The 108,630-nt window shown below is 69.8% G+C and carries 103 protein-coding genes and 6 pseudogenes; 49 read left to right on the top strand and 60 right to left on the bottom strand.

Annotation, left to right across the window (positions count from 1 at the left end; translation table 11 throughout):
• Window positions 1-63: 63 nt before the first annotated feature.
• From ACY34J_RS13485 to ACY34J_RS13470, 4 genes are all read right to left on the bottom strand, one after another.
• A complete protein-coding gene (locus tag ACY34J_RS13485) occupies window positions 64-249 on the bottom strand; it encodes an SPOR domain-containing protein (protein WP_462726575.1) in 186 nt (61 codons plus the stop codon).
• A 132-nt stretch (window positions 250-381) separates the two neighbouring features.
• The gene (locus tag ACY34J_RS13480; protein ID WP_462726576.1) at window positions 382-2,070 is read right to left on the bottom strand and encodes an APC family permease; all 1,689 of its coding nucleotides are present in this window, start codon (window positions 2,068-2,070) and stop codon (window positions 382-384) included.
• Between the two features lie 260 nt (window positions 2,071-2,330).
• Window positions 2,331-3,083 carry a GntR family transcriptional regulator gene (locus ACY34J_RS13475; protein WP_462726577.1) on the bottom strand — a complete coding sequence of 251 codons (753 nt, stop codon included), beginning with the start codon at window positions 3,081-3,083 and terminating at the stop codon, window positions 2,331-2,333.
• Window positions 3,084-3,391: 308 nt separating this feature from the next.
• Window positions 3,392-4,108, bottom strand: a complete 717-nt coding sequence (locus ACY34J_RS13470) for a hypothetical protein (protein WP_462726578.1) — start codon at window positions 4,106-4,108, stop codon at window positions 3,392-3,394.
• A gap of 265 nt (window positions 4,109-4,373) precedes the next feature.
• On the opposite strand from ACY34J_RS13470, the gene ACY34J_RS13465 reads away from it, so the two are divergent.
• The 4 genes and pseudogenes from ACY34J_RS13465 (at window position 4,374) to ACY34J_RS13450 (ending at window position 5,914) form a co-directional block, all read left to right on the top strand.
• Window positions 4,374-4,670, top strand: coding sequence for a hypothetical protein (locus tag ACY34J_RS13465; protein WP_462726579.1), 297 nt, complete (start codon window positions 4,374-4,376; stop codon window positions 4,668-4,670).
• Window positions 4,671-4,685: 15 nt separating this feature from the next.
• Window positions 4,686-5,012: pseudogene (locus tag ACY34J_RS13460) on the top strand (putative T7SS-secreted protein); the annotation flags it as partial.
• Between the two features lie 35 nt (window positions 5,013-5,047).
• Window positions 5,048-5,380 (top strand): hypothetical protein, encoded by a 333-nt coding sequence (locus ACY34J_RS13455; protein WP_462726677.1) that lies wholly within the window; start codon window positions 5,048-5,050, stop codon window positions 5,378-5,380.
• 42 nt (window positions 5,381-5,422) lie between these two features.
• Entirely contained in the window at window positions 5,423-5,914 is a 492-nt protein-coding gene (locus tag ACY34J_RS13450; RefSeq protein WP_462726580.1) for a hypothetical protein, read from the top strand.
• Between the two features lie 80 nt (window positions 5,915-5,994).
• Here ACY34J_RS13450 and ACY34J_RS13445 read toward each other — a convergent pair whose 3' ends face one another.
• Window positions 5,995-6,690 carry a hypothetical protein gene (locus tag ACY34J_RS13445; RefSeq protein ID WP_462726581.1) on the bottom strand — a complete coding sequence of 232 codons (696 nt, stop codon included), beginning with the start codon at window positions 6,688-6,690 and terminating at the stop codon, window positions 5,995-5,997.
• 186 nt (window positions 6,691-6,876) lie between these two features.
• Here ACY34J_RS13445 and ACY34J_RS13440 point away from each other — a divergent pair.
• The 5 genes and pseudogenes from ACY34J_RS13440 to ACY34J_RS13420 form a co-directional block, all read left to right on the top strand.
• Window positions 6,877-7,422 (top strand): annotated as a pseudogene (locus tag ACY34J_RS13440) (indole-3-glycerol phosphate synthase TrpC); the annotation flags it as partial.
• A gap of 22 nt (window positions 7,423-7,444) precedes the next feature.
• A complete protein-coding gene (locus tag ACY34J_RS13435; RefSeq protein ID WP_462726671.1) occupies window positions 7,445-7,816 on the top strand; it encodes an indole-3-glycerol phosphate synthase TrpC in 372 nt (123 codons plus the stop codon).
• Between the two features lie 34 nt (window positions 7,817-7,850).
• Window positions 7,851-8,468 carry a LysE family translocator gene (locus ACY34J_RS13430; RefSeq protein WP_462726582.1) on the top strand — a complete coding sequence of 206 codons (618 nt, stop codon included), beginning with the start codon at window positions 7,851-7,853 and terminating at the stop codon, window positions 8,466-8,468.
• Window positions 8,469-8,541: 73 nt separating this feature from the next.
• Window positions 8,542-8,754 (top strand): annotated as a pseudogene (trpF, locus tag ACY34J_RS13425) (phosphoribosylanthranilate isomerase); the annotation flags it as partial.
• A 30-nt stretch (window positions 8,755-8,784) separates the two neighbouring features.
• Window positions 8,785-9,195, top strand: a pseudogene (locus tag ACY34J_RS13420) (DALR domain-containing protein); the annotation flags it as partial.
• A 203-nt stretch (window positions 9,196-9,398) separates the two neighbouring features.
• On the opposite strand, the gene ACY34J_RS13415 reads toward ACY34J_RS13420, so the two are convergent.
• From ACY34J_RS13415 to ACY34J_RS13405, 3 genes are all read right to left on the bottom strand, one after another.
• On the bottom strand, window positions 9,399-10,838 hold the full coding sequence (locus ACY34J_RS13415) for a phytoene desaturase family protein (protein WP_462726583.1): 1,440 nt from the start codon (window positions 10,836-10,838) through the stop codon (window positions 9,399-9,401).
• Window positions 10,835-12,658 (bottom strand): DUF3556 domain-containing protein, encoded by a 1,824-nt coding sequence (locus ACY34J_RS13410; protein WP_462726584.1) that lies wholly within the window; start codon window positions 12,656-12,658, stop codon window positions 10,835-10,837. Before ACY34J_RS13410 ends, ACY34J_RS13415 begins: the two co-directional genes overlap by 4 nt.
• Window positions 12,659-12,724: 66 nt before the next feature.
• A complete protein-coding gene (locus ACY34J_RS13405) occupies window positions 12,725-14,197 on the bottom strand; it encodes a class I adenylate-forming enzyme family protein (protein ID WP_462726585.1) in 1,473 nt (490 codons plus the stop codon).
• A gap of 236 nt (window positions 14,198-14,433) precedes the next feature.
• On the opposite strand from ACY34J_RS13405, the gene ACY34J_RS13400 reads away from it, so the two are divergent.
• Window positions 14,434-15,762 (top strand): PucR family transcriptional regulator, encoded by a 1,329-nt coding sequence (locus ACY34J_RS13400; RefSeq protein WP_462726586.1) that lies wholly within the window; start codon window positions 14,434-14,436, stop codon window positions 15,760-15,762.
• 620 nt (window positions 15,763-16,382) lie between these two features.
• On the opposite strand, the gene ychF is transcribed toward ACY34J_RS13400, so the two are convergent.
• Window positions 16,383-17,471, bottom strand: a complete 1,089-nt coding sequence (gene ychF, locus ACY34J_RS13395; RefSeq protein WP_462726587.1) for a redox-regulated ATPase YchF — start codon at window positions 17,469-17,471, stop codon at window positions 16,383-16,385.
• A 244-nt stretch (window positions 17,472-17,715) separates the two neighbouring features.
• Here ychF and ACY34J_RS13390 point away from each other — a divergent pair, with 244 nt between their 5' ends.
• Window positions 17,716-18,384, top strand: a complete 669-nt coding sequence (locus ACY34J_RS13390) for a DUF6542 domain-containing protein (RefSeq protein WP_462726588.1) — start codon at window positions 17,716-17,718, stop codon at window positions 18,382-18,384.
• Between the two features lie 164 nt (window positions 18,385-18,548).
• Here ACY34J_RS13390 and ppgK read toward each other — a convergent pair whose 3' ends face one another.
• Both ppgK and ACY34J_RS13380 read right to left on the bottom strand, forming a co-directional pair.
• On the bottom strand, window positions 18,549-19,358 hold the full coding sequence (gene ppgK / locus ACY34J_RS13385; protein ID WP_462726589.1) for a polyphosphate--glucose phosphotransferase: 810 nt from the start codon (window positions 19,356-19,358) through the stop codon (window positions 18,549-18,551).
• A gap of 145 nt (window positions 19,359-19,503) precedes the next feature.
• Window positions 19,504-20,484 carry a 4-hydroxy-3-methylbut-2-enyl diphosphate reductase gene (locus tag ACY34J_RS13380; protein ID WP_462726590.1) on the bottom strand — a complete coding sequence of 327 codons (981 nt, stop codon included), beginning with the start codon at window positions 20,482-20,484 and terminating at the stop codon, window positions 19,504-19,506.
• A 141-nt stretch (window positions 20,485-20,625) separates the two neighbouring features.
• Between ACY34J_RS13380 and xseA the strand changes: the two genes are divergently transcribed.
• A complete protein-coding gene (gene xseA / locus ACY34J_RS13375; RefSeq protein WP_462726591.1) occupies window positions 20,626-21,834 on the top strand; it encodes an exodeoxyribonuclease VII large subunit in 1,209 nt (402 codons plus the stop codon).
• Between the two features lie 90 nt (window positions 21,835-21,924).
• The gene (locus ACY34J_RS13370; protein WP_462726592.1) at window positions 21,925-22,182 is read left to right on the top strand and encodes an exodeoxyribonuclease VII small subunit; all 258 of its coding nucleotides are present in this window, start codon (window positions 21,925-21,927) and stop codon (window positions 22,180-22,182) included.
• A 190-nt stretch (window positions 22,183-22,372) separates the two neighbouring features.
• Here ACY34J_RS13370 and ACY34J_RS13365 read toward each other — a convergent pair whose 3' ends face one another.
• Entirely contained in the window at window positions 22,373-22,888 is a 516-nt protein-coding gene (locus ACY34J_RS13365) for a DUF4245 domain-containing protein (protein WP_462726672.1), read from the bottom strand.
• A gap of 234 nt (window positions 22,889-23,122) precedes the next feature.
• On the opposite strand from ACY34J_RS13365, the gene glpX reads away from it, so the two are divergent.
• Window positions 23,123-24,154: a class II fructose-bisphosphatase gene (gene glpX / locus ACY34J_RS13360; RefSeq protein ID WP_462726593.1), complete on the top strand. Its 1,032-nt coding sequence runs from the start codon at window positions 23,123-23,125 to the stop codon at window positions 24,152-24,154.
• A gap of 75 nt (window positions 24,155-24,229) precedes the next feature.
• On the opposite strand, the gene ACY34J_RS13355 is transcribed toward glpX, so the two are convergent.
• Window positions 24,230-24,604 (bottom strand): WhiB family transcriptional regulator, encoded by a 375-nt coding sequence (locus tag ACY34J_RS13355; RefSeq protein ID WP_462726594.1) that lies wholly within the window; start codon window positions 24,602-24,604, stop codon window positions 24,230-24,232.
• Window positions 24,605-24,882: 278 nt separating this feature from the next.
• Here ACY34J_RS13355 and ACY34J_RS13350 point away from each other — a divergent pair, with 278 nt between their 5' ends.
• The 7 genes from ACY34J_RS13350 to ACY34J_RS13320 all read left to right on the top strand — a co-directional run bounded on the left by ACY34J_RS13350 (window position 24,883) and on the right by ACY34J_RS13320 (window position 36,226).
• Window positions 24,883-26,583 (top strand): fumarate hydratase, encoded by a 1,701-nt coding sequence (locus ACY34J_RS13350; protein WP_462726595.1) that lies wholly within the window; start codon window positions 24,883-24,885, stop codon window positions 26,581-26,583.
• 291 nt (window positions 26,584-26,874) lie between these two features.
• Window positions 26,875-28,290 carry a class II fumarate hydratase gene (locus ACY34J_RS13345; protein ID WP_462726596.1) on the top strand — a complete coding sequence of 472 codons (1,416 nt, stop codon included), beginning with the start codon at window positions 26,875-26,877 and terminating at the stop codon, window positions 28,288-28,290.
• 167 nt (window positions 28,291-28,457) lie between these two features.
• A complete protein-coding gene (gene fomD, locus ACY34J_RS13340) occupies window positions 28,458-29,168 on the top strand; it encodes a cytidylyl-2-hydroxypropylphosphonate hydrolase (RefSeq protein ID WP_462726597.1) in 711 nt (236 codons plus the stop codon).
• Window positions 29,169-29,343: 175 nt separating this feature from the next.
• Complete coding sequence (locus ACY34J_RS13335) at window positions 29,344-30,024, top strand: class I SAM-dependent DNA methyltransferase (RefSeq protein WP_462726598.1); 681 nt, start codon at window positions 29,344-29,346, stop codon at window positions 30,022-30,024.
• Window positions 30,025-30,071: 47 nt separating this feature from the next.
• Window positions 30,072-32,387, top strand: coding sequence for a SpoIIE family protein phosphatase (locus ACY34J_RS13330; protein ID WP_462726599.1), 2,316 nt, complete (start codon window positions 30,072-30,074; stop codon window positions 32,385-32,387).
• A gap of 106 nt (window positions 32,388-32,493) precedes the next feature.
• Window positions 32,494-33,957 carry a catalase gene (locus ACY34J_RS13325; protein ID WP_462726600.1) on the top strand — a complete coding sequence of 488 codons (1,464 nt, stop codon included), beginning with the start codon at window positions 32,494-32,496 and terminating at the stop codon, window positions 33,955-33,957.
• A 166-nt stretch (window positions 33,958-34,123) separates the two neighbouring features.
• Window positions 34,124-36,226 carry an ATP-binding SpoIIE family protein phosphatase gene (locus tag ACY34J_RS13320; protein WP_462726601.1) on the top strand — a complete coding sequence of 701 codons (2,103 nt, stop codon included), beginning with the start codon at window positions 34,124-34,126 and terminating at the stop codon, window positions 36,224-36,226.
• 18 nt (window positions 36,227-36,244) lie between these two features.
• Here the strand turns inward: ACY34J_RS13320 and ACY34J_RS13315 are convergent, their stop codons facing one another.
• Window positions 36,245-38,467 carry a transglycosylase domain-containing protein gene (locus ACY34J_RS13315; RefSeq protein WP_462726602.1) on the bottom strand — a complete coding sequence of 741 codons (2,223 nt, stop codon included), beginning with the start codon at window positions 38,465-38,467 and terminating at the stop codon, window positions 36,245-36,247.
• Window positions 38,468-38,659: 192 nt separating this feature from the next.
• Between ACY34J_RS13315 and ACY34J_RS13310 the strand changes: the two genes are divergently transcribed.
• Window positions 38,660-39,184 carry a PadR family transcriptional regulator gene (locus ACY34J_RS13310; RefSeq protein ID WP_462726603.1) on the top strand — a complete coding sequence of 175 codons (525 nt, stop codon included), beginning with the start codon at window positions 38,660-38,662 and terminating at the stop codon, window positions 39,182-39,184.
• A gap of 90 nt (window positions 39,185-39,274) precedes the next feature.
• On the opposite strand, the gene ACY34J_RS13305 is transcribed toward ACY34J_RS13310, so the two are convergent.
• Window positions 39,275-40,264: a LysR substrate-binding domain-containing protein gene (locus tag ACY34J_RS13305; RefSeq protein ID WP_462726604.1), complete on the bottom strand. Its 990-nt coding sequence runs from the start codon at window positions 40,262-40,264 to the stop codon at window positions 39,275-39,277.
• A 132-nt stretch (window positions 40,265-40,396) separates the two neighbouring features.
• Here ACY34J_RS13305 and ACY34J_RS13300 point away from each other — a divergent pair, with 132 nt between their 5' ends.
• The gene (locus tag ACY34J_RS13300; RefSeq protein ID WP_462726605.1) at window positions 40,397-40,951 is read left to right on the top strand and encodes a peroxiredoxin; all 555 of its coding nucleotides are present in this window, start codon (window positions 40,397-40,399) and stop codon (window positions 40,949-40,951) included.
• Window positions 40,952-40,973: 22 nt separating this feature from the next.
• Window positions 40,974-41,507, top strand: a complete 534-nt coding sequence (locus tag ACY34J_RS13295; RefSeq protein ID WP_462726606.1) for an alkyl hydroperoxide reductase — start codon at window positions 40,974-40,976, stop codon at window positions 41,505-41,507.
• 91 nt (window positions 41,508-41,598) lie between these two features.
• Here the strand turns inward: ACY34J_RS13295 and ACY34J_RS13290 are convergent, their stop codons facing one another.
• The 4 genes from ACY34J_RS13290 to ACY34J_RS13275 all read right to left on the bottom strand — a co-directional run bounded on the left by ACY34J_RS13290 (window position 41,599) and on the right by ACY34J_RS13275 (window position 46,963).
• Complete coding sequence (locus ACY34J_RS13290) at window positions 41,599-43,080, bottom strand: AI-2E family transporter (RefSeq protein ID WP_462726607.1); 1,482 nt, start codon at window positions 43,078-43,080, stop codon at window positions 41,599-41,601.
• Window positions 43,081-43,203: 123 nt separating this feature from the next.
• Window positions 43,204-43,902, bottom strand: coding sequence for an aggregation-promoting factor C-terminal-like domain-containing protein (locus tag ACY34J_RS13285; RefSeq protein WP_462726608.1), 699 nt, complete (start codon window positions 43,900-43,902; stop codon window positions 43,204-43,206).
• 437 nt (window positions 43,903-44,339) lie between these two features.
• Complete coding sequence (locus ACY34J_RS13280; RefSeq protein ID WP_462726609.1) at window positions 44,340-45,683, bottom strand: PhoH family protein; 1,344 nt, start codon at window positions 45,681-45,683, stop codon at window positions 44,340-44,342.
• 482 nt (window positions 45,684-46,165) lie between these two features.
• Window positions 46,166-46,963: an isoprenyl transferase gene (locus tag ACY34J_RS13275; protein ID WP_462761959.1), complete on the bottom strand. Its 798-nt coding sequence runs from the start codon at window positions 46,961-46,963 to the stop codon at window positions 46,166-46,168.
• A 112-nt stretch (window positions 46,964-47,075) separates the two neighbouring features.
• Here ACY34J_RS13275 and mgrA point away from each other — a divergent pair, with 112 nt between their 5' ends.
• Window positions 47,076-48,113 carry an L-glyceraldehyde 3-phosphate reductase gene (gene mgrA, locus ACY34J_RS13270; protein WP_462726611.1) on the top strand — a complete coding sequence of 346 codons (1,038 nt, stop codon included), beginning with the start codon at window positions 47,076-47,078 and terminating at the stop codon, window positions 48,111-48,113.
• A gap of 174 nt (window positions 48,114-48,287) precedes the next feature.
• Here the strand turns inward: mgrA and ACY34J_RS13265 are convergent, their stop codons facing one another.
• Entirely contained in the window at window positions 48,288-49,181 is an 894-nt protein-coding gene (locus tag ACY34J_RS13265) for a prepilin peptidase (RefSeq protein ID WP_462726612.1), read from the bottom strand.
• A 263-nt stretch (window positions 49,182-49,444) separates the two neighbouring features.
• Here ACY34J_RS13265 and ACY34J_RS13260 point away from each other — a divergent pair, with 263 nt between their 5' ends.
• Window positions 49,445-49,750, top strand: coding sequence for a DUF192 domain-containing protein (locus tag ACY34J_RS13260; protein ID WP_462726673.1), 306 nt, complete (start codon window positions 49,445-49,447; stop codon window positions 49,748-49,750).
• A 239-nt stretch (window positions 49,751-49,989) separates the two neighbouring features.
• Here ACY34J_RS13260 and ACY34J_RS13255 read toward each other — a convergent pair whose 3' ends face one another.
• The 11 genes from ACY34J_RS13255 to ACY34J_RS13205 all read right to left on the bottom strand — a co-directional run bounded on the left by ACY34J_RS13255 (window position 49,990) and on the right by ACY34J_RS13205 (window position 59,327).
• The gene (locus ACY34J_RS13255) at window positions 49,990-50,619 is read right to left on the bottom strand and encodes an OmpA family protein (RefSeq protein WP_462726613.1); all 630 of its coding nucleotides are present in this window, start codon (window positions 50,617-50,619) and stop codon (window positions 49,990-49,992) included.
• An 8-nt stretch (window positions 50,620-50,627) separates the two neighbouring features.
• Window positions 50,628-51,215: a hypothetical protein gene (locus ACY34J_RS13250; protein ID WP_462726614.1), complete on the bottom strand. Its 588-nt coding sequence runs from the start codon at window positions 51,213-51,215 to the stop codon at window positions 50,628-50,630.
• Between the two features lie 32 nt (window positions 51,216-51,247).
• Entirely contained in the window at window positions 51,248-51,850 is a 603-nt protein-coding gene (locus ACY34J_RS13245; RefSeq protein WP_462761960.1) for a pilus assembly protein TadG-related protein, read from the bottom strand.
• Window positions 51,851-51,858: 8 nt separating this feature from the next.
• Entirely contained in the window at window positions 51,859-52,032 is a 174-nt protein-coding gene (locus tag ACY34J_RS13240; RefSeq protein ID WP_462726675.1) for a hypothetical protein, read from the bottom strand.
• A 297-nt stretch (window positions 52,033-52,329) separates the two neighbouring features.
• Entirely contained in the window at window positions 52,330-53,220 is an 891-nt protein-coding gene (locus ACY34J_RS13235; protein ID WP_462726615.1) for a DUF5936 domain-containing protein, read from the bottom strand.
• Window positions 53,221-53,237: 17 nt separating this feature from the next.
• The gene (locus tag ACY34J_RS13230) at window positions 53,238-54,176 is read right to left on the bottom strand and encodes a type II secretion system F family protein (RefSeq protein ID WP_462726616.1); all 939 of its coding nucleotides are present in this window, start codon (window positions 54,174-54,176) and stop codon (window positions 53,238-53,240) included.
• Window positions 54,177-54,180: 4 nt separating this feature from the next.
• Window positions 54,181-55,524: a CpaF family protein gene (locus ACY34J_RS13225; protein ID WP_462726617.1), complete on the bottom strand. Its 1,344-nt coding sequence runs from the start codon at window positions 55,522-55,524 to the stop codon at window positions 54,181-54,183.
• A 55-nt stretch (window positions 55,525-55,579) separates the two neighbouring features.
• A complete protein-coding gene (locus ACY34J_RS13220) occupies window positions 55,580-55,963 on the bottom strand; it encodes a TadE/TadG family type IV pilus assembly protein (protein WP_462726618.1) in 384 nt (127 codons plus the stop codon).
• Window positions 55,960-57,612: an AAA family ATPase gene (locus tag ACY34J_RS13215; RefSeq protein WP_462726619.1), complete on the bottom strand. Its 1,653-nt coding sequence runs from the start codon at window positions 57,610-57,612 to the stop codon at window positions 55,960-55,962. Before ACY34J_RS13215 ends, ACY34J_RS13220 begins: the two co-directional genes overlap by 4 nt.
• A gap of 13 nt (window positions 57,613-57,625) precedes the next feature.
• Window positions 57,626-58,330, bottom strand: coding sequence for a Flp pilus assembly protein CpaB (cpaB, locus tag ACY34J_RS13210; RefSeq protein WP_462726620.1), 705 nt, complete (start codon window positions 58,328-58,330; stop codon window positions 57,626-57,628).
• A 91-nt stretch (window positions 58,331-58,421) separates the two neighbouring features.
• Window positions 58,422-59,327 carry a hypothetical protein gene (locus ACY34J_RS13205; protein WP_462726621.1) on the bottom strand — a complete coding sequence of 302 codons (906 nt, stop codon included), beginning with the start codon at window positions 59,325-59,327 and terminating at the stop codon, window positions 58,422-58,424.
• 420 nt (window positions 59,328-59,747) lie between these two features.
• On the opposite strand from ACY34J_RS13205, the gene ACY34J_RS13200 reads away from it, so the two are divergent.
• Window positions 59,748-61,007 carry an APC family permease gene (locus ACY34J_RS13200; protein WP_462726622.1) on the top strand — a complete coding sequence of 420 codons (1,260 nt, stop codon included), beginning with the start codon at window positions 59,748-59,750 and terminating at the stop codon, window positions 61,005-61,007.
• 66 nt (window positions 61,008-61,073) lie between these two features.
• Here the strand turns inward: ACY34J_RS13200 and ACY34J_RS13195 are convergent, their stop codons facing one another.
• Window positions 61,074-61,967, bottom strand: a complete 894-nt coding sequence (locus tag ACY34J_RS13195; protein WP_462726623.1) for a S1 family peptidase — start codon at window positions 61,965-61,967, stop codon at window positions 61,074-61,076.
• Window positions 61,968-62,156: 189 nt separating this feature from the next.
• Here ACY34J_RS13195 and ACY34J_RS13190 point away from each other — a divergent pair, with 189 nt between their 5' ends.
• On the top strand, window positions 62,157-62,321 hold the full coding sequence (locus ACY34J_RS13190; RefSeq protein WP_462726624.1) for a hypothetical protein: 165 nt from the start codon (window positions 62,157-62,159) through the stop codon (window positions 62,319-62,321).
• A gap of 118 nt (window positions 62,322-62,439) precedes the next feature.
• On the opposite strand, the gene ACY34J_RS13185 is transcribed toward ACY34J_RS13190, so the two are convergent.
• Genes ACY34J_RS13185 through ACY34J_RS13175 form a run of 3 tightly spaced genes read right to left on the bottom strand, consistent with a single transcriptional unit; the run spans window position 62,440 to window position 64,671 of the window.
• Window positions 62,440-62,853 (bottom strand): RidA family protein, encoded by a 414-nt coding sequence (locus ACY34J_RS13185; RefSeq protein WP_462726625.1) that lies wholly within the window; start codon window positions 62,851-62,853, stop codon window positions 62,440-62,442.
• Between the two features lie 13 nt (window positions 62,854-62,866).
• Window positions 62,867-63,631, bottom strand: a complete 765-nt coding sequence (locus ACY34J_RS13180; protein WP_462726626.1) for an IclR family transcriptional regulator — start codon at window positions 63,629-63,631, stop codon at window positions 62,867-62,869.
• Window positions 63,628-64,671 (bottom strand): sugar kinase, encoded by a 1,044-nt coding sequence (locus ACY34J_RS13175; RefSeq protein ID WP_462726627.1) that lies wholly within the window; start codon window positions 64,669-64,671, stop codon window positions 63,628-63,630. The genes ACY34J_RS13180 and ACY34J_RS13175 overlap by 4 nt, the downstream gene beginning before the upstream one ends.
• A gap of 162 nt (window positions 64,672-64,833) precedes the next feature.
• Between ACY34J_RS13175 and ACY34J_RS13170 the strand changes: the two genes are divergently transcribed.
• Complete coding sequence (locus ACY34J_RS13170; RefSeq protein WP_462726628.1) at window positions 64,834-66,114, top strand: alanine racemase; 1,281 nt, start codon at window positions 64,834-64,836, stop codon at window positions 66,112-66,114.
• A gap of 213 nt (window positions 66,115-66,327) precedes the next feature.
• On the opposite strand, the gene ACY34J_RS13165 is transcribed toward ACY34J_RS13170, so the two are convergent.
• From ACY34J_RS13165 to ACY34J_RS13155, 3 genes are all read right to left on the bottom strand, one after another.
• The gene (locus ACY34J_RS13165; protein ID WP_462726629.1) at window positions 66,328-66,957 is read right to left on the bottom strand and encodes an alpha-ketoglutarate-dependent dioxygenase AlkB; all 630 of its coding nucleotides are present in this window, start codon (window positions 66,955-66,957) and stop codon (window positions 66,328-66,330) included.
• An 85-nt stretch (window positions 66,958-67,042) separates the two neighbouring features.
• A complete protein-coding gene (locus ACY34J_RS13160) occupies window positions 67,043-67,333 on the bottom strand; it encodes a hypothetical protein (protein WP_462726630.1) in 291 nt (96 codons plus the stop codon).
• A gap of 83 nt (window positions 67,334-67,416) precedes the next feature.
• Complete coding sequence (locus tag ACY34J_RS13155; protein ID WP_462726631.1) at window positions 67,417-68,802, bottom strand: hypothetical protein; 1,386 nt, start codon at window positions 68,800-68,802, stop codon at window positions 67,417-67,419.
• A 144-nt stretch (window positions 68,803-68,946) separates the two neighbouring features.
• Between ACY34J_RS13155 and ACY34J_RS13150 the strand changes: the two genes are divergently transcribed.
• Complete coding sequence (locus ACY34J_RS13150) at window positions 68,947-69,297, top strand: DUF6415 family natural product biosynthesis protein (RefSeq protein ID WP_462726632.1); 351 nt, start codon at window positions 68,947-68,949, stop codon at window positions 69,295-69,297.
• A 178-nt stretch (window positions 69,298-69,475) separates the two neighbouring features.
• Entirely contained in the window at window positions 69,476-69,634 is a 159-nt protein-coding gene (locus ACY34J_RS13145) for a hypothetical protein (RefSeq protein WP_462726633.1), read from the top strand.
• 284 nt (window positions 69,635-69,918) lie between these two features.
• Here the strand turns inward: ACY34J_RS13145 and ACY34J_RS13140 are convergent, their stop codons facing one another.
• Window positions 69,919-72,012, bottom strand: a complete 2,094-nt coding sequence (locus ACY34J_RS13140) for a glycosyltransferase (RefSeq protein ID WP_462726634.1) — start codon at window positions 72,010-72,012, stop codon at window positions 69,919-69,921.
• Window positions 72,009-72,464 carry a hypothetical protein gene (locus ACY34J_RS13135; RefSeq protein WP_462726635.1) on the bottom strand — a complete coding sequence of 152 codons (456 nt, stop codon included), beginning with the start codon at window positions 72,462-72,464 and terminating at the stop codon, window positions 72,009-72,011. The genes ACY34J_RS13140 and ACY34J_RS13135 overlap by 4 nt, the downstream gene beginning before the upstream one ends.
• A 176-nt stretch (window positions 72,465-72,640) precedes the next feature.
• Here ACY34J_RS13135 and ACY34J_RS13130 point away from each other — a divergent pair, with 176 nt between their 5' ends.
• Window positions 72,641-73,852, top strand: a complete 1,212-nt coding sequence (locus ACY34J_RS13130) for a pyridoxal phosphate-dependent aminotransferase (RefSeq protein ID WP_462726636.1) — start codon at window positions 72,641-72,643, stop codon at window positions 73,850-73,852.
• A gap of 115 nt (window positions 73,853-73,967) precedes the next feature.
• The gene (locus ACY34J_RS13125) at window positions 73,968-74,420 is read left to right on the top strand and encodes an SCO4983 family protein (protein WP_462726637.1); all 453 of its coding nucleotides are present in this window, start codon (window positions 73,968-73,970) and stop codon (window positions 74,418-74,420) included.
• A gap of 565 nt (window positions 74,421-74,985) precedes the next feature.
• On the opposite strand, the gene ACY34J_RS13120 is transcribed toward ACY34J_RS13125, so the two are convergent.
• Complete coding sequence (locus ACY34J_RS13120) at window positions 74,986-76,809, bottom strand: phosphoenolpyruvate carboxykinase (GTP) (protein WP_462726638.1); 1,824 nt, start codon at window positions 76,807-76,809, stop codon at window positions 74,986-74,988.
• 288 nt (window positions 76,810-77,097) lie between these two features.
• Here ACY34J_RS13120 and trhA point away from each other — a divergent pair, with 288 nt between their 5' ends.
• On the top strand, window positions 77,098-77,832 hold the full coding sequence (trhA, locus tag ACY34J_RS13115) for a PAQR family membrane homeostasis protein TrhA (protein WP_462726639.1): 735 nt from the start codon (window positions 77,098-77,100) through the stop codon (window positions 77,830-77,832).
• Between the two features lie 105 nt (window positions 77,833-77,937).
• On the opposite strand, the gene ACY34J_RS13110 is transcribed toward trhA, so the two are convergent.
• The 3 genes from ACY34J_RS13110 to mca form a co-directional block, all read right to left on the bottom strand.
• Entirely contained in the window at window positions 77,938-79,998 is a 2,061-nt protein-coding gene (locus ACY34J_RS13110; RefSeq protein ID WP_462726640.1) for a thioredoxin domain-containing protein, read from the bottom strand.
• Between the two features lie 120 nt (window positions 79,999-80,118).
• On the bottom strand, window positions 80,119-80,394 hold the full coding sequence (locus ACY34J_RS13105) for a hypothetical protein (RefSeq protein ID WP_462726641.1): 276 nt from the start codon (window positions 80,392-80,394) through the stop codon (window positions 80,119-80,121).
• Between the two features lie 4 nt (window positions 80,395-80,398).
• Window positions 80,399-81,271, bottom strand: a complete 873-nt coding sequence (gene mca, locus ACY34J_RS13100) for a mycothiol conjugate amidase Mca (RefSeq protein ID WP_462726642.1) — start codon at window positions 81,269-81,271, stop codon at window positions 80,399-80,401.
• Window positions 81,272-81,388: 117 nt separating this feature from the next.
• On the opposite strand from mca, the gene ACY34J_RS13095 reads away from it, so the two are divergent.
• On the top strand, window positions 81,389-81,823 hold the full coding sequence (locus tag ACY34J_RS13095; RefSeq protein WP_462726643.1) for a DUF4307 domain-containing protein: 435 nt from the start codon (window positions 81,389-81,391) through the stop codon (window positions 81,821-81,823).
• A gap of 223 nt (window positions 81,824-82,046) precedes the next feature.
• On the top strand, window positions 82,047-82,544 hold the full coding sequence (gene greA, locus ACY34J_RS13090; protein WP_462726644.1) for a transcription elongation factor GreA: 498 nt from the start codon (window positions 82,047-82,049) through the stop codon (window positions 82,542-82,544).
• Between the two features lie 110 nt (window positions 82,545-82,654).
• On the opposite strand, the gene ACY34J_RS13085 is transcribed toward greA, so the two are convergent.
• The 3 genes from ACY34J_RS13085 to ilvA all read right to left on the bottom strand — a co-directional run bounded on the left by ACY34J_RS13085 (window position 82,655) and on the right by ilvA (window position 85,981).
• Complete coding sequence (locus ACY34J_RS13085) at window positions 82,655-83,521, bottom strand: ABC transporter permease (protein WP_462726645.1); 867 nt, start codon at window positions 83,519-83,521, stop codon at window positions 82,655-82,657.
• Complete coding sequence (locus ACY34J_RS13080; RefSeq protein ID WP_462726646.1) at window positions 83,518-84,501, bottom strand: ATP-binding cassette domain-containing protein; 984 nt, start codon at window positions 84,499-84,501, stop codon at window positions 83,518-83,520. Before ACY34J_RS13080 ends, ACY34J_RS13085 begins: the two co-directional genes overlap by 4 nt.
• 229 nt (window positions 84,502-84,730) lie before the next feature.
• Entirely contained in the window at window positions 84,731-85,981 is a 1,251-nt protein-coding gene (ilvA, locus tag ACY34J_RS13075) for a threonine ammonia-lyase (protein ID WP_462726647.1), read from the bottom strand.
• A 196-nt stretch (window positions 85,982-86,177) separates the two neighbouring features.
• On the opposite strand from ilvA, the gene ACY34J_RS13070 reads away from it, so the two are divergent.
• The 3 genes from ACY34J_RS13070 to ACY34J_RS13060 are packed head-to-tail and all read left to right on the top strand — an operon-like array spanning window position 86,178 to window position 87,483.
• Window positions 86,178-86,720, top strand: coding sequence for a MarR family winged helix-turn-helix transcriptional regulator (locus ACY34J_RS13070; RefSeq protein ID WP_462726648.1), 543 nt, complete (start codon window positions 86,178-86,180; stop codon window positions 86,718-86,720).
• A gap of 50 nt (window positions 86,721-86,770) precedes the next feature.
• Window positions 86,771-87,235, top strand: a complete 465-nt coding sequence (locus tag ACY34J_RS13065; protein ID WP_462726649.1) for a sigma factor-like helix-turn-helix DNA-binding protein — start codon at window positions 86,771-86,773, stop codon at window positions 87,233-87,235.
• On the top strand, window positions 87,232-87,483 hold the full coding sequence (locus ACY34J_RS13060) for a hypothetical protein (protein WP_462726650.1): 252 nt from the start codon (window positions 87,232-87,234) through the stop codon (window positions 87,481-87,483). The genes ACY34J_RS13065 and ACY34J_RS13060 overlap by 4 nt, the downstream gene beginning before the upstream one ends.
• A 9-nt stretch (window positions 87,484-87,492) precedes the next feature.
• On the opposite strand, the gene ACY34J_RS13055 is transcribed toward ACY34J_RS13060, so the two are convergent.
• Window positions 87,493-88,674: a cystathionine gamma-synthase gene (locus tag ACY34J_RS13055; RefSeq protein ID WP_462726651.1), complete on the bottom strand. Its 1,182-nt coding sequence runs from the start codon at window positions 88,672-88,674 to the stop codon at window positions 87,493-87,495.
• Window positions 88,675-88,800: 126 nt separating this feature from the next.
• Here ACY34J_RS13055 and ACY34J_RS13050 point away from each other — a divergent pair, with 126 nt between their 5' ends.
• Both ACY34J_RS13050 and msrA read left to right on the top strand, forming a co-directional pair.
• Window positions 88,801-89,907 (top strand): hypothetical protein, encoded by a 1,107-nt coding sequence (locus ACY34J_RS13050; protein WP_462726652.1) that lies wholly within the window; start codon window positions 88,801-88,803, stop codon window positions 89,905-89,907.
• A gap of 181 nt (window positions 89,908-90,088) precedes the next feature.
• Window positions 90,089-90,796 (top strand): peptide-methionine (S)-S-oxide reductase MsrA, encoded by a 708-nt coding sequence (gene msrA, locus ACY34J_RS13045; protein ID WP_462726653.1) that lies wholly within the window; start codon window positions 90,089-90,091, stop codon window positions 90,794-90,796.
• An 82-nt stretch (window positions 90,797-90,878) separates the two neighbouring features.
• Here the strand turns inward: msrA and ACY34J_RS13040 are convergent.
• Window positions 90,879-91,109 (bottom strand): annotated as a pseudogene (locus tag ACY34J_RS13040) (flavoprotein); the annotation flags it as partial.
• 182 nt (window positions 91,110-91,291) lie between these two features.
• On the opposite strand from ACY34J_RS13040, the pseudogene ACY34J_RS13035 reads away from it, so the two are divergent.
• The 4 genes and pseudogenes from ACY34J_RS13035 to ACY34J_RS13020 form a co-directional block, all read left to right on the top strand.
• Window positions 91,292-91,444: pseudogene (locus ACY34J_RS13035) on the top strand (helix-turn-helix domain-containing protein); the annotation flags it as partial.
• 184 nt (window positions 91,445-91,628) lie between these two features.
• Window positions 91,629-91,850 (top strand): DUF7848 domain-containing protein, encoded by a 222-nt coding sequence (locus ACY34J_RS13030; RefSeq protein WP_462726676.1) that lies wholly within the window; start codon window positions 91,629-91,631, stop codon window positions 91,848-91,850.
• Window positions 91,851-92,496: 646 nt separating this feature from the next.
• Complete coding sequence (locus ACY34J_RS13025) at window positions 92,497-92,784, top strand: hypothetical protein (RefSeq protein ID WP_462726654.1); 288 nt, start codon at window positions 92,497-92,499, stop codon at window positions 92,782-92,784.
• 70 nt (window positions 92,785-92,854) lie between these two features.
• Entirely contained in the window at window positions 92,855-93,454 is a 600-nt protein-coding gene (locus ACY34J_RS13020; protein ID WP_462726655.1) for a TetR/AcrR family transcriptional regulator, read from the top strand.
• 30 nt (window positions 93,455-93,484) lie between these two features.
• Here the strand turns inward: ACY34J_RS13020 and ACY34J_RS13015 are convergent, their stop codons facing one another.
• The 8 genes from ACY34J_RS13015 to ACY34J_RS12980 form a co-directional block, all read right to left on the bottom strand.
• Entirely contained in the window at window positions 93,485-93,871 is a 387-nt protein-coding gene (locus ACY34J_RS13015) for a DUF4186 domain-containing protein (RefSeq protein WP_462726656.1), read from the bottom strand.
• A gap of 166 nt (window positions 93,872-94,037) precedes the next feature.
• Complete coding sequence (locus ACY34J_RS13010; RefSeq protein ID WP_462726657.1) at window positions 94,038-95,573, bottom strand: S8 family serine peptidase; 1,536 nt, start codon at window positions 95,571-95,573, stop codon at window positions 94,038-94,040.
• A gap of 329 nt (window positions 95,574-95,902) precedes the next feature.
• A complete protein-coding gene (locus ACY34J_RS13005; protein ID WP_462726658.1) occupies window positions 95,903-96,391 on the bottom strand; it encodes a hypothetical protein in 489 nt (162 codons plus the stop codon).
• A gap of 258 nt (window positions 96,392-96,649) precedes the next feature.
• On the bottom strand, window positions 96,650-96,850 hold the full coding sequence (locus ACY34J_RS13000) for a hypothetical protein (RefSeq protein WP_462726659.1): 201 nt from the start codon (window positions 96,848-96,850) through the stop codon (window positions 96,650-96,652).
• Window positions 96,851-96,994: 144 nt separating this feature from the next.
• The gene (locus ACY34J_RS12995) at window positions 96,995-97,123 is read right to left on the bottom strand and encodes a hypothetical protein (RefSeq protein WP_462726660.1); all 129 of its coding nucleotides are present in this window, start codon (window positions 97,121-97,123) and stop codon (window positions 96,995-96,997) included.
• A 45-nt stretch (window positions 97,124-97,168) separates the two neighbouring features.
• A complete protein-coding gene (locus ACY34J_RS12990) occupies window positions 97,169-98,200 on the bottom strand; it encodes a polysaccharide deacetylase family protein (RefSeq protein WP_462726661.1) in 1,032 nt (343 codons plus the stop codon).
• Between the two features lie 125 nt (window positions 98,201-98,325).
• A complete protein-coding gene (locus ACY34J_RS12985) occupies window positions 98,326-99,321 on the bottom strand; it encodes a terpene synthase family protein (RefSeq protein ID WP_462726662.1) in 996 nt (331 codons plus the stop codon).
• Window positions 99,322-99,603: 282 nt separating this feature from the next.
• A complete protein-coding gene (locus tag ACY34J_RS12980) occupies window positions 99,604-101,286 on the bottom strand; it encodes a SpoIIE family protein phosphatase (RefSeq protein ID WP_462726663.1) in 1,683 nt (560 codons plus the stop codon).
• Between the two features lie 448 nt (window positions 101,287-101,734).
• Here ACY34J_RS12980 and ACY34J_RS12975 point away from each other — a divergent pair, with 448 nt between their 5' ends.
• From ACY34J_RS12975 to ACY34J_RS12965, 3 genes are all read left to right on the top strand, one after another.
• A complete protein-coding gene (locus tag ACY34J_RS12975; protein ID WP_462726664.1) occupies window positions 101,735-102,118 on the top strand; it encodes a hypothetical protein in 384 nt (127 codons plus the stop codon).
• A 91-nt stretch (window positions 102,119-102,209) separates the two neighbouring features.
• Window positions 102,210-102,713 (top strand): N-acetyltransferase family protein, encoded by a 504-nt coding sequence (locus tag ACY34J_RS12970; RefSeq protein ID WP_462726665.1) that lies wholly within the window; start codon window positions 102,210-102,212, stop codon window positions 102,711-102,713.
• Between the two features lie 102 nt (window positions 102,714-102,815).
• Window positions 102,816-103,559 carry an SCO6745 family protein gene (locus ACY34J_RS12965; protein ID WP_462726666.1) on the top strand — a complete coding sequence of 248 codons (744 nt, stop codon included), beginning with the start codon at window positions 102,816-102,818 and terminating at the stop codon, window positions 103,557-103,559.
• 332 nt (window positions 103,560-103,891) lie between these two features.
• On the opposite strand, the gene ACY34J_RS12960 is transcribed toward ACY34J_RS12965, so the two are convergent.
• Together ACY34J_RS12960 and ACY34J_RS12955 are read right to left on the bottom strand one after the other, a co-directional pair.
• Window positions 103,892-105,157 (bottom strand): L,D-transpeptidase, encoded by a 1,266-nt coding sequence (locus ACY34J_RS12960; protein WP_462726667.1) that lies wholly within the window; start codon window positions 105,155-105,157, stop codon window positions 103,892-103,894.
• Between the two features lie 176 nt (window positions 105,158-105,333).
• Complete coding sequence (locus tag ACY34J_RS12955) at window positions 105,334-105,747, bottom strand: hypothetical protein (RefSeq protein WP_462726668.1); 414 nt, start codon at window positions 105,745-105,747, stop codon at window positions 105,334-105,336.
• Between the two features lie 108 nt (window positions 105,748-105,855).
• Between ACY34J_RS12955 and ACY34J_RS12950 the strand changes: the two genes are divergently transcribed.
• A complete protein-coding gene (locus ACY34J_RS12950) occupies window positions 105,856-106,176 on the top strand; it encodes a hypothetical protein (protein WP_462726669.1) in 321 nt (106 codons plus the stop codon).
• Between the two features lie 123 nt (window positions 106,177-106,299).
• Here ACY34J_RS12950 and hutH read toward each other — a convergent pair whose 3' ends face one another.
• The gene (gene hutH / locus ACY34J_RS12945; RefSeq protein WP_462726670.1) at window positions 106,300-107,910 is read right to left on the bottom strand and encodes a histidine ammonia-lyase; all 1,611 of its coding nucleotides are present in this window, start codon (window positions 107,908-107,910) and stop codon (window positions 106,300-106,302) included.
• Window positions 107,911-108,630 lie beyond the last annotated feature (720 nt).

Here is a 108,630-nt window from a genome sequence, read left to right as displayed (position 1 = left end):
GGCGCCTTGCAGCTGACCGCACCAGGTCACCTCGCTACCGGGCGAACCCTGGCTGACGCGGCACTAGGACGACGCGCGGTGGCCCACCCGCTCGACCGTGTAGAGCTCTTTGCGGCCGTTCAGGCCCAGCCGGTCGGCAACCCGCTCCGCCTCCGCTCGGGTGGCGTAGCGGCCGACGCGGTAGCGATTGCCGTTGTCGTCCTGACGTATGACGACCCACGGCAGGGCGGCGTTGCCGTCTTCGGTCATCGCCGCTCTCCCAGCGCCGTCGTAGGTAATTCGGCGCACAACGTCCCGTTCTCTGAGGAAACCGCAATCCGCATATGCCCGAGCCTACGCCCGACCTTAACTCTTCGGATACGGGTTTTCACAAAGAGGTACTCATCCGGCCACTTGTTCGAGCTTGGACCGGTCCTTGCCCGCCCCTCCGGCCACGGCACCGGCAGCCTGACCGGCTACGGCCTTGGCGTCGGCGTCAGCGGTCATCTCAGCCGTGACCTCGGCCAGCGAGGGGTTGTGCCACGCGCTGCGCACGCCCCACACGTAGAACGCGAGCCCGATGAGCGCGACAACCAGGATGTCCCAGCCCGGCGCCAGGTAGCCGCGGCCGCCGAACTCCTCGCCGCCCGCCCACGAGACCAGAGCCATGACCAGCAGGTACGCGACCATCCAGGCGCCCGCCTTCAGGTGCGGCTTCAGCTCGGCCCACGGCTTGCGCAGCTCGTACCAGGCCCAGATCGGCAGACCGATCGCCATGATGAAGATGACCTTGCCGGTCAGCGGCCAGCGGGCCCAGTACATGACCAGGGAGCCGAAGACCATGGCGATCGGCGCGACGACCGGCATGGAGCGCAGCCGCACCGGGCGGGGCAGCTCCGGTGCGAGCCGGCGCAGCGCCATCACGGCGACCGGTCCGGTGATGTACGAGATCACCGTGGCCACACCGACGACCTCGGCAAGGGAGCCCCAGCCGCGGAAGACGGCGAGGAAGGCAAAGGCGACGACAAGATTGAGCAGCAGCGCCGGCCGCGGCACACCCGTCTTCGGGTCGACCTTGCCGAAGACCCCGGGCAGGTGACCGTTCTCCTGCACACCGTGGATCATGCGCGAGGTGGTGGCGGCGTAGATCATGCCGGTGCCGGATGGCGAGATGAACGCGTCCGCGTAGAGCAACAGCGCCAGCCAGTTCAGGCCCCAGGCGAGCGAGAGGTCCGCGAGCGGCGAGTTGAACGACAGGCCCGACCAGCCGCCGTGGCTGAGGTCCGCGCCCGGCACGGCGCCCAGGAAGGCGACCTGCAGGGCGATGTAGATCACCAGGGCGATGAGGATCGAGCCGATGACGGCCTTGGGCATGGACTTGCCCGGGTTACGCGCCTCAGCGGCCATGTTGAGCGGCGACTGGAAGCCGTTGAACGCCCAGACGATGCCGGATACCGCGACCGCGCTGAAGACCGCGCTCCAGCCGTTCGGGGCGAAACCGCCGTGGCTGGTCAGGTTGCGGCTGTCGAAGTGCGCCAGCAGCAGGGAGCCCGCCGTCAGGGCGGGGACGACGACCTTGAAGACGGTGATCGCGGTGTTGGTCTTGGCGAACAGGGTGATCGCGAACCAGTTGAGGAAGAAGTAGAAGACCAGCAGCACGCTGGAGGCGGCGACGCCGGTGACCGTCAGCTCCTTGCCGTCGTACAGGCCCTGCGTCCAGCCGAAGTCCCAGGAGCTCATGTACTGGATGGATGCGGTCGCCTCACCCGGGATGACCGAGACGATCGCGATCCAGTTGGCCCAGGCGGAGAGGTAGCCGGCGAGCGAACCGTGCGAGTACTGGCCGTAGCGGACCATGCCGCCCGCCTTCGGGAACATCGAGCCGAGCTCGGTATAGGTGAGCGCGATGGTCAGGGCCACGGCGGCGCCGATGACCCAGGCGAGAATGGCGGCGGGTCCGGCGAGCGCCGCTGCGCGCTCGGCCCCGAAAAGCCAGCCGGACCCGATGATCGAACCGAGGCCGACTGCTGTGAGGGCGACGGTGCCGAGGGACCGCCGGTAGTGGGAGTGGGAACCCTCTTCGGTACTCAAGTCCCAGAACTCCTTCGGTGGGGGCCCGAGGGCCGCTCTTTGTGAGTGCAACCCCCGCGACGGAACACAAAACTGCGCCATCCTATGGAGCAACTGGGATTACGTCTTCATTACCAAGGTCATCTGTGACCTTTGCAACATAAAAGGCCCGCCCTGTCGTGCCGCGACAGGGCGAGCCTTTGCAAGTACTCCCTTTGCTCCCCGGGGGCGGGCGAGCGGCCCGCCGCTGCCGGATCACTTGACCGGAAGCATGCGCTGGGTCACTTGACCGGGAGGTGGTAGGTGAGGCGGTAGCGGTCGGCAGGTACGACGACATCGGCCGTCTCCACCGGACAGCCGCCGGCGAAGTACGTCCGCGAGACGACCAGCACGGCGTGCCCCGGCACTCTGCCCAGCAGCTGGTTCTCCTCCGCGAGCCCCGGCCGCGCCCAGACCTCCTCCACGACGTTGTCGACGATCACATCGATGGCCGCCATCCGCTCGACCACCCCACGCCCGGCCAGCGGCCCCTCCTCCGGCAGCATCACGGGCGAACGGCCGGTGACGTGCAGGGGCTCCCAGGAGGTGGAGAGCATCAGGGGCTCGCCCTCTACGCGGAACAGATAGCGCGTACGCATCACCCGGTCGCCCGGCTGGATCTCCAGCCGGGCGGCGATCGCCTGCGTCGCCTCCTCCCGCTCGCTGCCGGACTCCCAGGTGCCCTTGACCCGCTCGTCGGCCTGCTCCTGCCGGAAGGGGTTGGACTCGCTCATCGAGCGATAGCCGGTGCGGGCGATGGGCCGCTGGACAGGCCGCTCCCGTACGTACGTGCCGGAGCCGGAGCGCCCCTCGACGAGACCTTCGGCCATCAGCACCTTGCGGGCCTCGAGGGCCACGGTGTCGGAGACGCCGTACTGCTCACGGATACGGGCCTGGGACGGGAGCCTCGTGTGCGGCGGCAGCGAGCCGTCGACGATCTTTTGCCTCAGGTCGCCGGCGACGCGGAGGTATGCAGGCTGCTCACCGAAAGTCACGTGCCCCTCCCAACAGTTGACAGACTGCAACAGGGTGGCAACCGTGGGTTGTGACCTGCAAGCATGGGCCAAAGTTTCACCTGATGTGGTGATCTCGACGACCAGCAGGCATGATTCGGCGTCATCTAGCCATGGATTTTGGCCAGATGACAGGAGTACGGATCACGCCCCGCACGGCTATGGGGGCGCCAACTCCCCCCGCTCCTCCCCCCCCCCCCCCCGCAACGGCCCCAGGTGAGGCCTTTCACATGCGCAGAGCAGAGCTGGCAGACCGGGTGAACAACTCGCGCCGGAGGGACGGCCACTGCTCATTGCCACATCCGCTCGGGCACGCGCTCCAGGACGTCGTACAGGTAGTTCAGGCGCGGCAAGATCTCCTGCGGCCGCAGCCTTCCCTCGTACCAGGTGATGAGCTCGCCTCGGTCGAACCTCAAGGGTGCATCATCAGCGCGGGAATCGGCGGTGAGAAAGCGCGCCAACTCCCCTCCCACCACATCGCGCGCGACCTGCACGTCGCTGGCGACAATGCGAAACGTCTCGTCGAATTCCGAGTTCCCCAGTTTCACAATGTGCCCGTCAGCGAAGACCTCATCCAGCCACTTATGCTGACGAACAACCACACGCGGTATGGACGCCGCCGTCTTCACGGCGAACACGGCGAAGTACAGCGTTTTGTCCGAGGGGCGCCCGTCGACGATTTCGTCGCGATACTCGAAGCAGCTGAAGCTCCGACCTCGGTGCCGACCTTCGATGCAGTCCCACGTCCTCATGTTGTGGGAAACGTTCGCAAAGGGTTCGACACCGCTGTACCGATCCGCTCCCGCGAAATTGACAGGCGAGTAAATCCAGCCACGGGACCGCGCCAGCTTACGCAGATCCGCCTGCTCTTCATCCCTCCCCCACATCTCGCGATAGTCGTGAACCATGAGCGTGCCCACGGTACCGAAGATGCCGGCGAAGATGAGGCCGATACCCCCCATGACTGGCAGCGCTACGCGCCGGGGATACTCCTTCTCCCCGATCACAAGAGTGAACTTCTTCGAACTCAGCTGTCCTGTGGCCTTATTGGGCACAGGTACCGTCTCCCCTGTTCGTGCCATCGCGCCGACCGGACAGTGTACCGAGCGGTCGGCCTGTACAACTGGCGGGACGTACAGGGCGAGTTGCGGACGCACGGCTCGAAACGCCTTACGTGACCTGACGACTCCTGAGATGGTGATAGCGTCCGGCGTGACGACAGTGCCAACTTGCCTGTTTTTTAAGAAGCGTTCAGGGGGCGGTGGTCCGAGCATGGATGACTTTCGTGCTGATCCGGAAGATCTCAGAAGTGGCGCTTCAGCCATTCTCACATGCCTGGAACCAGCAAAAGGTATCGATTTCGAAGCAGTGAACGACGATCTGGACGACTCCGGACACCTGATCCTCTCTGGGAAGTTTGAACAATTCTGCGCTACCTGGCAGGAGGCCTACCTGGTCCTCGGCGACCGTGCGGCCGACGCGGCGGAGAACCTCAACGATACGGCCGACTACGCGCAATCGGATGCCGATGCGGAGCGGCTGCTGCAGCCGTATCGCGCGGGACGGTAAGGACGGGGGACAGATATGGCTTCAGAGCTGGGCGAGACCACAGACCCAAAGGAGCTCATCCCGGGAAACGCAGGGTCCCTGGAGGACATCGCGCGGTCGCTCAGGAAACATTCCGGCACATTCGACGACGTCGGGACGGGACTGGGCGCCGTACGCATACCCGGTTGGGCCGGGAAGGCTAGCGACAACTTTTGGGACAAGCTTTCCGGCGAGAAGCGGAACTGGCTCTATGCGTCCGATGCGATGTCCGACGCTGCCACGGCGATCAGCAAGTACGCAGGAGTGCTCAGCGCGGCGCAGCAGCGGGCTGCGGAGGCAATCGACCTGTGGGCCGGCGGCGATCAAAGCCAGGCCCAGGAGATTTTGCAAAGACTTCCGTGGGCAAGGACGGCTTTCACTCAGGCCTTGAGGGATTTGCGGGCGCCAAGGCGACCGGAAGGGCCAGCGCGGACGTCGGCGGTATCGGGGCCGGTGTCACGGGCGAGGCGATGGCCGGAATCGGCGGCGCGGCCACCCTGGATGCCGGTATGAAGGACGGCAAGTTCGTTGTCGGTGGCGAACTGGGCCTCGCGTTCGGCGTCGGCGCCAAGGTGTCCTCGCAGATCGAGATTGACCCGGATAAGGTCATCGACACGGTCGGCGATGCAGCGGACGTGGTTGGTCTTGATGACATGGGGGACGGGGTGAAGTCGCTCAATCCCTTTGGCTGACACTAGCCTCGAAATTCCGCACCCTAAGGGAGTTGATCCACCATGGCGACCACGCTACCGGTAAAGATCGAGTTTTCATTGCCGGAGGGCTGGCAGCCGGCGCCCCCCGACGAGGTGGGCGCCCCCGGAGTGGCTTTCGTTGCGCTCCACCCCGAGTCGCGGGACGGGTTCACCGCGAATATCACGATCGCCGGTAATCTTCGGGACGAAGCTGACCTGGTTACGATTGCCGACGAGTCAGTCCAGCGACTGAGTGAGGCGGCCACGGTGAGCGTCACCAAGCGGACTCAGGTGGGAACCCCCGAGGCGCCTGCGCTTACCCAAACCCTCCGCATCTCCAGCACGCTGCGCGGGCGTCCCGTGGAGCTGGTGCAGAGCCAGGTGTACTTGGCCATGCAGGATGTGCACGATCCGGCCAAGCCCGCCGTGATAGAGCTTGCGTTGACAGCCAAGCTGAGCCAGTTTGAGGAGGTCGTGGACGACTTCAAGGAGTTCGTCCGGACTGTCCGCCCGGCAGACCCTGCCACGGCATAGGCCTTGCCCGCCTCGATGCTTGTGGGTGAGCCCCTCGCGAATCTGGATTCGCGAGGGGCTCACCCACAAGCACATGTCACTCAGGCCGGGCGCCACGCCTGCGCCGGTATGCGGTCCAGGACATCACACAGGTAATTCAGCTTCGAATCGATCTGTTGCGGCCGAAGTCGTCCCTTGTACCAGGTGATCAGCTCGTTTTCATGGAACTGGAGAGGCGCGTCCTTGGCCCGGGAGTCGGAAGGGAGGAGCTGCGCCAGATGGCCGGCCATCATTCGCGCGAACGGCTCGTCGTCGGTGATGATGCGAAATGCCTTGTCAAACGCGGGAAGGCCCAGCTCCACCACTTGGCCGCGGCCGAGCATGCGGGCTTCCAACTTGTCCCCCAGTTCGGGCCGACGGACACTCATTCGGGGCACGGTCGTCGGCATGGTGATCGCGAACACCGTGTAGAACCGCCACTGGTTGTCGCCCATGTCGTTGCCCATGCCACGTGTGCGGTACTCGAAGCAGCAGAAAGTGCGTCCGCGGAATTCACCGGCGATGTGGTCGCATATATCAATATTGGCACCCTTGATCGGGAACGGTGCCGACCCGCAGTAACGGTCTCCCCCTCCGCGTACCGTAGGGGTGTAGCTCCAGCCACGCCCCTGTACGAACTGTTGGAGCTCCTCCTGCTGTTGGTCGGTCCGCCCATCCCTCTTGTTCCCGCTCTTCCAGCCCCAGATGACAAAGGCGAGGATGGCGCCGCCGACACAGATGGTCACGAGTGCTTCCATGCCGCATGAGTATGGCGGACGCCGGATCGCATCGCATGTGCCGGGGTCGCCCCCGGAAAGGGCCGACCCGGTCGGCCGTGACGTGGTTGCCGGGCAGCAGCTGCACGTTCTTCATGCGCTTGAGTTGTTCGAGTCGCCAGTCCCGCACACGGCCGTAGGTCGCGAGGCTGGGCAGGCGCGATTGGGGTGCTCCCTCGTCGCCGTCGCCACCGGAGCGACCTGGCGGAAGGACCGCGTGGGGCGCTATCCGGACTCATCGTCCATTTTGGGACCGCTGCTCAACCCCGCCGGCAGTCAAGCACCACCTCGTCGGCGTCTACTCCCGGCATTGGCTCGAGCCACTGGCCCAGGTGTTGGGCGGCGTACAAGCGCGAGGAGATCGCTGCAGCCAAGAAGGAGCGGCCGCTCCACGCGCTGCGCGCGCAAGCCGGGGATGCCGAGCCCCCGCGGGGTTTCCTGGTCGCCCTCGAAAAGCGCCGGGCCGAGGGAGAGTACGGCCTGATCGTCGAGGTCAAGAAGAAGAGCCCGTCCAAGGGGCTGCTTCGCGCGGACTTCGACCCGTCGGCACTCGCCCGCGCCTACCAGGCGGGAGGAGCGGCCTGCCTGTCCGTGCTCACCGATACCCCTTCGTTCGACGGCAGCCTGGACCACCTCGCCGCCGCGCGTGCCGTCGTTGAACTCCCCTTACTGCGCAAGGACTTCGTAATCGACCCCTACCAGGTCGTCGAATCCCGGGCCTGGGGGCGCCGACGCCATCCTGCTGATGATGTCCACCGTCGACGACGAGACCGCGGCCGACATCGAAGGCACCGCGCACGAACTCGGCGTGGACGTCCTGGTCGAGGTGCACGACCCCGAGGAGCTGGAGCGCGCGTCCCGTCCGCGGTCCCGGCTGATCGGGATCAACAACCGGAATCTGAAGACCATGGAGACCACCCTGACCACGGCCGAGAACCTGGCGCCGAAGGTTTCCCGGGACCGTGTGGTGGTCGGAGAAAGCGGACTGAGCACTCCGCAGGACCTCAAGCGCATGGGCGCGGTCGGCATCACCACATTCCTCGTCGGCGAGAGCCTGATGCGTGCCCACGATGTCGAGGCCGCCACCCGCTCGCTCCTGGCACAGTAGTGCCGCTGACGACACGACCAAGGGAGCAGCATTCATGAGTGTTGAGTTCCTGATCACGGCCTTCATCATCGTGGCCTCACCCGGAACCGGCGCCGTATACACCGTGGCCACGGGCCTGACTCGCGGACTGCGCATGTCGGTGGTGGCAGCCTTCGGCTGCACCCTTGGCATCGTCCCGCACTTGGCTGCGGCGATCGCCGGCCTGGCCGCGATTCTGCATACCAGCGCGGTGGCCTTCGAGAGCTTCAAGTGGGCCGGTGTCGCCTATCTGCTCTATCTCGCCTGGCAGACCCTGCGGGAGAAGGGCGCAATGAAGATCGACACCGAGGGTGCGAAGACGGAGAGGTCGGCGGCTGGCGTCACCGGGACCGCCATTCTGATCAACTTCCTGAACCCGAAACTGTCCATATTCTTCCTGGCGTTCCTGCCCCAGTTCGTCCCGGCCACCAGCACCAACACGCTCCCGCGCATGCTCGAACTCTCGGCCGTGTTCATGATCATGACGTTCGTCGTGTTCGTGATCTACGGTGCCTTCGCGGCGGCCGTGTGCGATCACATCATCACCCGGCCGAAGGTGCTGGCCTGGATGCGCCGCACCTTCGCCATGGCCTTCCTGGGCCTCGGTGTCCAGCTGGCCCTCGCCAACCGCTGACCGCCTACGCCGGCCGTCTGCTCGCCCCTCCCCGGAAACGCTTCCGGGGCGGGCGAATCCATGTAAGGACCCTATGCGAAATCACCTGTTCATCAAGCTCTGTGGGCTGAGGACCGAACAAGACGTGGACGAGGCGGTCGAGGCCGGGGCCGATGCCATCGGCTTCATGTTCGCCGACAGCCCTCGACGTGTGTCCGCGACCACCGCCATACGGCTCGTCAAACGTGTCCCGTCCCATGTGATGACCGTTGGTGTCTTCCGCAATCAGACGGTGGCGGAAGTCCGCTCGCTGGCCAGTCTCACCGGCGGGCGTGCGTACAGCGAGGAGGCCCTGCGCGAGGCGGAGTCCGCGTTCGCGCGCATCGAGGGCTTCATCCAGCGGGTCGTGGAAAGGCCGGGGGCCCGGTCGAACCGGCCGCCGAGGTGCCGCCGGCGTTCGCCGAGGCGATGGACGACGACCTGGGCGTCCCGCAGGCCCTCGCGGTCGTGCACACCACCGTCCGGCGGGGCAACTCCGCCCTCACCGCCGACGACAAGAACGCGGCCGTCGCCCGGCTCGCCGATGTCCGTGCGATGCTCGGAGTGCTGGGCCTCGACCCGCTCGACGAGCACTGGGCGGGCGGCCCGGACCGCGGCGAGGACCTCCACGGCGTGGTGGACTCCCTGGCCAGGCTGGTGCTCGAGCAGCGCCAGGCCGCCCCGGGCCCGCAAGGACTACTCGGGCGCCACGCCTGCGTCGGTATGCGGTCCAACACGTCGCATAGGTAGTTCAGCTTCGAATCGATCTGTTGCGGCCGAAGCCGTCCCTGGTACCAGGTGATCAGCTCGTTTCCGTGGAAAGCTCGCCTTGCGTACGCGATCGGAGGATAGGGAGCAGGCAATGCGGTTCTGACGTGGTTGCCCCAGCACGATCCCAGCACGGGAGCTTCATCACGCTCTGGGGCGGGCCAGGTCCGCTCGGCGCAGATGGTAGAGAGCGGCTTCCGCTGCGTGGGCGCCGCACATTCCGTGCGCGCCGGGTCCCGGCGGAGTCGCGGCCGAGCAGAGGTAGTAGCCCGGCAAGCCGACGGAGTACGGATTGCCGGCCAGGCGGGGGCCGAGGACCAGCTGCGGGATGTTCTTCGCGCCGGTCATGATGTCCCCGCCCATGTAGTTCGGGTTGTACTCGGCGAATCCCGTGGTGGTGCGCACGGCACAACCGACGATCCGGTCCCGGAAGCCGGGAGCGAACCGCTCGATCTGGGCGGTGATCGCCTCGGTGGCGTCGCCGGTGTAGCCGTGCGGCACGTGGGCGTAGGTCCACACCGGATGGACGTTGCCGACTGACCGCTGCGGATCGGCGAGGTACTGCTGCCCCACCAGCACGAAGGGACGTTCCGGCATGCGTCCGGCGGCGATGTCGCGTTCCGTGGCGGCCAGTTCGGCGAACGCACCGCCGAGGTGGACGGTGCCGGCCCTGCGCGCGGGCTCCGCCGTCCAGGGCACTCCGCCCTCGACGGCGAAGTCCACCTTGAAGGCGCCGGGCCCGTGGCGGAAGCGCCGGTAGTCCCGGGCGACGCGGGCCGGAAGCCGGTCACCGAGGATGTCGGCGACCGCGCCGGGGGCCAGGTCGAACAGGGTCACGTCGGCGGAGGGCAGGTCTGCCGCGCTCTTCACGTATGCCCCGGTCTCGATCGTGACACCGAGGTCGGTGAGCAGGGCCACCAGCGCGTCGCTGATCGCCTGCGAGCCGCCGGCGGCGACCGCCCACCCGTACCGGTGTCCGGCGGTGAGGATGCCCAGGCCGATGCTGGAACTCAGTGGCCGGTGCAGCGGCTGGAAGGCATGCGCCGCCACCCCGCCGAACAGGGCCCGGGCCTCCTCCCCCGTGAAGCCGCGTGCCAGGGCGGTGGCGGGGAGCAGGGCGGGCAGTCCGAAGCGGGCCAGCAGCAGCGGGTGGTGCGGGATCCGCAGCAGCGGGCGCATGATGTCCTCAGCCAGCTGGTCGTAGGTCTCGGCCGGGCGGCCGAACAGCTGCCGCCACCTCGCGCCGTCCGCACCGAGCCCCTCGGCGGTCGCGGTGACGGAGCGGCGCAGCACCCCTGCCGTGCCCGCGTCGAGCGGATGCACGCAGTCGATCTCGGGCAGCAGCCATCGCAGACCGTAGCGGCCGAGGTCCAGTTTCCGCAGGACGGGCGAGCCCACGGCCATCGGGTGGATGGCCGAGCAATGGTCGTGCAGCAGCCCCGGCACGATCGCCTCGCTGCTGCGGGTACCGCCGCCGACCCGACTCGCGCCCTCGAGTACGGTCACCCGCACGCCCTCCCGGGCCAGGAGGGCGGCGGCGACGAGCCCGTTGGGCCCGCCGCCCACCACCACGGCCGTGCTCATACCTGCATCCTCGCATCGGCGCCCGCACCGACGTCTTCCACGTCCCGCGAATCCGTCTGGACCGAGGCCGCCGCCGACCAGGTGACCTGGACCGGGATCGGGCCGCCCGGCAGCCACGGCTGCTCGCGCACCGCGTCGGCGACCCGCCAGGTGCCGCGCTCGATCACGCCGAGGGCCGCGTCGATCACCTTGTAGTGCTGAACCTTGCTGTGAATGGCTTGCGACTCCACCCACACCACGATGAACTCGCCCGGCTCGAAGCGGCAACGGCTCTGGAGCGCGGCGATCAGGTCCTCGTTGTGCAGGTGCCCGTCACCGAAATTGAAGCCGATCAGCGAGTTGCACGCGAACTCGGCCTCGCGCACGGTCCACCGGTCGAGGTCAGGGATGTGGCGGAGCAGCAGGGAGAGCAGGCCCCGGCCCTGGCTGTGCATGGAGCGCCAGGCGATGGTCTGCTGCATGGTCACCTCGGCGACCGCCGCCGGGTAGCCCATCGCCTTCAGCTGGTCGATCTGGTTGGAGGTCGGCCGGGTCACCGCGTTCAGCCTGTCCTCGGCGCCGGGCGCGAAGGCCCACAGGGCCGAGGCCCAGTTGCCCGCGTACTGGCGCATCGAGGGCAGGAACGACACCAGGTCGGGCCGCAGGTTTCCCAGTACGGGGAAGAACATGAGGCCGACGACGATGCCGAGGGCGAGCCACGGCGAGGAGATGTCCCCGAGGCCGTAGCCCTGACCGGCGGGGAATCCGACGAAGAGGAAGACCGACGTGAAGCCGAAGAGGATGTTCCACTCCAGCGGGACCGCCAAGGGGAACGTCGAGGTGATGAAGAGGTGGAACACCACCATCAGGACGACCCCGGCCAGGGTCACGGCCCGGTTCGTGGAGAACAGCAGCACCAGGGGGGTGACGATCTCCACGCAGGTCCCGCCCACGTGGGCCAGGCTGCCGGCCGCCTTCGAGGGGCGGATGTCGTGCGGGAAGTCCCGGTACTGGGCGCGCTTGAACCATCTGCCCGGCACACAGGGGCTGTTGCTCACCATCGGCGGGACGACGTTGGAGAAGTGGCGGCCGAACTTCGACACGCCCGCGCCGATCCACACCGTGACGATCAGCAGCTTGAGCGCGACGATCATGTCGACGAAGGGCAGGCAGCTGAAGAACAGCAGGGCGGGCAGGTACTGCTCGCCACGGGCGGCCAGGAAGATCGTCTTGTCCCGCAGGCCGATGAGCATCAGCAGGGCCATGACGAGGAACAGCGGCCTGGGGTCGACCAGCCCGGTGGTGTCCTGCGGCAGCGCCGCCGCCAGGGAGGCGCTGTGCACGCCCGGCAGCAGGACGGCGGTCAGCAGCCCGGCCAGCAGGGCGAGGTAGAGCAGCACGTCGACCACCGTACGGCGATCGCCGGCCGTGAACGGCACCCGGCGCCAGGGCCGCAGCCGGATGGTGCCCGGGCGCGCCCAGAAGAGGATGCCGCCGGTCATGGGCTTGAACTTGCCCGCGATGGGCCCCCAGGAGCCGGCCAGTCCCACCGCCTCCAGGAACACCGTCCACACGACGAGCTTCTGATAGACGATCGGTACGTCCCACCACTGGGCCACGTCCCAGAACGGGGCGGTCCCCGAGGACCACGTGGCCAGGAAGGTCCCGCCGAGGACGTACAGGAACAGCAGCTTGACGACGTAGACCGTCGGAATCATCTTCGGCGAACCGAAGCCGTACTCGACCCAGTGCAGGGCCAGCGTCTTCAGGCGCTCGCGCAGCGGCTTGTCGAGGAACGTCTCGACGTCGACGGGCGGGAAGTCGCCCTTGGTGAACCCCAACGTCAACTCCTTCGGTGGGAATGGGTGCTTCTCGGTACGGGGCGGGCTCGTGGTGGCCCGCCGCTCTCAGGACCCGGCTTCCGCCGGGGACAGCCGGGCCCGCAGCGCCGGCTTGTCGATCTTTCCGACGGGGTTCTTGGGCAGGGCGTCGAGCAGGAAGACGTCGGCGGGGAGCTTGAACTTCGACAGCCGGGCCCGCAGGTGTTCGCGGATCTCCGCCTCGGGGAGGACGGCGCCTGTGGCCAGGGCCACGAACAGAACCGGCTCTTCGCCGAGTACCGGGTGCGCGCGGCCGACAACGGCGGCCTCCAGCACCTGCGGCAACTGATGGACGACCGCTTCGATCTCCTTGGGGTAGATGTTCTCGCCGCCTCGAATCACCATGTCCTTCGCCCGGTCGACGAGGACGAGGTAGCCGTCCTCGTCGATCCGGCCGATGTCGCCGGTGCGCAGCCATCCGTCGCGGAGGGTCTCGTTCGTCGCCTCGGGACGGTTGAGGTAGCCGCGCATCACGTTCGGGCCCTGGATGAGTACCTCGCCGACGGCACCGGCCGGTACGTCGGAGCCGTCGGGGGCGCAGATGCGGATCGACTGACCGCGCAGCGGCAGGCCGACGGTTCCCGGCTTGCGGACACCGAGCAGGGGGTTGACCGTGCTGGCGCAGGTCCCCTCCGAAAGGCCGTACCCCTCGACGACCGGCACCTGGAACCGTTCCTCGAACCTCGCCAGCAGCTCCGCGCTCGCCGGTGCCGCCCCGCAGATCGCGAAGCGCAGCGAGGAGGTGTCGGCCGGGATGTCGGCGGGGAGGTCGGCCAGCTTGGCGTAGATGGTGGGCACGCCGGAGAAGTACGTGGGGCGGGCCTCGGCGACCCGGGGGAAGAAGGACGCGGCGTCGAACCGCCCCGCGACGGTGACCCTGCCGCCGGCCAGCAGCGGTGACAGGGTGCCGACGACGATCCCGTTGACGTGGAAGAGCGGAAGGATCAGCAGGCTGTGTGCTCGGTCGTCGAGCTCGAACGCTTCGATGACCATGGAGCACATGGCGGCGATGTTGTGGTGGTCCAGCATGACGCCCTTGGGCCGGCCCGTCGTGCCGCTGGTGTAGATCAGCAGCGCCAGGTCGTCGTCCCGTGGGTCCGGGAGCGGGTTCACCTGCTCGCCGGACGCGGCCGTCAGCCGCGTGCAGACCTTCACCGCGGCGCCCGCCTCGCGTTCCGCTTCCGGCGTGGTCACCAGGACCGTCGCCGAGGCGTCGCGCAGTTGGTGGTCCGCCTCGGAGGCGGTGAGCGAGGGGTTCACCGGGGTCACCGCGGCGCCCAGGCGCCACGCCGCGAACAGCGCGACGACGAACTGCGCCGTGTTGGGCAGCATGACGGCCACGACATCACCGCGGCCGACCCCGAACCCGCGGAGCACGGCGGCTGCCTGCCCGACCGCCGCCAGGAACTGGGCATTGTTGTGGGTGGCAGTGTCATCGGTGAGGGCGGGATCCCCCGGGGCCTGGTCGGCCCGGAAGTCCGGCAGAGTCGAGAGATGCATGGGCGCTCCCTGTGAAGACACCATGAACGGCGAGTTACCGAACCGTAGGAGCGCTGCGGCGCGTACTGCCATGGCCCGGTGCGACGAAGCCGGCGCCGACCGTTGTCCCCGGAAGACAAACCCTGAAGACAAGCCGTGCCGCCCGACCGGCACGGCCGCTCGCAACGCTCGAAAACCACCAGGTCAGAGGGGTTTGGGCATTGCCGCCCAGCGAGCGCGGTGGCTACGCTCGTTGGGTGGAAACAAATCCCCACGGGGCCGACGACGATGTGGTGGACCGTTGGGTCGCCGCCGTCGCCGCGGAACTCAACGGCCGGCTCCTGGCAGAAACCAGCAGGATCAAGGACGTACTCAAGGACAGAATCCCGGAGCTGCGCACGGATTCCCGGCTCCTGGAACTACTGACCGCCAGCATTCAGGGCAACGTGGAAACGATCCTGCACACCTTGCAGCACGACATCGCCACCGAGCGTCTGGAGGCTCCGGCGGCGGCGATGGAGTACGCACGGCGGCTGGCCCAGCACGGCGTCCCCGTCAACGCACTTGTACGCGCCTACCGACTCGGGCAGACCACATTCCTCGACAGCGCCCTCACCGAGATCACCGCGGCAGGACTGGCCCCGGAACTGAGACTCGCGGTGGCGCGCCGCACGTTCACCGTCGCCTCCGCTTACATCGACTGGATCTCCCAGCAGGTCGTCGACGCGTACGAGCAGGAACGCAACCGCTGGCAGGCCGTCGGCAGCATGCGCGCGGTCCGGGTGCGGGAACTCCTCCGCCGCGACAGCTCCCCGGTCCCGCCCTCGGACATCGGCCTGGGCTACTCCTTGGGGCAGTACCACCTGGCCGTGATCCTCTGGTTCCCCGAGGGCCCCGGCGCCAACCGGAACCTCGACGGTCTGGAGCGCGCGGCCCACGACCTGGCCGGGGTCGTGAACGCCCACCGCCCTCCGCTGTTCGTCGCCGTGGACCGCCTCTCCGGCTGGGCCTGGATCCCTCTCGGCGACCGGACGGCGGTCGACCGCTCCCTCATCGTCCAACACATCACGGGCCGAGCCGACGGCCTGTCCGTCGCGGTGGGGCTTCCCGCTCGCGGCCCCCACGGCTTCCGCGCCTGTCATGAGAACGCCAGAACCGCGCACGAGGTCGCCGTGCTGCGCAGGCCGCGTCCCCTGCGTGTCACGTTCTCCGACGAGCCGGGGCTCGCTCTGGTCGCTCTGCTGGCGAAGGACGTCGAGAAGGCCAGGCACTGGGTGGTCGAATCGCTCGGCCCCCTGGCCGCCGACACCGAGAACGCCGCGCGCCTCAGGGAGACCCTCCACGTCTTCCTCGGCAGCGGATCGAGCCACAAAGCCGCGTCCGAACGCCTGAACCTGCATCCCAACACCGTCAAATACCGTGTCCGGAAGGCCCAGAACGAGCTCGGCACCGCGGTGTCGGACAACCGGCTCAGCATCGAAGTCGCCCTCCTGGCCTGCCATTGGCTGGGCCGGGCCGTCCTCACTTCCGTCCCGCCCACAACTCCGCGGCCCCCAAGAGGACCGGCCTCCGCATCCGGCCGGTGACGGCTGCGAGGTCGTGGAGACAGCGCATTCCCTCAGGGACGCGGGGCAGGCGGTGCCGGGGTCCGCGGGGCGAACGGAGCGGGAACAGGAGCCGAGGGACGTCCACCACAAAGCCTCGCGCCGTCACGGGTACGACGGCTCTGCCACCAGGAGGTGAAGACGGGCCCGGTCGCGGGGGACAGCGCTGTCGTTTCCCTCGTACAGCCTCGTCCTGGGTCTGAAGCTGCACCGAAGCGCGGCTGTCGGTCGGCCCCGGAGTACTGGCACGAACACCGCCACCGGTCGCGGACTTGCCGTCCCCGGAAGGACGCACCGCCGACGCGCTTGAAGCCGGTGCGACGAGCGGAGGCGGGTTCGGCGGATCGACCGGGCGGCCGAAAAGACTCACCAGGGCCAGGGCCAGCAGGCCGGATACCCCGATATATCTGACGACCCGTCACCTTGATCCAGCGTCGATCCAGCAATGGTGCGGATAGCCAGGGATGACGACAGATGACGAGACGTCAGCAAATCCAGCACGGATCCAGCGGCGGGTACAGCGACGGGGCCGGCCCCGAAGGGGACCAACCCCGTCTGACCTGCGCATTTGCCAGATCATCGCGTCGATGCTAGGGCGGCCACTAAACGTTGAAGCGGAACTCCACCACGTCGCCGTCCTGCATCACGTAGTCCTTGCCCTCCATGCGGGCCTTGCCCTTGGCGCGGGCCTCCGGGATCGAGCCGCATTCGAGGAGGTCCTGGTAGTGGACGATCTCGGCCTTGATGAAGCCCTTCTGGAAGTCGGTGTGGATCACACCGGCCGCCTCCGGGGCCGTCGCGCCCTTCTTGATGGTCCAGGCGCGGGCCTCCTTCGGGCCCGCCGTGAGGTACGTCTGCAGGCCGAGGGTCTCGAAGCCGACGCGGGCGAGCGTGGCGAGGCCCGGCTCCTCCTGGCCCATGGACTGCAGGAGCTCCAGCGCCTCGTCGTCCTCCAGCTCGATCAGCTCGGATTCGATCTTCGCGTTGAGGAAGATCGCCTCAGCCGGGGCGACGAGTGCGGACTGCTCGTTCTTGAAGGCCTCGTCGGTCAGCTCCTCCTCGTCGACGTTGAAGACGTACAGGAAGGGCTTGGTGGTGAGCAGGAACAGATCGTGCAGCAGCCGGCCCTGCTCGGTGTCCTTGGTGATGCCGGCCGAGAAGAGGGTGCGGCCCTCCTCCAGGATCTCCTTGGCCGCTTCGACGGCGGCGAGGACCGGGGCCTTGTCCTTCCGGATGCGGACTTCCTTCGTCAGGCGCGGGAGGGCCTTCTCGATGGACTGCAGGTCGGCCAGGATCAGCTCGGTGTTGATCGTCTCGATGTCGTCCTTGGGCGAGACCTTGCCGTCGACGTGGACGACGTTCTCGTCCTTGAAGGCCCGGATGACCTGGCAGATCGCATCGGCCTCCCGGATGTTCGCCAGGAACTTGTTGCCCAGGCCCTCGCCCTCGGAGGCGCCGCGCACCAGGCCCGCGATGTCCACGAAGTTGACGGTGGCGGGGACCGTGCGCTCCGAGCCGAAGAGCTCGGCGAGCTTGTTCAGGCGCGGGTCGGGGAGGCCGACGACGCCCACGTGGGGGTCGATGGTGGCGAACGGGTAGTTGGCCGCCGGCACGTCGTTCTTGGTCAGGGCGTTGAACAGGGTCGACTTGCCGACATTCGGCAGACCGACGATTCCGATCGTGAGCGACACGTGGCGACTTCCCGTAGCGAGAATGTTTGAAAGGGCTACGGTCCCGGCCGGGGACCAGTCATCCAGTCTACGGGGCGGCGTGCCGGGCCCACGCTGATGCGGTCACCCCTGCTATCGCGCGGTGATCATGCGCGCCCATACGTGTCGAACTATGGGCCGACTATCAGTCGAACACACCATCAAGGTGGGCCAAACGGCGTGTCCATCGCCGGATTCCGCTGCGCTCCCGACCTACGTTGGTCGCGTGGAGCAGCCCAGCTCGCGTCCCAGGACGCGTATCCCCCAGCGCAAGCCGCGTCGCTCCCCGCCGCGGTCTCCCGCAGCTGTAGCGGGCGGCGGCGCACCGCGCAGCGAGGCCGTACAGCACGCGCCCGAGGGCCCGCGGCCCGGCTCCAGGCTCGACGGGGAGACCGCGGCGGTCTACCGCGCCGGCGGCCGCGGCCCGCTGCCCCCGACGCCGGCCCCCCTGCGACGGCTGCAGCGGGTGCCCGGCCCGCGGCTGACCGCGCTGGGCTGCGGGCTGCTCGCCATCGTCGCGATGCTCGCCGTCGGCACCGTGGACTTGTTGCTCGTAGACGGCTCCCCGACCGCGTACGGTCTGCCTTTCCTGGTGGTGTGCGCGACCTGCGCGCTGTGGGTGCGCCCCAGCGATCTGGTCACCGCGCCGATCAGCGCGCCCATCGCGTTCGCCATGGGGCTGCTGCCGGTCGGCTGCGGCTCGGGCGGGTTCGGCAGCCAGGTGGTGGGCATGTTCACACAGCTGGCGCTGCATGCGGGCTGGCTGTACGGGGGGACGCTCGTGGCGGTCCTGGTGGTGGTGGGCCGCAAGGTGCTGATGATCAGCGACAAGGCCGCACGGCAAGCCGTCCAGCGGGCCGCGCAGGAATCGGAGCAGGGCGTTCAGCGCGTCTGAAGGGACCAGGCCCGGCAGCCGAGCGAACCCGCACAAACAGCGCCCCCGGGCCGCTCCCGGCTCCAGGCGCGCCTGCCCGCGCCGCCGCTGCCCGCACCGCCGCTGCCCGCACCGCCGCTGCCCGCACCGCCGCTGCCCGCACCGCAGTTGCCCGCGCTCCGCGTCTAACGGACCAGCCCCGGTTCCCGGTGCACCTGGCGGAGCTGCCCCTGCTGCCGCCGTACCGTCGCCATCGCGGCGCCCACGATGCCCGCGTTGTTCTGCAGCTGGGCCGGCACCATCTCGGCCCTGATGCCCTCTATCAGCGGCAGGAACTTGTGGGCCTTGCGGCTCACCCCACCGCCGATGATGAACAGCTCGGGCGAGAAGAGCATCTCCACGTGCGCGAGGTACTTCCGCACCCGGCGCGCCCAGTGCGCCCAGGTCAGGCCCTCATCCTCCTTGGCCTTGGCCGAGGCGCGCTTCTCGGCGTCGTGCCCGTCCAGTTCCAGGTGGCCGAGTTCGGTGTTGGGAACGAGCCGCCCGCCCGTGAAGATCGCGCTGCCGATGCCGGTCCCGAAGGTCAGCACGATCACCGTGCCCTCGCGGCCGCGGCCGGCGCCGAAGGACATCTCGGCGATCCCGGCGGCGTCCGCGTCGTTGAGCACGGTCACGGGCAGGCCAAGCCGCTCGCCGAGCAGGCTCTCCGCGTCGCAGCCGATCCAGCTGCGGTCCACGTTCGCGGCCGAGAGGGTCTTACCGCCCATGACCACACCGGGGAAGGTCACGCCGACCGGGCCCGTCCAGTCGAAGTGCTCGACGACCTGATGGACGCGGTCGACCACCGCCTCCGGTTTCGACGGGTGCGGGGTCGGGACCTTGAACCGTTCGGCGGCCAGGTCACCCCGGTCGAGGTCGACCGGGGCGCCCTTGATCCCGGTCCCGCCAATGTCCACGCCGAACAGAACCGTCGAATCGCCCGTGGAAACATCCATGCAACAACGCTACGAGGCTACGGCGACTTGGGCAGCAGTGACGGCTGCCCTTTGCCCGGCCCTCCTCGTACGGCGACTCATACGGAGACTCGCAGGGCTGCTCGTACGGCTGCTCGTACGGCTGCTCGGTGCGGCTTACCTCTCGTTACTTCTCGGCCGCGCGCGCCGCCTCCGCTCGCAAGTCGCGGCGCAGCTCCTTCGGCAGCGAGAAGGTGATGCTCTCCTCCGCCGCCGTCACCGTCTCGACGTCTGCGTACCCGCGCTCCGCGAGCCACTCCAGCACGCCCTGCACGAGGATCTCCGGGACCGAGGCGCCGGAGGTCACGCCGACCGTGCTCACGCCCTCCAGCCAGGCCTCGTCGATCTCGTCGGCGAAGTCGATCAGGTGAGCGTCCTTGGCGCCCGCGCCGAGCGCGACCTCGACCAGGCGCTTGGAGTTCGAGGAGTTCTTGGAGCCGACGACGATGACCAGGTCGGCCTCGGCGCCCATCTGCTTGACCGCGATCTGGCGGTTCTGCGTGGCGTAGCAGATGTCGTCGCTGGGCGGGCTGACGAGCCGCGGGAAGCGCTCCTTGAGGGCGTCCACCGTCTCCATCGTCTCGTCGACCGACAGCGTGGTCTGGGACAGCCACACGACCTTCGACTCGTCCCGGACCCGCACGTTCTGCACATCCTCCGGTCCGTCCACGAGCGTGATGTGCTCGGGGGCCTCGCCGCTGGTGCCGATGACCTCCTCGTGGCCCTCGTGACCGATGAGGAGGATGTCGTAGTCCTCCTTGGCGAAGCGGATGGCTTCCTTGTGGACCTTGGTGACCAGCGGACAGGTGGCGTCGATCGTCGCGAGCCTCCGCTGTTCGGCCTCCTCGTGCACCACCGGGGCGACGCCGTGTGCGGAGAAGATGACGATGTTGCCCTCGGGCACTTCCTCCGTCTCCTCGACGAAGATCGCGCCCTTCTTCTCCAGGGTCTGCACGACGTACTTGTTGTGGACGATCTCCTTGCGCACATAGACCGGCGCGCCGTACTGCTCAAGGGCCTTCTCGACGGCAATCACGGCTCGGTCAACGCCCGCGCAGTAGCCCCGGGGGGCAGCGAGCAGGACGCGGCGGGCTGGCGTAGCAGTCATGGGCACCATCGTAAGGCCGTGGCACGGCCTTGAAAGATCGCATCCCTGGCCCAGACCGGGACAGAGCGTGGCGAGGAGGGACGATGGCGGACCGGAACAGCGTCAGGGCCGCCTGTCGGTCCCAGCGGATACGCTCGCCGCATGGCTCTCAGCACCTCGGCGGACTCGCCGATTCCCGTCGGCGAGGTCTCCCGGCTGATCGGCGGATGGATCGACCGGCTCGGCGCCGTATGGGTCGAGGGGCAGATCACGCAGCTGTCGCGGCGGCCCGGAGCCGGCGTGGTGTTCCTGACCCTGCGCGACCCGTCGTACGACATCTCGCTCTCCGTCACCTGCTTCCGCTCGGTGTTCGACAAGGTGGCGGACATCGTGTCCGAGGGCGCGCGCGTCGTCGTGCACGCCAAGCCCGAGTGGTACGCACCGCGCGGCCAGTTGTCGCTGCGCGCGGCGGAGATCAGACCGGTCGGCGTCGGTGAGCTGCTGGCCCGGCTGGAGCAGCTCAAGCGGTCGCTGGCCGCCGAGGGGCTGTTCGCACTGGAGCGCAAGCGCCGGCTCCCCTTCCTTCCGCAGCTCATCGGCCTCGTCTGCGGCCGCGCCTCGGCCGCCGAGCGCGATGTGCTGGAGAACGCGCGGCTGCGCTGGCCGGCCGTCCGCTTCGAGGTGCGCAACGTCGCCGTGCAGGGCGTGCGGGCCGTGCCGCAGGTCATCGCGGCGGTCAAGGACCTGGACACGCATCCGGACGTTGATGTGATCGTGGTGGCGCGCGGCGGCGGCAGCGTCGAGGACCTGCTGCCGTTCTCCGACGAGCAGTTGGTACGGACCGTGGCCTCCTGCCGTACGCCCGTGGTGTCGGCCATCGGACACGAGCCGGACTCCCCGCTGCTGGACCTGGTCGCGGATGTTCGGGCCTCCACCCCGACCGACGCGGCGAAGAAGGTCGTGCCGGACGTCGGTGAGGAGCTGTCCCGGATCCAGCAGCTGCGGGAGCGGGCCCTGCGGTCGGTCACCGGGCTGCTGGACCGCGAGGAGCGGGGACTGGCGGCCGCCTGTCACCGGCCGTGCATGGAGCATCCGCACCGCATGGTCGAGGAGCGGGAGGACCAGATCGCTTCACTCCTCGACCGAAGCCGCCGGACGCTGGGGCATCTGCTGGACCATGCGGACTCGGAGCTGTCCCACACCCGGGCCCGGGTTGTCGCGCTGTCCCCCGCGGCGACGCTGGAGCGGGGATACGCGGTGCTGCAGCGGGCGGACGGCACAGTGGTCCGCTCGCCGGACGAGGTCGCGGCCGAGGAGAAGCTGCGCGCGCGCGTCGCGCGAGGGAAGTTCGCGGTGCGGGTCGTGCCCTGAACGCACCGGTGAGCCCCAAGCGCCGGAGCACCGCGCGCGTGCCATGCGGCCGCAACGTCGTTGTCGTCACTCACACCTAGGCTGGAGCACATGACGGATACGGACGAGAAGTCCGCCGACTCGACCCTCGGCTACGAGCAGGCGCGGGACGAGCTGATCGAGGTCGTCCGTCGCCTGGAGGCGGGCGGCACAACGCTGGAGGAGTCGCTCGCCCTGTGGGAGCGGGGCGAGGAGCTGGCGAGGGTGTGCCGCCACTGGCTGGACGGTGCGCGGAAGCGGCTGGACGCGGCGCTCGCCGCGGAGTCGCGGGAGCCGGACGACAGCGAGCCGTCCAGCGCCGAGGACTGACCCGGGGAACCATTCGCTGATGTGTCGGCGCACCGCCCCGGACGTACGGGGCCGCACCGTTACGGGGCCGCACCGTTACGGGGCCGCACCGTTACGGGGCCGCACCGTTACGGGGCCGCACCGCCCCGGACGTAGGGGGCACAGCCACGGTGGCCGCCCGCTCACCGGGCCTCCGCAGCAGCTCTACGAGCTAGGAGGCCTTGAGCGCGGCGGCCATCGTCGCAAGCCGGTCGTACGGCGCGGTGCCCGTGACCACCGTCGTCACCCCGCGCTCCGTGCGCACCAGCGCGTCGTACTTCTCGCCGTCGTAACGCTCCCAGGCCACATCGCCGATGCGCTGCGTCGCGCCCGTCTTCCTGGCGCCCAGGCTGACGGCCTCGATGAACTTGGCCGGGGTGCCGTCGCTCTGCTCGACGGCCACGTACTCGTTCTTCGGGTCCATGAAGCCCAGGTGCCACTGGGCACCCAGCTCGCCGGTGCCGTCGTACCGGACCGAGGTGGCCCGCCACCGGTTCGGCAGCCCCACCGGGGCGGCGACCGGGTACGGAGCGGCGCGGCGGGCTGTGTCCAGCTCCACCTTGTAGCCGACCGGCTTCACCGGGTCCTGGGGCCCGTCGTGCGGGATGAACATGTAGATCACCGCCGAGAAGGCGCCGATCACCGCCATCGACAGCACCATGTCCCGCACCGTCTGCTTACCGCGCATACTTGCCACGCCCCCCATCGTCCCCTATCGCCGGTCGGGCGATTCGGGCACCCCCGGGCACCACTTCCGACCGGCCCATGACACTGCTCATGCGTGAGGCGCTCTGCTCACTTTGCCGGTCAGCGGATACTGTGCTTAGCAGGCGGCGACCCTCGCGGCTGACTCCGCAGGTCCTGCCCATCGCACAAGCACGCTCCTCATCCCGGCCGTCGTCGTACAGAAAGGTGCGCTCCGATGACCGAGCACCACCTGCCGTCCCAACTCGAGGTCAGCCCCGAGCACCCTGACCGCAACCTCGCCCTGGAGCTCGTCCGGGTCACCGAGGCCGCCGCGATGGCCGCCGGCCGGTGGGTCGGCCGGGGGGACAAGAACGGTGCGGACGGTGCCGCCGTCAAGGCCATGCGGACCCTGGTCCACACCGTGTCGATGAACGGCATCGTCGTGATCGGCGAGGGTGAGAAGGACGAGGCGCCGATGCTGTTCAACGGCGAGCGCGTGGGCGACGGCACCGGTGCCGAGTGCGACATCGCCGTGGACCCCATCGACGGGACCACGCTCACCGCGAAAGGCATGCCGAACGCCGTCGCCGTGCTGGCGGCCGCCGACCGCGGCACCATGTTCGACCCGTCCGCGGTCTTCTACATGGACAAGCTGGTCACCGGCCCTGAGGCCGCCGACTTCGTCGACATCGACGCGCCGGTGTCGGTGAACATCCGCCGGGTGGCCAAGGCCAAGCACAGCTCCCCCGAGGACGTCACGGTCGTCATCCTGGACCGCCCCCGCCACGCGGACATCGTCAAGGAGATCCGCGAGACGGGGGCCCGGATCAAGTTCATCTCCGACGGCGACGTCGCCGGCGCGATCATGGCCGCGCGGGAGAGCACCGGTGTCGACATGCTGATGGGCATCGGCGGCACCCCGGAGGGCATCATCGCGGCCTGTGCGATCAAGTGCCTCGGCGGCACGATCCAGGGCAAGCTGTGGCCGAAGGACGAGGAGGAGAAGCAGCGCGCGCTCGACGCGGGCCACGACCTCGACCGCGTTCTGCACACAGGCGACCTGGTCAGCGGCGACAACGTGTTCTTCGTCGCGACCGGTATCACCGACGGCGAGCTGCTGCGCGGCGTGCGCTACCGCGCGGAGACCGCGACCACCCAGTCGCTGGTCATGCGCTCCAAGTCCGGCACGATCCGGCAGATCGACTCCACCCACCGGCTGTCGAAGCTGCGCGCCTACAGCGCCATCGACTTCGAGCGCGCCCGCTGACACGCGCGCACGCCGACAGCGAGCAGCGACAACCCGAAGGGGCGCCCCATGGCGGGGCGCCCCTTCCGATGACGTTCATCCTGCTGCGGCTATATGCGAGACGGCCGAGCGAGCAGCCTTCTTCAATTCCATCTCGCGCCTCCGGCGGCGGGCCAGCACCACACGGCGCTCGGCCGCGGTGAGTCCGCCCCACACACCGTACGGCTCCGGCTGCAGCAGGGCGTGCTCCCGGCACTCGACCATGACCGGGCAGCGGGCGCAGACCCGCTTGGCTGCCGCCTCGCGGGACAGCCGCGCGGCCGTCGGTTCCTTGGAAGGCGCAAAGAACAGGCCGGCCTCGTCCCTGCGGCACACCGCTTCCGAGTGCCACGGACCCGCCTCCTCACGGGCGGACATGCGCTGCGGCGGTACGGCGGCGGCCTGCAGGGGCTGATGCGGCGGTTGCAGCACGGTCTACTCCTGACGACGGCTTCGCTGAAGAGTCACCCTTGCCCGTCTCCCCCCGCGTACGACGCACCCCCATGCCGTACGGGAGACGATGCAGCAGCCATACCCGCTCGGCGCCGCTTCATGCCGAGCGTACGCATTCGTATGCGGAGGGTGTGGCGTCAGCCGTCGGGTGGCCCAGGTGAGCCCTACCTCACAGGGCCCGCCCCGCGGCGCCGTTCTAATCTGGACGGGCTGTCAAGACGCAGCCGATGCCGTCTGCCAAGTGAGGAATGGCCCTTATGCCCGAGTTTGCCTACACGGACCTGCTGCCCCTGGGAGAGGACACCACCCCGTACCGGCTGGTGACCTCCGAGGGCGTGAGCACCTTCGAGGCCGACGGGCGCACCTTCCTCAAGGTCGAGCCGGAGGCGCTGCGCAAGCTGGCGGCCGAGGCGATGCACGACATCTCCCACTATCTGCGCCCGGCCCACCTGGCCCAGCTGCGGAAGATCCTCGACGACCCCGAGGCCTCCCCCAACGACCGCTTCGTCGCGCTCGACCTGCTGAAGAACGCGAACATCGCCGCGGCGGGTGTGCTGCCGATGTGCCAGGACACCGGCACCGCGATCGTCATGGGCAAGCGCGGCCAGAACGTCCTCACTTCGGGCCGGGACGAGGAGGCGCTCTCCCGCGGCGTCTACGACGCGTACACCCAGCTCAATCTGCGCTACTCGCAGATGGCCCCGCTGACCATGTGGGAGGAGAGGAACACCGGCTCGAACCTGCCCGCGCAGATCGAGCTGTACGCGACCGACGGCGACGCGTACAAGTTCCTCTTCATGGCCAAGGGCGGCGGCTCGGCGAACAAGTCCTTCCTCTTCCAGGAGACCAAGGCCGTCCTGAACGAGGCCTCCATGATGAAGTTCCTGGAGGAGAAGATCCGCTCGCTCGGTACGGCCGCCTGCCCGCCGTACCACCTGGCGATCGTCGTCGGCGGCACCTCCGCCGAGTACGCGCTGAAGACCGCCAAGTATGCCTCCGCGCACTACCTGGACGAGCTGCCGGCCGAAGGCTCCCCGACCGGCCACGGCTTCCGCGACAAGGAACTGGAGGAGAAGGTCTTCGAGCTCACGCAGAAGATCGGCATCGGCGCGCAGTTCGGCGGCAAGTACTTCTGCCACGACGTGCGCGTGGTGCGGCTGCCCCGCCACGGCGCCTCCTGCCCGGTCGCCATCGCGGTCTCCTGCTCCGCCGACCGGCAGGCCGTCGCGAAGATCACCGCGGAGGGCGTCTTCCTGGAGCAGCTGGAGACCGACCCCGCGAAGTACCTCCCGGACACCACCGACGAGGAGCTCACCAAGGGCGCGGGCGCCACAGCGTCCGATAGCGGCTCCGCCGCGGGCGACCCCGTGAAGATCGACCTCAACCAGCCGATGGACGACATCCTGGCCGAGCTGACCAAGCACCCGGTCAAGACCCGGCTCTCCCTGACCGGCACGCTGGTCGTCGCCCGCGACATCGCGCACGCGAAGATCAAGGAGCGGTTGGACGCGGGCGAGGAGATGCCGGAGTACCTGAAGAACCACCCGGTGTACTACGCAGGCCCGGCCAAGACCCCCGAGGGCTACGCCTCCGGCTCCTTCGGCCCGACGACGGCCGGCCGCATGGACGCGTACGTCGAGCAGTTCCAGGCCGCCGGCGGCTCGAAGATCATGCTGGCCAAGGGGAACCGCTCCAAGCAGGTCACCGACGCCTGCGCCAAGCACGGCGGCTTCTACCTCGGCTCGATCGGCGGCCCGGCCGCCCGCCTCGCCCAGGACTGCATCAAGAAGGTGGAGGTCCTGGAGTACGAGGAGCTGGGTATGGAGGCCGTCTGGAAGATCGAGGTGGAGGACTTCCCGGCGTTCATCGTGGTCGACGACAAGGGCAACGACTTCTTCACCGATCCGGGCCCGGCCCAGCCGTTCGTGACGAGCATCCCCGTCCGCCCGGCTGACTGACCCGCTGGGCCCCGCGCGCCCCCTCGGGCCTCGCTGGTGGGGGCGCGGGCATGAGCACCACGGCTACATCGGCGCCGGTAAGTGGATTGGGCGGGTGCGCATTGGGCGCCAACCTCTAACGGCTTATCAGCACTATCAGCCGGCCTGGGGATGCGCCTCCCCGGTTCTCCGGGGCCAGGCGGGCTGTCCCCGGGAAGACCGCAGGTGTCACCGCGGCGCCTCCTGGCAAGGAGGGCGGGATGGGAACACTGTGGACCGGAGAGACGCTGTGGATCCCAGGAGGTGTGTGAGATGCAGGCCGAGGGTGGCGAGACCTACCGGACCGAGCGCGATTCGATGGGCGAGGTACGGGTGCCGGCGGACGCCAAGTGGCGGGCGCAGACCCAGCGGGCGGTGGAGAACTTCCCCATCTCCGGGCAGCGGCTGGAGCGCGCCCATATCGAGGCGCTGGCCCGCATCAAGGCCGCGGCGGCGAAGGTCAACGCGGAACTGGGCGTCCTGGACAAGGAGCTCGCGGAAGCGATCCAGGAGGCGGCGACGGAGGTCGCGGAGGGTCACTGGGACGAGCACTTCCCGGTGGATGTCTTCCAGACCGGTTCCGGCACGTCCTCCAATATGAACGTCAACGAAGTCATCGCCACGCTCGCCGGCGAGCGGCTGCGCTCCCCCGTGCATCCCAACGACCATGTGAACGCCAGTCAGTCCTCCAACGACGTCTTCCCGTCCTCCATTCACATCGCGGCGACCGCGGCGGTGATCCGCGATCTGATCCCGGCGCTGGAGCACCTGGAACAGGCCCTGGCGCGCAAGGCCACCGAGTTCGCGGATGTGGTCAAGGCAGGCCGTACCCACCTGATGGACGCCACGCCCGTCACGCTGGGCCAGGAGTTCAGCGGCTACGCGGCGCAGGTGCGCTACGGCGTCGAGCGGCTGGGCGCCGTGCTGCCGCGACTGGCCGAACTGCCGCTCGGGGGCACGGCGGTGGGCACCGGCATCAACACCCCGCCCGGCTTCGCCGCCGCGGTCATCGCCGAAGTGGCCCGTGCGACCGGGCTGCCGCTGACCGAGGCACGCAACCACTTCGAGGCGCAGGGCGCGCGGGACAGCCTGGTGGAGACCTCGGGCCAGCTCCGTACGATCGCGGTCGGGCTGACGAAGATCGCGAACGATCTGCGCTGGATGGCCTCCGGCCCGCGCACCGGGCTGGCCGAGATCAACCTTCCCGACCTCCAGCCCGGGTCGTCGATCATGCCGGGCAAGGTCAATCCGGTGATTCCGGAGGCGACCCTGATGGTCGCCGCCCAGGTCGCGGGCAATGACACGACGATCGCCACGGCCGGCGCCTCCGGCAACTTCGAGCTCAATGTGATGCTCCCGGTGATCGCCAAGAATCTGCTGGAGTCGATCCGGCTGCTGGCAGCCGTCTCGCGCCTGCTGGCGGACCGGACGATCGACGGGATCACGGCGAATGTCGAGCGCGCGCGGGAGTACGCGGAATCCTCCCCGGCCATCGTCACCCCGCTGAACAAGTACATCGGGTACGAGGAGGCGGCGAAGGTCGCGAAGAAATCGCTGGCCGAGCGCAAGACGATCCGCGAAGCCGTCCTGGAGTCCGGGTATGTCGAGCGGGGCGATCTGACGCTGGAGCAGCTGGACGAGGCCCTGGACGTCCTGCGCATGACCCGTCCGGGGCAGGCCCACGACTAGTGCCGCGTCAGCCGGGGTTTGCCCGGTAGCGAGGTGACCTGGTGCGGTCAGCTGCAAGGCGCCGGATCGGCCTCGTGGTGGGCCTACCGATCGGGCAACGCAGCAGATGGCCGTGCCAGGGCGGCGAGCGGGGCAAACCCTGGCTGACGCGGCACTAGGATCTGCACATGACAGCCGAGACGACGAGCACGGGGGAAGCCGGCCCTGACGATCGCGCGGGGCGGACCTGGGCGCCAGGGGACCACATCCTCTGGCGCTATCGCGGCAATGGCGCGCCAGGTCACAACCGCCCCATCCACATCTGCCGCCCCGTGACCGTCGTCCAGGACAGCGCCGACCTGCTCGCGGTGTGGATGGCTCCCGGCACCACCTGTGTGAAGCCCGTCCTGCGCGACGGCACTCCCGTACACCGGGAGCCGCTGGCCACCCGCTACACCAAGCCGCGCTCCACGATCCGTTCGCTCTGGTTCGGCACGGGGGTGCTCAAGCTGGCCCGGCCCGGCGAACCCTGGTCGGTCTGGCTGTTCTGGGATCGCGGCTGGCGGTTCAAGAACTGGTACGTAAACCTGGAGGAGCCGCGCCGGCGGTGGGCACGCGGTGTCGACTCCGAGGATCACTTTCTGGACATCGCCGTCTACCCCGACCGCAGCTGGGAGTGGAAGGACGAGGACGAGTTCGCGCAGGCCCAGCGCGTAGGGCTGATCGGCGCCGCGCAGGCGGAGCGGGTGCGCGCCGCGGGCCGGACCGCCGTCGAGCTGATCCGCGCCTGGGGCCCGCCGTTCAGTGACGGCTGGGAGTCCTGGCGCCCGGACCCGTCCTGGACCGTGCCCAAGCTGCCCGCCGACTGGGACCACACCCCGGCGCGGCTGGCTTCCTGAGGCGGTATGTAAAACATCATCAGGGAGACACTTGATCCGCCCCTGGACATGAAACGTAGGATCGTCCTCCGCAGCACTGTGTCCCACACGCACCATCGCAGAGGGAGCAAAGAGCATAACTCCCGACAATAGATACGTTCTGACCATACGTCACTGAGAGCCGGAGGGGTGGACCGTGAGCGGAGAGGGCTACCACGGGTACGACCGGTTACGGATCGACCGTACCGGACAGGCCGAGGCATTCGACGCGATCGGCGACCGCTATGACGAAGCGTTCCCGCACAAGGAAGGGCAGCTCACAGCCGGCCGGTGGCTGGCCACCACGCTCCCCGCGGGCTCGCGCGTCCTGGATCTCGGCTGCGGCACGGGCCTGCCGACCTCCCGTCAGCTCGCCGAGGCCGGACACCATGTGGTGGGTGTGGACCTGTCGGCCACCATGGTCAAGGTCGCCCGCGACCATGTCCAAGGCGGTGAGTTCCACCAGCGGGACCTGGCGGATCTGCGGCCCGACGGGCCCGAGGGGCTGGGCCGGTTCGACGGTGTCGCCGCCTTCTTCTCGCTGCTCATGCTGCCGCGCGCGGAGATCCCGTACGCGCTGCGGATGCTGCACGGGGTGCTGCGGCCCGGCGGGCTGCTGGCGCTGTCCATGGTGGAAGCGGACCTGGATGACATCCCGATTTCGTTCCTGGGCCATACGATCCGGGTATCGGGTTACCTACGGGACGAACTGCGCCGGGTCGTACGCGATGCGGGCTTCGAGGTCACCGGTGAGGACGCGTACACGTACGCCCCGATGAGTACGGACGTGCCCCCCGAGATCCAGCTGTTCCTGCACTGCCGACGACGCGACGCCTGACCAACGATGCGTCTGACGCGCAGCCCCGGATGGATGGAACCCTACGCGTGACGGAGTACCCGACCTCCCACGACGGCCGGCAGGCCGCTCGCCCTGCCAAGCCCGCCGCGGCCCAGCCCCAGCGGGCCCCCGAGGATGCGCACGACGCGCCGCATGACCCGCGCCGGGCGATCCAGCAGGCCACGGACCCCACGGACCCCGCGGGGCGCCAGCGCCCGCCCCACTGGCCGGGGGAACGTACCCGCGCCCCGGGCGCTCGCCCGTATGTCACCGCCGCGTCCGACGCTGCCGACCCCACGCCGGGCATACCGCATCAGGCCTGCCCGGGGGGCCGCGACACGGACGTGAACGCCGCCCTCGGCGCGGCCGGCCGCGGCCGTCCGCAGGACGGCGGTGGGCCGGAGGCCGAGGGTATGGCGCATCCCGCGGCCGAGCCGGGGCCCGCGGACCGCCCGAGGAACGGCGGGGAACGTGGGCCCGACGAGTCCGCGGACGGGGGCCAGGGCGGGCGCGGCAAGACCGCTCGCCGGATCCACCCGCAGCGCGGAGAGGCCGGCGCGGGGGGCGCCCGGCCGCGGCCCGCCGGCGGTGCCGCACAGGCCGCCGCGGAACCGGACACGGCCGAGCAGATCATGGCCGTTCGTCCCGCGGAGCCGGGTGCCGGGAGCCACGACGGCGACCGGCTGCGGTTCGTCGGGGCGGCAACGCGCCGTATCGCGCGCGGTATCGACCTCGACGAGATCGTGCTCGGGCTCTGCCGCGCCACGGTGCCGACGTTCGCGGATGTGATCATGGTCTATCTGCGCGACCCGCTGCCGGTCGGCGACGAGCGGCCCACCGGGCCGGTCGTCCTGCGGCTGCGCCGCACCGACCGCATCCCGGAGGAGCAGGACACCGATGGCGGTCGGCTGCCCACGCTCGCCGTGCAGCCCGAGGACCCGGCCGCCGAGCTGGCCGAGGTGCGGGCGGGTGGTCCGCTGGCCGAAGTGCTGCGCGGCGTACGGCCCGTGTTCGGCGATTCGGCGGCCGCCCGCGCCGCACTGCCTGAGCTGCTCGGCCCGCGCCACCAGATACCGAGCGGGTACCGCGCCATCCTCGCTCCGCTGCGCGGCCGCCGCCGCGTGATCGGCGCCGCCGTTTTCCTGCGCCGGCCCGACCGCCCCGCCTTCGAGCCGGACGACCTGTTGGTCGCGGCCCAGCTCGCCACACACACCGCGCTGGGCGTGGACAAGGCCGTGCTGTACGGCCGCGAGGCCTATATCGCCGACGCGCTCCAGCGCAGCATGCTGCCCGAGACGCTGCCGCAGCCCACGGGCGTACGGCTCGCCAGCCGCTATCTTCCGGCCGCCGAGACGGCCCGCGTCGGCGGCGACTGGTACGACGCGATCCCGCTGCCGGGCAGCAGGGTGGCGCTGGTGGTCGGGGATGTGATGGGGCATTCGATGACCTCCGCCGCGATCATGGGTCAGCTGCGCACCACCGCGCAGACCCTCGCCGGGCTGGACCTGCCGCCGCAGGAGGTGCTGCACCACCTCGACGAGCAGGCGCAGCGGCTCGGCAGCGACCGCATGGCGACCTGCCTGTACGCGGTGTACGACCCGGTGTCCCACCGGATCACGGTGGCCAACGCCGGGCATCCGCCGCCCGTTCTGCTGCACTTGGGCGGCCGGGCGGAGGTGCTGCGCGTACCGCCGGGTGCGCCGATCGGCGTCGGCGGGGTCGACTTCGAGGCGGTGGAGCTGGACGCCCCCGCCGGGGCCACGCTTCTGCTCTACACGGACGGGCTCGTGGAGTCCCGGCTGCGGGATGTCTGGACGGGAATTGAGCAGCTGCGCGAGAAGCTGACCGCGACCGCCCGGCTGACCGGCCTGGACCACCCGCCGCCGCTGGAGCCGCTGTGCGACGAGGTGCTGGACATGCTCGGCCCCGGCGACCGGGACGACGACATCGCCCTGCTGGCGGCCCGCTTCGACGGGATCGCGCCGAGCGATGTCGCGTACTGGCATCTGGAGCCGCAGGAGCAGACCCCGGGCAAGGCGCGCCGGCTGGCCCGGACAGCGCTGGCCCGCTGGGACCTGGAGGAGCTGTCCGACTCCGTCGAGCTGCTGGTCAGCGAGGTGGTGACCAACGCCGTGCGCTACGCGGAGCGGCCGATCACCCTGCGGCTGCTGCGGACGGAGGTGCTGCGCTGCGAGGTCGGCGACGACGTTCCGCAGCTGCCGCGTCTGCGGCAGGCCCGCCCGTCCGACGAGGGCGGGCGCGGGCTCTACCTGGTGAACAAGCTGGCGCGGCGGTGGGGTGCGACGCGGCTGAGTACGGGCAAGGTGGTGTGGTTCGAACTGGCGCAGTCCACCCGCACGTAGCGCCGTACGGCTGATGGGGCGGTTACCGACAGTCGGTCGGCAGGTTCAACCCCATTGCGTGGCATAACGGGCTTCAAACCCACCCCCACGCGATGGGAGCACTCCCATGACCAAGGCTCCTGAGAAGGTGCTGCACACCACGAACAACGCCGGGATCCCGGTGGAGAGCGACGAGCACTCGCTCACCGTCGGCGCGGACGGCCCGATCCTGCTTCAGGACCACTACCTCATCGAGAAGATGGCCCAGTTCAACCGGGAACGGGTCCCCGAGCGGGTCGTGCACGCCAAGGGCGGTGGCGCGTACGGCACCTTCGAGGTGACCAATGACGTCAGCCAGTTCACCAAGGCGGCGCTGTTCCAGCCGGGCAAAAGGACCGAGATGATGGCCCGGTTCTCCACGGTCGCGGGCGAGCAGGGCAGCCCGGACACCTGGCGCGATCCGCGCGGCTTCGCGCTCAAGTTCTACACCGAGCACGGCAACTACGACCTGGTCGGCAACAACACCCCGATCTTCTTCGTCCGTGATCCGATCAAGTTCCAGGACTTCATCCGCTCGCAGAAGCGCCGCCCGGACACCGGCATGCGCGACCACAACATGCAGTGGGACTTCTGGACGCTCTCCCCGGAGTCCGCCCATATGGTGACCTGGCTGATGGGCGACCGCGGCATCCCCCGGACGTGGCGGCACATGAACGGCTATGGCTCACACACCTTTATGTGGGTGAACGGCGGCGGGGAGAAGTTCTGGATCAAGTACCACATCAAGACCGACCAGGGCATCGAGTTCCTCACCCAGGCGGAGGCGGACGCGCTCGCGGGCCAGGACGGCGACGCCCACCGCCGGGACCTGTGGGAGGCCATCGACTCCGGGGACGCGCCGCGCTGGACGATGTACGTCCAGGTCATGCCGTTCGAGGACGCGGCGGACTACCGCTTCAACCCGTTCGACCTGACCAAGGTGTGGCCGCACGGCGACTACCCGCTGATCGAGGTCGGCCGGATGACGCTCAACCGGAATCCGGAGGACTTCTTCGTCCACATCGAGCAGGCCGCGTTCGAACCGTCCAGCCTGGTGCCGGGCATCGGCCCGGCACCGGACAAGATGCTGCTGGGCCGGCTGTTCTCCTACCCGGACGCCCACCGCTACCGGATCGGCCCGAACTACGCGCAGCTGCCGCCGAACCGTCCGCAGGTCCCGGTGCACTCCTACGCCAAGGACGGTCCGATGCGGTTCGAGCCGAACCGGGTCGGCGCGGTCTATGCCCCGAACTCCTACGGCGGGCCGGCGGCCGCCCCCCAGCATGACGGCGCCCCCGCCGGCTGGGCGGCGGTGGGCGAGATGGTGCGCGAGGCGTACCAGCTGCACCGCGAGGACGACGACTGGGGCCAGGCGGGCACGCTGGTGCGCGAGGTGCTGGACGACGCGGCCCGCGACCGGCTGGTCGCCAACGTCAGCGGACATCTGCGTCAGGACGTCAGCCGCCCGGTGCTGGAGCGGGCCGTGCGGTACTGGCGCAATGTCGACACCGATCTTGGCGACCGGGTCGCCAAGGAGGTCAACGGCGGCTGACCGCCCCCTCCGGATCGCGGCGCGGCAGTGGCACCTGAGGGTGCGACCCGGCACCGGGACTCAACGCCCGGGACCGGGTCGCGCCGCAGCGCGCGCGGGCATGGTTACCTTGAGGTGGACCAGCAGAAACGACAGGTCGTCCTCCGCGCGCGTCAGGAGCACCGTGATGAGGGACAACGATCACAGTCGGCTGGCCGCGGCACTGCGTGATGCAGTGCAGGAGATGCGCGCCAGCACCGGCATCGCCTACGTGCCCGCAGACGAAGGGCAGACGCTTGTCGCGGCGGCAGTGGTCGGCCGGCCTGTCTCCCTCTTCACGACACTGGAAGACATCGACGTCACGAACGAGAGGTACACCGCGGCCATCGCGTACCGCACCGGGGAGCAGACGGTGGCGTCCTACCCGGAAGTGGTCCCGGTCCCCACCATGGCCGATGTGACCATGCCGTTCCCGTACACCGCTGCCTCGACCCCGGTGCGTGCGGACGGACGGACGGTAGGGGTCTTCACGCTGCTCTGGGTCCCCCCGCTCGGGCCCCGGCAGCTGCTGCCCGAGGAGAAGAGCCAGTGCACCAGACTGGCGAACGCCATGGCGGAGCAGTTGCAGATCGCGGGTCAGCGGCACGCCCTGGCCCGGCCGTCCTCGGTTCCGCTGTTTCTGCTGTCGGCCGACGACCAGGCCCTGGAGTCGTTGAACGTCTCCTTCCTCCACGACATTCAGAAAGTCGCCTCGGCCCTGAACCAGACGGTCCGTACGGAGGACGTCATCGATGTGGTGGTCAAGCGGATCATGACGTCCTTCGGGGCTCAAGGCATGGTCGTCTCCGTCGTCGAGGACTCCCGGCCGCGCCTGCTGGGCTATGCCGGATACAAGGCGGACATCGCCCGCTCGAGCGTGAGTCCTCCCCCACCGGACCCGGTGTTCCTGGAGAACGACACAGATCTGCCTGCCGGGCAGCTCGAGCGGCTCACCGAGGGCACGCGGGCTTCCGCCGTGCTTCCACTGGCTGCCGGCGGCCGTCGGCTGGGCACCCTGCTGCTGGGCTTCGACCACCCGCGCCGCTTCAGCGCCGAGGAACGGGCAGCCCTGGTCACCATCGCCGGCCTGCTCGCCCAGTGTCTGGAACGTGCCCGCTCCTTCGAGGCCGAGCACGCGGTGGCGCGCAGACTGCAGCAGGGGCTGCTGCCGCACATGCTGCCGCACCTGGAGGAACTGGACACCGCGGCTCGCTACGTACCGGCCTCGCCGGGACTCAACGTTGGCGGCGACTGGTACGACGTGGTCACGCTGCCCGACGGGAACGTGGGCCTGGTCATCGGCGATGTCGAGGGCCACAGCTCGGTGGGGGCAGCGATCATGGGCCAGATCCGCAGTGTGGTGCGCGCCTATGCCGCCGAAGGCCATGGTCCCGCCGCTGTGCTGGGGCGCACCAACCGGCTGCTGGCCGAGCTGGGCACGGATCTGTTCGTCACCTGCAGCTGCATCTGGCTCGACCGCTCCGACGGCACGGCCGAGATCGCCTCCGCCGGTCACCCGGCTCCGCTGCTCCGCCACCCCGGCCGGAGCGTGGTCGTCCCGGACCCGGACGTGGGCGTACCGCTCGGGGTCGCCCCGGACACCGTCTATCACTCGGTGGATATAACGCTCCCGCCCGGAACGATCCTCGCGCTGTACACCGACGGCCTGGTGCACTCCCGCGACACGGATCTGATCTCCGGCACGGAGGAGATGTGCCGCGTCCTCGCCGAAGCCGATGACCAGCGGCTGGAGGACCTGGCCGACGAGCTGCTCGGCATCACCGGCGAGGGTGAGCAGCGCAAGGATGACGCCGCCCTGCTGATCGCCCGCTACGACGGTGCGCGGCCGGGCGCGCACCGCCGGGTGAGCCGGATGTCCGTCCAGCGGCACGATCTGCGGGCGGTGAAGAAGGTACGGCAGTTCCTGCACGAGAAGCTGCGCCCGTGGGGCTGGGAGTCGGTGTCCTACGAGGTGGAGCTGCTGTCCACGGAGCTGGTCACCAACGCGCTGATCCATGCCGACAGCGACGTGGATGTGAGGCTCCGTGAGTACCCGGACCGGATCCGGGTGGAGGTACGCGACTCCGACCCCCGGCCCCCCATGCCGGCCCCCATCACGGTTACCGAGGAGGCCGAGGCCGAGGCGGAGCACGGCCGCGGGCTCGTCATCGTGGACACCCTCGCCGCCGCATGGGGCAACTCCCCCAGTGGACGCGGCAAATCGGTGTGGTTCGAGATGACGCGTCCCTGATCCGGGAGCCCGCCCCCGCTACCGCTGGCTGTCGGCGGCCGGGTCCTGCTCCGGCGGGAACGGGGGGCCTGGCGTGGGCGGGGGCGCGCTGGTCGGGGGTACCGGGGTGGAGGTCGTCGGCGTCGGTATCGGGGCTGAGGTGGTGGGCGTCGGGTCCGGCGACTGTGACTCCTCGGTCGGCGTCGGCGTCGGAACCGGATCCGCGGTGTCGGTGGGGGTGCTCGGGTCCTGCGTCGGGGTGGGGACCACGGCCGCGCCCTGATCGGTCTCCAGGTCGAACTCGGCGGGCACCTTGCCCTTCAGCGCGGCCCGGGTGTAGGCCGCCCAGATCTCGGCCGGGTAGTCACCACCGTTGACGCGGCCGCCGCCGCCCGCGCCTCTCAGGGTCACCTGCTTCGTGCTCTTCCCGGAGGTGTCCTCGCCGAACAGGCCGACGGAGGTGACAAGGTCGGGGGTGTAGCCGGTGAACCAGGCGGACTTGTTGTCGTCCGAGGTGCCCGTCTTGCCCGCGATCTCCAGGCCCGCCGACTGGGCCGCCGCGCCCGTACCGTCGTCCACCACGCCGGTGAGCACGGAGGTGACGGCGTCGGCCGTGTTGCGGCTGATCACCTCGTCGCCGATCGGGTCCGGCAGCTCGACCTGCTCATCGCCGCGCTCGACGGACCTCACCAGCCGCGGGGTGACCTTCTTGCCGTGGTTGTCCAAGGTGGCGTAGACACCGGCCATGTCGCGCGGGCTGGCGCCCATCACGCCGAGCGACATGGAGGGCCGTACGACGAAGCCGCCGGCCTTCTCGTACATGCCCATGCCCACCGCGGTGCGCTTGACGTCCTGCAGGCCGACGTCCACGCCCATCTGCGCGAAGACGGAGTTGACCGAGTTGCTCATCGCCTTCTGGACGGTGATGGGGCCGTAGCTGCGGTTGTCCTCGTTGGGCGGGGCGAAGGGGGTCGTGCTGCCGCGGACCGGGCGGCGGCTGGTGCCGTCGTAGACGGTGTCCGCGGTGATCGGTACGCCGTCCTGGGTCTTGGAACTGTTCTCGAGCGCCGCCGCGAAGACGAGCGGCTTGAAGGTCGAGGCGGCCTGGTAGTCGCGGCGGGTGGCGTTGCTGAAGAAGTGCTTGACGTAGTCCTCGCCGCCGTACAGCGCGACGATCCGGCCGGTTTTGGGGTCCACCGAGACGGCTCCGACCTGGACGTTGGCGTCGACCTTGCGCTTCTTGGGGTCGAGGTCGGCCATCAGCTCGGTATCGACGGCCTTCTCCAGCGCCTTCTGCTTCTTGCGGTCGATGCCGAGGGTGATGTTCCAGCCGCCGGCCTCGAGTTCCTGGTCACTGATGCCGGAGGCGCGCAGCTCGTCCTTGGCGGCCTCGACGAAATAGCCGATCTGGCCGTCCATGCCGGGGGCGGGCTTGGGGGCGATCGGCTTGGGGAACGTCATGGCCGCGCGCTTGCCGGCGTCCAGCCAGTGCATGCCGACCATGTTGTCCAGCACGTAGTTCCAGCGCCGGAGGACGAGCCGGCGCGAGGTGGGCGAGGCGACCGCCCAGTCGTACTGGCTCGGTGCCTGCACCAGCGCGGCCAGATAGGCGCCCTGCTGGACGGTCAGATCCTGGGCGTCCACGTCGTAGTACGCGCGGGCCGCGGCCTGGATGCCGTGCGCACCGCGGCCGTAGTAGTTGGTGTTGAGGTAGCCCTGGAGGATCTCGCTCTTGGTCATCTGCTGGTCGACTTTGAGGGAGATGATCAGCTCTTTCGCCTTACGGGTGACGCTGCGTTCCTGGCTGAGGTAGTAGTTCTTCACGAACTGCTGGGTGATGGTGGAGCCGCCCTGCGCGCGCCCGCCGGTGAGGGTGTTGAACAGACCTCGGGCGATGCCCTTCACATCGACGCCGGAGTCGTCGTAGAAGGTCTTGTTCTCCGCGGCGACGAAGGTGTGCTGCACCACCTTGGGCACCTTGGCCAGGGCCACGGACTCGCGGTTGAGCTTGCCCGTACGCGCGAGGAGGGTGCCGTCGCTGTAGGTGTAGACGTTGCTCTGTGCCTTGGCCAGGGCATTGGCGTCGCTGGGGATGGGGACGAGCAGATACAGCCCGATGAAGGTGCCGATGCCGAGGAGAGTGGCCCCGAGGAAGCCGCCGAGCACCCTCCGCCAGGTGAAGAACCGGCGTATGCCGCCGCTCTTCGGCTTGGCGCGGCGCCCACCCCGCCGCCGCGCCCTCCTCGCGTCCGCTCTGCCCATCTTCTGTCACTCCAGTCCATTCCGCCCCCAGAAACGCAAGAAAACTAACACCGTCTCTGTCGCGATAAGACCGTTCATCACACCTCTTTCGGACGTGACAATCAGCACGTCCCGTCGGGTCAACCAGGTGGACGAAACCACCTTCCGGGCATCTATACACCTGGCGTATACACACTGTGTATTGTCGCGCCCATGTCCATCGGCCACACCTTGCTCGGACTCCTGGAGTCCGGCCCCCGCCACGGTTACGACCTCAAGCGCGCCTTCGACGAGCGCTTCGGTCACGACCGTCCCCTGCACTACGGGCAGGTCTACGCGACCATGTCCCGCCTGCTGAAGAACGGACTCGTGGAGATCGAAGGCACCGAGCCCGGGGGCGGTCCCGAGCGCAAGAGGTACGCCATCACGGAGGCCGGTGTCACCGATCTCGAACAGTGGCTCGCCCAGCCCGAGAAGCCCGAGCCATATCTCCAGAGCACCCTGTACACCAAGGTCGTCCTCGCACTGCTCACCGGCCGCGGCGCCGCCGGCCTCCTCGACGCCCAGCGCGCCGAACACCTCCGGCTCATGCGCGAGCTGACCCGCCGCAAGGCCTCCGGCGACCTCGCCGACCAGCTCATCTGCGACCACGCCCTGTTCCATCTGGAAGCCGACCTGCGGTGGCTGGAGCTGACCGCCGCCCGCCTGGACCAGCTCGCCAGGGAGGTCCACCAGTGACCACCACCGCCCTGCTCTCCGCTGTGAGCGCCGGGACCGGCGGCTCGCGGCGCTGCGGCTGGAGGAGGCGGACAGCTGGATGACGCGGCACTAGGACGCCGGCCGCACCGGCAAGGTCCTCAGCGCCTCGCGCAGGGCCCGCGCGAACTCCTCGAACTCCTCCTGCCGCGCGGCCCCCGTCCGCATCGCCAGCGCGATCCGCCGCGATGGCGCCGGGTCGGCGAAGTACCCGGTCGAGAGCTGGTCGTTGCGATCGGTCTCCACCCGCAGCGCCGTACGCGGCAGCAGCGTCACCCCGAGCCCGCCGGCCACCAGCTGCACCAGCGTGGACAGCCCGGCCGCGCTCGTGGTGACCGGGGCCCCCTCGGGCCGGCCGGCCTCACGGCAGATGTCCAGGGCCTGGTCGCGCAGGCAGTGGCCCTCGTCCAGCAGCAGCAGATCCAGCTCGCGCAGCGCCTCGCGCGGAATGTCGGCGCGCCCGCCCAGCCAGTGGTCGCGGGGAGCGAGAAGGACGAAGTCCTCATCGAACAGCGGGAGTTCGGTCACGCCCTGCGCGCCCAGCGGCACCGCGAGCAGCAGCAGGTCCAGCCGTCCGTGGGAAAGCCCGTCCAGCAGCGAGGCGGTCTGCTCCTCGTACACCTGGAGGTCGAGATCCGGGTACCGCTCGTGGACCAGCCGCAGCACCGTCGGCAGCAGATACGGCGCCACGGTCGGGATCACCCCGAGCCGCAGCACCCCGGTGAAGGGCGCTCGCGCCGCCTCCGCCTCCTCCATCAGCTCGCCGACCGCCTCCAGGACCGTACGGGCCCGGGCCGCGAGCCGCTCCCCGGCGGGCGAGAGCAGCACCTTGCGCGTCGTACGCTCGAGGAGCTGCACGCCGAGCACCTCCTCCAGGGCGGAGACGGCCCCGGACAGCGCGGGCTGGCTCATGCCGATGGCGGCCGCGGCGTCACGGAAGTGCAGATGCTCGGCGACGGCGACGAACGCTCGCAGCTGAGCGACGCTGGGCTGCCGCCCCGCGCCCCGCCCGGGGCCCCGCCTCGCGTTCGCCGCGCTTCCCGCGCTTCCATTCGTCGCCACTGATAAGCACCTCCGATCAACATCAACAAGTCTACCGATTTCCGCGATCAATACCGGCTGTGGCACTGTGGGGCATGTCCAACCCCTCAGGAGTGCCCCAAAAGGGATATTCCACCGCAACAAGGAGAACGTGTGCTCACTGTCGGTGACAAGTTCCCCCAGTACGACCTCACCGCCTGTGTCGACCTCGACGCGGACAAGGCCTTCGCACAGATCAACCACAAGACCTACGAGGGCATGTGGAAGGTCGTCTTCTTCTGGCCCAAGGACTTCACCTTCGTGTGCCCGACCGAGATCGCGGCCTTCGGCAAGCTGAACGACGAGTTCGCCGACCGTGACGCCCAGATCCTCGGTGTCTCCGGCGACTCCGAGTTCGTCCACCACGCCTGGCGCAAGGACCACGCCGACCTGCGTGACCTGCCCTTCCCGATGCTCGCCGACCCCAAGCACGAGCTGATGCGCGCCTGCGGTGTGGAGGGCGAGGACGGCTTCGCCCAGCGCGCGGTGTTCATCGTGGACCCGAACAACGAGATCCAGTTCGTCATGGTGACCGCCGGTTCCGTCGGCCGTAACCCCAAGGAGGTCCTGCGGGTCCTCGACGCTCTGCAGACCGACGAGCTGTGCCCCTGCAACTGGAACAAGGGCGAGGAGACCCTGGACCCGGTCAAGCTCCTCGCCGGCGAGTGATTCCCAAGGCGGGTGATCTGACATGGCCCTCGACGAGCTGAAGTCCGCTCTTCCGGACTACGCCAAGGACCTGAAGCTGAACCTCGGGTCGGTCATCGGCAACTCCGACCTGCCGCGGCAGCAGCTGTGGGGCACCGTGCTGGCCTGCGCGATCGCCTCGCGCTCGCCGCGCGTGCTGCGGGAGCTGGAGCCGGAGGCCAAGGCCAACCTGGCCCCGGAGGCGTACACCGCCGCCAAGGCGGCCGCCGCCATCATGGCGATGAACAACGTGTTCTACCGGACCCGGCATCTGCTGTCGGACCCGGAGTACGGCAACCTGCGCGCCGGTCTGCGGATGAACGTCATCGGCAACCCGGGCGTGGAGAAGGCCGACTTCGAGCTCTGGTCGCTCGCGGTCTCCGCGATCAACGGCTGCGGCATGTGCCTCGACTCGCACGAGCAGGTGCTGCGCACGGCCGGCGTGGAGCGAGAGACGATCCAGGAGGCCGTGAAGATCGCGTCCGTGATCCAGGCAGTGGCCACCACGCTGGACGCCGAGGCTGCGCTGGCCGGCTGAACTCTCCCTGCCTGACGGCCGGGTTTACGCGGAACACCGCGTAAACCCGGCCGTTCTCTCGGCGCACTTCCCAGTGCGAAGCGCTGCTGGTTCAGGCGGAACCTTTCGGCGGTGGAGCCGCCGCTGCCGGTACGGATTCCTCCCGCGGTGGCACCGGGGTCCCCCGCACGGCCTGCTCCTGCGCGTATACCCGCAGATAGCCGACCACCGTGTTCGTCACAGCCACCAACGGCACCGCCACCACCGCGCCCCCGATCCCCGCGACCAGCGATCCGCACGCGACCGACAGCACCACGGCCAGCGGATGCACCCGCACCGCGCGGCCCAGGATGAAGGGCTGCAGGACGTGCCCCTCGATCTGCTGCACCGCCAGGACCACCACCAGGACCATCAGCGCGGTGAACATGCCCTGCGTCACCAGCGAGACGATGACCGCCAGCGCACCGGAAACCACCGCGCCCACCAGCGGGATGAAGGCGAAGAGAAAGATGAAGACGGCCAGCGGCATCGCCATCGGCACCTTGAGGATCCACAGCCCCAGCCCGATGAAGATCGCGTCGATCAGCGCCACCAGCACCGTGCCCCGCACATAGCCGGTGAGCGTGCGCCAGGCGCGCGGGCCGGCGCCCGCGACACCCTCGCGGGCGGCGCTCGGGACCAGCTTCAGCACCCAGTTCCAGATCCGGCGCCCGTCGTAGAGCAGGAACAGCGTGCTGAACATCGCGAGCAGGATGCCCGACAGCACCTCGATGACGACGGTGACGCCCTCGAGCCCGGCCGAGGTGATCTCCTCGGTGTTGGACCCGATGGCCTCCCGCAGGCTCTTCGCTATCTCGTTGATCTGAGCCTCGGTCACATGGAAGGGGCTCCGCAGCAGCCACCGCTGCAGCTCGTCGATGCCGTCCTGGACCCGTTCGGACAGATTGTCGATGTTCTCCATCACCTGCCAGGCCACAAACCAGCCCACCAGCCCCATGACGACGAAGCCGGTGATGAAGGTGACGGCCGTGGCCAGCCCCCGCGGCAGGCCGGCCTGCCGCAGCCGGGCGACCGTGGGCTGCAGCAGCGCGGTGATGAGCAGCGCGGCCACAAAGGCCAGCACCACCAGTCTTATGGTGCTGATGGCCCGCATCAGCACCCACAGCGTGCCGGCGAGGACCAGCAGCCGCCAGCCGGCTTCGGCGGCGACCCGTACCCCCCAGGGAACGGCGGAGACGGGGTCGGGCCGGGCGGCGACGGCCGGAGGGTAGGCGGGCGGCGCGGGCACATGGTCCACGCCTGTCCCCGCATGGCCAGGTCCGGCTTCCCCCGCGTGGCCAGGTGCGGCTTCCGCCGCGTGGCCGGCCGCGGCGCCGACGGCTGCCCCGGTGCCGCCGGTGTCCCGAGCGGCGCCGGCGCCGACAACAGCCACCTCCGGAGCCGGCGCCTCGACGCCCCTGGTCTGTGTGGCGTCCCAGTCCTCACCCGGGAGCGGATCCGAAGCAGCGGCCGCTGCCCGGCGCTCATCGAGCCGGGCGGCGAGCTTGGTCAGGCTCGTCCCCAGGCTGCCCACCCATTGCGGCAATCTGGACATCTCTCTTCCTCCGCCCCCGTCCCCCGCTGTTGTCGTGCTGAACGTTACCGGGGACGCGACGAAGCCCCCGACCGGTTGAGGTCAGGGGCTCGCGCGAGTTGCCTGTCCGGTACGCCGTAAGGGCTAGTACCAGTTGTTGGCCTGCCAGAAGGCCCACGCTTCACAGGGGCTGCCGTAGCGCTCGTTCATGTAGTTCAGACCCCACTTGATCTGTGTGGCCGGGTTGGTCTGCCAGTCCGAGCCCACAGAGGACATCTTGGACCCCGGCAGCGCCTGGAACAGCCCGTACGCGCCCGAGGAGGCGTTGACCGCCTTGTAGTTCCAGCTGCTTTCGTGGTCCACGATGTTGCTGAAGCACTGGAACTGGTCGGCCGCGACCATCTGCCGCGCCATGGACTGCACCTGGGCAACGGTGTACGAGGCCTGGACGGGGAAGCTGCTGCGGTCCGCCGAGCGGGCCGCCTTCGCCCTGGCAGCCTCGCGCTCCTTGGCGAGCTTCTCCGCCGCGGCCTTCTCCGCGGCTGCCTTCTTGGCTGCCGCGGCCTCCGCCGCCTGCTTGCGGGCCGCTTCCTCAGCAGCCTTCTTCGCTGCCGCGTCCGCCGCGGAGGACTGGGCGTCCGCCTGCTGCGTCAGCGACGCGGTCTGCGCCTGGGTCTGGTTCCCGGCGGATATGTCTGCGAGCAGCGTCGCATCGGCAGCGGTGGGCTCGGCCGCTTGGGCCGTGCCGGGCGTGCTACCCGAGGCGACACCGACGACTGCACCGACGGTGGTGACTGCGGTGGCGGATGCCACGGCAAATCCCCGGACCGAGATCCGGCTCACACGGTTTTCCTTCCAGCATCGTCCGCTTAGGTGACCTCACGGACGCAATCGTGCCCCTGACGCTGATCCCCCCTTGTTCCGGTCCCTGAGGTACGGGTTGGGACCGACTGGCCACGGGGGACACTGGCCCGGTGCGAACTCCCCAGGAGTCCCTCCCCCAGCTACCGCTGGGAGGTGCCCCCAGGCACTCGGGCGGCGTACGGCGAACGCTTGTTGAGTTGTGTGGTGCAGCAACGCTGGGGTTGCTGGTGTGCCGTACGCGGGGCCTGACAGAAACCACACCCTGCCGGAAACGGACGTGCTGAAGCAATTCCTCGTTGAGTGGCAAAGCTCACACCCCGTTTACGCCAGGGGTTTTCTGGAAAACGAGGCGAAGCACACAGCCGCGCGGCTAAGCTCCATGGCTTCGCCGCGCGGCCTGAGGTGGTCCAACAGCCCTAAATATGGCCCTCTTCGAGCATTTCGGTCACCAAGGCGGCAATAGGCGACCGCTCCGAGCGCGTGAGGGTGACATGCGCGAACAGCGGGTGCCCCTTCAACTTCTCGACGACCGCGACCACTCCGTCGTATCGGCCGACCCGCAGGTTGTCCCGCTGCGCCACATCATGGGTGAGCACCACGCGCGAGTTGGCGCCGATCCTGGACAGCACCGTCAGCAGGACATTGCGCTCCAGTGACTGCGCCTCGTCCACGATGACGAAGGAGTCGTGCAGCGAACGGCCGCGGATGTGGGTGAGCGGCAGCACCTCGAGCATGCCGCGGCTGACGACCTCCTCGATCACCTCGCGGCTCGTCACGGCGGACAGCGTGTCGAACACCGCCTGCGCCCACGGGCTCATCTTCTCGGCCTCGGTGCCCGGCAGATAGCCCAACTCCTGCCCGCCCACCGCGTACAGCGGCCGGAAGACCATCACCTTCTGATGCTGGCGGCGCTCCAGCACGGCCTCCAGGCCGGCGCACAGCGCGAGCGCCGACTTGCCCGTGCCGGCCCGGCCTCCCAGCGAGACTATTCCGACCTCCGGGTCGAGGAGCAGGTCGAGCCCGATCCGCTGCTCGGCGCTGCGGCCGTGGATGCCGAATGCCTCCCGGTCGCCGCGCACCAGCCGGATCCTGCCGTCCGCGGTGACCCGGCCGAGCGCCTTGCCGCGCTCGGACTGCAGCACCAGGCCGGTGTGTACGGGCAGCTCGGCCGCCTCGGGTACATACACGCTCTCGGCCGCGAACAGCTCGTCGACCTCTTCCGCCGTGACGGTCAACTCCGACATTCCGGTCCAACCGGAGTCGGTGATGGCGAGTTCGGCGCGGTACTCCTCGGCGAGCAGGCCCACGGACGATGCCTTGATGCGCAGCGGCAGGTCCTTGGAGACGACGGTGACGTCGTACCCCTCGGCCTGGAGGTTCCGGGCCACGGCCAGGATCCGCGAGTCGTTGTCGTCCACGCGGCCGCGCTGGTTCAAGAACGCGGCGGGGAGCACCCCGGGGTCGGAGTGGTTGAGCTCGACCCTGAGCGTGCCGCCCAGCTCCCCGATCGGGATCGGCGCGTCGAGCCGGCCGTACTTCACGCGGTACTCGTCCAGCATGCGCAGTGCCTGGCGGGCGAAGTAGCCGAGCTCCGGATGGTGCCGCTTGGCCTCCAACTCCGTGACCACGACGACGGGGAGCACGACCTCGTGCTCGTCGAAGCGGGCCATGGCCGACGGGTCGGCCAGCAGAACGCTGGTGTCGATGACATAAGTGCGCCGGTCGGGCGAGAGTGCGCGGCGCTTGGTGCTGGTCACCACGGGTGGACGAACCCCCTCGGATGAGGTCGGGGTGCGACGGCGTCGCCGGGGAATGGGCCGGGCTCGGGCCACCATGCGCGGGCCGTGCACCGGCCCTCCGCGCCGTCCGCACGGTCCGTACGGTCGTCCGTGTGCAAAGGGCCTCCCGGGCGGACGGCCCCATGCCGCCCGCTGCTGCCGGACGCCCGTGGGCCGGGCGTCGACTTGCATGGGGTATTCCCTCGAACGTGGGCGCCCATGCCATGGCATATGACGGCGCGTATGTGAACAATGCGCTACGAGCTGCGCAACGTCGCGCTCTCGCTCTGCCAAAGTCCGCCCGAAAAACAGGGATCTGAGGCGCCTGCACGGCGAAGCATCCCTATCGCCTGGAACCGGATATATCACCCTGATTCAGGGTGACGCGGGCATACCGCCGAATGGGTGAACAGGAGGGTACACAACTGGCGCGGAGTCGCCTCAGGGAGAGAGAGGGAGGGGGCTCAGCCGCCGTAGCGGCGGTGACGCGCCGCGTAGTCCCGCAACGCGCGCAGGAAGTCCACCTTCCGGAACGCCGGCCAGAACACTTCGCAGAAGTAGTACTCGGAGTGCGCGCTCTGCCAGAGCATGAACCCGGACAGCCGCTGCTCCCCGCTGGTACGGATCACCAGGTCCGGGTCGGGCTGCCCCCGTGTGTACAGGTGCTCGGCGATGTGTTCCACATCCAGGATCTCCGCCAGTTCCTCGATCGACGTGCCCCGCCCCGCGTGCTCCAGCAGCAGTGACCGCACCGCATCCGCGATTTCCTGCCGTCCGCCGTAGCCGACGGCCACGTTGACGAGCACCCCGTCGACGCCGACCGTGGCCTGCTCGGCCTCCTTCAGCACCGACTGCGTACAGGATGGCAGCAGGTCCATGTTCCCCACGTGGTGCACCCGCCAGCGGCCGTCCGCCGCGAGGTCGCGGACCGCGTCCTCGATGATGCCGAGCAGCGGGACCAGCTCGGACTCGGGCCGGTTCAGGTTGTCCGTCGACAGCAGCCACAGCGTGACCACCTCGACGTCCGTCTCGGCGCACCAGCCGAGCAGCTCCTGGATCTTCTCGGCCCCGGCCTGGTGGCCCTGCTCGGGGCTTCCGCCGGCGGCCCGCGCCCAGCGCCGGTTGCCGTCAAGGATCACACCGATGTGCTTGGGGACCTGGGCGTGGTCCAGGCGCCCCTCCACCCGGCGGGCGTACAGCCTGTACACCATCTCGCGCAGCCACCGGGGGTACGGGGAGCGTCCTTCGAGAATTCGCGACATCGGTCTTCCCAAACCCCTCTGTGCGTGACGGCCCCCGGAGCGCCAACCCTACTGCTCAGTCGCCGGGTGGGACCAACCGAGGGACCCCGGGGCGCGTGATAGGGAAGAAGCTGTGACAAACGTATCCCCTTACCGCGCCGCCGATGACCGCTACGACACCATGGAATACCGGCGTACGGGCCGCAGTGGCCTGAAATTGCCGGCCATCTCCCTGGGGCTGTGGCACAACTTCGGCGACGACCGCGCCCTGGCCTCCCAGCGCGCCATCCTGCGCAGCGCCTTCGACCTGGGTGTCACCCATTTCGACCTGGCGAACAACTACGGCCCACCGCCGGGCTCCGCCGAGCTCAACTTTGGCAAGATATTCGCCCAGGATTTCCGCCCCTATCGTGACGAACTGGTCATATCCACCAAGGCCGGATACCTCATGCACCCCGGCCCGTACGGCGAGTGGGGCTCGCGCAAGTATCTGCTGTCCTCGCTCGACGCCTCGCTGAAGCGGATGGGCCTCGACTACGTCGACATCTTCTACTCGCACCGCTTCGACCCGGACACCCCGCTGGAGGAGACGATGGGCGCGCTCGCGTCCGCCGTCCAGCAGGGCAAGGCGCTGTACGTCGGTGTCTCCTCCTACACCGCCGAGCAGACCCGCGAGGCGGCCCGTATCCTGCGCGAGATGGGCATCCGGCCGCTCATCCACCAGCCCTCGTATTCGATGATCAACCGCTGGACCGAGGACGACCGGTTGCTGGACACCCTCGAGGCGGAGGGCATGGGCTGCATCGCGTTCGCCCCGCTGGCCCAGGGTCTGCTGACCGACAAGTACCTCAACGGCGTTCCCGAGGGCTCCCGGGCCTCGCAGGGCAAGTCCCTCGACCCCGCGCTCCTCACCGACGACGTCGTACGGCGGCTGCGCGGGCTGAACGAGATCGCACAGCGGCGCGGCCAGTCACTGGCCCAGCTGGCGCTGCGCTGGGTGCTGCGGGACGAGCGCATGACCTCGGCGCTGATCGGCGCGTCCAGCGTCCGGCAGCTGAAGGCGAACGTCGCCGCGCTCGACGCCCCGCCGGTGACGGAGGAGGAGCTGAAGGAGATCGAGGGCTTTGCCGTGAGCACCGAGGGCGTGAACATCTGGGCCAACCGGGGCTGAGCCCCGCGCCGAGCCCCGGGCACATAAAGCGGGCCGGTCCGTGGGGGGGATACGGACCGGCCCGAGGGGGGGATTCCACCATAGCCCCTTGCGGCGGGTGCTGAGTGCATCAGCGAGGGTGACGGCGCGCGGCGCGCTGACGGCGGGCCGCACCGCAGGCGCCGGGGCTTCCGCTCACAGACCGGCCGCCCCGGCGCCGAGGCCGCCGAGCAGCAGCCCCAGGAACGCCCCGGCCATCATGAAGGGGCCGAAGGGCAGGGCCGTCTTGCGGCCCGCCCGCCGCATCAGGAGCAGTCCGCCCCCGTACAGCGCGCCGAGCAGGAATCCGGCGAAGGCGCCCGCGAAGAGCACTGGCCATCCGTACCACCCGAGGGCGACCCCGAGGGTGAGCGCCAGCTTGACGTCGCCGAAGCCCATGCCGCTGGGATGGATCAGAAACAGCACGCCGTACGCGCCCGCGAGCGCGAGCCCGCCGAGCAGCGCCCCCGGCCAGGAGCCCGCGTGGCCGGGCAGCAGCGTGGCCGCGCCGAGGAGCGCGGCGGCCGCGCCCGGCAGGGCGAGGGTGAGTACATCGGGCAGCCGGCGTACCGCCCGGTCCACGAGCGCGAGGACGAGCAGGAAGGGCGTGAGCAGCAACCAGACCGCCAGCTCGGGCCGCGCCCCGACCGCCATGGACAGCGCCGCACCGAGGAGTGCGGTGCCGGCTGCGGTGGCCGCGCTGCCGGGTCCGTACCAGCCGGTGGCGCGTACGGGCCATTGCCCGGCGTCGTACCAGGCGCCGTCGACGCCGGCCGTCTCGGTGGCAGCCGTGACCGCACCGGCGTCCGCGGCCGCTGCGGAGGCGCCCTGGGGCGCCGGCGGTGGTCCGGTGGGCACCCCGGGCGTGCAGGCGGCGCAGCGCGCCGGCCCGAGCCAGCCGTGAACCGGACCGGTGAGTGGGTGCCCGGCCGGGCAGCCGTCCCGCCACGGCCGGCCAGGCGGGACGGTCAGCCGGTAGGCGGCCCGCGGGACGAGCAGCCCGGCGAGGCCGCCGTATCCTGCGGCGAGGACGATCAGCAACGGATCCACGCAACGACCCTACGGGCCCGGCGGGTTGTCCGTCCGTCTGGTAGAACGCTCTGCCAGGACGACCGAGGGAGAACCGCATGGGTCGCTGGCAGGACGGAAGGGCGACGCTCCGTGTCGCCGGGCCGGGAGACGCGGGGCCGGGAGACGCGGGGTCAGGAGTCGCGGGGTCAGGAGTCGCGGGGCCGGGAGTCGCGGGGCAGGGAGACGCGGGGTCAGGAGTCGCGGGGTCAGGAGTCGCGGAGCCGGGAGACGCGGGTCCGGCGATCCCGCTGGAGATCCCGCTGGAGATCGCCGCGTCCTACCGGGCCCGCACCCGCGGCCTGCTGGGCCGCGATGGCATCGACGGTGCGATCCTCCTCACCCCCGCCGGGAGCGTGCACACCTTCCGTATGCGCTTCGCCATCGACGTCGCCTATCTGACCCGCGACCTCGAGGTCATCGCCGTACGCACCATGCGACCCGGCCGCCTGGGCCTGCCGCGCCTGCGGTCCCGGCATGTGCTGGAGACGGCGGCGGGGGCGATGGAGCGCTGGGGACTGCGGGTGGGGTCGCGCGTCGAGATCGGCTAGCGAGCGAGCCGAAGGGCGCGCCCGTGTCGAAAGCGATGAGGCCAAGCGCAGCGAAGCGGAGCGCAGTGCCGAAGCGGGTCGGCAGGGGGCCCAAGCGCCCGGAGGTGAGCGAGCGACAAACCTGCGGGATGCCGTCCGCAGCGGCGGCTCTGCCGGCTACTCCTCGAAGGTGACCCGGCCGACGGCGTGGTCCGGCACCAGGTTGTCTGGGGCGGAGCCCCAGTTTCGGGAAGCCGGCGTCAGCCTCCGGCCGTGTCCTCGCGGGGGAAGGAGACCTCCACACGGCGGTTCTTCTTGCGGCCCTGTTCGGTCGCGTTGTCGGCGATCGGGTACTGCTCGCCGTAGCCGCGTACCTCGTACGTGATACCGGAGCCCAGCTCGTCCGCCAGCTGCTGCTGGACCGCGATCGCGCGCTTCTTGGACAGCACATTGCCATGGGCGGCGGACCCCAGGTTGTCCGTGAAGCCGAAGACCCGCACGCGGTGTGCGTTCTGTTTCCGGATCTCCTCGACGATCGCCTTGACCCGCGCGTGCGCCTCGTCGCCGAGCTTCGCACTGTCCTTGCCGAAGAGCACTTCCGCTTGCAGCGCGAAGGTCACGTTGGCATTGGTGTCCTCGCGGCGCTCGTCACCGCTGTCCGTCTCGACGATGGACTTGATGTTCAGCACCTTCGCCGGTGCCAGGGTCGCGCCGTCGACCATCTTCAGGTCGGGGTCTTCGGCGTCGATCTTGATGGGCGCGGTAGCGGACTCCGCGATTCCGGGCGGATCGTCGGCGAGCGCGGCGGGGGCGAGCGGCAGGTTCAGGGCTGTCGCGGCGCACAGGGCGACGGCGACTGCAGCCGTACGCGCGGATGGGTGGGTGGTCATGGGGCCGCTCACCCCGTGATCTCGATGGAGACCGTGGGCATGGACGGCAGCTGGAAGTCGACCTCGGTGACCTCGGGCGGTGGCGCGGGAAACTGAGCGAAGATGGGCCGGCTTTCCTGGGGCTTGATGCCCGTCAGCCCGGTGGTGCACAGACATTCGCCTTCCGTGTCCCGCAGCACCAGGTAGCGCTTCTTCCCCTGCTCGTCCACAAGGGTTGCTCCGGAGACCGACGATCGGGACTTCAGTTCCGTCTCGGGCGAACGCCACGCGATCGCGGTGAACGGCTTGCTGCCCTGGTTGGTCACCGTTCCCGACACCGTCACAAATCCGCCCGAGTCGCGGACCGCGGAGTGCAGGGTGATGACGATGCCGTCCGGGCCCTTGAGCTCGCCGATGACCTTGGTCGAATCCATCACCTCCTTACCCGGCCCGCCGTTCTTGGGCGCCGCGTTCTTGGACGAGCGCGGCTCCTCCTTCGTCACGCCGCCGTCTCCCCCACCGGCACCGCCGCAACCAGCCGTCATGAACATCAAACCGGATGCGACCGCGACCACGGCCACTCCCCTACACGACGCCACGGTCCGCCGAATCCTCATAACTGCCGGTCCTTTGCTCGGTGGTTCGCTGATCAGTCGGCAAGCTGCACGGTGAACAGGTCGGCCGCGTCAGGGAAGACGTCCGTACGCTCCGGGTCGATGAGCCATTCCCTGCCATCGCATTGGAGCCGGATGGTCTCGTCCTTGGCCCTGCCCGCGGGGGAATTCGGCTGCTCGGCGCTGCACCGGGGCTTGACGATGGCCTTGGCCCGCGCGGACGCGTGCCTGCTCTCCGTACCCGGGATGATCGAATCGCCCACCGTGTTGCGTGTCCTGACCTTGACGGTGAAGGACGGGGGCCCGAGGTCGGAGGCGCAGGTCGCGTCCGCGTTGTTCTTGCCCGCGAACCACTGCGCTTCCGCGCAGGCGTCGTCCGTACCCACTCCGCGCCCCTGCAGCAAGTCCTCCCAGCCGCTGCCGTCGCCCGCCGCTTTGAGAAAGCCGCTGCCCAACTGGTCCCGGTACTCCTGGGCCGCCGCCAGGGCGGCCGCATCGGCCGCGGTCTGCGCCCCGTTGCGGGTCACCGCGGCCTGGCCGACCGCGAAATAGGCGAACGCGAGGAAGAGCACGCCCGCCACCACCGTGATGTAGACGGGAAAGACCTGCCCCGCGTCACCGCACCGGCGACTGAACAGCCGGCCGGTCAGCCGCCGGTGACCTTGGCGATCTGGTCCGAGATGGCGCCGGCGATCACACCGCCGAAGTCCGTCGTCGTCAGCACCAGAACGATCGCTACGACCACCGCGATGATCCCCAGGTACTCCACCGCGGTCTGTCCGCGATCGTTCGCGGCGTAGCGCCTCCGCACACTCTGCATGCGCTGCGACATCGTGTTCCCCTCCAGGGGCGGTGGCCCCGTTATGACCGGTCGTTTGAACCCCCGTCATGCGTCGCTCGTCATCGGCGCGCTTCACACCGATTCTGTCCGCGACATGAGAAACGTACGCCGAAACACCGGGGCCGTAACAGAGTCCCCACCCAGAGTTCCGCGGATATGAGGGGACTTGATGCCTTCCGTTCCCCGTCATGGCCGCCGCCCCCTCTTCCCGTCGTCCTCCAAAAGACTGTGCCATATCAGATTGCAGAAGCGAAGGGAATTGGTTGAAGTGGCCGGTTAACGGCCGGTGATGGAGCCGAAGTCGCTCACCGAGCCGAGGAAGAAGCCCGCCACAAGCAGGATCATGGTCGCCGGGACCATGAACGTCGTGACGACGACCGTCGCCTTCGGCACCGCCCGTGCTGCCCGGCGGCGGGCGTTCTGCGCGTCCGTACGCCGCATGTCGCCTGCGATCTGGATGAGGGTGTCGACGATCGGTGAGCCCAGTTCCTCACCCTGCTGCAGTGCGGTGACGAACTGGGCGACCTGCTCCGAATCGTTGCGCTTGCGTAGCTCGTCGAAGGCCTGGCGGCGGCTGACGCCCATGTCCAGCTGGCGCAAGGTGATGCGGATCTCGTCGGCCCAGGGCCCCTCGTACTTCTCCGACACCCGGTCCAGCGCTTGCCGGAAGCTCAGCCCCGCGCTGACGACGACCGCGAGTACGTCCAGGAAGTCGGGCAGGGTCCGTTCGATCGCGTCCTTCCGCTGCCGGACGGCCGCCCAGATGCCGACCTCCGACCAGAAGAGGGCGAACGCCACGCACACGATGGCGAGCAGCAGTTGGTCGCGGAGGACCATGACGAGGGCGCCGAAGGAGCCGAGGAAGCCGTAGACGGCCCGGCGGGCGGCGTAGCGGTCGACCGTGAGGCCGCCGGGGTTGCCCGCGAGGTCGATGCGGCGGCGGACCTTCGCCACGCGCTTCTCGCCCATCAGGCGCAGCACCGTGGGCGCGTACCGCATGCCGAGCCGGTCGACGGCGGAGCCCACCACCGTCGTCCGGGTGGCGCCGACCTCCAGGGCGACGGCCAGGTCGGCGGGGAGCTGGGCCTCCCTGCGGTACAGGGCGATGCCGTAGAACACGCCCGCGGTGCACACGGCCACGGCGGTGGCCAGCAGCAGTGCCAGCATCGGCTCTCGTACTCCCCTCAGACGTCGATCTTGGACATGTGGCGGATCAGGAAGAAGCCCAGCGCGTACAGGCCGAAGGAGACGACGACCGCCACCTGACCGAGGAACGTCGACGTCATCCGGTCGATCGAGCCGGGCGCGATCCGGTCCATCAGCAGCAGCGTGCCGATGCCCATCGCCGGGACGACATACGCCGTGACGGTGACCTGTGCGAGCTGGGTACGGACCTCGCGCCGGGTCTCCTTGCGCTCCTCCAGCGTCCGGGTCAGGTTGCGCAGCGAGCCGACGACGGTGCCGCCCGCGCGGTTGGCGAGGACGAGTGTGCTGACCAGGACGACGAGCTCCCGGGAGGGCAGGCGGTCGGCGAGCTCGCCGAGGGCGTCGTCGATGGAGTGGCCGATGCTGAGCTTGTCGGCGATCTGGGCCAGCTCCTCGCCTGCCGGGGCCTCGAGTTCCTCCGCCGCCATGGCCAGCGCGGTACGGAGGGCGAGGCCGGCCTGGGTGGCGTTGGCGAGGATGCGGGAGAGGTCGGGGAGCTGGTTGATGAACTTCTCGATCCGCTTGTGGTGCTGCCAGTTGAGGAACGCGAACGCCGCCCACACGGCGGTCAGTCCCGCCAGCGGACCGAAGAAGGTCGCGAGTACGGACTCCGCGACCAGCCACAGCCCGGCGGCGATGACCAGCATGGCGACGAAGAACTCGCCAGGGGTGAGGTCGAGCCCGGTCGCCGCCAGCCGCAGTTCGAGCCGCCTGCCGAACGCGGTCTTCCGCAGCCGGCGGTCGAGCTCGGCGAAGCGCCGTCGCCGCCCGGGCCCCGCCGGCGCGTGCTGGTCGGACAACCGGTCGATGAGCTCCTGCCGCCGGGCGCGCCCCGCCCCGTACAGGTGCACCCCGGCGATGGCCAGCGCGGCGCACAGCAGCGTGCAGCCGATCGTGAACAGCGCGAGATTGTCCATGCGGCTACCCCTGCTTGGCCTCTCGGGTGGTGAGCTGGGTGGCGGACGTGGCGACGCCGAACCCGGACGGGACCGGCTCGTTCGCCAGATAGAGGCGGTCCGCGATCCGGCGCGGCAGCGGCAGCCGGATGAAGTGGCCGCGCACGATACGGTCCGCACCCAGCGGCTCGGGCTCGAAGCGGCAGACCGTCGTGATCCGGTACTCCTGCCGCCCGTACGAGTCCAGCAGCGCGATCTCGCTGATCCGCCGCGAACCGTCCGCATGCCGGGCGAGCTGCACGATGCAGTCGACCGCGCTGTTGATCTGGTCGCGCAGCGCCTCGAAGGGGACGGTCACCTCGGACATGGAGGCGAGGGTCTGCAGGCGCATCAGCGCGTCCTCGGCGCTGTTGGCGTGCACGGTGGCCAGCGAGCCGTCGTGGCCGGTGGACATGGCCTGGAGCATGTCGAGCGTCTCACCGCCGCGGACCTCGCCGACGATGATGCGGTCGGGGCGCATCCGCAGGGAGTTGCGGACCAGGTCGCGGATCGTGATCCGGCCTTTGCCCTCCACGTTGGGCGGTCGGGACTCCAGGCGGATGACGTGCGACTGCTGGAGCTGCAGCTCCGCCGCGTCCTCGACAGTGATGATCCGCTCGCCCTCGGGGATCAGGCCGGAGAGGGCGTTGAGCAACGTGGTCTTGCCGGATCCGGTGGCGCCGGAGACGACGACATTGAACTTGGCCCGTACGAGCGCGGCGAGCAGCATCAGCATCTGCTCGTCCAGGGTGCCCAGACGTACCAGTTCATGCAGCGTGTACGCGCGCGGGAAGCGGCGGATCGTCAGCGTGGGGCCGTTCAGGGCGAGCGGCGGGATGATCACGTTGACGCGCTCGCCGGAGGGCAGCCGGGCGTCGACCATCGGATTCGATTCGTCGACGCGCCGGTTGACGGTGGCGACGATCCGCTCGATGGTCTGCATCAGCTGCTCGGTGGAGGCGAAGCGCACGGGCACGAGCTCCACCCGGCCGCCGCGCTCGACGTAGACCTGGTCCGGGCCGTTGACCATGATCTCGGTGACGGAGGCGTCTTCGAGGAGGGGTTCGAGCACGCCCAGGCCCAGGGCCTCGTCGACGACGCGGCGGATGAGCTGCGCCCGTTCGGCCGTGGAGAGGACCGGGCCCTCGCGGCTGATGATGTGGCCGAGCACCCGCTCCAGCCGGGTGCGCCGCTCGTCCGCCGCGAGCGAGGACATCTCCGCGAGGTCGATCTCCTCGAGCAGCTTGGCGCGGTAGACGGCGACAAGGTGGCCGTCCCCTTGGCCCCCGCTGTTCTCCTCGGGGGCCGCGATGCGCGCCCTCAGGCTCATCTTCCTTGACTCTCCTCGGTCCTGGCTCGTAGAAGCTCGTCGGTCCGTGCCGGCGTCAGGTGCCGGGCAGACGCATGGTGGCGCTCCGCTTGGCCTCCCCGAAGCCGATGCCGGGAATGATGGACGGGATCTCGACGGCGGCGGTGGCTGTGGCCTCGTTCCCGCCTTCGGCGACGGAGATCCGGGCACCGTCGGCGAGCCAGCCGCTGATCGCCGCGCGCCCCGCCTCCTCCGGGCTGGCCAGGGGCTCGTCGAGGGAGGCGGTCCGGGCCGCGGCGCGGGCCGCCGTCCCGGCCTGCTGCGCGGTGTACGCGCCGATCCCGAGCTGTACGGCCGCCATCGCGATGGCCAGCAGGATCGGCAGGAAGCCGAGGAACTCGATCGAGACCTGGCCCCGGTCGGAGCCGGCCGCGAGTCGGGGCCGGGACCGTACACTCATGCGTTGTCCTCCTCCACCGCACCGGCCGTGCCGGTGACCGTCCACGGGAAGTCCACGGCGCCGGGGAAGAGAACCGGCACCTTGACCCGCACGGTGGCGTGCCACAGCCCACCCCCCGTACGGCAGTCGATCCCTGCACCGCCCGCCCAGGCGGAGGGCAGATCCTCCAGCGCGGCGCTGCGGCACGCTCCCGAACCGCCGCTTTCGGCGGCCGCGGCCGCCCGCGCGCCCTGGTCCGCCGAGTTGCCCGCGAGCGTGTAGGTGTAGCCGACCAGCGCGAACTGCCAGAGGAGCACCAGCACAACCAGGATCAGCGGGGTCAGTCCGAGCAGCTCGACGGAGACCTGGCCGCGGTCCCCTCCTATGGCCCTACGGCGGATCAGACCGATGGGGTGGGGCGGTCCGCCGAGCCGGTGGGCACCATGCGCGGGCCCCGGCGCGGGCGCGGCCACGGGGGCCTGGGCCTGCCGCGCCCCGGGCGGCTCGAGGAGCCCCAGCTCCCCCGCGAGCCCCCACAGCGCCTGCTTGACGGTCGACCGGCTGTCCAGGTCCTGCATCCGGCCCGAGTCGACGGCGGGCTGCAACTCCTTGTACGCGGCGGGCACCGTGGTCCGCGCCACCTTGGTGCCGCCGGCGCGTTCGATGAGCGCCGGCTGGATCTCCGTACGGCGCGTCAACCGGTTCACCACGGTCGTGGTCTCCTCCGCCTTGCGGATCTGCAGTCGGTCCCAGAGCCGTACGATCCGCTTGGCCGACCGTACGGCGATGACGTCGGGCGTGGTCACCAGTAGAGCGATGTCCGCCATCTCGATGATGGCGGCGTTGGCGTCGTTCATATGGCTGCCGCAGTCGACGACCACGACCTCGTACCGGGCGCGCAGCGCGCCGATGACCTGCCGTGCCGCCCGGTCGCTCACCTCCTCGCCGCGCTCGCCCTCCTCCGGGGCCAGCAGCAGGCCCAGTCCGGTGGGGTGGGCGAAGACCGCGTCCTGCAGCACTCGCGGCGCGATGTCGTCGATCCCGGCCAGATCGACGATGGAGCGGCGGAACTGGACGTCCAGATACGAGGCGATGTCCCCGGACTGCAGATCCAGGTCCACCAGGGCGACTTCACGCCCTGCGGCCCGGGCGGCGAGAGCCAGGTGGACGGCGGTGACCGTCGTACCGACGCCGCCCTTGGCGCCGGTGACGGCGACGAGGGTGCCGCCCGGGCCTGGCAGGGTGTCGGTGCGCACCCCGAGGTGGCGGCGCACTCCCGCCGCCCACTGCGCCGCGGCCTGCACCCGGGCCGTCAGCTCGTCGTACGACAGCGGCAGCCCGGTCAGGCCGCGCGCACCGGCGTCCATGGCGGCCGAGTACAGGGCCGGACCGGGGTCGGAGGTGGCCAGGACGACTCCGACCGCCGGGAAGCGCAGGGCGACTTCGCGGATCAGCTCCAGTGCCGGGACCGGCCCGATCCGCTCATGGACCAGGACGACCTCGGGAAGGTTGTCGATCGAGTCGTGGCCGAGCGCGGCGAGGGAGTCGAGGAGTGCGGTGGAGTCGGTGACCGGTGGTGCGGGTTCCGCATCGGGCAGCCGGCTCAGGAGTGTGGCGATGGGACGGACGGCGTCGGGGTCGCCGACCGCCGGGAGGATCCTGATCGTCACCGTTTCCCCTGCCTTACTTGTCGCCGTCGAGGGTGTAGGTCCGATCGCCCGGGCGAATGACCGTGTCGCCGCCCGGCGCGATGAGGGCGAGCCGGACATGGGAGGCGAACGACTCCGCGTAGGCGACGCGTTGGGCGTCGCGGGTCTCCAGCGCGAAGGTGATCGGGACCGCCTCGCTGCGCCGCCGGATGCCGTTGTCGGACGCTTCGAGCGCCGTGAGCTTGCCGACGTCGATCACGCGGGCGTTGCTGACGATGAGCTTGGAGACCGGCTTGGCGCCCCGGTCCCGGCCGTCGAAGGTGGCGTAGATGTTGACGGCGGAACCGGGTGTGATCTTGCCGGCGACACCGGTCGCGGCGTCGATCATGATCGCGATCTCCTGCTGGCCCGGCTGGAGGGCCGGCCGCTCCACGATCATGTCGTTCTGCAGCAGCGACCCTTTGTGCAGCGGAGTGACCGCGATCTTGCCGCGCAGCTCGCCCAGATCGGTCACGGCCGTGGCCGGCAGCCAGCGCTTGGGGATCTTCGTTTCCTCGAACTGTCCTGGATCCAGGGGCCTGTACGCAGGTATGTCCTCCTTGAGCCGGTAGGCCGTGGTCTGCGGGCCCACCTTGGACTCCACGTTCCGGATCACCGACAGAACTCCGGCGAACGCGCCGACGGCACACAGAACCGAAAGGATCAGCAGGACGAGTCCCCGGCGCTGGCGTGAATTCATGGACGGACAACCTTGAGGCTTGGACGCTCGTGGACGGCGTCGACGGACGACGGACAGTGGAGCCGGGCGCTGGGGCGTAGCTCACGGGGCCTCAGCGCACTTGGTGAGCCCCCTGCCCAGCGGGCAGCGCGCGCACTCCACGGGTGACGGCACGGCGTGCGGGAGCGCTGCGCCCGGACGCGGTGGACACCTGCGCCGAGCAGAACGCACACAGGTCGCCGATGAGTTCGAGTCCACACCAGTGGCACTCCTCCCGGCGCACGGAGGCGACGAGTTGGTAGAGCAGCGCGACATCCGGAATGGCGGCCGCGAATTCGACCAGCTTGCCGGTCCCCCACCAGCGCGCGGATCCCGCGGGCAGTACGGCCTCCTGGACGCCCTGCACCCGCCAGCCCGGGGCAAGTGTTCTGGTGACCCAGTCGGCCTCGCACCGCCCGCGCGCGTACACCAGCCGGGTGCCGAACCCGGGCCCTTCGAGGGTCTCACCGCTGCCGATCCGGACCAGCTGCGGTTGGGGATGGACCAGGGCGCCGAACTGGGAGCCGGGCAGCCAGGACTTGGCGTGTGAGCTCAGGCTCACCGGCACCCGGTCGAGCTTGGCGACGGAGTGCACAACCGCGCCCGCGTAGACGTAGTGCGTGAGCAGCCGGGCGGCCGAGGCGAGGACGCCCGGGCTGAAGTCGCAGACGGAGAGCTGGCGCAACTGGAGGGCCAGTACGGCCACGGCGAGCGGCGGCAGATCCAGGCTGAGCAGCGCGATCCGGTCGCTCTCCAGCACCGCGCGTACGGTGTGCAGCCGCCGGTGCACCTCCGCCGGCCCGGATGACGCATAGAGCACGATCACATGGCCGTGCCGCGCGAGCAGGGCGTCCATCTCCGCCAGGGCGCCCTCCAGGGGCAGCTCCTGGGGCGAGCGCAGCACGGCGGGCGGCGGCGTCTGCCGGTCGACGGGGGGAAGGACCAAGTCCGACCCGGTGACTGCTATCGCCGTTGCCACATCAGGCTCCCCGTTCACCCCGGGCGCCGGCGCGCCGGCGTCCGCAGACCGACACTGCACTGCTGCTCCTGCACCAGCACTTTATCGACGGCCTGGGCGGGAGAGAACAGTTCGCCGGTATTGGCCGATCTGATACACCGCCAGGGCGTCTCGCATACAGCCAAGGTTCATGCCGCTGAGGCTTTCACCAGAGGATGTGCGAACCCGTCCCAGGGCGCCGGCGCGGCTCCTTCAGCCGAGCAGGGCCTACCCCTGGCCGGGACGCGAGCCAACGGTTGGCCACTCAGGCGCGGCTCGCACGTCCACCGGACTGCCGTAACCGGCGGGTCCACCCCCGAGCCGGGGCCGCCGCTCCGTCCGGCGGCGGCCTCATCCGGACGCACCCTCGGCCGCATGCCCGGGCCCCGGTAACGTTTCGCCGTGACCAACGCTGCCCAGGACACCCCAGAACTCCGGCGCCGGCTCGGCCTGGCCGATGCCGTCGTCATCGGCCTCGGAGCGATGATCGGAGCCGGCATCTTCGCCGCGCTCGCGCCCGCGGCGGGCGCCGCCGGGTCCGCGCTGCTGCCCGCGCTCGCGGTCGCCGCCGTGGTCGCGTACTGCAACGCCACCTCCTCCGCCCGGCTCGCGGCCCGCTATCCGGCGTCCGGGGGCACCTACGTCTACGGACGGGAACGGCTCGGGCCGTTCTGGGGATACCTCGCCGGATGGGGCTTCGTGGTCGGGAAGACCGCCTCCTGCGCGGCGATGGCGCTGACCGTGGGCGCGTACGTGTGGCCCGCGCAGGCGCATGCGGTGGCGGTCGCCGCCGTGGTGGCGCTGACCGCCGTGAACTACGCCGGGGTGCAGAAGGCGGCCTGGCTGACCCGGGCGATCGTCGCCGTGGTGCTCGCGGTCCTGACGGCCGTGGTCGTCGCGTGCCTGAGCGCCGAGCCGGCGCCGTCGGACGCGCTGTACATGGGCCCGCACACCATGAAGGGTGGGCTGCTGCAGGCCGCGGGGCTGCTGTTCTTCGCCTTCGCCGGATACGCGCGTATCGCCACGCTCGGCGAGGAGGTCCGCGACCCGGCCCGCACCATTCCGCGCGCGATCCCGATCGCCCTCGGCATCACCCTGGTGGTGTACGCCGCCGTGGCCTACGCGGTGCTCGAGGTCCTGGGCCCGGACCGGCTGGCGGAGGCGACCGCCCCGCTGGCGGATGCCGTACGGGCCGCGGGTGTGCCCGCACTGGCGCCGGCGGTGCGCGCCGGGGCCGCAATCGCCGCCCTCGGCTCGCTGCTCGCGCTGATCCTCGGCGTCTCGCGTACCACCCTGGCCATGGCTCGCGACCGGCATCTGCCGCCCGCGCTCGCCGCCGTCCACCCGCGGTCCGGCGTCCCGCACCGGGCCGAACTGCTCGTCGGTGCCGTGGTCGCGGCGCTCGCCGCCACGGCCGACCTCCGCGGCGCGATCGGCTTCTCCTCCTTCGGGGTGCTCGTCTACTACGCGATCGCCAACGCCTCGGCCTGGACGCTCGGCCCCGAGGAAGGACGGCCGCCGCGCCTGGTACCGGCCCTCGGGCTGTGCGGCTGCCTGCTGCTCGCCTTTACGCTGCCGCTCTCGTCGGTCATCGCGGGCGCGGCGGTGCTCGCGGTGGGCGTCGCGGTGTACGGGCTGCGCCGCCTGCGTACCGCGCGCTGACGGCGGTGCCCTGCCCGTGACGGTGAGCGGCCACGGGCAGGGCACCATCTCAGACCATGAGAGACATCAGGCCGAGGCCCCTGACGGCTTGGGAAGTACGCAGCCGGGGCGGCTCAGATCGATCTTGTTGCCGGTGCCGACGCACGGGGCGATGATGTACGTCTCCTGGGCGTAGTTGGTGCCCTGACGGACCGTGACCGTGCCGCTTTCGTCGACCTCGCACGGGTTGTTGAGGGTGCAGCGCTCGCCGTCCTCGTTGCCGGTGTTGTTGACGGCCACGACCTTTCCGGTGGCGGGGTCCAGGACGGGCGAGCCGGACGTACCGCCGATGGTGTCGCAGGCGGGGGTGTAGCGGACCGAGTCCTTCCAGGTCCAGTCGGCCTCCCGCAGGCGGTAGACGAAGCCGTCGATGTTGCAGGAGTAGATCCGCTTCCAGTAGCCGGAGACCACATTGATGGCGGACCCCTGCACCGGGTGCGTAGCCGACAGCTCCAGGGCCTTGATGTGGTAGTTCTGCTCGATCTGGGCGTAGGTGCTGCCCAGTTCGTACAGCGAGATGTCGGTGTCGGTCATCGTCGCGTACGCGACCTTGGTCGCGCGCAGGGTGCCGACTTTCCGTCCGGTGGAGCCCAGCAGGCTGAAACTGCGGCTGGACGGCTTGTCGACGATGACCTGGCCCGCGCCCGGCATACCGCTCTCGAGGCAGTGGCCGTTGGACAGCACGAGCGCGTGGTCTCCGGGCTGGGAGTCGGGGGTGCGCACCACCGAGCCGGAACAGTTGCTCAGTGCGACGGTGCCCGCGAAGTCGACGGCCTTGGCCTTCGGGGCGGGGGCTGCGTCGGCCTTCGGGGCAGGGGCGGCGTCCCGGCTTGTGGCTGACGCGGGTGCGGCGCCCGTACCCGCGAGTGCCGCTCCGGTGAGGAGCAGGGTCGCGAGGGCGCCGACGAGAGGTCGTTTCATGGTGGGGGGTCCTCTCCGTACCGAAGTTCCTTCGGTTTTGGGGTCTTGTCATGTGCATTCTTGGGCTGCAAAGCCTGACAGGCAATCAAAAACTCAGGATTGTCGCCCATAAGTCGGCGAGAACCAGCCAGTATGGGTAATTGACTGTTACATGCCAGCTCTCGCCACTGGCGTGGACCCACCCCCCACATGCAGGAGACCCCATGCGACTGCGCATCCCCCGGCAGACGGGCCACCGCCCTCGCCGCCCTGTTCACCACTCGCGGCCCAGGCCGACGCAATGCCCCGCCCTGTGCGGACTCCCCCGACCGCACCGCGGCCGCCGCCGACGAGAACATACTGGTGACGGCCTGAGTCGCCACGCGCCTGGCCCACCGCGCCCGTGCCGGGCGGATGCCCGGCACGGGCGCGGTCGTACGGCTGGGTGACGCGCAGCGCGACGGAGATCAGTCAGTGACGATGTGGCTCTGCGTCAGCCGAGGACGGCGAGTGCGTCGATCTCGATGAGCAGGTCGCCGGGCAGGCCGACGTACACGGTGGTCCGGGCCGCCGGGGGCTCCTTCAGATCGGCGAAGTACTCGTCGTAGATCTGGTTGAGCTCGGCGAAGTGATCGGTGTCGGTGAGGTAGACGCGCACCATGACGACGTCCTCCCAGCTCGCATCGCCCGCTTCGAGGACCGCCTTGACGTTGGTGAGGGTCTGCAGGGTCTGCTCGCGCAGTGTGGGGCCGGCGAGAGCGGGGGTGACGCCCGGGGCCGCGGCGAGGAAGCCCACCTGGCCGGAGACCTGGAGGATGTTGCCCTTCTTCACGCCGTGGGAGAACTTGGCGGGCGGGGCGGTGTGGGTGGGGGGAGTGATCGCGGTCTTCTGGAGCTTGTCGCTCATGAAGCTGCTTCCTTCAGTGGGTTGTCACCGGCGTTGCCGGCTTTCCTGAGTACTCCCGGCTGATGGCGTCGGCCGTACGGCGCACCATCGGAAGCAGTTTAAGGAGTTCGTCGGCGCTGACGACGACATTCGGGGCAGAAACCGAGCACGCGGCGACGACCCGCCCGTCCGCCCCCCGGATGGGCGCCCCGACGCAGTTGATGGACTCCTCGTGACCGCCGAGGTCGGTGGCGTAGCCCTGTTCGCGTACCTTCGCCAGCTCGGCGAGGAAGGCCGCCGCGTTGGGGGTCGAACGGGGCGTGTACATGGGGTAGTCGAGCTTTTCGGCGACGGCGCGCCGCTCGGGCTCGGGCAGATCGGCGAGCAGCAGCTTGGCGACGGCGGCGACCGTCATCGCGACCGGCTTGCCGATCCGCGAGTACATCCGGACCGGGTAGCGGCTGTCGACCTTGTCGATGTAGAGGACTTCGTTCTCCTCGTACACCGCGAGGTGGACGGTGTGCCCGCATTTCTCGTTGAGTTCGACGAGATGGGGGTGCGCGATCTCGCGTACGTCGAGGTTCTCCATGGCCTGCTGGGCGAGGGCGAAGAGGCGGGCGCCGAGGCGGTAGCGCTGGTCCTGCTGGCGGTAGACCATCCCGTGCTCGTGCAGGGTGCGCAGCAGGCGCAGGGCGGTCGACTTGTGGACGCCGAGCCGCTGGGCCACCTGTTCCAGGTTGGCGGGGCCCTCTGCCAGCAGCGGCAGGATGGTGAGCGCGCGATCGACGGTCTGACTCATGGGGTACCTGCCTCTGCCTGTGGCGTTCCAGCCCTGCCGCCCGTCCAGCCGGGGCCGAGACGCAGTGTGCCCCAGGCCGTGTCGTCGAGCCCGGCGAGGCGGTCGGCGTGGCTGCGGGCGGGCGGGATGCCGAGGTCGCCGGGGACGGTGAGGGAGGCGGCGGCCATCAGGTGCCCGTGGCGCAGGCGCTGCACGGCGGGGAGGCCGCGCAGGGTGGCGGAGAGGAACCCGGCGGCGAAGGCGTCGCCGGCGCCGACGGAGGCAACGACGTCGACCTTCAGCGCGGGGCAGAAGACGGTCTCGTCGGTGCCGTCCGGGCGGCGGGCGTAGACGGTGGCGCCTCGGCCGCCGTGCTTGACGACCAGGGTGTCGACGTCGGGGAGCGCGGCCCGTACGGCACCGGGGCCGCGCAGTCCCCAGGCGGCCGCGGCCTCGTCCTCCCCGACGAAGACGAGGTCGCAGCCGCGCGCGAGTTCGACCAGGACCTCCGGGCCTTCGGGCGCGCCCAGCCACAGGCCGGCGCGGTGGTTGACGTCGAAGGAGACCAGCGGGCGGCCGGGGCGGCGCTCGGTGAGGTCGCGCATCAGGGCGAGGCAGTCGGGGGAGAGCGCGGCGGTGATCCCGCTGAGGTGGAGGATCCGGCCGGACCAGGCTTGTTCGCGCGGCATGAGTGCGCGGGACATGGCGGCGGCGGCCGAGCCGGTGCGGTAGTAGACGACCTCGAGGTCCTGGCCGCGCTCGCCCGCCGTACGGAAGTAGATGCCGGTGGGGCGGGCCGGGTCGCGCTGGACGGCGGAGGTGTCCACTCCGGTAGCGGCGATCGCCTCCAGGAGGTGCTCGCCGAAGCCGTCGGCGCCGACGCGGCTCAGCCACCGTGCGCTGTGCCCGGCACCGGCCAGAGCGCAGGCGACGTTCGACTCCGCTCCGCCGATCCCGCGCTCGAAGGCGGGCACGCCGGCGAGGCGGCCCGGGCGCGAGGGCACGAAGGTGACCATGGACTCACCCAGGCAGACGACGTCGACGGGAGGAAGTGCGGCCACGGCGGCTTCTCGCTCCTTGCGCTCGCTCGGTGGGCGGGCAGATGGTGGGCGCGGGAGGGGTGCTGGCCACCGTTGACCCGGCGGTCGGCAGGATGTTAGACACCACCGACGCCATACGCAATGAAAGTTGCATATGTTGCAACGACTTTTACGGGAGGCTTTATGGCCGTCGGCAATGCCGTCACCCGCCTGGCTGACGAGGTGGTCGACCACCGCTTCAAGGCCCTGCCACCGGACGCCGACGGCAGCACGGTCGGCGCGCTCGCCGCGGAGCGCCGCTCCCTGTTCAACGGCGGCTTCATCACGCCCGTGTTGGTCCTGTCCGCCGAGGCGGTGGAGCACAACCTCGGGCTCATGGAGCACTACGCCACCCGGCACGGGCTGGCCTTCGCCCCGCACGGCAAGACCTGCATGGCCCCGCAGTTGTTCGAGCGTCAACTCGCACACGGCGCATGGGGGATCACCGCAGCGGTGCCACACCAGGTCCGCGTCTACCGCGCCTTCGGCATCCAGCGGATCTTCCTCGCCAACGAACTCGTCGACGCGGTGGCGCTGCGCTGGCTCGCCGGACAGCTGGACGCGGATCCTGACTTCCGCTTCGTCTGCTATGTCGACTCGGTGCGCGGCGTGGAGCTGATGCACCAGGCACTCGCCGCCTGCGGAGCGCGCCGTCCGGTCGACGTGGTGGTCGAGCTGGGCGCGGGCGCGGGGGCTCGTACGGGGGCGCGTACGGAAGGCGAGTGCGCGGCGGTCGCCGACGCGGTGGCGGGTACGGGGACGCTGCGGCTGGTCGGCGTGGCGGGGTACGAGGGCGACGTGCCGCAGGCCGGCAGGGAGCCTGTGACGGCCTGGCTGCGCCGACTCCTCACGGTGGTCGCCGAGTTCGACCAGGCGGGACGGTTCCAAGGGACGGATGAGATCGTGCTCAGCGCGGGCGGAAGCGCGTGGTTCGACGCGGTCGCGGAGGTCTTCGCGGACGTGCCGGAGCTGTCCCGTCCGGTGCTCAAGCTGCTGCGCTCCGGAGCGTACGTGTCGCACGACGACGGCCACTACCGGCGTCTGACGCCGTTCAACCGGGTGCCACAGGAGGGGGCGTTGGAGCCGGCCTTCCGGCTGTGGGCACAGGTCGTGTCGCGGCCGGAGCCGGGCCAGGCTTTTCTGAACGCGGGCAAACGGGATGCGGCGTACGACCTGGACCTGCCGGAGCCACAGGTCGTACGGTCCGCGCGCGACGGTTCGGTACGGCCCGCGGCCGGGCTCGCGGTGACGGGGCTGTCCGACCAGCACGCGTGGGTGAAGGTGGCGGATGGGGTTGATCTGGAGGCCGGCGACTGGGTGGGGATGGGCCTGTCCCATCCGTGCACGTCCTTCGACAAGTGGCAGCTGATCCCTCTGGTCGAGGCGGACGGCACGGTGACGGACTTCATCCGCACGTTCTTCTAGCCGACCCGCCCGCCCTTTTGTGGGGGCTCGCTCCCACACCCCGGGGCCGGGGGCTCCGTGCGCCCGGACACGCGGACGCTGCCGACGGGTATTCCGTACGTACTCATCGACGACGTACTCATCGACGGCCACTTCGTCATCGAGGACGGCCGCCGGACCGACATCTCGCGGGACGGGCGATCCGGCGCTCCGGCCTCCGGTGAGACCCGGCGTTCAGCCCACGCCGTGCGGGCGGAACTGGATGCTGATGCGCGGTCCGGTCGCCCGTGTGCTCTTGGGGATCGCATGCTCCCAGGTCCGCTGGCAGGAGCCGCCCATCACGATCAGATCGCCGTGTCCGAGCGGCCGGCGCACCTGGGTGCCCCCACCGCGGCGCGGACGCAGCAGCAGGTCGCGCGGCGCGCCCACGGACAGGATGGCGACCATGGTGTCCTGCCGGGCGCCCCGGCCGATCCGGTCGCCGTGCCAGGCGACGCTGTCGCGGCCGTCACGGTAGTAGCAGAGCCCGGCCGTGGTGAACGGTTCACCGAGCTCGGCGGCGTAGTAGGCAGACAGCACTTCCCGCGCCTCGTCCAGGACGGGGTGCGGCAGCCGGTCCTCGGCGCCGTAGAAGGCGAGCAGCCGGGGTACGTCGACCACGTTGTCGTACATCTGCCGCCGCTCGGCCCGCCAGGGCACCTTGGTGGCGAGCTGCGTGAACAGCGCGTCGGCGCCGCTCAGCCAGCCGGGCAGCAGGTCGATCCAGGCCCCGTTCCCGAGCACGGTCCTGCGTATGCCGTCCAGCGGACCGAGGCGGACGTCGTCGCCCTGGTCGAAGAGCGAGCCCTGGAGGTACGCGGACACCGTTTCAGGGTAACCACAGAACCGAACGCGTGCCCTATTAAGCCGTCCGCCCTGGCGGTGGCCACCAGGGCGGACGGCGGTACTCCTACGGCCCGGTCCTGCTACGGCATGGCCGTCTTCCAGAGCCCCGTCCGTGCGTGGCGACGTACACCTCGCGGCCGTCAGGGCTCGGCGTCAGATAGACGGCGGGCGCGGGTCGGCAGGCTGGTGCCGAGCCGCTGCCAGTGCCCGTACGCACCGCGCGGTCACTGGTGAACACACCCAGGTCGGTGGCGACCACCAGCGTGCCGTCGCCACTGACCAGCAGGGCGTTGGCCGGGGCGTCCGGGAAGGAGTCGGCAGCCGAGGCGGCACCACTGAGGTCCTGCCAGGTCACCCGCCGTCCGTCGTTTTGCCCCGCCGCACTGAACAACGCCCCCAGTCTGGCTTATGGGCCGGGCAGGGGGCGGTGCTGTGTGTTCAGGCGTGCGTGAGTTCCCAGGATCGCGCTCGTTCGTCGACGTCGGTGGCCAGCCGTATGCCGCGGCGGGAGTACGACCGTAGAGAGCGTCGCATCCCGGACACCGCATCGGCGGCGCGTGCGGACCGTACGCCCTCGAGGAGGTCGAGCGACCGGCCCCAGGTGTGGCAGGCCTGCTCGAGATGGCCCTGGGCCGCCTGCTCCCGCCCCTGTGCAGCAATGGTCAGGGCGGTGATGCGCTGGTACTCGGCGCCCGGCCGGCCCTTCGCTGCGGCCGCGTAGTGCCGCTCAGCGTTCGGGTGATCGCTGAGCGCGTGGAAGGTCTTCGCGGTGTGCGAGCTGACGCAGGCGCCGGCCGAGCCCCACAGTGCGGCCCAGAAAGGCATCGCCTGTTCGTCGCCGCGCAGCGCCAGGTCCTGTGCGACCCGGGTCTGCGCTACCGCTTCCCGCCCGCGGCCGGCGTTGGCCAAGGCCCGGGCGCGGGTGACAGCGAACACTGCCTGCGTCGTGGGATCGGCCTTTCCCTGGACGCGTGCGAGTGCGGCCTCGGCCAGGTCGAGGGTGTGCTCAGGCCTGGCAATGTCCATGCCGTTGTGCGCCATGATCCTCAGAATGAACGCACTGTGCACGTCGTCGCCTGCCTCGCGAGTCAGGCTGTAGGCCTGCAGGTAGTAGCGCTGCGCCAGGCCGTGCTCCCCAGCGTCGTACGCTTTCCAGCCGCACAGGTATGCGACGCAGGCCGCGGCCGACATCATCTCCGTCCGGTCCTGCTCGGTGGCGAACGTCGCGCGGCAGAGCCTGGCGATGTCCTCGCGCAGGTACTGCACGACGGCCGACCTTCCGTGCTGCCCGCCGTGGCGTTCATCGATGGCCGTGTACATCCTCACCATGTCGCGCACGGCCTCAATCTCCGCACGGCCGGCACGGTGCCCCGTGCGGGCGCGCTGCTGGTACTCGCTGGCCTGCTGAATGCCGAGCGGCAGCGCGGCCGCGGCGACCGAGTAGGCGGCCGAGGTGAGGAGTTTGCGGCGGTGGATGTCTGCCTCCCCGAGTCGCACTAGCATGTCCACTGGATCGGGCCCGAGGCGTAACCCAAGATATGCCTCGGGCCTGTCCGCGTCTGCGGGCACAAGCCCCAGCTCGGACGCGCGAACCGTCCGGCCGATCCTGCGGGACAGGGCCTCCGCAATGTAACCCGCGGTCGCCGTCTCCGGTTGCTTGCGGCGGGTGACCCAGTGGGCCACTGCAGACTTGTTCGTACGCAGCAGGGAATCGCCGCACTCGGCAGCCACCATACGGACGGCACGCGCCAGCTGTTCGTACGTCAGACCGGCCTCGTTGATGGCATCGCTGAGTGTGTCGTTGCGCGCGCGTGGCTCTGTCACGAGCTGTCTCACCCTTCCCAAGCAGGGCGGTAAACCCGGTAAACCACCCGAGGGTCTACCGGACGTAGTTCTCCCACCCTAGGGCGCGTTGTACTCGCCGTACGAGTAACGCTGCGAATTCAACCCATTACAGGGGAGCCAAGCGTGACGACCACTGAGCAACCCAGGAATGCGGACATTGATGCCAACCGCATCGCACTGACGATCGACCAGGCGACGGCTGAACGGCGCGCCCTGCCGCCGTATGAGGAGCTGGCGGATCTGGAGCAGTTGCTCCGCGGCCACATCCAGCTGTTGCTGCCCGAGGTGCAGGAACACACCAATGGCATGGACCGGGGAAGCGCAGCGTGGGAACAGCGCCAGGCCACCCTGGACAGTGTCCACCGCCTGGTCGACGAGGGCATGGGCGAAGGGCTGGCGTCGGCCAGTGCCCACGTGCACGAGCTCGGCCGCAGCTGCCGGTTCCTCCTGGACTACTACCGGGCCGCCCGGTGAACGGCAGCTGCCCGACCGTATGAGACCGGGGCCGTCGGCAGCGACGCGCGCCATGCCCCCTGCTGGCGGCCCCCACCAAGCCCCCGCCCCGGCCCACCCGTCCCGTCGGCGTGGTTCCCCAAGCCTGTCGGCCGACCGGGGCGGGCACCGGCGCACCACCGTCTACGAGAGGAGCATCATGACCATTCCACCGCCCGACCGCAGCCCCATCCACCAAGCGGCCGACGGCAAGCACAAAGGCAAGCCCGCCCCGATCAAGCCCTGGACCCCACCGGCCCCGCCGTCCCCCGATGGCAGCGGCGGCGGTGGCGGCGGCGGCCAGGGCGGCGGGAGCTGACCCGTGGCCAGCACCGTACAAGTGCACCCTGGGCACGCCGCGCTCGTACAATCCCTGGCCGAACGCGGCCTCCTACCCGACCCGTGGCGCGGCGTGTGGGAGTCGGTCATGTTCCGAATAGGGCAGGCTGTCACCCCGTCAGACGGGGTTCCCCATGGCGTTCCCGCGGGAACACCCGGGCGGGCCAGCCCGGGTTAACGCGGGCTCAGATGTGCGATTACGGGAGATCGCTGCGCAGGTCAGAGCATCGCCGCCGGTCAGCGGGCCAGGGGTCAGCCGGAGCTTCAGGGGGCGACCGGCTCGCGCTGCAGCTGGTCGGCGGCGGAGCCGCTGCGCTGCATTCGGTGCCAGCGCAGCCGGCTGCCGAGCAGGGCGGTCACCACGGACTGCACCACGACCAGGTACATCAGCTGCCGGTAGACGAAAATCTGCAGCGGCATGGTCCACAGCGGCTCGAACCGCTCCCGGTCCAGCCGCAGCGCGTACACCGCGCAGAACAGCTGCACTGCCGTGAAGCCGAGCCAGACGGCGCCCGCCTGGGCCGCGCCCTGAAAGAGCAGCCCGTAGAGCGCGAAGATGTCGACGAGCGGGGCGAGCAACGGCAGAGCGGTCTGGAACAGCGCCAGGTACGTGAGTCCACGGCGGCCCAGTTTGCCCGCCGCCCCGCGCTCGAAGACGGCACGACGGTGCTTCCACATGGCCTGCAGGGTCCCGTAGCACCAGCGGTAGCGCTGCTTCCACAGCTGCTTGAGCGAGGAGGGCGCCTCGGTCCAGGCGACCGCGGACTCCTCGTAGACGACCCGCCAGCCGGCCCGGCACAGCGCCATGGTGAGATCGGTGTCCTCGGCGAGGGTGTCCTCGCTCACGCCGCCGACGCCCATGAGCGCATCGCGCCGGAACGCGCCGATCGCGCCGGGCACCGTGGGCATGCACTCGAGGACGTCGAACATGCGGCGGTCGAGGTTGAAGCCGATGACGTACTCGAGATGCTGCCAACGGCCCAGAATGCCATGGCGGTTGCCGACCTTGGTGTTGCCGCTGACCGCCCCGACCGCGGGGTCGGCGAGCGGCTGGATGAGGTTGCGGATGGCGTCCGGGTCGAAGACGGTGTCGCCGTCCATCATCACCACGATGTTGAAGTGCGCCCAGCTCAGCCCGGTGTTGAGGGCGGCCGCCTTGCCGCCGTTGGGCTGCCGGATGACCATGACCCGGCGGTCGTCGATGGACCGGGCGATCTCGGCCGTACGGTCACTCGAGCCGTCGTCGACCACGATGACCTGGACGAACTCGTGCGTAGAGGCGAGGACCGAGCGCACGGTCGCCTCGATGCCCGCCTCCTCGTTGTACGCGGGGACGATGACCGAGACCGGGTCGGTGAGCGGCGGGAGGCGCCGTCCGCCACGCCGCCTGCTGTGCCGGGTGCGGCGGACGTGCACGCGCGCGACGGTCAGCAGGAGAACGAGCCGCAGCACGGTGATCACACCGGCGACGACGAGCAGCACGGTCATGCTCGTCGCGAACGCGTGCGATCCGGCCTGGGCCCAGACCAGGGCGGTGCCCGCCCAGCGGTCGGTCATGGAGACCTCGGTCGCGGCGCGGGGCAGTCCGAGTCCTTCGGTGACGGTGGTGAACTTCAGCGCGCGGCCATGGGCATGGGCGGGTCGGCCGCCCTTCGACAGGATCCTGGCAACCTGGTCGTACGCCGCGGGCGACCGGGTGAACTGCAGGACGGCGCCATCGGCCGGCCGCCGGTCCGGGGAGTCCGCGGCGACCAGCAGATAGCCGTCCTCGGCGGCGCGTCGGCCGGCCTCCCAGTCGGCCGCACACAGGGTGGCGGTGGTGGAGGTGTGCGGCAGGCGCAGCAGCCGGGTGTTGACGCCCGCCGTTCCGGCGAGGGCGTTCTGGGTGAGGGACAGCTCGAATCCTGCGCGTATCGTGCTCACTGAGCCGAGCGCGGCGTCGGTGTAGGTGTGCGAGCCGATCTCGTGGCCTTCGGCTCGGATGCGCTCCATCAGGTCTGGGTGCCGCGCCGCGTCGGCACCGCTGACGAAAAAGGTCGCGTGGGCGCCGTGCGCCTTCAGCAGATCGAGCAGGCGCGGCGTCCAGGCCGGGTCGGGGCCCCCGTCAAAGGTGAGGGCGACGGTCCGGTCGGGCATCGAAGCGCTCTGTGTGCGGCCGCCGACGGCCCTGATGACCGGGCCCGAGGTAGTGATACTGCCGGGGGCCTTGGCGCAGTTCCCGGAGGGCCCCGTCGCCGCGGGGGCTATCTCGTGCCGCGTGTAGCCGTCGAAGAGCAGAGCGACGGCGGCGACGGTGAGGGCGAGGATCAGCAGGAGCCAGTGGGCTCGGGGGTCGCGGCGGAACGCATGTCTGCTCACTTGCCCTTACCTCTGCCGACGGCCGGGGAGGGAGTGCCGTTGCCGTTGCCGATGCCGTTCCCACGGGCGGGGGATGTGGGTCCGGCGGTTGTGCTGGTGGAGGGGGCGGGCGAGCTCTCCGGCGAGTCACCGGCCGTGGCGGTGTCCTTCGGCGTAGCTGTCGCGGTGGTGCTCGGACTGGCGCTCGTGGCATGTGCGCTGGGCGTGGCGGAGGGGCGCGGGCGGTGCGTGGAAGGGGCGGACGGCGATGCGTTGGCCTCCGCCGGAGCCCCGGTCGCCTGCTGCTTGATCCAGGGCAGGGAGCCGCCGCCCGGCCCGGGGTCGAACAGGCCCGCGGTGAGCGCCAGGAGGAAGCAGGTGAGCGCCGCCCCTGCCCCGGTGGCCGCATAACGCGCGACGCGCTTCCGACGCCCGGACGTATCAACGAATACCTGCCGCCCTCGTTCACCCATGACGCGCGATTCTAGCCAGCGGCGAATGGACGACATGACCGTCCCCGAAAGGCCCCGAAGACCCCTTTCGTACAGCCGGTTGTCCGGCCGGCCGGTCCGTCCGCAAGCGACCCCGCCCCTCGGACGTGGTGAAAAACACCGAGCGCCACCCGATACGCGCCCGTAAGGTGTCCGACATGCAGGTGATCCAGTCCACGAAGCTCGCCAACGTCTGCTACGACATCCGCGGTCCGGTGCTCGAGGAGGCGATGGCGCTGGAGGCTGCAGGTCACCGCATCCTCAAGCTCAACACCGGGAACCCGGCGCCGTTCGGGTTCGAGTGCCCGCCCGAGATCCTCGAGGACATGCTGCGCACGCTCGGCAGCGCGCACGGCTACGGCGACTCCAAGGGCATCCTCCCGGCCCGCCGCGCGGTGATGCAGCACTACCAGACCAAGGGCATCGAGCTGGACGTCGAGGACATCTATCTCGGCAACGGCGTTTCCGAGCTGATCCAGATGGCGATGCAGGCGCTGCTCGACGACGGCGACGAGGTACTGGTCCCTGCGCCGGACTACCCGCTGTGGACGGCGGCCGTCTCGCTCGCCGGCGGCACGGCCGTGCACTACCGCTGCGACGAGCAGGCCGACTGGTTCCCGGACCTCACCGACATCGAGCGCAAGGTCACCGACCGCACCAAGGCGATCGTCGTCATCAACCCGAACAACCCGACGGGCGCGGTGTACGACGACGAGCTGCTGCGCGGCATCACCGACATCGCCCGCCGGCACGGCCTGGTCGTCTGCTCGGACGAGATCTACGACAAGATCCTCTACGACGGTGCCACCCACACCCCCACCACCGCCATCGCGCCGGACCTGCTGACGCTGACCTTCAACGGCCTGTCCAAGGCGTACCGGGTGGCGGGCTACCGCAGCGGCTGGCTCGCGGTGTGCGGACCGAAGGACCATGCCTCCAGCTACCTGGAGGGGCTGACGATCCTCGCCAATATGCGGCTGTGCGCGAATGTGCCCGCACAGCATGCGGTGGCGGTCGCCCTGGGCGGGCGGCAGTCGATCAACGATCTGGTGCTGCCGGGCGGGCGCCTGCTGGAGCAGCGGGACACGGCGTACGAGCTGCTGACGCAGATCCCGGGCGTGACGTGTGTCAAGCCCAAGGGCGCCCTGTACGCCTTCCCGCGGCTGGACCCCAAGGTCCACAAGATCAAGGACGATGCGCAGATGGTCCTCGACCTGCTGCGGGCCGAGAAGATGCTCGTCGTGCAGGGGACGGGCTTCAACTGGCCCGAGCCGGATCACTTCCGGCTGGTCACGCTCCCGTACAAGGAGGACCTGGCGGACGCGGTGGCCCGGATCGGCCGCTTCCTGGACGGCTACAGCCAGCCGTAATCCCCTGTGATCGGGGCGGCGGGCGTCGAAGAGGCGTCCGATACCGAGCACATGCGCCTCAACTTTAGACAGAATCTAAGTTAGGATGGTCTCCTGAAGTTTTGGAGGCCATCCCATGTATGAACCGATCCGCGCCAAGTCGGTCCACCGCATGGCCGAGGCCGAGCCCGAGTTCCCGCACCGCTCACGGGAGGAGGAGCTGGACATCCAGCTCGCCGGGCATCTGGCGGCACTGCTGGCCGTGACCGATGAGCTGCGCGCCCTGTCCTCCGATCCGGATCTGGATCAGGCCGCCGAACGGATATCGGGGCAGGTGGCGCGGCTGCGGCGGGGGGCGCGGCCCGTGCGGGCTGCCGTGGGTACGGCCCTGGTCACGGAGGGCTCGGGCGCGAGCCGCGCTGAGGCGCGCGCCTCGGCGCTGCACCGGCGGGCGCATGCGCTGGCCGGGCGGGCGCTGGTGGTCGCCGCGTCGCGCGCCGACACGGCGTCCGCGATCCTCGCGGCCCAACGCATGGACGCCCACGCCGCGGCCCTCCCCCAACCATCGCCTGCCGCCGCAGCGCACTAACGGGGCCTGCAGGATGAACTGCTCGACCTCGTCCACCGGGCGAACTTCGCCGAGGAGCGGTCGGTGTTCGAGCCCGGCACCCCCGGCCGCCGCAGCCCACTGAACAGGTCCGCCACCACGGCCCGCCGGCTCCAGCCGCAGCCCCTCGCCGCATGGCGGCCGGGGATGTGGCGGCTTACCGCCGGGGCGCGCCGACGCCCCTCGGTGGGATGGCAGCCGGACCTGAAGAGACGTGGGGCGTAGGGGTGGGGGTCCCGGACGTCAGAGCGGATGCGCGGGCCGCCAGGCCCGTCGCGTGCGCAGTCCGGGACCCCCACCCCGGAGGCCCCGGCTCCGCCCCCGACCCCCGCCCAGCCCCCAGGCGCGCCGTCATTGCGGCTGGGGCCGTCAGTGGGCCGCGGCGGCGGTGCAGCACACCCTGGAGCCAGCGTCACTCGGCGGCAGCCCGGACGGCAGGCCTGCCGTCCGGGCTGCCGTCTGTCCGGCCACGAACGCGTCCACCCGCCCCTTCCGGGGCGGGTGGGCGGGAAAACCGGCCGCGCGGAGCGGCCTGCCCGGCGAGGGACTAGCCGAGACGCTGGACCAGCGCGCGGTACTCGTCCCACAGCTCCTTCGGCGTGTGCTCACCGAAGGTGTTCAGGTGCTCCGGCACCAGCGCCGCCTCCTGCCGCCACACATCCGCATCGACCGTGAGCAGCAGGTCGAGGCCGGCCTCGTCCATGTCGAGCCCGTCCGTGTCGAGCGCCTCCTTCGTCGGCAGGATGCCGATCGGCGTCTCGACGCCGTCCGCCTTGCCCTCCAGCCGCTCGACGATCCACTTCAGCACGCGGCTGTTCTCGCCGAAGCCCGGCCACACGAAGCGCCCGTCGGCGTCCTTGCGGAACCAGTTGACGTAGTAGATCTTCGGCAGCTTCTCCGGGTCGGCGTTCTTGCCGATCTTGATCCAGTGCCCCATGTAGTCGCCCATGTTGTAGCCGCAGAACGGCAGCATGGCGAACGGGTCCCGGCGCAGCTCGCCGACCTTTCCCTCGGCGGCGGCGGTCTTCTCGGACGCGACGTTCGCACCGAGGAAGACACCGTGCTGCCAGTTGAAGGACTCGGTCACCAGCGGCACGGCGCTGGCGCGGCGGCCGCCGAAGAGAATCGCCGAGATCGGCACGCCCTTCGGGTCCTCCCACTCCGGCGCGATGGTCGGGCACTGGGCGGCCGGGACGGTGAAGCGGGCATTCGGGTGCGCGGCCGGGGTCTCGGACTCCGGCGTCCAGTCGTTGCCCCGCCAGTCGATGAGGTGGGCCGGAGTCTCCTCCGTCATGCCCTCCCACCACACGTCGTTGTCGTCGGTCAGCGCGACGTTGGTGAAGACCGAGTTGCCCCACAGGGTCTTCATGGCGTTGGCGTTGGTGTGCTCACCGGTGCCGGGCGCGACACCGAAGAAGCCGGCCTCCGGGTTGATCGCGTAGAGGCGGCCGTCCTCGCCGAACCGCATCCAGGCGATGTCGTCACCGATGGTCTCGACGGTCCAGCCGGCGATGGTCGGCTCGAGCATCGCGAGGTTGGTCTTGCCGCACGCGGACGGGAAGGCGGCGGCCACGTACTTGGCCTCGCCCTGCGGCGGGGTGAGCTTGAGGATGAGCATGTGCTCGGCCAGCCAGCCCTCGTCGCGGGCCATGACCGACGCGATGCGCAGCGCGTAGCACTTCTTACCGAGCAGCGCGTTGCCGCCGTAGCCGGAGCCGTACGACCAGATCTCCCGCGTCTCCGGGAAGTGGGAGATGTACTTGGTGCTGTTGCACGGCCACGGCACATCCTCCTGGCCGGGCTCGAGCGGGGCGCCGACGGTGTGGACCGCCTTGACGAAGAAACCGTCCTCGCCCAGCTCGTCGAGGACGGCCTGACCCATTCGGGTCATGGTGCGCATCGCGGTCGCGACGTAGGCCGAGTCAGTGATCTCAACGCCGATGGCGGACAGCGGCGAACCGAGCGGACCCATGCAGAACGGCACGACGTACATCGTGCGGCCGCGCATGGAACCCCGGAAGATTCCTTTCTCCCCGGTGAAGATCTCGCGCATCTCGTCGGGGTGCTTCCAGTGGTTCGTCGGGCCCGCGTCCTCCTCCTTCTCGGAGCAGATGAAGGTGCGGTCCTCGACGCGCGCCACATCGCGCGGGTCGGAGGCGGCGTAGTACGAGTTGGGGCGCTTGATGGGGTCGAGCTTCTTGAAGGTGCCCTTCGCAACGAGCTCCTCGGCCAGGCGCTCGTACTCCGCTTCCGAGCCGTCACACCACACAACCTGGTCGGGCTGGGTGAGGGCGGCGATCTCGTCGACCCAGGAGACCAGCTCCTGGTGGTTGGTGGTGCTGCTGGTGGGAGCCGCATTGCTGCGCGCCACGATCGCTCCGTCCCGCCGGACCGCACTGCTCCGGCGTGCATGTTGAGGGGTTAGGGGTCAAACGGACATCCCTACAGCCGTTCAGCTGTCTCGGATGTCCGCGTATGGAGGTTGTTGCTTGCCCCGTGGGGGCTGCGACCCGGACGCTCTCGTGACCGCTCATCCGGTGCCGACCGCACTCATTTGATCATCCGATCTCTCAGCGCTTCTGTCCAGGGGGCCTCCTCGTGAGGATCACCACTTGGTACTGACACGTAACCTACGGTTGCGTAGGTAGCATGTCGCGCTATGAATGCCGCCGCGCCAGACGCCTCTTCCGACGCCGCGCCCTCCGAGCCGGCGACCGCACCCGAGTCCCCCGACACTCGCGCACTAACCCTCCCAAATCCGGTCAAGCCAAGACTGCGTGGCTGGCTGCACGCCGGCATGTTCCCGGCCGTCCTCATCTCGGGCGTCTTCCTGACCGCGCTCGCCGACAGCACGCGTGGCCGTATCGCGTGCGGGGTCTATACGCTCACCGCCTGCCTGCTGTTCGGGGTGAGCGCGCTCTACCACCGCGGCAACTGGAGCGACCGGGTCACCGGCGTCCTGCGGCGCCTGGACCACGCCAACATCTTCCTGATCATCGCGGGCACCTACACACCGCTGACGATCCTGCTGCTGCCCGACGGGCGCAGGGATCTGCTGCTGTGGGGGATCTGGGCCGCGGCCCTGGCCGGCATCGCCTTCCGGGTGTTCTGGGTCGGCGCCCCGCGCTGGCTCTACACCCCCTGCTACATCGCGATGGGCTGGGCGGCGGTCTTCTTCCTGCCCGACTTCCTGCGCAACGGCGGGATCGCGGTGCTCGTCTGCGTGATCGTCGGCGGTGTCCTCTACAGCGCGGGCGGCGTGATCTACGGCATGAAGCGGCCCAACCCCTCACCGCGGTGGTTCGGCTTCCACGAGGTGTTCCACTCCTTCACGCTCGCGGCCTTCGTGGTGCACTACGTGGGCATCTCGCTGGTGGCCTACCAGCACGCATGACACCACCATGACCTCCGCACATACGGGGGCGTGAAAGCGCGGCACTGAGCCCCCCGTGCTCCTCATGCGCAGGGGGCTCAGGCTCGGGGGCTCATGCTGTGAGCCTCAGATCGTGAGCTTCACGCCCACCTTCGCCGCCAGGACCTGGGGCTCGACTGTCGGCGCCTCACAGGCGAAGTTGCGGCAGACGTACGCGGCCGGGCGGCTGTCCAGAAGCGGCCGGTCGCGCAGCAGCGGCACCTCCCCGGCGCCGGGCTCACCAGCCTCCCCCGGCTCGCCGACCGCCACCACCGCGCCCGGCGCCGTCCCCAGCAGGGCCGTACGGTGCAGCGCCGCGGTCGCCTCGTCTCCCGTCGGGCCGACGACCGCCACCTCGCGCGGCCCGTCCAGCAACGCCTCGGCGACCGCCAGTCCCCACCCGATGAAGCGGGGGGCACGCGGGGCGAGTGCCTTCACCACCCCCAACGCGCGCTCCGCCGCCTCACGGTGGCGGGCGCTGCCGGTGTAGCCGGCGTACGACAGCAGGGCACCGGCGGCGGCGGTCCAGCCGGACGGGGCGGCGTTGTCGGTCGGGTCCTGTGGCCTGCGGATCAGGGCCTCGCCGTCGTCCGGGGTGTCGTACAGGGAGCCGTCCTCGCTGGTGAAGTGCCGCAGCACGGTGTCGAGAAGCAGCCCGGCGAAGTCCACCCACACGCCCTCGCCGGTGACCGATGCCAGCGTGAGGAAGCCCTCGGCGACGTCGGCATAGTCCTCCAGCACCCCGGAGTGGGCCCCGACGGTGCCGTCGAGGGAGGTGCGGGCGAGCCGGGCGTGCTCGTCCATGTGCACACGAACCAGCAGGTCGGCGGCGTCGACGGCTGCTTCGACCAGGTCGGGCCGGTCGAAGTACGCACCGGTCTCCGCGAGGGCCGCCACGACCAGACCGTTCCAGGCGGCGACGATCTTGTCGTCGCGGCCGGGCCGCGGCCGCTGCTCGCGCGCGGCCAGCAGCCGCTGCCGGATCGAGGCGATCCGGGCGGCATCGGTGAGCCCCTCTCCCGACAGCTGGAGTACGGAGGCTCCCTCCTCGAAGGTGCCCTCCTGCGTCACCCCGAAGTACCCGGCCGCGAGTTGCCCGTCCGCGTCGCCGAGGACCTCGCGCAGCTGCTCGGGCGTCCAGACGTAGTACGCGCCCTCGACGTGCCTGCCCGTGCCGTCGTCACTGTCGGCGTCGAGCGCGGAGGCGAAACCGCCCTCGCGGGTGCGCAGTTCGCGCACCATGAAGTCGGCGGTCTCCAGCGCCACCCGGCGGGCGAGGTCGGAGCCTGTGGCCCGCCACAGATGCGCGTACACCCGGCACAGCTGGGCGTTGTCGTAGAGCATCTTCTCGAAGTGCGGCACCGTCCAGGTGCGGTCGACGGCGTAGCGGGCGAACCCGCCGCCGAGCTGGTCGTAGATGCCGCCGCGGGCCATCGCCTCACAGGTGTGCTGGACCATCTGCAGCGCGCCCTCGGAGCCGGTGCGGGCATGGTGGCGCAGCAGGAACTCCAGTGTCATGGACGGCGGGAACTTGGGTGCGCCGCCGAAGCCGCCGTGCGTGGCGTCGTACTCGCGGCTCAGGCCCAGCAGCGCGGCGTGGATGTCCTCCTCGGTGGGCGGCGGTGCGGCCGCGCCGCCGAGGGCACGCGCGCGTGAAGCGAGCTCACGGACGATCCGGCCGGCGACGTCGCCGACCTCCTCGCGCCGGTCGGCCCAGGCCGCCCGTACGCCCTCCAGCACCTGCTGGAAGGAGGGCATGCCGGGGCGGGGCGCGGGCGGGAAGTAGGTCCCGAAGTAGAACGGCTCGGCTTCCGGCGTGAGGAAGACCGTCATGGGCCAGCCGCCCTGGCCGGTGGCGGCCTGGACGGCCTCCATGTAGACGGCGTCGATGTCCGGGCGCTCCTCGCGGTCGACCTTCACGGGCACGAAGTGCTCGTTGAGGATCTCGGCGGTGTGCTCGTCCTCGAAGGACTCATCGGCCATCACATGACACCAGTGGCAGCTCGAATAGCCGACGCTCAGCAGCACCGGCACATCGCGCCGCCGCGCCTCGGCGAACGCATCGTCGGACCATGGCCACCAGTCGACCGGGTTGTCGGCGTGCTGCAGCAGATAGGGGGAGGTCTCATGGGCCAGTCGGTTCGCCATGCCCCCATCCTGTCCCATCCGGCTGCTGATGTGTGCCTCGCATGGACGGGCATCGCGCCATGGAGCCGCCAACCGGGCCGTCGGGGCCCGCGGGCGCGCCCCGGGCGGGCGGCTGCGGTCTCAGTCCCGCTTTGGGGCGGTCGGCTGCCCGGAGGCCGAAGCCTCCTGGCTCGCCGACTCCCGCTCACCCTCGCTGGAGGCGCCCCGCGCGGGGACCTCCTCGAAGTCGATCTTCTTGAACTGCTTGTTCATGCTCTTCATCAGCAGCCACACGGCCCCGCCGAGGAGCGCGAACACGATGAAGCCGAGGACGCCGGGCGTCACCTTGTTCTCGTCCAGCTCCTTGGCGAGCGGTACGAGCTGCGTCACGGCGAGGGTGGCGGTCGGAAAGGTCATGCGGTCAATTCTCGCGGATGCCCGCGAAGAGGTCGTCCTCGGGGAGGGAGGTATCCACAAGCGACTTGGCGAGCTCGTAGTCCTCCGTCGGCCAGACCTCCTGCTGGATCTCCATCGGCACCCGGAACCAGCCGCCGTCGGGGTCGATCTGCGTGGCGTGGGCGATCAGTGCCTTGTCCCGGACGGGATAGAAGTCCGCGCACGGAACATGCGTGGTCAGCGTCCGCTCCTTGCGCTGGAACTCGGCCCAGCGCTGCAGCCACTCGCCGTACGGGGACTCCATGCCCCGGGCGAGCAGGGCCTCGTGCAGCGCGAGGGTGCGCGGCCGGTTGAAGCCCTGGTTGTAGTAGAGCTTCAGCGGCTGCCACGGCTCGCCGGCCTCCGGATACCTCGCCGGGTCGCCCGCCGCCTCGAACGCCACCATCGAGATCTTGTGGGTCATGATGTGGTCGGGGTGCGGGTATCCGCCGTTCTCGTCGTACGTGGTCATCACGTGCGGCTTGAACTCGCGGATGAGCTTGACCAGCGCACCTGCTGCCTCGTCGACGTCCTGCAGGGCGAAGCAGCCCTCGGGCAGCGGCGGCGGCGGGTCGCCGTCCGGCAGTCCGGAGTCGACGAAGCCCAGCCAGGCCTGCTTCACGCCCAGAATCTGCCGGGCCTCTTCCATCTCCTTGGCGCGCACCTCATGGATGTGCGCCTCGATATAGGGGTCTCCCTGAAGCTTCGGATTGAGGATGGAACCGCGCTCCCCGCCTGTGCAGGTCGCGACCAGCACATCCACCCCCTCGGACACGTACTTGGCCATCGTGGCCGCGCCCTTGCTCGACTCGTCGTCGGGATGGGCGTGGACTGCCATCAAACGCAGTTGCTCGGTCAAGATTCGATCCTCAGTCACTGGTCACGGTGCCCTCACCCCCGGTTGGAGAAGGCGCCTTCTATAGTGACCGAAACGACGGGCCGATAATTCCGTGGTCCACATTCAGGAGGAAACACCATGGCGGGCACGTGCGAGGGACTGCCCCAGGGGCTGCCCTACGAGCGTTACGGCCGTTCCGCCGATGCCCGCAAGGACCGCACGCTGAAGATCGTCGGCGCCGTGCTCGGCACCGGGCTGCTGGCGCTCCTGACCTGGATCGGTATCGCCTACGTCGCGGGCCAGAAGGTCAGCGGTGAGCTGATCAAGTCCAAGGTGGTCTCGGATCGCGCGGCCGAGGCCCATCTGGAGGTCCGTAAGGACGCGAACACAGACGGTGTGTGCACGCTGCGTGCGCTGGCGGAGTCGGGGAATGAAGTGGGGCGCCGTGACGTTCGCTTCGGTGAGCGGGCATCGCGCGTGGACAAGGTCGTCACGGTCCGGACCACGGAGCGTGCCACCGCCGTCGAGCTGCTCGGCTGCAAGGCCGCGGCATCCGGCCCATCGGGCGGCTGACCACGCCGTTGGCCGACAGCCGGCCAGACGGCGCCGCTGCCGCCGACCGGGTGGATGATCACTGGGATTCCGGCCGCTGACCAGCGCCGATGCGTATCCGGTGGTTTTCCTCCTCCCCCTTTCCTGCCGGAATTGTTAGGCTCGTGGTTTCGCCCACCGGTGACAGCGCAATGCTCCGGATAGGGCGTTGCTTTGTATTTCCCAGTACCGACGAGGAGCACCTGTGACCCAGACCAGCGACAACGTCACCTGGCTCACCCAGGAGGCGTACAACCAGCTCAAGGCCGAGCTGGAGTACCTGTCGGGTCCCGCACGTGTCGAGATCGCCAAAAAGATCGAGGCCGCCCGCGAAGAGGGTGACCTGCGGGAGAACGGCGGGTATCACGCCGCCAAGGAGGAGCAGGGCAAGCAGGAGCTGCGGGTTCGCCAGCTCACTCAGCTGCTGGAGAACGCCAAGGTCGGCGAGGCCCCTGCGGACACCGGTGTGGTCGCTCCGGGCATGGTCGTCACCATCGCCTTCGATGGCGACCCGGACGACACCACGACCTTCCTGCTCGCTTCCCGCGAGTACGCGACCTCGGAGATCGAGACTTACTCTCCGCAGTCGCCGCTGGGCACCGGTGTCAACGGTAAGAAGGTCGGCGAGACCGCCGAGTACGAGCTCCCGAACGGCAAGAAGGCCTCGGTGAAGATCCTCGACGCCAAGCCGTACCAGGGCTGATCTGGCGCACGAAACCCCCCGGCGCACAGCGCGCCGGGGGGTTTCGTCGTATCACGGCCAGGGCCTGACCGCGGGGGCCGGCCAACGTGCCGGCGCCGCACGGCGGCCGGTCAGGCGGTCGCCGACCGGTACTTCCGCACCGCCAGGGTCCGGAAGATCACGATGATGACGATCGACCAGAGGATAGAGGCCATCGCCGGGTGCTGCATCGGCCAGGCGTCCGGCACCGGGTAGCCCTCCGGCAGATTGCCGAACAGCTCGCGGCAGGCCTGCACAGTGGCGCTGAAGGGGTTCCACTCGGCGAAGTGCCGCAGGACCGTCGGCATGTTGTCGGCCGGCACAAAGGCGTTCGAGACGAACGTCAGCGGGAACAGCCAGATCAGACCGCCTGAGGTGGCCGCCTCCGGGGTCCGTACGGACAGGCCGATCAGTGCGCCGATCCAGGAGAAGGCGTACCCGAGCAGGAGCAGCAGGCCAAAGCCGGCCAGGGCCTTCAGGATGCCCTCGTGGATCCGCCAGCCGACGATCAGCGCGACGATGGCGAGCACCACGACCGTCAGAGCGGTCTGTACGAGGTCGGCGAGCGTGCGACCGGTGAGGACCGCGCCCCGAGCCATGGGCAGCGAGCGGAAGCGGTCGATGAGGCCCTTGTGCATATCCTCGGCGATGCCCGCACCCGCCCCCGCCGTGGCGAAGGTGACGGTCTGCGCGAAGATCCCCGCCATCAGGAATTCCCGGTACACACCGGGGCTGAGGTTGCCGCCGACACTGATCGAGCCGCCGAAGACGTAACTGAACAGCACCACGAACATGATCGGCTGGATCAGCCCGAAGATGACCACTTCGGGGATCCGCAGCATCCGGATCAGGTTGCGCTTGGCGACGACCAGGGAGTCGTGGACGGACTGGCTCAGCCCGCCGCGCGGCCGCGGGGCCGCGTTCCCCCGGGACGCCGGGGTTTCGGTGACGGCACTCACTGGGCGACCTCCTTCGTGCCCCCGGTCTCCTCTGCCGCCGCCTCGGCGGCATGCCCGGTGAGCGAGATGAACACGTCGTCGAGCGTCGGGCGGCGCAGCCCGATGTCGTCGATCTCTACGCCGCGGCTGTCCAGCTCACGGATCACCTCGGCGAGCAGCTTGGCGCCACCGGTGACCGGGACGGTGACCTTGCGGGTGTGGTCCTCGACCGTGACCTCGCCCTTGCCGAAGCCGCGCAGTATCTCGGTGGTCTCGGCCAGGCGCTCGCGCTCGTGGACGACGACCTCGACGCGCTCGCCACCGGTGCGGTCCTTGAGCTGGTCGGACGTGCCGCGGGCGATGACCCGGCCGTGGTCGATGACGCAGATGTCGTGCGCGAGGTGGTCGGCCTCTTCCAGGTACTGGGTGGTGAGCAGCAGGGTCGTCCCGCCCGCCACCAGCTCCTGGATGACCTCCCACAGCGCCTGACGGTTGCGCGGGTCGAGGCCGGTGGTCGGCTCGTCCATGAACATCACGGGCGGGCTGACCACCAGGGCGGCCGCCAGGTCGAGCCGGCGGCGCATACCGCCCGAGTAGGTCTTGGCCGTACGGTCGGCCGCGTCGCCGAGGTTGAACCGCTCGAGCAGCTCGTCCGCGCGGGTCCGGGCGTCGCGCGCGCTCATCTGGTACAGCCGTCCGACCATCTCGAGGTTCTCGCGCCCGGTGAGGTACTCGTCGACGGCGGCGAACTGCCCGGACAGGCCGATGGACCGGCGGACTTCGTTCGGATGCTTGAGGACGTCTATTCCCGCGACGACGACGGTGCCGCGGTCGGGCCGCAGCAGGGTGGTGAGCACCCGTACAGCAGTGGTCTTGCCGGCGCCGTTGGGGCCGAGCAGCCCGAGCACGGTGCCTTCGGGTACGTCGAGATCGACGCCGTCCAGAGCCCTTACGTCGCCGAAGGTCTTCACCAGACCTTCGGCGTAAATGGCGCCTGGCATAGGGATCCCCCAGGTGATGTGAATGGAATTGTCCGACGCAGCGTCACGTGGAGCAGCGGACGCCACCGTTCTATCAAGACGCGATATATCGCGTCAATGCTTGCCGCGCCATCGCGTCTGACGTCCACGGACAGACGTCGGAAACCGCGAGAGCAGGTGTCCGGGGGACCAAGAAGGGACCAGGAAGGGATGACAGCAGCGTGAGACGCGAAGGGACTCGCGACATACCTCACGACATGATCGTGTAACCCGCCTCGCTCAGCGCCGCCCGCACCTCGTCACAGTGCTCCGGCCCCTTGGTCTCCAAGTGCAGCTCCACCTCCGCCTCCGTGAGCCCGAGCCGTGGATCGGTCCGGACATGGCTCACGTCGAGGACGTTAGCGTCCAGCACTGACAACACCCCCAGAAGCGTCGCGAGCGCCCCCGGCCGGTCCGTCAGCCGCAGCCGCAGCGACAGATACCGCCCCGCCGCCGCCATGCCGTGCCGCAGAATGCGCTGCAGCAGCAGCGGGTCCACGTTGCCGCCGGACAGCACCGCCACCACCGGCCCCTCGAAGTTTTCCGGCTCCGACAGCAGCGCCGCGACCGGGCTCGCCCCGGCCGGCTCCACCACGAGCTTGGCCCGCTCCAGACACAGCAACAGCGCCCTTGAGAGCGCGTCCTCGGAGACGGTACGGACCTCGTCCACGAGATCGCCAATTATTTTGAACGGCACATCCCCCGGCCGTCCGACCTTGATCCCGTCGGCCATCGTCGCCACCGACTCCAGCGCCACCGGATGACCCGCAGCCAGCGATGGCGGGTACGCCGCCGCACCCTCGGCCTGCACCCCCACGATCCGTACGTCCGGCCGCAGCGCCTTCACCGCGACCGCGATCCCGGCCGCCAGCCCGCCGCCGCCGATCCCCACCACGATCGTGCGGACCTCCGGGCACTGCTCCAGGATCTCCAGCCCCACCGTGCCCTGCCCGGCCACCACATCGCGGTGGTCGAAGGGATGGATGAACACCGCGCCCGTCTCCCGTGCGTACTCCTGCGCCGCCCGCAGCGTCTCGTCCACCACCTGGCCGTGCAGCCGCACCTCGGCTCCGTACTCGCACGTCGCCGCGACCTTGGGCAGCGGCGCGCCGACCGGCATGAACACCGTGGAGCGCACCCCCAGCAGCGAGGCCGCCAGCGCCACACCCTGCGCATGGTTCCCGGCGCTGGCCGCGACCACCCCGGCCGCCCGCTGCTCAGGGCTGAGTCCCGCGATCCGTACGTACGCGCCACGCACCTTGAACGAGCCGGTCCGCTGCAGGTTCTCGCACTTGAGGTGCACCGGGGAGCCCACCAGCCGGGTCAGGTGCCGGCTCCCCTCCAAGGCGGTCGTCCGGGCCACACCAGACAGCATCTTCTGAGCGGCCCGCACCTCGTCGACTGTGATCTCGGACAGCTGGGTGGAGGGGCGGTTCGCGGTGTCGCCGTGGGGAGTGGCCATGCCGTCAGTCTGGCAGTTCCCCTCCGCACCCGCCGGTGCGGCACAGTCGGACACGGGTTCGATACGGTTCGATACGGGTTCGGCACGGGTTCGGGACCGGTTCGGGACCGGTTCGGGCACCTCGGGTACGGCGCGGCGCCAGGCCGCGTACCCTGTGCCCATCCCCTAGACCGCCCCCACGAAGTGAGTCCAGGCCATGCCCACCGCTGAGGACATGACGACCGCTCTCCCAGCCTCCGGCGGGGAGGTGCACCGCGACACCGGACTTCTCGACGACATGCAGCACCAAGTCGCCGTCTTCGCCCGCCGCGCCGAGCAGACACGGCTCGGCGGCATCGGCCAGGTCCGCAACTCCATGGACCGCGCCGCCTACCTGCTCCTCAACCGCCTCGACCGGGAGGGCGCCATGGGGGTCAAGGCGCTCGCCGCGGGCATGGGCATCGACTCCTCGACGGTCACCCGCCAGGTCGCCCCGCTCGTGGACACCGGACTGGTCAAGCGCACCTCGCACCCCGAGGACGGCCGCGCCGTCGTGCTCCAGCTCTCCCCACGCGGCAAAGCCCGCCTGGAGGAGGTGCGGTCCTCGCGGCGCGAACTGATGGCGCAGCTGACGGAGGACTGGTCCGCGGAGGAGCGGGAAGCGTTCTGCACGCTTCTCACCCGTTTCAACGCCGCGCTCTCCGCCCGCCACGCCCCGACCACGAGCCAGCCCTCCGGCCAGGACCCGCCTGCCTCTTGACCCCGCAACCGCACCTGCCGTCCCATTGACCAAAGGGCATGGGAGGGGCGGTGCGAGAGCGGCGAGCGGACCGGGATCGCCGCCGGGCCCGGGAGTTCGAGGCATTCGTCGCGGGCGCGGGCGGCCGGCTGCTGCATGCCGCCACGCTGCTCACCGGTGAGCGGGAGGCCGCCGAGCGGCTGTTGACCGCCGCCCTGGCACGTACGTACGCGGGGTGGGACCGGCTGCACGGCGAGGATCCGTACGACCGCACCCGCCAGGAGGTCGCCGCCCGCTTCGCCCGTACCGCCTGGCGCCACCGCCGCCCCGGCAGCGGCCTCCTGGCCCGGCTCACCCCTCAGGAGCGCCTGGTGGTGGTACTGCGGCTGTACGAGGGCGTCGCCGAGGAACAGGCTGCCGCCCAGCTGGGCCTCCCGGCCGAACGGGTCCACACCCTGTGCAGACGCTCGGTGGCGACCCTGCGCAGCCGTCCCGCACCGGACCCGCCCGCCCGGCCGGAGCCGGCCGCGCCATGAGCCTGCCGGACCGCAAGGAGGCAGAGGTCCGCCGGATGCTGGACGGGCCGCACCCGGCGGTGCCTCCGGATCTGGCCGCACGGGCGGCCGAGCACGGCCGGCGGATCCTGGCCCGCCGCCACGCCGTACAGGCCGCCGGCTGGGCGCTGTTGCTTGCCGCGGCGGTCGCCTTCACGGTGTGGGCGGCGGTGGTGCAGCCCTGGGTCGCACCACCAGCCGACACCACACCGCCGCTCGAGGGCTGGTAAGCGGCTGAGTTACCCCAGCGCGCGGGTGAGATCCGCCAGCAGATCGTCGATCGCCTCGATGCCGACCGACAGCCGGACGAGGTCGGCCGGCACCTCCAGCGCCGACCCGGCCACCGACGCGTGCGTCATCCGCCCAGGGTGCTCGATCAGCGACTCCACGCCGCCCAGCGACTCCCCGAGCGTGAACAGCTCGGCCCGGTTGCAGACCTCGACGGCCGCCTGCTCGCCGCCCTCGACCCGGAACGACACCATGCCGCCGAAGGCCAGCATCTGCTTGGCCGCGATCTCGTAGCCCGGGTGCGAGGGCAGCCCCGGGTAGTAGACCTGCGTCACCTTCGGGTGCGCGAGCAGCAGTTCGGCGACGCGCGTGGCGTTCGCGCTGTGCCGGTCCATCCGGACGCCGAGCGTCTTGATGCCGCGCAGCACCAGCCACGAGTCGAAGGGACCGGCGATCGCGCCCATCGCGTTCTGGTGGTACGCGAGTTCCTCACCGAGCGTCTCGTCGTTCACGATCAGCGCACCGCCGACGACGTCCGAGTGGCCGCCCATGTACTTGGTCATGGAGTGCACCACCACGTCCGCGCCGAGGGCGAGCGGCTGCTGGAGGTACGGGCTGGCGAAGGTGTTGTCCACGACCAGCCGGGCCCCCGCCCCGCGGGCGACGTCCGCGATCGCGCTGATGTCCGTGATTCCGAGCAGCGGGTTGGACGGGGTCTCCACCCAGATGAGCTTCGTACGGGGCGTCAGCGCGGCCCGTACCGAAGCCACGTCCGAGGTGTCCGCCACCGACCACTGCACACCCCAGCGCTCGACAACCTTCGCGAAGAGCCGGAAGGTGCCGCCGTAGGCGTCGTTGGGGATGACAACGTGGTCCCCGGGCACCAGAAGCGTCCGCAGCAGGCAGTCCTCCGCCGCCAGCCCCGAGGCGAACGCCAGCCCCCGCCGGCCGCCTTCCAGCGCCGCGAGGTTGCGCTCCAGAGCGGTGCGCGTCGGGTTCGCCGAGCGGCTGTACTCATAGCCGCCGCGCAGACCGCCGACGCCGTCCTGCTTGTATGTCGATACCTGGTAGATCGGCGGTACCACGGCGCCGGTCAGCGGGTCCGCCTCCTGCCCGGCGTGGATGGCCAGAGTCTCGAAGCCGTGGTGTGCGTGCTGCGCCTGTGGGCGCTGGTGCTGGTGCTGGTCGCTCATGGTGCCCGAGGGTAGTACTCCGCCTGCCGTGAAACCTCGCGGATCAGCGGTCGGTACAGGGCAGCGAACGAAACACTTAACATTCGCCACAGTCGCCCGGCCCGACGAAACGACACAGGACACTTCATGGAACTTCTGATCATCCTGCTCGGTCTGACCATGATCGGCGGTGTCCTCATCGTGCCCGCCCTGCTGCCGCTGCGCGGCGGGCGGCAGGCGATGCGCGGCCACGGGCTCGCCGGCGACCCGGAGAGTTACGGTTTCACGCCGCCGGAGCGGCTCGACGTCCGGCTGCCCGGCCCCGACCCGGAGCTGGCCGAGGCCCTGGACGAGATACGCCGCACGCAGGACTGGCGGCCCGCCGCCCAGCTGCTCGCCGCCACCGCCGACGACTGGGAGCTGCGCTGGCAGCGCGTGCAGTCGCTGGCCGGCGCCGCGGCCGTGGAACTCGCGCAGGCGCCGGGCCAGGGAGGGCGCTGGCTGCGCATCTGGCGGGCCGAGGCGCCGAAGGAGGCGGGCGGCGCGGTCGTGCACGCGGAGTTCCTGGTGCGCCAGGCCCGGCAGTCCGCGGGCGGCCCCGGATCCGAGGAGTACCGGATCATTCTGGAGGAGGCACGGTCGATCTGCGCCGAGGCGGCACTGCTGGCGCCCGGCGACCCGACCCCGTACATCGTCGAGCTCGCCGTGGCCTGCGGACTCGGCTACCGCGAGGCCGACTTCGAGTCCGTGTGGAGCACGGTCACCGCCCGCGCACCGCACCACATGGGGGCGCACTTGGCCGCGCTGCACTACTGGTGCGAGAAGTGGCACGGATCGCGGGAGAAGGCCTACGCGTTCACCCACCGGGCGGCGGGCTCGGCTCCCGAGGACAGCCTGTTGCCGGCGCTGCCGCTCTTCGCGGTCTTCGAGCACCTGCCGGAGGTGAACCTGGTCCGGGGCCTGTACGAGAGCGAGGTGGTGACCCGGGCCATCCAGGGCGCTCTGTTCGCGGCTCGCTCGGCACCGGCCGACCACCCCGTACTGCCGCACGTACGCCATCTGCTGGTCTGGTTCCTGGTTCAGGCGGAGCGCTACGCCGAGGCGCTGGAGCAACTGCGGCACGTCGACGGGCACGTGGGCGCGGTGCCGTGGTCGTACGGGGCGGACCCGGCGACGGCTTACGCGGCCTGCCGGGCGCAGGCTGTGGCGGGCTGGGAACAGCGGGGCGGCAGCCCGGCGACGCTGCCGCGCTGATCGCCGACGTCGGCCGCTCAGCGGGGCGGCAGCCCGGCGACGCTGCCGCCCTGATCGCCGACGTCGGCCGCGCCACGGGACACGTGCCCAACACACGCCTGACCTGCGGATACGGCCAGGGCGGGAATCCACCGCCCTGGCCGTACGTTCTTCTGACGGACGCCACAGCCGAGGAGACCTCATGTTCCTGAACCGCCACCGGAACCACCTCCCCACCCCGGAGGAGGCCCTGCCCGGCCGCGACACCCCCGAATTCGCGGTCCCGGACCGCCACACCGTGCTCGGCAACCCCCTCACCGGCCCCTATCCCGAGGGCCTGGAGGTCGCCGACTTCGCCCTGGGCTGCTTCTGGGGCGCCGAGCGGAAGTTCTGGCAGACCCCGGGCGTGTGGACGACTCTCGTCGGCTACCAGGGCGGGCACACGAAGAACCCGGCGTACGAGGAGGTCTGCAGCGGCCTCACCGCGCACGCCGAGGCCGTCCGCGTCGTCTTCGACCCGTCGGTCGTCTCCTACGCGGACCTGCTGAAGCTCTTCTGGGAGTCCCACAACCCCACCCAGGGCTTCCGCCAGGGCAACGACGTCGGTACGCAGTACCGCTCGGCGATCTACACCCACTCCCCGGAGCAGCAGTCGGCGGCGGAGGCGTCGCGCGACGCGTACCAGCAGGTCCTGACGAAGTCGGGCTACGGCCCCATCACCACGGAAATCCTCCCGTCGGAGGGCCGCCCCTTCTACCCCGCGGAGCCGTACCACCAGCAGTACCTGGACAAGAACCCCAACGGCTACTGCGGCATCGGCGGCACGGGCGTCAAGCTAAGTACCCCATTCGAGACGAACTGGGGGGCGTCCTGCCCGACGGGGATCGCTCCCGCCCCCGAGGCCGAGTAGCAGTAGGCAAGCACAGCCGTACCTCGCCAGGCCGCAGCACAGGATCAGCTGTACCGCGGCCACCACCCCGCGCCCCGCTGGCTCAGCAGGGTGTCTCTTCGTCGTCGCGCTGCCTCCAAAGAGATTCGGCAGCCTCCAGGGCGAGGTCCCAGGGGTACGCCTCCGGTCGGCCCTTGCCCGGCTCGTTCGGCACGAATCCGCCGTCTCCGTACAGCACGCGGACACCCATCGCCCGAAGGGTCGCGATGCTTTGATCGAACTGCGTGTGCTGTACGTAGGCCGCGTTGACGCACGGCATCGTCACCAGTGGGAGTTGAGTACGGGAGGGGCGGCGCTGCCCAGCAGGTAGAGGACGCGGTTCGCAGTCATGACCGCAGTCCACCTTGCCGAGCTGGTCGACGGCAACTGTCATCCCCTGGGTCGATCGTTTGCCGTTCCCTGCTCTTGGCGGCCGGGTAGCGTTTCGGTGAGCGAGTCTTGGAACGGAGCCTCCCCATGCCCATTCCCGGCGACGAACATACGGGCGCCCGGATCGCGCACTACCGGAAGCGAGCCGGCCTGACTCAGCGTGGGTTGGCTCAGAAGATCCCGTACTCCTACAGTCTGCTCACTCAGGTTGAGTCCGGTCACAAGCCGGCAAGTCCTGATAACGCCTACCTGGGGGCGCACTCGTCAGCGTCCGCGCCTCTCGCGCCGCCGAAGGCGGACCGCATCATCGTTTGTGAAGTAGGAGCTGGGCTCCTGGCCGTCGGCCGGGAGTCGCCGAGTGTGAAGCGGTGCGTTCAACGCACCGCTTCACGCATGTCAGGGCCCGTGCACCACCGACAGCACGATCAGCGCCGAGTTCGCGGACTGGTCCTTGAGCCCAGACGTGTCCGGGAGTGAGCCGACGTACGAGACGGAGTGCACGACGTGCGGGGAACAATCGGGAGCGGCGGAAGACACGGCAGCGCCCGAGATTTGGTGCTTGCGTCATGCGGGCCGTACGGGGCATACGGGCTTCCGCGCAATCACGACCAGCTTCCTTCGTGCGTCCATCGTGGGTGTTCGATGAGTGGGGGCGGTCGGCGAGTGCGCAAGTACGGGTTGGATATGGCACGGGCTCTCTCGGTTCTTCAGGCGCACGGCGTCAGTGTGGAACTTCGGGACGCTGCGGTGAGCAGAGAACAGCTGCACGAGTACGCCGCCCTTCGAGACCAGGGCGTGCGCCATGACGAGATCGCGCGGCGTTTCGGAGTCAGCCGAGGCAGGTTGTACCGGGAGATGAGGAGGTACCGAGAGGTGCCGCTGAATACTCCGCCGTAGAGCTGGCGGGGACTGCCGTGACTGACGGCGCGGCCAGTCCTCGCCCACCAACTCCCCTTGAGCGCTGCCGGGTGGATCACCCGTCTCCACCGACGGCCCGGTGCTCGGAGAGGGGCGACGCGTTGACGTCGCCCGCGGCCCGGCTCCGCGGCTGCTCCCCGAAGCCCGGGGCCGGGCCAGCAACCAACAAACCCCTGGCGACCGAATCGGGTCAGGGTCGCACCACAACCCCAGAGATAACCGGACCACCCCCGTGCCTGGACAGCTTCCGGGGTGGCGGTGGAGTCCCGACGGACCCCGGTACTGATCGTACCGGGGTTGTCGTCGTTCGCTCACTAGATGCGACCGAGCTTGGTCTGAGATCAACCGCTATACGAGGAAGGGGACTTCAGTCAATGCACTACCCGAGTGAGCCGGATCCCGAGCGCGAAGAACTCGACCCGGATTCGGTGCTGTGGGTTCGCGGCGTGGATTACGTCGCGGGTTGGCGGGACGCGAAGGATGCAGGTGCGGAGCTGGCGAACGCACTGACCGCGGCGGGCATTGAGGCAACAGGCGTACAGGCACGTGCGGATGCTGCGGCGGATGGTTCCGGGGTGGTCCGTCTTCGGCTGTCGGCACGGACGGTGCGGGACGTGGCTGATGTCCTACGGGATGCGGCGGCATGGCGTAGGGCCAGTTGATGAGTCGCGCGGTGGCATGTGGCGCGCTGTGGGCAGGGTGGGGCCCGGCGAGGGAAGGAGGGAGCGCGGTATGCCGACAGGGGTGGCCATGCGCGACGCGCGCGAGCAGCTGTTTCATGCCGCCGAGCGCGTCCTGCTCCGGGGCGGGCCGAGCGCGCTGACCAGCCGGGCGGTCACCACGGAGGCAGGCTGCGCCAAGGGCGTCCTGCACCGGCACTTCGCCGACTTCGACGCCTTCCTCGCCGAGCTCGTGCAAGACCGCATCGCCCGGATCGACAACCAGGCCGCCGCCCTGCGCAACTCCGCCGGGACCGGCACCGTCGCCGGCAACCTCACCGGCGCGCTGACGACCCTGTTCGAGTCGGTTGCCGTGGCGATCGTCGGCCTCGTCACCTCCCGGGATGACCTGCGCGCCCGGCTGCGCCAGGCCACGCCGACCGGCGTCCCGGTCCTGACGGAAGCTACGGCCATGATCGCCTCGTACCTCACCGCCGAGCGGGAACTGGGCCGCATCGCGGCGGACGCCGACGTCGACACGCTCGCGCCCACGTTGATCGGGGCCGGACACCTGCTCTTCGCCGACCGGGAAGGCGCCCCGCCAGAGCCTGGAGCCGTCCACAAGGTCGTGACCACGGTCATCGCCGGCGCCATACAAGAACCGCTGCCATGAAGGATCGGGCGCCGGTGGGCGGAATGAGATCTACTCGCCTCCCGACGAGCCCGACACCTCGCGCTCGATCCAGCGGCAGATCACGTCCACCACATAGGCGCGCTCCGCGCGGCTCAGTTCCCGCCCCTTGGGGATCTGGTGCCAGCGCTGGAGACAGGTACGGCAGCAGGTGGCGGTCGCGTGCTGGGCGACGAAAACCGGGTGGCCGCGGTAGGGGGTCTGCTTGCCGTCCTTGTATGGCTCGGCCGGCGCCAGCCGCTTGGCTATGAGGTCGTAGGCGTGCCATCGCATCGTGGATGGGCCGCTCAGCTCTGCCATGGCCCGCTCGCGACCGCGCAGATGGAACTTCGCGCGGAACGGATGCCGCGCGATGGCGTCCAGCCGTTGGTCGAGCGAGTCAGGCATCGGATCGGGCATCGAACGCTCCGCGGGAAGACAGCAGCCCTCTCGATCATATGGCTGCCGGTCTGTGGGTGCCGGCGCCGTGTATCGCATGTCCGCTGGTCACGGCCCTGTAGACGCCGAACGGTGCCCGTCCCCTCAGGACAGGCACCGCTCGGCTGTCTCACTGCGGGAACGAGCCCTAAACGGCCATCGACGGAGCGTAGGGCGACACGGCCGGAGCGATCTGCACTCCGGGGGCCAGGCCCAGGGCGACCAGAGCGTCGGGCAGGCCGCGTCCGACATGGGCGGCCTCCCATGTGCCGGGGGCGGTCAGCTGGCGGCAGCTGGCGGCGATGATCTCGAACAAGTGCTGCACCCGGCCGGGTCCGCGGGGCAGCAGTTGGCCGTGGAAATCCTCGTGGTGGGCGAGCACGAGGGCCGCAAGACCGGCAACGTGGGCCGAGGCCGCGCTGGTGCCGTCCAGGACCGCGTATCCGCCTTGCGGCGAGCACGACAGGACAGCCACGCCGGGGGCGGCCGCGTCGACCTCGGGGCCGTAGCAGCTGAATCGCGCGGCGAACAGCCCATCCGGCGTCAGCGGCGGACCCGCATGGGTGGCATGGGATGTGTCCGGCGGGTAGGAGCCGAAGACGCCCAGCGCGCCAACAGTGAACACGGTGGGCAGCCTGCCCGGGAAGGCGACCGGTCCGGCCATGTCACCCGCCGGGGCGACGCAGGCGATCCCCGCCGCGTTGGCATCGGCGAGTTTGTGTGAGACCAGCGCTGACGAGTACGGGGTGGCCACTGCGATGTGGGCGATGTCGGCTTCCTGCTCGATGCAGTGGTCGAGAGCGGCGATCAGATCGCTGAAGCAGCCGTTGGGCATCACCTGACAGACCTCGATCTGCGCATCGACGGCGATGCCGATGACGCCCTTGCCGGTGTCCGCCGCGGCGATGATGCCCGCTGCGTGGGTACCGGTGCCCACCATGTCGTGGGCCCAGCCCCGTTCCGTGCCACGGACGAGATCAACCCCGGAGCGCACCCGGTCCTTCAGATCGGTGTGCTCGGCGGAGACGCCCGAGCCGATGACCGCGACCTTGACGCCGAAGGCGCGGAAGGTGGGAGGCAGCCGGTCCAGCCGCATGGCCTGCTGGCCCCAGCCGTACTGCTGCCGCTCGTCCAGCCCTGGGTACACCTCACCCAGCGGCGTGAGGGTGACCTCGTTCTCCCGGGTCACCGACAGGTCCGGGCGATTGATCCAGCGGTCCACGTATCCGCCCGCGGGCCGGACGTACAGGGACTGAATGGACTGTGCCGTGTCCGTAGCCAGCGTGACGGTCACCCTCCCGTCGGCGCCGGTGATGCCCTGGGCCGGCCATGACGTCCCGATCAGGAACACGCCCGCCCCAGCCAGCGGTGCGCCCTCCGGGCCGTGGACGCGTAGCGAGATGTCGACAGCTTGTTCCAGCGGCGCGACCAGCCCCGGATCGCGGAGCGGCACGATCCCTGCAGTCGGCGTAGCGGCGGGTCCGGTTCCGCACAGCGGCAGGTCCGGCTCGATGTGTACGTGCAGCGACCGCATCGCCGGTAGTTGAGTTTCAGCCGCCTCGACGACCGCGATTTCCGGGCAGGAGGGAGACAGCCCGGCCGATCGGAGCTTCTCCGACGGCTGGAGTCTGCGGGTTACTGTGACCTCGGGCATCCGTTCCAGCTGGTCACACAGTGCGTCCATGCTGAGTTCAGGTACTCCTGGCGGGAGCAGATGCTGCGGCAACGGCGTCACCATGTACCGCTCCCGGCGTCGCTGCACCGGGGCCGACGACTGTGCGCCTTTCTTGCGCGGATCCGCCTCCCTGCCCGTCCCCCCGGGCCCACCAGCCGCCGCACCCCCGGACCCGCTCTCACTGCTGTTCTGGGGCCTGTCCTTGACCATCACGTCCACCTTCACCACGCCTACGTCGTACTTGTGGTCCTGATCCGGAGACGGGGCGGCTCACGCTTCCACGGTGATGCGGTGTGCCCGGGAACACTTCGGGCACACCGCATCGCGCCGCCCAGGCGTCAGCCGATACCGAACGGCTGCTGACCCATCGGGCCGAAGCCGAAGCCAGGCTGCTGCTGGAACTGCTGGTACGGCTGCTGGAACGGCTGGAACGGCTGCTGGCCGAACCCAGCACCCCACTGCTGCTGGCCCTGCTGGCCCTGCTGGCTCTGCTGGAGCAGCGCCACGATCGCGGTCGGCAGCGCCTGCTGCACGGACTGCTCCACTGCATGCCGGATGCCGCTGTGCAGCGAGCGGTGCAGCGCCACAGCCAGGTAGGGGTGCGCCTGCTGGGCGATGCCCTGCTGCTGGAGCTGCTGCTGAATCTGCTGGAGCTGCTGGAACGTCTGCTGTACTCGTTGTGCGACCTGCTGGCCCGCCTGCTGACAGGCCTGCTGGACCGCTTGCTGAACCGCCTGGATGAGCTGCTGTTGGCCGCCCATCTGCGGGGCCATCTGCGGGGCCATCGGCGGGGCCATCTGCTGCTGCATGGGTTGAGTACCGGTCATAACCGACATAAAATCCTCCACACGACACCGCCAGCTAGATGCTGACGTAGGGACTCATGGCTCAGATGTCGCACAACTCGACCACTTGAACGCTAAGTCGGTGTCGGCGCCGCCGCAATCGGACAGCCGGTTCCGGAGCCCGGCACCACGTGCGGATCACCCCATCTACCAGCACAGATGCCGCCTTCGCTGCCTTTCCTGCCCCTTCGGCATCGCACCAGCCAGGGGGATGATCAAGCTCCCTGGGCCCCGGGCGTTTCACTCCGCCCCGAGGTCCCGGCGCATCACACGGCGTAGTTCAGCGATAGCTGCATCGTTGGCATCTTCCAGTTCCACGTACACGGCGCTGGCCGCATCAGCGCCCTCAAGGATGCGGTCGCGCATCGCTCGCAGCGCCTTGAACGCGGCCCTGGATGCCTCGACGACATCCGCCGGCGCGAGGATCGCCAACTGGTCCACGGACTCGTGAGCATAGAGTCGGGGTGACGATGCGTCACCAAGCACAGCCGCCTGAGGTTCAGTGCCGACGCGGGAGCGACATGGTCAGCAGGGAACGCCATCGAACTGGTTGAAGCGATGTGGTCACAAAGGCGTCAGGAAGCCTCAACCGCGTACGGGTACCTGCTGGAAGTCGGCATTGCCGACGTCGCGGAACACGCCCTCGGCTGCATCGGCCTGCGCACCCTGTCGCATCTGACGGTCGAACAATGCCAGCACCGCTTCACGATCCATCCGCGGACTCCGGCACCGAACGGGCGTACGCAGCAAAGGATTTGCTCAGTAGGACCGGGCTCGTTTGCGGTACTGCTCTTCCAGCTCGGCTGGGGAGGACTTCGGGTAGGAGATGCGCGCGGGGTCCCCGTCCGCGGTGTAGCGGGGGATCTTGCCCGCCGCGAGCTTGTCGAGCCAGCGGGAGGAGCCGAATGGAGCGTCCGGTGCGGCCGAGCGTATACGTGGGATTCCGGCCGGGTCGAAGGCCGCGGCGTACGGGGATGGCGCCGGATTGACGCCCGCGAGGTAGACGCCGTGGTGTTCGTAGGACACCCCCTCCGAACTGCCGGAAAGCGCCAGCCGGGCGGAATGGGGGCGACTGCCGAACGGCAGGGCCATGGAGACCACTTCGGCGCCTGGGGCCCGCCGCGTTATGGCCTTCTGGTCGGCCGCGATCTGATGCTGCACCTGCCGCGCCGTAAGCCCGCTGAGCCTGGCGTGGTCGAGGGTGTGGTTGCCGATCTCGAAGCCGTGCTGGTGCAGCCAGGCCATGGCCTTGCCGGCGCCGGTGGCGGGGAAGGCGTTGCGGTTGACGAAGAAGGTGGCGACGGGGCGGAACCCCGGGTGCCGGCCGGCCACCTCCAGCAGGATGCCGACAGCGCAGTCATCGGTGGGCACGCCACCCGGCCCCAGTGTGAGCTGGCTGTCACTGGCGTCGTCGAAGGTCAGAACGACGGGGTGAGTCCCCGCCGGGATGTCGGGCTTCCCGGTGCTGTACTCCGCGGCGGTCACGGGGACGTACCTCTCCCGTGCCAGCCGCTGGAGTTCGGCGCGGAAGTCCTGCGGGGTGCGGTCGGAGGCGCGGCTCGGCTTGTCGACAATCCGGTGGTACATGAGCACCGGTACCGAGCCGAGTTCGTTGGCGTGCTCGCCCACCGGAGCGCGGTGTTCCTGCGGAGCTTCGGTGGACTTCGCAGCCGGAGGATCCGGCGTATCGGCCCTGGAGAGGCCATCACCTCGGGAGTCCGCGCAGGCGGCCGCCAGCGCGGCCAGAGGCAGGACAGCAACGCACGGCAGACGGAGACGACGAAGACGCACGAGACCTCCTTGAAGGGATGTGCACCGGGTAATCGCTTACCTCGCCGGCCCGGCCGTCACTCTTCTCGGCGGGCTTCTCGCCATGGCGGCGGCCGTCGCCGGCCGCGCCCTGACGTGTATCGGTGCTACGGAACGAACAGGTCCACCAAATAGGTCGGATCCGGCTCGATCTCCGCATAGCGCCCGGTCTCCTTCGACCAAGCCACATTCCCGGCGGTGAGCGCGTGGAAGTCCCTGACACAGCGGAGCGCGTCGGCGATGACGTCGTCGGCGAGGCCAGAACGCGCCAGTCGCCCGGGCAGGACCTGCTCGAGGTCGAGGATGCGCTGCACGTATCCGGCCTGCATCGCGGCCACTCGCTCCACCGCCTCCTGGAGGCTGGACTGCTGATGGTGGCGGATCACCGTGACGGCGTTGAACGCGTAGTCATGGGCGAGTTCCTTGCGCAGTGAGTAGAGATCGTTGATGCAGGCATTTGCGTAGATCACCGCCTCTCGCATGTCCGCGAAGGCCGGGTTCGCATGCAGTTGGTCGGGCAGGTCCACACCTGAACCGATTTCCATCAGGTCCAGAACCGCATCGAATGCGAATGAGGCTCGGCGGTGCGCGAGATATTGCTGGAGGCCAGGTACGCGCCCTTCCTCCCGATGAATCATATCGGCCCGGTAGCTGTCGAAATACCACAACAGGTGCGGTACGAATCTGCGCTGCCATGCGGAAGAACGGACAGCTTTCGTACGGCGCCACAGGTCGTCCAGGGAACGCCCCAGTCGCCCAGCCGTAACCTTTCTGTCGAATACGGCGAACAACGGCCCGAAGGCCTCGCGCCATTGCTCCGGCTGGTAACCGCGCACCGGGTCGTCGTCGAACTGGTCGTCCAGCTGGAACAGCCACGCGTTCCACTGGGTTATCAGGATCAGCGTCTCTTGAGAGGCGTTGGGGCACAGCCACGCGGTGAGCCGGTCAACCCGAGTGCGCTGCACATGCCGGCGCGCCTCCTCGGTGGGCGCCAGACCGAACTCCTCCAACCACGCCTCGGTGGCCGCCGTGGCCTCCTCGAGTTCCGGATTGAGCGCTGCCGGTCTGGGTATGTAAAGGTCCGGGATCCGGAAATTTTCCATACGTCAAGCTCGTTTCTCGGTAATTCTCCGCCATTGGCGACATCCAGCGACATTGCCGCTGCGGCATGCCAAGGCCCGCCTCGAGCACGACCAGGCAACCCCAACCACCGACGTAAAATACCCTGTCCCTTCGATGAGTTCGACAGAGGTCATCGTTTTCTTGGCGATCTTTACCTTGCGACGGACAGCACTACAGGCCGGCGGAATTCGGTTAACGGTTGGCCTCGGATACAAGGCCCTTGTAAATGAGGCAAGTTGGGGCGGACGGCGTTCGGGCCTGGGTCAGCTGCGGCGGCCGGGCCTGTTCAGACGAGCCAGCAGAAGAGCCACATCGTCGCCCAGGCCGTGAGTCTTCTGGGTACCGGCAAGGAGATCGTCGACGAGGGTCTCCAGATCGGTCGTGGGCGCCCCTCTCAGAGCCTGGAGAAACCTGTCGAAGCCCTGGTCGATGTCCTTGTTCACGGCCTCGAGCAGGCCGTCTGTGGTCAACGCGAGCACGCTGCCCGGCGCGATGCGCAGGCGCGTGGTCGGGTACCGCTGCTCTCGGTCGATGCCCAGGGGAAGGCCGCCGGGGACCTCCAGGAGGCGCGGCGGCTTGCGGGGGGTGACCAGCGCGGGCGCGGGGTGGCCCGCCCGGCACACCTGGAGCATTCCGTCGGCGGGCCTGAGTGCGATGTAGCAGCACGTGGCGAACAGAGCCCTGTCAGGGTCGGTGTTCAGCTCGGTCAGCAGACGGTTGGTACGTTCCAGAACGGCCGCGGGTGGGTGCCCTTCGTTCGCGTAGGCGTGCACGGCGGTGCGCAGCCGCCCCATGAGAGACGCGGCGTGAACGCTGTGCCCCTGCACATCTCCGATGACCAGAGCCACGCCCCCATCGGGCAGGCTGATGGCGTCGTACCAGTCGCCACCGATCCACATGCCGGAAGTGGCGGCCTGGTAGCGGGCCGCGATGGTCACGCCTGGCACGGTGAGCGGCCCTCGTGGCAGCATGCCGCGCTGGAGCTCGGTGGCGAGCGCGTGTTCCGACTCGTACATGCCGGCTCGCTCCAGTGACTGGGCGAGCAGTCCCATGGCGGCGACCAGAAGAGCCCGCTCCTCGGGCAGGAACTCCTGCGGCCCCGGGAAGCCGACGAGGCAGGAACTGACGCGACCGCGTGAGTCCGTGAGCGGAAGTGCCGCCCACGCTTGTCGCGCCGACTGCTGTGTGAGTGGTGCCAGGTGCGGGTAGCGGGCGATCATCGCGTCCGCGGAGCCGATGAGAACAGGTGCCCTGCGGGCAAGTGACTCCGCTACGAGTGTGCGAGCCGTGGCGTCGAGGGCCCGTATGGACTCGGCGCCCTGCTCGTCGTCGGCGCACGAGGCGGTTACGGTCAGTCGATCACCCTCGGAGGCGATCACCGCCAGCGCGTCCGCTCCGAAGGTGCGCAACCCGGCCTGTGCCGCGGCCATGATGTCTTTGACCGTCACCGCGGCGACCAGCGCCGCGGTCAGCTCCTGCATCCAGCGGTCTCGCGTGGCACGCTCATACAGCCGTCGCTTCTCCGCTTCGTGGCGTTCATGGACGGCCGTGGTGTCCATGACCACTCCGACCATGCGGGCCGGCAACCCGTCGGCGCCAGGCAGGACCCGGCCCCGGGCTTCCAGGGACCGGAGCCCGCCGTTGCCAGGGGTGACCCGGTACTGGATCTGGTAGTTGCCGCAGGATTCCGCTATCAGCCCCAAGGCCTCGCGCACATCGGACAGATCGGACTCGTGTACAGCGGAGAGAAAGCTCCCGATATCCGACGGGCCATCCTCGGGCATGTCGTGGAGCGCGAGGGTGAGCGGGTCGCAGCTCACTTCGCCAGTGGCGATTTCCCAGCAGAAGAAGCCCGCCTGCACGATGCTGGCGCTGGCCTGGAAGGTGCTGGGATCCAACTCATTGTCCTGAAATACGGCAGTCCGTACCGATCCGACGTCATTCACTGGATCTCCTCGCCGCGGCGTGAACTGCTTCTCGCCAAGGAGCCGACCGTACTCAACAGCATGTGCCACGCAGTGTAGTCAGCAGGCGATGAAAACCAGCCACTGAGGGGACTCGAGAACTTGAACTTGCGGGACTGCGACACCGTTCCCTCCTGGATGCGAACGGGGCTCTTGCAGCGGAGCGTGCTCCCGCCCCTCAAGGGAAGATCGCCGGGCCGGCCCAGCAGTGGCCGGATCGTGGGCATGGTAATGACTTCCTGGATCTTGCGCCAGACACCCCACCCCGCAGACCGCGTCGGCCGGGCGGGGCGGAGCCGTACGCTCATGGGCTCGATGGACCCCAAACGGCGATACGTACGGCATCGTCACATAAGCTCACAGTGATGGAGTTGCCGGGCAGGGCGGGCGGGTGTGCCCTGAGGGAAAGGGGCAAGAGAGGAGTCCCGTCATGAGCACCCAAACCGCTTTGCCCGCAGCCCGCCGCCGCACCAGGCCGACCGTCTGGGCCGTCCCGCTCGGGCTGGGGTCCGTCTTCGGCCTGTACGCGGGCATCCTCGATGCGAACCAAGGGACATCCGGGGGGACCTCGGCGTTGCACGGCCTCGTGGCCGGGGTCGTTGTCGCCGTGATCTGTTATGCCGTCGGGCGTGTGCAGGCCCGTATGTCGCGCGAGCTCGAATCCACGGTGTACGGAGTGGTCTTCGGGGCCGCGGTCGGTTATCTGTGCAGCGTCAGCGGACAGACCTTGCTGAAGGCGTCGATGCTGGGACTCACGGTCGGCCTGATGATGGGCATCAGCACCTACTACGCCCTCTACGCCAAGGGGCGCTGAGGCCCAGGGGAGTTCCAGGGCCCTACCCCAAGTAACAGTCCGTGTCCGCAATTCCTTGCGGGCACGGACTTCCGCATGCCATACAGGGGCCATGAGCGACAGCGGGATACGGCAGGCGCGCATCGACGACCACCACTCGATGGTGGCGTGCATCCAGAACTGGTGGGGCGACTCACGCTCGCCCGAGCAGGCCCAGGCGCTGTCCCAGCTGCTGCCGAAGCTGTTCCTGCAGCACTTCGCCACCACCAGCCTGGTGGTGGAGAGCTCCGGTGGGGAGCTCGAAGGGTTCCTCGTCGGATTCCACTCAGGCGACCACGCGGACGAGTCGTACATCCACTTCGTGGGCGTCGACCCGGCCGTACGGCAGCAGGGGGTCGCCCGAGGCCTGTACGAGCGGTTCTTCGACCTGGCCCGCGCGGCCGGGCGCCGCCAGGTACGGGCGATCACCTCGCCCTCGAACAAGGGGTCCATCGCCTTCCACCGCGCCATGGGTTTCGAGATCGAGCAGGGTGACGACGAGATCGACGGCGTGCCCGTACACACCGATTACGACGGCTCCGGGCACACCCGGGTGTGCTTCCGCCGCCGCCTGTGACGCGAGCTCTCCGTACGTACGCCTGAACCACGGGTACCGCCCGCTGCGGGGAAGTTCCGCACACCGGGCTCCCGTTCCGGCGGACCGATGTACGTTCCGGGCATGACATTCGCAGCGGATACGTTCAGTTCGGTCGTGCAGCTCGGCGCACGGTTTATGACGTCGCCCGAAATGCGGGCCCGTGGCGCCGAGTTGGGGCTGGCCGACCGGCTGCTGTACTTCCTGGGCCGGGCGGCGGTGCTCGGTACGCCGTCGCCGCTCCTCACCACCGAGGTGTTGGGGATCTTTCCGCGTTGGATCATCGACTACGCCTATGAGCAGGGCGCCGGGATAGCGCCGGAGAAGGCCGTGTCGGCGTACTCCGAGGGCTGCTGGGACTGGGGGCGGAACCAGCTGTCCGGCACACCCGAGGCGATCCGTGCGGCGCGCCTCGCGCGCCGGGTCGTGGACGCGGCGGACGCCAGTGCGCTGCCGCTGTTCGCCGGCTGGCGGGCGGCCCCGCGGCCCGAGGAGACCGACGGGCCTGCCGCGCTCGCGCACGAGCTGATGCTGCTGCGGGAGCTGCGGGGCGGGCTGCACTTCGCGGCGCTGCGCGCGAGCGGCCTGGGGGTTATGGAGGCGGTCGTGGCCGACCCGGGCGGCGGGCGGGCCCGGCTGCTGCGTACGGCCTGGCCGGAGGAGGAGGCGGACGCGCTCATCGCGCGAGCCGAGCGGATCCCGGACCTGGTGCAGCGGTGGCAGGCCGCGGAGGCGCTGACCGAGGAGGCGTTCGACCGGGTGGTCGCTGCCGCGCTGCCGGACGGGGAGCTGGTCGAGCTACGGGAGCGGCTGGTCGCCCTGGGCTGACCCCGACGCGGGGCAGAACGCCTGCCGGCTGACGTAATCGGCCCGCCCACTCACCCCCGTATCCGGGGCGGGTGGGCGGGCCGACCGCGATTGGTGGCGCCAACCCTCTTGAGTTGTCTATGCAATTTTCCCCCTGGTGATCATTCACCGAACGGGGAGCCCCCCGGCCCCCCTGCCGGGGGAGTATGCCCGTAGCTGGTACACCAGTTCAATAGTGTGATGTGGAAGGCAATGTGAGGCGATGCCGGTCATAGCCGAAACCTCACAGGCGGCGGTCGACGTGGTGTCGACCGCCGCCTGGCGGATTCAGGATGTGCTCAGATGACGTGGCGTCAGCCGGCTGCGCTGTCGGCCACCCACTCGCTCCATGGCATGTTCCAGCCGTTGAGGCCGTTGTCCGGAGCGACGGTCTTGTCCTCGGAGTTCTTCACGATCACGACGTCGCCGATAAGCGAGTTGTCATAGAACCACGCGGCGGGCTGCTTCGGGTCGTTCGCGCCCTTGACGTCGTTCAGACCCACGCAGCCGTGGCTGGTGTTGACACTGCCGAAGATCGAGTCGGCACCCCAGTAGTTGCCGTGGATGAACGTGCCCGACGAGGAGAGCCGCATGGCGTGCGGCACGTCCTTGATGTCGTACTCGCCCTTGCCGTCGTCCTTCTTGAAGCCGACGGTCGCACCGTTCATCCGGGTCTCCTTGAACTTCTCGGAGATCACCATCTGGCCGTTGTACGTCGGGTTCTCCGGGCTGCCCGAGGAGATCGGGATGGTCTTGATGGTCTTGCCATCGCGCACGACGGTCATCTGCTTGGTCTTGGCGTCGACCGTGCTGACCTGGCTGCGACCGATCTTGAAGCTGAAGGTCTTCTGCTGCACGCCCTTCACGCCCGGCGCGCCCTGGACACCGTCGAGGTTGAGCTTGACGGTGACGGTGGAGCCCGCCTGCCAGTACTTCTCGGGGCGGAAGTCGAGGCGGTTGCCGTTGAACCAGTGGCCGGCGACCTCCTGCCCGCTGCTGGAGCTGACCTTGATCGCGGCCTTGACGGCCGACTTGTTGCTGATCGCCTTGTCGAAGTTGATCGACACCGGCATGCCCACACCGACGGTCGAGCCGTCCTCAGGGGTGAAGTACCCGATGAAGCTGTTGGCGGGCGAGACGGTGGTGATCGTGGAGTTCTCGGTGGCGCCGCGGCCCTGGCCGTCCTCGGCCTTGGCGGTGATCCGGTACTTGGTGGCCCGCTCCAGCTGGCCGTTCGGCTTCCAGGACTTGCCGTCCGGGGACACGGTGCCGGGGACCTGGGCGCCGGTGGCGACCGCGGTCATCGTCACCTGGGTCAGCTTGCCGCCGGCGACGCTGACCTTGACGTCGTGGTTGATGCCGGCGTTGTTGGCGCCGTCCTTGGGCGTGATCGTTATTCGGGCGTCGGACGCGTCCTTGGCGGCCGCCTGGTCCACCTGGGCCTGCGACTTCGCATGGTCCCCGGAGCCGTCGCCATCGTCCCCGCCGCACGCGGTCAGCGTCAGCACACCGCCGAGCAGTGCGGCCGCGGCCGCTAGGCCCTTGCGCCGCATACCGTCCGTTATCACACGATTCTCCATTGCATCTGAACCCTGAATCCCCTGGCCGGGTCGCTGAACATACGAGTCCGACCAATCTTTAGGGACACGTATGCGTATACGTCCGTTCCCGTACAGAGGAAACTGTGGGGAACACCACGTCGTACGTCATGGACCCCGGGGCCCGCAAGGCGTCCCGGGGTCCTTTGCGAGAAGACTCACGCTTTCCCGGCGTCGCCTTCCCCATCGACGTCATTCTCATCCTCGTTGGTTCCACCGAATCCGTCGGGACGGATATACCGACCAAGATCGTCCCAGCCCTCCTCCTCGTCCTCCAGACCCCACTCGATGGCGGTCGGGTCGTACTGGATCTCCTCGCTGGTCCAGGACGCCTGGGCGAGCTCCACGCCCGGGATCTGGTTGACCAGATCGAAGGGGTCGACCAGATAGGCCAGAGCCTCCGCCTCGTCCTCCTGGACGGCGGCCCGGGCGTGGCTGCGCTCCTCGTCGGGCATGAACTCGTCGGCGTCGATCTGTTCGAGCGCCGCGCTGGTCAGCGTCTCGGTGTCAGCGATCTCCAGCACCAGATCCACCCGAAGCCGTACATATCTCGATTCGTCAGCAGTGCTCATGCGACGGAGCGTAAGGGCCCCGGCCGCCGAGACTTTCCCGCGACCCGCGACTGTCATTAACATCGGCCCGGACGGCCAATTCACCTGCGCCACAAGGGGGTCCGTTACGTGTCCGCACGCCGCCCGCTGCTGACCGCCTCTGCCGCGGGGGCGGTGTTGTTCGCGCTGTGGTTCGTGCCCTCGGCGAACGCCACGGTCGAGCACGGCCGGACCGGCCAGGAGCAACCGTCGCAGCAGGCAGGGCAGCAGCAGACGCAGCAGGGCCGGGCCGGGCGATCGGCCGCCGCCGGCCCCAAGGACCTCCGCCTCGCCGACACCGGCAGCGTGGACACCACTCCCTATCTGCTGGGCGGCACGGCCTTCCTCGGCTTCGGCGCGGCGCTGGTCGCCGTCGCCTCGCACCGCTCGCGCCGGACGAGCGCGGTCTGACCCCCGGCCCCGCCCGCCGGCCGGCCGGAACGAGCGGGGCCACAGAGGCCGCAGGGAGCCACAGAGGCCGCAGGGGTGGGTCAGGCGGGGCCTGCCGGGATGGGCGGGGCCTGCCGGGGGCACTCAGGCGAGCGGGCCGGTCACCGGTTCCACCGCCGCGATGAGCCGGCCGGAGCGTACGAACTCCTCGGCCGCCGCCAGGTCCGGCGCCAGGAAGCGGTCCTCGCCCGGGCCCTCGACCCCCGCCTCCCGTACGGCCGTCAGCAGCGCGCGCGTCGCCGGCGCCGGGGTCAGCCCCTCGACGTCCTGACGCAGCTCGATCGCCCGCGTGGCGGCGACCAGTTCGACGGCGATGACCCGGCCGAGGTTGTCGATCGCGGTACGCAGCTTGCGGGCAGCGGACCAGCCCATCGAGACGTGGTCCTCCTGCATCGCGGAGGACGGGATCGAGTCGACGGACGCCGGGACCGCGAGCCGCTTCAGCTCGCTGACCAGGGCCGCCTGCGTGTACTGGGCAATCATCAGGCCCGAATCGACACCGGGGTCCCCGGCCAGGAAGGCGGGCAGGCCGTGCGAGCGGGTCTTGTCCAGCAGCCGGTCGGTCCGGCGCTCGGCGATCGAGCCGAGATCCGCTGCGGCGACGGCCAGGAAGTCCAGGACGTACGCGACCGGGGCGCCGTGGAAGTTGCCGTTGGACTCCACCCTCCCTCCCCCAAAGCCTTCGGCCTGGGTGGGGGCACCCCCAGCGGTAGCTGGGGGAGTACCCCCAAGCAGCACGACGGGATTGTCGACTGCGGCCGCCAGCTCGCGGTCGGCGACCAGGCGTGCGTGTGCGAGGGTGTCCCGGCCGGCGCCGGCGACCTGGGGGGCGCAGCGGATCGAGTACGCGTCCTGCACCCGCGGGGCATCGTCCTGGTGGTGGCCGGTGAGGCCGGACCCGGCAAGGATGCGCAGCATGTTGTCGGCGCTCGCGGCCTGCCCGGGGTGCGGGCGGATGGCGTGCAGTTCGGGGGCCAGCACCTTGTCCGTGCCGAGCAGGGCCTCGAGGGACAGCGCGGCGGTGATGTCGGCGGCGGTGAACAGCCGGGCCAGATCGGCGCAGGCCATCACGAGCATGCCGAGCATGCCGTCGGTGCCGTTGAGCAGCGCGAGCCCCTCCTTCTCGCGCAGCACGACCGGCTCGATGCCGTGCGCGGCCAGCAGCTCGCCGGCGGGGCGTACGGTGCCGTCGGGGCCTTCGGCGTCGCCCTCGCCCATGAGGGTGAGCGCGCAGTGGGAGAGCGGCGCGAGGTCGCCGGAGCAGCCGAGGGACCCGTACTCGTGGACAACGGGCGTGATCCCGGCGTTGAGGATGTCGGCCATGGTCTGCGCGACGTGTGGGCGTACACCCGTACGCCCGGAGGCGAGGGTCTTCAGCCGCAGGAACATCAGCGCGCGGACCACTTCGCGCTCGACCCGCGGGCCCATGCCGGCGGCGTGCGAGCGGACGATGTTGCGCTGCAGCTGGGCGCGCAGCTCGGGGCTGATGTGGCGTACGGCGAGGGCGCCGAAGCCGGTCGAGACGCCGTACACGGGGTCCGGCTTGGCGGCCAGGGCGTCGATGACCTCGCGGGAGGCGGCGAGGGCGGCCAGCGCCTCGCCGGACAGCTCGACCCGCGCCGCGCCGCGGGCCACGGCGATGACGTCCTCGGCGCTGGTCCCGGACGTCCCCACCACCACAGTGTGCATATCCATATTCAGGCACCCTAGAGACTGAAACTCAAGATGTCATCACCGGTTCCCTCGCCGGGGAGGCCGCTCCGCGCCGGGGGTCGGGCCCCTGAGGGCGGCGGCCCGACGGTCCCGCCAGAGGGGCGCGCCTCGGCACGGTTCCCGTTGAGGCCGTGCTCGGCCCCGGCAGCCCACCCCGCTTTTGGGACGGCACCCCACGGTGGGGTGCGGCCGCAATTGGGAGTCATGGCCCCAACCCTCATGGGAAGCTGCCGGCCTCGCCACCGGTGCCCTCGCCGGGCGGGCCGCTCCGCGCCGAGGCCAGCCGCTCACGGTGGCGTGCCGCACCTCGTACCGTGGCGGCGCCTCCTCGGCCCGCCCTGTTCCCGGAGCGCGGCGCCCCGCGGCGGCTCGGCCCGCCGCTTCGTGCCGGGGCGCCCCCGCGGTGGTGTGGGGCGGGGCCCGGCGCCTCCGGGGTGGGGGTCCTGGACTGCGCATTCTCGGGCCTGGCGGCCCTGAAAGCGCTTTTACGTCCAGGACCCCCACCCCTCCGACCCCGACCCCCTCGTGTCCCTATGCGAGTACCGGTCCGCCCGCCCCGTACGGCTCGGCGGGCAAGAACGGCAGCGCTCCGGGCCGCCGCCCCGACCCCCTCACGTTCACAGGCGAGCAACGGTCCGTACCCGCGAGCGCATGCCGGCAGGCGTCACGCCATTCGGGGCCGCGACCCCGACCCCCTCGCGT

The organism is Streptomyces sp. HSS9-12 (assembly GCF_054963655.1).
The sequence above is the reverse complement of the archived record's forward strand: the minus strand, read 5'-3'. Positions and strand labels throughout refer to the sequence as shown.

Coding starts and splice junctions, on each gene's coding strand:
- ppgK (WP_462726589.1), bottom strand. CDS start 19,358: ATGGATGTTTCCACGGGCGATTCGACGGTTCTGTTCGGCGTGGACATT.
- ACY34J_RS13010 (WP_462726657.1), bottom strand. CDS start 95,573: ATGGACGCACTGTGTGACCAGCTGGAACGGATGCCCGAGGTCACAGTA.
- hutH (WP_462726670.1), bottom strand. CDS start 107,910: ATGGATATGCACACTGTGGTGGTGGGGACGTCCGGGACCAGCGCCGAG.
- ACY34J_RS13380 (WP_462726590.1), bottom strand. CDS start 20,484: ATGACTGCTACGCCAGCCCGCCGCGTCCTGCTCGCTGCCCCCCGGGGC.
- ACY34J_RS12960 (WP_462726667.1), bottom strand. CDS start 105,157: ATGGAGAATCGTGTGATAACGGACGGTATGCGGCGCAAGGGCCTAGCG.
- ACY34J_RS13190 (WP_462726624.1), top strand. CDS start 62,157: ATGCAGGAGACCCCATGCGACTGCGCATCCCCCGGCAGACGGGCCACC.
- ACY34J_RS13125 (WP_462726637.1), top strand. CDS start 73,968: ATGTATGAACCGATCCGCGCCAAGTCGGTCCACCGCATGGCCGAGGCC.
- ACY34J_RS13220 (WP_462726618.1), bottom strand. CDS start 55,963: ATGAGTGTACGGTCCCGGCCCCGACTCGCGGCCGGCTCCGACCGGGGC.
- ACY34J_RS13450 (WP_462726580.1), top strand. CDS start 5,423: ATGGCGACCACGCTACCGGTAAAGATCGAGTTTTCATTGCCGGAGGGC.
- ACY34J_RS12985 (WP_462726662.1), bottom strand. CDS start 99,321: ATGGAAAATTTCCGGATCCCGGACCTTTACATACCCAGACCGGCAGCG.
- ACY34J_RS13020 (WP_462726655.1), top strand. CDS start 92,855: ATGCCGACAGGGGTGGCCATGCGCGACGCGCGCGAGCAGCTGTTTCAT.
- ACY34J_RS13070 (WP_462726648.1), top strand. CDS start 86,178: ATGCCCACCGCTGAGGACATGACGACCGCTCTCCCAGCCTCCGGCGGG.
- ACY34J_RS13445 (WP_462726581.1), bottom strand. CDS start 6,690: ATGGAAGCACTCGTGACCATCTGTGTCGGCGGCGCCATCCTCGCCTTT.
- ACY34J_RS13310 (WP_462726603.1), top strand. CDS start 38,660: ATGTCCATCGGCCACACCTTGCTCGGACTCCTGGAGTCCGGCCCCCGC.
- ACY34J_RS13130 (WP_462726636.1), top strand. CDS start 72,641: ATGCAGGTGATCCAGTCCACGAAGCTCGCCAACGTCTGCTACGACATC.
- ACY34J_RS13080 (WP_462726646.1), bottom strand. CDS start 84,501: ATGCCAGGCGCCATTTACGCCGAAGGTCTGGTGAAGACCTTCGGCGAC.
- ACY34J_RS13255 (WP_462726613.1), bottom strand. CDS start 50,619: ATGACCACCCACCCATCCGCGCGTACGGCTGCAGTCGCCGTCGCCCTG.
- ACY34J_RS13415 (WP_462726583.1), bottom strand. CDS start 10,838: ATGAGCACGGCCGTGGTGGTGGGCGGCGGGCCCAACGGGCTCGTCGCC.
- ACY34J_RS13315 (WP_462726602.1), bottom strand. CDS start 38,467: ATGGGCAGAGCGGACGCGAGGAGGGCGCGGCGGCGGGGTGGGCGCCGC.
- fomD (WP_462726597.1), top strand. CDS start 28,458: ATGACAGCCGAGACGACGAGCACGGGGGAAGCCGGCCCTGACGATCGC.
- ACY34J_RS13195 (WP_462726623.1), bottom strand. CDS start 61,967: ATGAAACGACCTCTCGTCGGCGCCCTCGCGACCCTGCTCCTCACCGGA.
- ACY34J_RS13345 (WP_462726596.1), top strand. CDS start 26,875: ATGCAGGCCGAGGGTGGCGAGACCTACCGGACCGAGCGCGATTCGATG.
- ACY34J_RS13405 (WP_462726585.1), bottom strand. CDS start 14,197: ATGCATCTCTCGACTCTGCCGGACTTCCGGGCCGACCAGGCCCCGGGG.
- ACY34J_RS13230 (WP_462726616.1), bottom strand. CDS start 54,176: ATGGACAATCTCGCGCTGTTCACGATCGGCTGCACGCTGCTGTGCGCC.
- ACY34J_RS13250 (WP_462726614.1), bottom strand. CDS start 51,215: ATGAGGATTCGGCGGACCGTGGCGTCGTGTAGGGGAGTGGCCGTGGTC.
- ACY34J_RS12975 (WP_462726664.1), top strand. CDS start 101,735: ATGAGCACCCAAACCGCTTTGCCCGCAGCCCGCCGCCGCACCAGGCCG.
- ACY34J_RS13370 (WP_462726592.1), top strand. CDS start 21,925: ATGACGGATACGGACGAGAAGTCCGCCGACTCGACCCTCGGCTACGAG.
- ACY34J_RS13025 (WP_462726654.1), top strand. CDS start 92,497: ATGCACTACCCGAGTGAGCCGGATCCCGAGCGCGAAGAACTCGACCCG.
- ACY34J_RS13145 (WP_462726633.1), top strand. CDS start 69,476: ATGACCATTCCACCGCCCGACCGCAGCCCCATCCACCAAGCGGCCGAC.
- msrA (WP_462726653.1), top strand. CDS start 90,089: ATGTTCCTGAACCGCCACCGGAACCACCTCCCCACCCCGGAGGAGGCC.
- ACY34J_RS13005 (WP_462726658.1), bottom strand. CDS start 96,391: ATGACCGGTACTCAACCCATGCAGCAGCAGATGGCCCCGCCGATGGCC.
- ACY34J_RS12995 (WP_462726660.1), bottom strand. CDS start 97,123: ATGGATCGTGAAGCGGTGCTGGCATTGTTCGACCGTCAGATGCGACAG.
- ACY34J_RS13320 (WP_462726601.1), top strand. CDS start 34,124: ATGAGGGACAACGATCACAGTCGGCTGGCCGCGGCACTGCGTGATGCA.
- ACY34J_RS13350 (WP_462726595.1), top strand. CDS start 24,883: ATGCCCGAGTTTGCCTACACGGACCTGCTGCCCCTGGGAGAGGACACC.
- ACY34J_RS13485 (WP_462726575.1), bottom strand. CDS start 249: ATGACCGAAGACGGCAACGCCGCCCTGCCGTGGGTCGTCATACGTCAG.
- ACY34J_RS13110 (WP_462726640.1), bottom strand. CDS start 79,998: ATGGCGAACCGACTGGCCCATGAGACCTCCCCCTATCTGCTGCAGCAC.
- ACY34J_RS13050 (WP_462726652.1), top strand. CDS start 88,801: ATGGAACTTCTGATCATCCTGCTCGGTCTGACCATGATCGGCGGTGTC.
- cpaB (WP_462726620.1), bottom strand. CDS start 58,330: ATGAATTCACGCCAGCGCCGGGGACTCGTCCTGCTGATCCTTTCGGTT.
- ACY34J_RS13430 (WP_462726582.1), top strand. CDS start 7,851: ATGAGTGTTGAGTTCCTGATCACGGCCTTCATCATCGTGGCCTCACCC.
- ACY34J_RS13095 (WP_462726643.1), top strand. CDS start 81,389: ATGGCGGGCACGTGCGAGGGACTGCCCCAGGGGCTGCCCTACGAGCGT.
- ACY34J_RS12965 (WP_462726666.1), top strand. CDS start 102,816: ATGACATTCGCAGCGGATACGTTCAGTTCGGTCGTGCAGCTCGGCGCA.
- ACY34J_RS13105 (WP_462726641.1), bottom strand. CDS start 80,394: ATGACCTTTCCGACCGCCACCCTCGCCGTGACGCAGCTCGTACCGCTC.
- xseA (WP_462726591.1), top strand. CDS start 20,626: ATGGCTCTCAGCACCTCGGCGGACTCGCCGATTCCCGTCGGCGAGGTC.
- ACY34J_RS13060 (WP_462726650.1), top strand. CDS start 87,232: ATGAGCCTGCCGGACCGCAAGGAGGCAGAGGTCCGCCGGATGCTGGAC.
- ACY34J_RS13170 (WP_462726628.1), top strand. CDS start 64,834: ATGGCCGTCGGCAATGCCGTCACCCGCCTGGCTGACGAGGTGGTCGAC.
- ACY34J_RS12970 (WP_462726665.1), top strand. CDS start 102,210: ATGAGCGACAGCGGGATACGGCAGGCGCGCATCGACGACCACCACTCG.
- trhA (WP_462726639.1), top strand. CDS start 77,098: ATGAATGCCGCCGCGCCAGACGCCTCTTCCGACGCCGCGCCCTCCGAG.
- ACY34J_RS13275 (WP_462761959.1), bottom strand. CDS start 46,963: ATGTCGCGAATTCTCGAAGGACGCTCCCCGTACCCCCGGTGGCTGCGC.
- ACY34J_RS13235 (WP_462726615.1), bottom strand. CDS start 53,220: ATGCTGGCACTGCTGCTGGCCACCGCCGTGGCCGTGTGCACCGCGGGC.
- ACY34J_RS13240 (WP_462726675.1), bottom strand. CDS start 52,032: ATGCAGAGTGTGCGGAGGCGCTACGCCGCGAACGATCGCGGACAGACC.
- glpX (WP_462726593.1), top strand. CDS start 23,123: ATGACCGAGCACCACCTGCCGTCCCAACTCGAGGTCAGCCCCGAGCAC.
- ACY34J_RS13015 (WP_462726656.1), bottom strand. CDS start 93,871: ATGCCCGATCCGATGCCTGACTCGCTCGACCAACGGCTGGACGCCATC.
- ACY34J_RS12955 (WP_462726668.1), bottom strand. CDS start 105,747: ATGAGCACTGCTGACGAATCGAGATATGTACGGCTTCGGGTGGATCTG.
- ACY34J_RS13465 (WP_462726579.1), top strand. CDS start 4,374: ATGGATGACTTTCGTGCTGATCCGGAAGATCTCAGAAGTGGCGCTTCA.
- ilvA (WP_462726647.1), bottom strand. CDS start 85,981: ATGGCCACTCCCCACGGCGACACCGCGAACCGCCCCTCCACCCAGCTG.
- ACY34J_RS13325 (WP_462726600.1), top strand. CDS start 32,494: ATGACCAAGGCTCCTGAGAAGGTGCTGCACACCACGAACAACGCCGGG.
- ACY34J_RS13290 (WP_462726607.1), bottom strand. CDS start 43,080: ATGTCCAGATTGCCGCAATGGGTGGGCAGCCTGGGGACGAGCCTGACC.
- ACY34J_RS13180 (WP_462726626.1), bottom strand. CDS start 63,631: ATGAGTCAGACCGTCGATCGCGCGCTCACCATCCTGCCGCTGCTGGCA.
- ACY34J_RS13225 (WP_462726617.1), bottom strand. CDS start 55,524: ATGAGCCTGAGGGCGCGCATCGCGGCCCCCGAGGAGAACAGCGGGGGC.
- ACY34J_RS13365 (WP_462726672.1), bottom strand. CDS start 22,888: ATGCGCGGTAAGCAGACGGTGCGGGACATGGTGCTGTCGATGGCGGTG.
- ACY34J_RS13295 (WP_462726606.1), top strand. CDS start 40,974: ATGGCCCTCGACGAGCTGAAGTCCGCTCTTCCGGACTACGCCAAGGAC.
- ACY34J_RS13135 (WP_462726635.1), bottom strand. CDS start 72,464: ATGGGTGAACGAGGGCGGCAGGTATTCGTTGATACGTCCGGGCGTCGG.
- ACY34J_RS13185 (WP_462726625.1), bottom strand. CDS start 62,853: ATGAGCGACAAGCTCCAGAAGACCGCGATCACTCCCCCCACCCACACC.
- ACY34J_RS13055 (WP_462726651.1), bottom strand. CDS start 88,674: ATGAGCGACCAGCACCAGCACCAGCGCCCACAGGCGCAGCACGCACAC.